Origin of the sequence: Gordonia sp. SCSIO 19800 (assembly GCF_018132775.1) — a bacterium.
GTDB lineage: Bacteria > Actinomycetota > Actinomycetes > Mycobacteriales > Mycobacteriaceae > Gordonia > Gordonia hongkongensis.
The window spans coordinates 1-114,141 of sequence record NZ_JAGRQM010000017.1; the positions used below are offsets into that span (position 1 = coordinate 1).

The 114,141-nt window shown below is 67.9% G+C and carries 114 protein-coding genes and 1 riboswitch (1 of these 115 only partly in view); of the genes, 68 read left to right on the forward strand and 46 right to left on the reverse strand.

What is annotated here, in order from left to right; all coding sequences use genetic code 11:
- Positions 1–113: 113 nt before the first annotated feature.
- The 3 genes from KB201_RS17615 to KB201_RS17625 are packed head-to-tail and all read right to left on the reverse strand — an operon-like array spanning position 114 to position 3,123.
- On the reverse strand, positions 114–953 hold the full coding sequence (locus KB201_RS17615; protein WP_065629583.1) for an ABC transporter ATP-binding protein: 840 nt from the start codon (positions 951–953) through the stop codon (positions 114–116).
- Positions 950–2,083 carry an iron chelate uptake ABC transporter family permease subunit gene (locus tag KB201_RS17620; RefSeq protein WP_211539995.1) on the reverse strand — a complete coding sequence of 378 codons (1,134 nt, stop codon included), beginning with the start codon at positions 2,081–2,083 and terminating at the stop codon, positions 950–952. The genes KB201_RS17615 and KB201_RS17620 overlap by 4 nt, the downstream gene beginning before the upstream one ends.
- Positions 2,080–3,123 carry an iron ABC transporter permease gene (locus tag KB201_RS17625; RefSeq protein WP_211539997.1) on the reverse strand — a complete coding sequence of 348 codons (1,044 nt, stop codon included), beginning with the start codon at positions 3,121–3,123 and terminating at the stop codon, positions 2,080–2,082. The genes KB201_RS17620 and KB201_RS17625 overlap by 4 nt, the downstream gene beginning before the upstream one ends.
- A 270-nt stretch (positions 3,124–3,393) precedes the next feature.
- On the opposite strand from KB201_RS17625, the gene KB201_RS17630 reads away from it, so the two are divergent.
- Positions 3,394–3,900 carry a hypothetical protein gene (locus tag KB201_RS17630; protein WP_078112747.1) on the forward strand — a complete coding sequence of 169 codons (507 nt, stop codon included), beginning with the start codon at positions 3,394–3,396 and terminating at the stop codon, positions 3,898–3,900.
- A gap of 224 nt (positions 3,901–4,124) precedes the next feature.
- Here the strand turns inward: KB201_RS17630 and KB201_RS17635 are convergent, their stop codons facing one another.
- Positions 4,125–5,522 (reverse strand): FAD-dependent oxidoreductase, encoded by a 1,398-nt coding sequence (locus KB201_RS17635; protein ID WP_205333822.1) that lies wholly within the window; start codon positions 5,520–5,522, stop codon positions 4,125–4,127.
- Positions 5,523–5,701: 179 nt separating this feature from the next.
- Positions 5,702–6,727 carry an ABC transporter substrate-binding protein gene (locus KB201_RS17640; protein WP_211539999.1) on the reverse strand — a complete coding sequence of 342 codons (1,026 nt, stop codon included), beginning with the start codon at positions 6,725–6,727 and terminating at the stop codon, positions 5,702–5,704.
- Positions 6,728–6,897: 170 nt separating this feature from the next.
- Here KB201_RS17640 and KB201_RS17645 point away from each other — a divergent pair, with 170 nt between their 5' ends.
- The 3 genes from KB201_RS17645 to KB201_RS17655 are packed head-to-tail and all read left to right on the forward strand — an operon-like array spanning position 6,898 to position 8,992.
- Positions 6,898–7,368 (forward strand): hypothetical protein, encoded by a 471-nt coding sequence (locus KB201_RS17645; protein WP_211540001.1) that lies wholly within the window; start codon positions 6,898–6,900, stop codon positions 7,366–7,368.
- On the forward strand, positions 7,365–7,778 hold the full coding sequence (locus tag KB201_RS17650; protein WP_058249965.1) for a rhodanese-like domain-containing protein: 414 nt from the start codon (positions 7,365–7,367) through the stop codon (positions 7,776–7,778). The genes KB201_RS17645 and KB201_RS17650 overlap by 4 nt, the downstream gene beginning before the upstream one ends.
- Positions 7,775–8,992 (forward strand): O-succinylhomoserine sulfhydrylase, encoded by a 1,218-nt coding sequence (locus KB201_RS17655; protein WP_137809956.1) that lies wholly within the window; start codon positions 7,775–7,777, stop codon positions 8,990–8,992. The genes KB201_RS17650 and KB201_RS17655 overlap by 4 nt, the downstream gene beginning before the upstream one ends.
- An 18-nt stretch (positions 8,993–9,010) precedes the next feature.
- Here KB201_RS17655 and KB201_RS17660 read toward each other — a convergent pair whose 3' ends face one another.
- A complete protein-coding gene (locus KB201_RS17660; protein ID WP_211540046.1) occupies positions 9,011–10,087 on the reverse strand; it encodes an isochorismate synthase MenF in 1,077 nt (358 codons plus the stop codon).
- Positions 10,088–10,194: 107 nt separating this feature from the next.
- Positions 10,195–10,308: riboswitch (SAM riboswitch) on the forward strand.
- A 19-nt stretch (positions 10,309–10,327) separates the two neighbouring features.
- Here KB201_RS17660 and KB201_RS17665 point away from each other — a divergent pair.
- A complete protein-coding gene (locus tag KB201_RS17665; protein WP_307848082.1) occupies positions 10,328–11,254 on the forward strand; it encodes an aminotransferase class V-fold PLP-dependent enzyme in 927 nt (308 codons plus the stop codon).
- A complete protein-coding gene (locus KB201_RS17670) occupies positions 11,251–11,751 on the forward strand; it encodes a hypothetical protein (protein WP_211540005.1) in 501 nt (166 codons plus the stop codon). Before KB201_RS17665 ends, KB201_RS17670 begins: the two co-directional genes overlap by 4 nt.
- 162 nt (positions 11,752–11,913) lie before the next feature.
- On the opposite strand, the gene KB201_RS17675 is transcribed toward KB201_RS17670, so the two are convergent.
- Positions 11,914–12,426 carry an inorganic diphosphatase gene (locus KB201_RS17675; RefSeq protein ID WP_211540006.1) on the reverse strand — a complete coding sequence of 171 codons (513 nt, stop codon included), beginning with the start codon at positions 12,424–12,426 and terminating at the stop codon, positions 11,914–11,916.
- Between the two features lie 164 nt (positions 12,427–12,590).
- Here KB201_RS17675 and dacB point away from each other — a divergent pair, with 164 nt between their 5' ends.
- Genes dacB through tilS form a run of 3 tightly spaced genes read left to right on the forward strand, consistent with a single transcriptional unit; the run spans position 12,591 to position 16,056 of the window.
- Complete coding sequence (gene dacB, locus KB201_RS17680; protein ID WP_078112648.1) at positions 12,591–13,994, forward strand: D-alanyl-D-alanine carboxypeptidase/D-alanyl-D-alanine-endopeptidase; 1,404 nt, start codon at positions 12,591–12,593, stop codon at positions 13,992–13,994.
- Positions 13,991–15,121, forward strand: a complete 1,131-nt coding sequence (locus tag KB201_RS17685; protein ID WP_211540007.1) for a zinc-dependent metalloprotease — start codon at positions 13,991–13,993, stop codon at positions 15,119–15,121. Before dacB ends, KB201_RS17685 begins: the two co-directional genes overlap by 4 nt.
- Entirely contained in the window at positions 15,118–16,056 is a 939-nt protein-coding gene (gene tilS / locus KB201_RS17690; RefSeq protein WP_374193953.1) for a tRNA lysidine(34) synthetase TilS, read from the forward strand. Before KB201_RS17685 ends, tilS begins: the two co-directional genes overlap by 4 nt.
- A 28-nt stretch (positions 16,057–16,084) precedes the next feature.
- On the opposite strand, the gene KB201_RS17695 is transcribed toward tilS, so the two are convergent.
- Positions 16,085–16,789: a glycine zipper family protein gene (locus tag KB201_RS17695; RefSeq protein WP_211540009.1), complete on the reverse strand. Its 705-nt coding sequence runs from the start codon at positions 16,787–16,789 to the stop codon at positions 16,085–16,087.
- A gap of 334 nt (positions 16,790–17,123) precedes the next feature.
- On the opposite strand from KB201_RS17695, the gene hpt reads away from it, so the two are divergent.
- The 9 genes from hpt to KB201_RS17740 all read left to right on the forward strand — a co-directional run bounded on the left by hpt (position 17,124) and on the right by KB201_RS17740 (position 25,580).
- Complete coding sequence (hpt, locus tag KB201_RS17700) at positions 17,124–17,687, forward strand: hypoxanthine phosphoribosyltransferase (protein WP_068971960.1); 564 nt, start codon at positions 17,124–17,126, stop codon at positions 17,685–17,687.
- A 171-nt stretch (positions 17,688–17,858) separates the two neighbouring features.
- Positions 17,859–20,246 carry an ATP-dependent zinc metalloprotease FtsH gene (ftsH, locus tag KB201_RS17705; protein ID WP_211540010.1) on the forward strand — a complete coding sequence of 796 codons (2,388 nt, stop codon included), beginning with the start codon at positions 17,859–17,861 and terminating at the stop codon, positions 20,244–20,246.
- A gap of 9 nt (positions 20,247–20,255) precedes the next feature.
- A complete protein-coding gene (folE, locus tag KB201_RS17710) occupies positions 20,256–20,867 on the forward strand; it encodes a GTP cyclohydrolase I FolE (RefSeq protein ID WP_211540011.1) in 612 nt (203 codons plus the stop codon).
- Positions 20,868–20,917: 50 nt separating this feature from the next.
- Entirely contained in the window at positions 20,918–21,772 is an 855-nt protein-coding gene (gene folP, locus KB201_RS17715) for a dihydropteroate synthase (RefSeq protein WP_058249969.1), read from the forward strand.
- Positions 21,765–22,136, forward strand: coding sequence for a dihydroneopterin aldolase (folB, locus tag KB201_RS17720; RefSeq protein WP_211540013.1), 372 nt, complete (start codon positions 21,765–21,767; stop codon positions 22,134–22,136). Before folP ends, folB begins: the two co-directional genes overlap by 8 nt.
- Complete coding sequence (folK, locus tag KB201_RS17725) at positions 22,133–22,651, forward strand: 2-amino-4-hydroxy-6-hydroxymethyldihydropteridine diphosphokinase (protein WP_211540015.1); 519 nt, start codon at positions 22,133–22,135, stop codon at positions 22,649–22,651. Before folB ends, folK begins: the two co-directional genes overlap by 4 nt.
- Positions 22,648–23,163: a DUF3180 domain-containing protein gene (locus tag KB201_RS17730; RefSeq protein WP_058249894.1), complete on the forward strand. Its 516-nt coding sequence runs from the start codon at positions 22,648–22,650 to the stop codon at positions 23,161–23,163. The genes folK and KB201_RS17730 overlap by 4 nt, the downstream gene beginning before the upstream one ends.
- 115 nt (positions 23,164–23,278) lie before the next feature.
- Complete coding sequence (locus tag KB201_RS17735) at positions 23,279–24,634, forward strand: DUF6779 domain-containing protein (protein ID WP_058249895.1); 1,356 nt, start codon at positions 23,279–23,281, stop codon at positions 24,632–24,634.
- A gap of 160 nt (positions 24,635–24,794) precedes the next feature.
- On the forward strand, positions 24,795–25,580 hold the full coding sequence (locus KB201_RS17740; RefSeq protein WP_058249896.1) for a hypothetical protein: 786 nt from the start codon (positions 24,795–24,797) through the stop codon (positions 25,578–25,580).
- 26 nt (positions 25,581–25,606) lie between these two features.
- Here the strand turns inward: KB201_RS17740 and KB201_RS17745 are convergent, their stop codons facing one another.
- The gene (locus KB201_RS17745; protein ID WP_058249897.1) at positions 25,607–27,019 is read right to left on the reverse strand and encodes a serine/threonine-protein kinase; all 1,413 of its coding nucleotides are present in this window, start codon (positions 27,017–27,019) and stop codon (positions 25,607–25,609) included.
- A 312-nt stretch (positions 27,020–27,331) separates the two neighbouring features.
- On the opposite strand from KB201_RS17745, the gene KB201_RS17750 reads away from it, so the two are divergent.
- From KB201_RS17750 to KB201_RS17765, 4 genes are read left to right on the forward strand one after another with little or no spacing between them, the layout of a single operon-like run.
- On the forward strand, positions 27,332–28,366 hold the full coding sequence (locus tag KB201_RS17750) for a Rossmann-like and DUF2520 domain-containing protein (protein WP_058249898.1): 1,035 nt from the start codon (positions 27,332–27,334) through the stop codon (positions 28,364–28,366).
- Positions 28,367–28,386: 20 nt separating this feature from the next.
- A complete protein-coding gene (gene panC / locus KB201_RS17755) occupies positions 28,387–29,334 on the forward strand; it encodes a pantoate--beta-alanine ligase (protein ID WP_058249899.1) in 948 nt (315 codons plus the stop codon).
- Positions 29,335–29,336: 2 nt separating this feature from the next.
- On the forward strand, positions 29,337–29,777 hold the full coding sequence (gene panD, locus KB201_RS17760) for an aspartate 1-decarboxylase (RefSeq protein WP_065629606.1): 441 nt from the start codon (positions 29,337–29,339) through the stop codon (positions 29,775–29,777).
- A 17-nt stretch (positions 29,778–29,794) separates the two neighbouring features.
- Positions 29,795–30,598, forward strand: a complete 804-nt coding sequence (locus KB201_RS17765; RefSeq protein WP_058249901.1) for a type III pantothenate kinase — start codon at positions 29,795–29,797, stop codon at positions 30,596–30,598.
- Positions 30,599–30,799: 201 nt separating this feature from the next.
- Here the strand turns inward: KB201_RS17765 and KB201_RS17770 are convergent, their stop codons facing one another.
- On the reverse strand, positions 30,800–31,387 hold the full coding sequence (locus tag KB201_RS17770) for a TetR/AcrR family transcriptional regulator (protein WP_211540017.1): 588 nt from the start codon (positions 31,385–31,387) through the stop codon (positions 30,800–30,802).
- A gap of 60 nt (positions 31,388–31,447) precedes the next feature.
- On the opposite strand from KB201_RS17770, the gene KB201_RS17775 reads away from it, so the two are divergent.
- Positions 31,448–32,413 (forward strand): alpha/beta hydrolase, encoded by a 966-nt coding sequence (locus KB201_RS17775; protein ID WP_078112639.1) that lies wholly within the window; start codon positions 31,448–31,450, stop codon positions 32,411–32,413.
- 10 nt (positions 32,414–32,423) lie between these two features.
- Here KB201_RS17775 and KB201_RS17780 read toward each other — a convergent pair whose 3' ends face one another.
- The gene (locus KB201_RS17780; protein ID WP_307848083.1) at positions 32,424–32,927 is read right to left on the reverse strand and encodes a TetR/AcrR family transcriptional regulator; all 504 of its coding nucleotides are present in this window, start codon (positions 32,925–32,927) and stop codon (positions 32,424–32,426) included.
- Positions 32,928–32,975: 48 nt separating this feature from the next.
- Here KB201_RS17780 and KB201_RS17785 point away from each other — a divergent pair, with 48 nt between their 5' ends.
- The 3 genes from KB201_RS17785 to lysS all read left to right on the forward strand — a co-directional run bounded on the left by KB201_RS17785 (position 32,976) and on the right by lysS (position 36,419).
- Positions 32,976–34,118 carry an FAD-dependent oxidoreductase gene (locus KB201_RS17785; protein WP_211540048.1) on the forward strand — a complete coding sequence of 381 codons (1,143 nt, stop codon included), beginning with the start codon at positions 32,976–32,978 and terminating at the stop codon, positions 34,116–34,118.
- Between the two features lie 172 nt (positions 34,119–34,290).
- Entirely contained in the window at positions 34,291–34,791 is a 501-nt protein-coding gene (locus KB201_RS17790; protein WP_249145953.1) for a rhodanese-like domain-containing protein, read from the forward strand.
- Between the two features lie 59 nt (positions 34,792–34,850).
- Positions 34,851–36,419, forward strand: a complete 1,569-nt coding sequence (gene lysS, locus KB201_RS17795) for a lysine--tRNA ligase (protein WP_211540021.1) — start codon at positions 34,851–34,853, stop codon at positions 36,417–36,419.
- A 43-nt stretch (positions 36,420–36,462) separates the two neighbouring features.
- Here the strand turns inward: lysS and KB201_RS17800 are convergent, their stop codons facing one another.
- Together KB201_RS17800 and KB201_RS17805 are read right to left on the reverse strand one after the other, a co-directional pair.
- Positions 36,463–37,158 carry an endonuclease domain-containing protein gene (locus KB201_RS17800; RefSeq protein ID WP_249145956.1) on the reverse strand — a complete coding sequence of 232 codons (696 nt, stop codon included), beginning with the start codon at positions 37,156–37,158 and terminating at the stop codon, positions 36,463–36,465.
- 21 nt (positions 37,159–37,179) lie between these two features.
- Entirely contained in the window at positions 37,180–38,766 is a 1,587-nt protein-coding gene (locus KB201_RS17805; protein ID WP_159371418.1) for a FadD3 family acyl-CoA ligase, read from the reverse strand.
- A gap of 42 nt (positions 38,767–38,808) precedes the next feature.
- On the opposite strand from KB201_RS17805, the gene KB201_RS17810 reads away from it, so the two are divergent.
- The 7 genes from KB201_RS17810 to KB201_RS17840 all read left to right on the forward strand — a co-directional run bounded on the left by KB201_RS17810 (position 38,809) and on the right by KB201_RS17840 (position 48,260).
- A complete protein-coding gene (locus tag KB201_RS17810; protein WP_078112635.1) occupies positions 38,809–40,068 on the forward strand; it encodes an acyl-CoA dehydrogenase family protein in 1,260 nt (419 codons plus the stop codon).
- A 1-nt stretch (position 40,069) separates the two neighbouring features.
- On the forward strand, positions 40,070–40,909 hold the full coding sequence (locus tag KB201_RS17815) for an SDR family oxidoreductase (protein ID WP_058249907.1): 840 nt from the start codon (positions 40,070–40,072) through the stop codon (positions 40,907–40,909).
- A 37-nt stretch (positions 40,910–40,946) separates the two neighbouring features.
- Positions 40,947–42,104 carry an acetyl-CoA C-acetyltransferase gene (locus tag KB201_RS17820; protein ID WP_078112634.1) on the forward strand — a complete coding sequence of 386 codons (1,158 nt, stop codon included), beginning with the start codon at positions 40,947–40,949 and terminating at the stop codon, positions 42,102–42,104.
- Positions 42,105–42,296: 192 nt separating this feature from the next.
- Positions 42,297–43,826: an aldehyde dehydrogenase family protein gene (locus KB201_RS17825; RefSeq protein WP_068971976.1), complete on the forward strand. Its 1,530-nt coding sequence runs from the start codon at positions 42,297–42,299 to the stop codon at positions 43,824–43,826.
- Positions 43,827–43,913: 87 nt separating this feature from the next.
- A complete protein-coding gene (locus KB201_RS17830) occupies positions 43,914–44,561 on the forward strand; it encodes a TetR/AcrR family transcriptional regulator (RefSeq protein ID WP_058249973.1) in 648 nt (215 codons plus the stop codon).
- A gap of 61 nt (positions 44,562–44,622) precedes the next feature.
- A complete protein-coding gene (locus tag KB201_RS17835) occupies positions 44,623–46,527 on the forward strand; it encodes an ABC transporter ATP-binding protein (protein ID WP_211540023.1) in 1,905 nt (634 codons plus the stop codon).
- Positions 46,524–48,260 carry an ABC transporter ATP-binding protein gene (locus KB201_RS17840; RefSeq protein ID WP_078112631.1) on the forward strand — a complete coding sequence of 579 codons (1,737 nt, stop codon included), beginning with the start codon at positions 46,524–46,526 and terminating at the stop codon, positions 48,258–48,260. The genes KB201_RS17835 and KB201_RS17840 overlap by 4 nt, the downstream gene beginning before the upstream one ends.
- Positions 48,261–48,492: 232 nt before the next feature.
- Here the strand turns inward: KB201_RS17840 and KB201_RS17845 are convergent, their stop codons facing one another.
- The 5 genes from KB201_RS17845 to echA20 all read right to left on the reverse strand — a co-directional run bounded on the left by KB201_RS17845 (position 48,493) and on the right by echA20 (position 53,075).
- Entirely contained in the window at positions 48,493–49,284 is a 792-nt protein-coding gene (locus KB201_RS17845) for an ABC transporter ATP-binding protein (protein ID WP_211540025.1), read from the reverse strand.
- A gap of 213 nt (positions 49,285–49,497) precedes the next feature.
- Complete coding sequence (locus tag KB201_RS17850) at positions 49,498–50,610, reverse strand: nitronate monooxygenase family protein (protein ID WP_058253933.1); 1,113 nt, start codon at positions 50,608–50,610, stop codon at positions 49,498–49,500.
- Complete coding sequence (locus KB201_RS17855; protein WP_211540027.1) at positions 50,607–51,398, reverse strand: CoA-transferase subunit beta; 792 nt, start codon at positions 51,396–51,398, stop codon at positions 50,607–50,609. Before KB201_RS17855 ends, KB201_RS17850 begins: the two co-directional genes overlap by 4 nt.
- Positions 51,395–52,288, reverse strand: coding sequence for a CoA transferase subunit A (locus tag KB201_RS17860; RefSeq protein ID WP_058253935.1), 894 nt, complete (start codon positions 52,286–52,288; stop codon positions 51,395–51,397). The genes KB201_RS17855 and KB201_RS17860 overlap by 4 nt, the downstream gene beginning before the upstream one ends.
- A 1-nt stretch (position 52,289) precedes the next feature.
- The gene (gene echA20 / locus KB201_RS17865; RefSeq protein WP_058253931.1) at positions 52,290–53,075 is read right to left on the reverse strand and encodes a (7aS)-7a-methyl-1,5-dioxo-2,3,5,6,7,7a-hexahydro-1H-indene-carboxyl-CoA hydrolase; all 786 of its coding nucleotides are present in this window, start codon (positions 53,073–53,075) and stop codon (positions 52,290–52,292) included.
- Positions 53,076–53,166: 91 nt separating this feature from the next.
- On the opposite strand from echA20, the gene KB201_RS17870 reads away from it, so the two are divergent.
- From KB201_RS17870 to KB201_RS17880, 3 genes are read left to right on the forward strand one after another with little or no spacing between them, the layout of a single operon-like run.
- Positions 53,167–53,955 (forward strand): SDR family oxidoreductase, encoded by a 789-nt coding sequence (locus KB201_RS17870; RefSeq protein ID WP_058253930.1) that lies wholly within the window; start codon positions 53,167–53,169, stop codon positions 53,953–53,955.
- 51 nt (positions 53,956–54,006) lie between these two features.
- Complete coding sequence (locus KB201_RS17875; RefSeq protein WP_159371414.1) at positions 54,007–54,903, forward strand: SDR family oxidoreductase; 897 nt, start codon at positions 54,007–54,009, stop codon at positions 54,901–54,903.
- Positions 54,900–55,280 (forward strand): nuclear transport factor 2 family protein, encoded by a 381-nt coding sequence (locus tag KB201_RS17880; protein WP_058253928.1) that lies wholly within the window; start codon positions 54,900–54,902, stop codon positions 55,278–55,280. Before KB201_RS17875 ends, KB201_RS17880 begins: the two co-directional genes overlap by 4 nt.
- Positions 55,281–55,354: 74 nt before the next feature.
- On the opposite strand, the gene KB201_RS17885 is transcribed toward KB201_RS17880, so the two are convergent.
- On the reverse strand, positions 55,355–56,011 hold the full coding sequence (locus tag KB201_RS17885) for a GNAT family N-acetyltransferase (protein WP_058253927.1): 657 nt from the start codon (positions 56,009–56,011) through the stop codon (positions 55,355–55,357).
- A 156-nt stretch (positions 56,012–56,167) separates the two neighbouring features.
- On the opposite strand from KB201_RS17885, the gene fadD8 reads away from it, so the two are divergent.
- Positions 56,168–57,814: a fatty-acid--CoA ligase FadD8 gene (gene fadD8, locus KB201_RS17890; RefSeq protein WP_058253926.1), complete on the forward strand. Its 1,647-nt coding sequence runs from the start codon at positions 56,168–56,170 to the stop codon at positions 57,812–57,814.
- 483 nt (positions 57,815–58,297) lie between these two features.
- On the opposite strand, the gene KB201_RS17895 is transcribed toward fadD8, so the two are convergent.
- Both KB201_RS17895 and KB201_RS17900 read right to left on the reverse strand, forming a co-directional pair.
- Positions 58,298–59,416, reverse strand: a complete 1,119-nt coding sequence (locus KB201_RS17895; RefSeq protein WP_211540029.1) for a DUF5685 family protein — start codon at positions 59,414–59,416, stop codon at positions 58,298–58,300.
- A 76-nt stretch (positions 59,417–59,492) separates the two neighbouring features.
- Complete coding sequence (locus KB201_RS17900; protein ID WP_211540050.1) at positions 59,493–60,452, reverse strand: YafY family protein; 960 nt, start codon at positions 60,450–60,452, stop codon at positions 59,493–59,495.
- 94 nt (positions 60,453–60,546) lie between these two features.
- Between KB201_RS17900 and KB201_RS17905 the strand changes: the two genes are divergently transcribed.
- Positions 60,547–61,170, forward strand: coding sequence for a TIGR03086 family metal-binding protein (locus KB201_RS17905; protein ID WP_211540031.1), 624 nt, complete (start codon positions 60,547–60,549; stop codon positions 61,168–61,170).
- A gap of 298 nt (positions 61,171–61,468) precedes the next feature.
- Here the strand turns inward: KB201_RS17905 and KB201_RS17910 are convergent, their stop codons facing one another.
- Together KB201_RS17910 and KB201_RS17915 are read right to left on the reverse strand one after the other, a co-directional pair.
- Positions 61,469–61,960 carry a nitroreductase family deazaflavin-dependent oxidoreductase gene (locus KB201_RS17910; RefSeq protein WP_058253570.1) on the reverse strand — a complete coding sequence of 164 codons (492 nt, stop codon included), beginning with the start codon at positions 61,958–61,960 and terminating at the stop codon, positions 61,469–61,471.
- Complete coding sequence (locus KB201_RS17915; RefSeq protein ID WP_058253569.1) at positions 61,960–63,123, reverse strand: steroid 3-ketoacyl-CoA thiolase; 1,164 nt, start codon at positions 63,121–63,123, stop codon at positions 61,960–61,962. The genes KB201_RS17910 and KB201_RS17915 overlap by 1 nt, the downstream gene beginning before the upstream one ends.
- Before the next feature lie 336 nt (positions 63,124–63,459).
- Between KB201_RS17915 and KB201_RS17920 the strand changes: the two genes are divergently transcribed.
- The 5 genes from KB201_RS17920 to KB201_RS17940 all read left to right on the forward strand — a co-directional run bounded on the left by KB201_RS17920 (position 63,460) and on the right by KB201_RS17940 (position 67,065).
- Positions 63,460–64,779 carry a cytochrome P450 gene (locus KB201_RS17920; RefSeq protein ID WP_058253568.1) on the forward strand — a complete coding sequence of 440 codons (1,320 nt, stop codon included), beginning with the start codon at positions 63,460–63,462 and terminating at the stop codon, positions 64,777–64,779.
- A complete protein-coding gene (locus tag KB201_RS17925; RefSeq protein ID WP_058253567.1) occupies positions 64,776–65,228 on the forward strand; it encodes a nuclear transport factor 2 family protein in 453 nt (150 codons plus the stop codon). The genes KB201_RS17920 and KB201_RS17925 overlap by 4 nt, the downstream gene beginning before the upstream one ends.
- Positions 65,229–65,429: 201 nt before the next feature.
- Positions 65,430–65,909, forward strand: coding sequence for an RNA polymerase sigma factor (locus KB201_RS17930; RefSeq protein WP_058253566.1), 480 nt, complete (start codon positions 65,430–65,432; stop codon positions 65,907–65,909).
- Positions 65,906–66,520: a hypothetical protein gene (locus KB201_RS17935; RefSeq protein WP_058253565.1), complete on the forward strand. Its 615-nt coding sequence runs from the start codon at positions 65,906–65,908 to the stop codon at positions 66,518–66,520. Before KB201_RS17930 ends, KB201_RS17935 begins: the two co-directional genes overlap by 4 nt.
- Positions 66,517–67,065, forward strand: coding sequence for a carboxymuconolactone decarboxylase family protein (locus KB201_RS17940; protein WP_058253564.1), 549 nt, complete (start codon positions 66,517–66,519; stop codon positions 67,063–67,065). Before KB201_RS17935 ends, KB201_RS17940 begins: the two co-directional genes overlap by 4 nt.
- 43 nt (positions 67,066–67,108) lie before the next feature.
- Here KB201_RS17940 and KB201_RS17945 read toward each other — a convergent pair whose 3' ends face one another.
- From KB201_RS17945 to KB201_RS17955, 3 genes are read right to left on the reverse strand one after another with little or no spacing between them, the layout of a single operon-like run.
- Complete coding sequence (locus KB201_RS17945) at positions 67,109–68,287, reverse strand: thiolase domain-containing protein (RefSeq protein WP_058253563.1); 1,179 nt, start codon at positions 68,285–68,287, stop codon at positions 67,109–67,111.
- 6 nt (positions 68,288–68,293) lie between these two features.
- Complete coding sequence (locus KB201_RS17950) at positions 68,294–69,337, reverse strand: thiolase domain-containing protein (protein ID WP_205333802.1); 1,044 nt, start codon at positions 69,335–69,337, stop codon at positions 68,294–68,296.
- Positions 69,337–70,368: an OB-fold nucleic acid binding domain-containing protein gene (locus KB201_RS17955; protein WP_058253577.1), complete on the reverse strand. Its 1,032-nt coding sequence runs from the start codon at positions 70,366–70,368 to the stop codon at positions 69,337–69,339. Before KB201_RS17955 ends, KB201_RS17950 begins: the two co-directional genes overlap by 1 nt.
- Before the next feature lie 91 nt (positions 70,369–70,459).
- On the opposite strand from KB201_RS17955, the gene KB201_RS17960 reads away from it, so the two are divergent.
- From KB201_RS17960 to KB201_RS24975, 3 genes are all read left to right on the forward strand, one after another.
- Positions 70,460–71,497, forward strand: coding sequence for an LLM class F420-dependent oxidoreductase (locus KB201_RS17960; RefSeq protein WP_058253561.1), 1,038 nt, complete (start codon positions 70,460–70,462; stop codon positions 71,495–71,497).
- A 235-nt stretch (positions 71,498–71,732) separates the two neighbouring features.
- Positions 71,733–72,125 carry a PAS domain-containing protein gene (locus tag KB201_RS24970; protein ID WP_240199161.1) on the forward strand — a complete coding sequence of 131 codons (393 nt, stop codon included), beginning with the start codon at positions 71,733–71,735 and terminating at the stop codon, positions 72,123–72,125.
- The gene (locus KB201_RS24975) at positions 72,122–72,361 is read left to right on the forward strand and encodes an ANTAR domain-containing protein (RefSeq protein ID WP_231742642.1); all 240 of its coding nucleotides are present in this window, start codon (positions 72,122–72,124) and stop codon (positions 72,359–72,361) included. Before KB201_RS24970 ends, KB201_RS24975 begins: the two co-directional genes overlap by 4 nt.
- 47 nt (positions 72,362–72,408) lie before the next feature.
- Here KB201_RS24975 and KB201_RS17970 read toward each other — a convergent pair whose 3' ends face one another.
- Positions 72,409–73,230 carry a crotonase/enoyl-CoA hydratase family protein gene (locus KB201_RS17970; RefSeq protein WP_058253560.1) on the reverse strand — a complete coding sequence of 274 codons (822 nt, stop codon included), beginning with the start codon at positions 73,228–73,230 and terminating at the stop codon, positions 72,409–72,411.
- A 101-nt stretch (positions 73,231–73,331) separates the two neighbouring features.
- Here KB201_RS17970 and KB201_RS17975 point away from each other — a divergent pair, with 101 nt between their 5' ends.
- Complete coding sequence (locus tag KB201_RS17975; RefSeq protein WP_058253559.1) at positions 73,332–74,957, forward strand: acyl-CoA synthetase; 1,626 nt, start codon at positions 73,332–73,334, stop codon at positions 74,955–74,957.
- A 22-nt stretch (positions 74,958–74,979) separates the two neighbouring features.
- A complete protein-coding gene (locus tag KB201_RS17980) occupies positions 74,980–76,119 on the forward strand; it encodes a nitronate monooxygenase family protein (protein WP_058253558.1) in 1,140 nt (379 codons plus the stop codon).
- 50 nt (positions 76,120–76,169) lie between these two features.
- On the opposite strand, the gene KB201_RS17985 is transcribed toward KB201_RS17980, so the two are convergent.
- The 11 genes from KB201_RS17985 to KB201_RS18035 all read right to left on the reverse strand — a co-directional run bounded on the left by KB201_RS17985 (position 76,170) and on the right by KB201_RS18035 (position 85,140).
- A complete protein-coding gene (locus KB201_RS17985; protein WP_065629755.1) occupies positions 76,170–76,922 on the reverse strand; it encodes a DUF1275 family protein in 753 nt (250 codons plus the stop codon).
- A 436-nt stretch (positions 76,923–77,358) separates the two neighbouring features.
- Positions 77,359–77,955, reverse strand: coding sequence for a hypothetical protein (locus KB201_RS17990; protein ID WP_211540033.1), 597 nt, complete (start codon positions 77,953–77,955; stop codon positions 77,359–77,361).
- Positions 77,956–78,096: 141 nt separating this feature from the next.
- Positions 78,097–78,303, reverse strand: coding sequence for a hypothetical protein (locus tag KB201_RS17995; RefSeq protein ID WP_058253556.1), 207 nt, complete (start codon positions 78,301–78,303; stop codon positions 78,097–78,099).
- A gap of 50 nt (positions 78,304–78,353) precedes the next feature.
- Positions 78,354–78,644 (reverse strand): hypothetical protein, encoded by a 291-nt coding sequence (locus KB201_RS18000; protein ID WP_058253555.1) that lies wholly within the window; start codon positions 78,642–78,644, stop codon positions 78,354–78,356.
- Positions 78,631–78,972, reverse strand: a complete 342-nt coding sequence (locus tag KB201_RS18005) for a hypothetical protein (protein ID WP_068972596.1) — start codon at positions 78,970–78,972, stop codon at positions 78,631–78,633. The genes KB201_RS18000 and KB201_RS18005 overlap by 14 nt, the downstream gene beginning before the upstream one ends.
- A complete protein-coding gene (locus tag KB201_RS18010; protein WP_139114248.1) occupies positions 78,969–79,241 on the reverse strand; it encodes a hypothetical protein in 273 nt (90 codons plus the stop codon). The genes KB201_RS18005 and KB201_RS18010 overlap by 4 nt, the downstream gene beginning before the upstream one ends.
- Before the next feature lie 51 nt (positions 79,242–79,292).
- Positions 79,293–80,669: a hypothetical protein gene (locus tag KB201_RS18015; RefSeq protein WP_211540035.1), complete on the reverse strand. Its 1,377-nt coding sequence runs from the start codon at positions 80,667–80,669 to the stop codon at positions 79,293–79,295.
- A 1-nt stretch (position 80,670) separates the two neighbouring features.
- Complete coding sequence (locus tag KB201_RS18020) at positions 80,671–81,081, reverse strand: hypothetical protein (RefSeq protein ID WP_078113620.1); 411 nt, start codon at positions 81,079–81,081, stop codon at positions 80,671–80,673.
- A 178-nt stretch (positions 81,082–81,259) separates the two neighbouring features.
- A complete protein-coding gene (locus KB201_RS18025) occupies positions 81,260–82,792 on the reverse strand; it encodes a long-chain-fatty-acid--CoA ligase (RefSeq protein WP_078113621.1) in 1,533 nt (510 codons plus the stop codon).
- A complete protein-coding gene (locus KB201_RS18030; protein ID WP_078113622.1) occupies positions 82,789–83,913 on the reverse strand; it encodes an acyl-CoA dehydrogenase family protein in 1,125 nt (374 codons plus the stop codon). The genes KB201_RS18025 and KB201_RS18030 overlap by 4 nt, the downstream gene beginning before the upstream one ends.
- A gap of 24 nt (positions 83,914–83,937) precedes the next feature.
- Entirely contained in the window at positions 83,938–85,140 is a 1,203-nt protein-coding gene (locus KB201_RS18035; RefSeq protein ID WP_058253575.1) for an acyl-CoA dehydrogenase family protein, read from the reverse strand.
- A gap of 147 nt (positions 85,141–85,287) precedes the next feature.
- Between KB201_RS18035 and KB201_RS18040 the strand changes: the two genes are divergently transcribed.
- The 14 genes from KB201_RS18040 to KB201_RS18105 all read left to right on the forward strand — a co-directional run bounded on the left by KB201_RS18040 (position 85,288) and on the right by KB201_RS18105 (position 100,744).
- A complete protein-coding gene (locus tag KB201_RS18040) occupies positions 85,288–85,482 on the forward strand; it encodes a ferredoxin (RefSeq protein WP_065629750.1) in 195 nt (64 codons plus the stop codon).
- A gap of 82 nt (positions 85,483–85,564) precedes the next feature.
- Positions 85,565–86,455: a 3-oxoacyl-ACP reductase gene (locus KB201_RS18045; protein ID WP_078113623.1), complete on the forward strand. Its 891-nt coding sequence runs from the start codon at positions 85,565–85,567 to the stop codon at positions 86,453–86,455.
- Positions 86,456–86,518: 63 nt separating this feature from the next.
- Positions 86,519–87,283 (forward strand): ABC transporter permease, encoded by a 765-nt coding sequence (locus KB201_RS18050; protein WP_065629749.1) that lies wholly within the window; start codon positions 86,519–86,521, stop codon positions 87,281–87,283.
- A gap of 3 nt (positions 87,284–87,286) precedes the next feature.
- Positions 87,287–88,138 (forward strand): ABC transporter permease, encoded by an 852-nt coding sequence (locus KB201_RS18055; RefSeq protein WP_004022039.1) that lies wholly within the window; start codon positions 87,287–87,289, stop codon positions 88,136–88,138.
- A 57-nt stretch (positions 88,139–88,195) separates the two neighbouring features.
- On the forward strand, positions 88,196–89,317 hold the full coding sequence (locus tag KB201_RS18060; RefSeq protein WP_211540052.1) for an MCE family protein: 1,122 nt from the start codon (positions 88,196–88,198) through the stop codon (positions 89,315–89,317).
- Entirely contained in the window at positions 89,310–90,368 is a 1,059-nt protein-coding gene (locus KB201_RS18065) for an MCE family protein (protein ID WP_058253549.1), read from the forward strand. The genes KB201_RS18060 and KB201_RS18065 overlap by 8 nt, the downstream gene beginning before the upstream one ends.
- Positions 90,365–91,585 carry an MCE family protein gene (locus KB201_RS18070; protein WP_058253548.1) on the forward strand — a complete coding sequence of 407 codons (1,221 nt, stop codon included), beginning with the start codon at positions 90,365–90,367 and terminating at the stop codon, positions 91,583–91,585. The genes KB201_RS18065 and KB201_RS18070 overlap by 4 nt, the downstream gene beginning before the upstream one ends.
- Position 91,586: 1 nt before the next feature.
- Positions 91,587–92,861, forward strand: coding sequence for an MCE family protein (locus KB201_RS18075; RefSeq protein ID WP_058253547.1), 1,275 nt, complete (start codon positions 91,587–91,589; stop codon positions 92,859–92,861).
- Positions 92,858–94,141, forward strand: coding sequence for an MCE family protein (locus KB201_RS18080; protein WP_058253546.1), 1,284 nt, complete (start codon positions 92,858–92,860; stop codon positions 94,139–94,141). The genes KB201_RS18075 and KB201_RS18080 overlap by 4 nt, the downstream gene beginning before the upstream one ends.
- Positions 94,141–95,574 carry an MCE family protein gene (locus KB201_RS18085; RefSeq protein WP_058253545.1) on the forward strand — a complete coding sequence of 478 codons (1,434 nt, stop codon included), beginning with the start codon at positions 94,141–94,143 and terminating at the stop codon, positions 95,572–95,574. Before KB201_RS18080 ends, KB201_RS18085 begins: the two co-directional genes overlap by 1 nt.
- Positions 95,571–96,443, forward strand: coding sequence for a hypothetical protein (locus tag KB201_RS18090; protein WP_374193954.1), 873 nt, complete (start codon positions 95,571–95,573; stop codon positions 96,441–96,443). The genes KB201_RS18085 and KB201_RS18090 overlap by 4 nt, the downstream gene beginning before the upstream one ends.
- A complete protein-coding gene (locus KB201_RS18095; RefSeq protein ID WP_231742641.1) occupies positions 96,443–97,138 on the forward strand; it encodes a hypothetical protein in 696 nt (231 codons plus the stop codon). Before KB201_RS18090 ends, KB201_RS18095 begins: the two co-directional genes overlap by 1 nt.
- 347 nt (positions 97,139–97,485) lie before the next feature.
- On the forward strand, positions 97,486–99,609 hold the full coding sequence (locus tag KB201_RS18100; protein WP_078113628.1) for a heavy metal translocating P-type ATPase: 2,124 nt from the start codon (positions 97,486–97,488) through the stop codon (positions 99,607–99,609).
- A 118-nt stretch (positions 99,610–99,727) separates the two neighbouring features.
- The gene (locus KB201_RS18105) at positions 99,728–100,744 is read left to right on the forward strand and encodes a hypothetical protein (RefSeq protein ID WP_231742640.1); all 1,017 of its coding nucleotides are present in this window, start codon (positions 99,728–99,730) and stop codon (positions 100,742–100,744) included.
- A 6-nt stretch (positions 100,745–100,750) separates the two neighbouring features.
- Here the strand turns inward: KB201_RS18105 and KB201_RS18110 are convergent, their stop codons facing one another.
- The 4 genes from KB201_RS18110 to KB201_RS18125 all read right to left on the reverse strand — a co-directional run bounded on the left by KB201_RS18110 (position 100,751) and on the right by KB201_RS18125 (position 104,159).
- Positions 100,751–101,452, reverse strand: a complete 702-nt coding sequence (locus tag KB201_RS18110) for an FABP family protein (RefSeq protein ID WP_058253542.1) — start codon at positions 101,450–101,452, stop codon at positions 100,751–100,753.
- Positions 101,453–101,761: 309 nt separating this feature from the next.
- Positions 101,762–102,067 carry a DUF1416 domain-containing protein gene (locus KB201_RS18115; protein WP_010840619.1) on the reverse strand — a complete coding sequence of 102 codons (306 nt, stop codon included), beginning with the start codon at positions 102,065–102,067 and terminating at the stop codon, positions 101,762–101,764.
- Positions 102,068–102,073: 6 nt separating this feature from the next.
- Positions 102,074–102,913, reverse strand: a complete 840-nt coding sequence (locus KB201_RS18120; RefSeq protein WP_058253541.1) for a sulfurtransferase — start codon at positions 102,911–102,913, stop codon at positions 102,074–102,076.
- Positions 102,914–103,301: 388 nt separating this feature from the next.
- Positions 103,302–104,159, reverse strand: coding sequence for a DUF2993 domain-containing protein (locus KB201_RS18125; protein ID WP_211540036.1), 858 nt, complete (start codon positions 104,157–104,159; stop codon positions 103,302–103,304).
- 211 nt (positions 104,160–104,370) lie between these two features.
- On the opposite strand from KB201_RS18125, the gene KB201_RS18130 reads away from it, so the two are divergent.
- Together KB201_RS18130 and mshD are read left to right on the forward strand one after the other, a co-directional pair.
- Positions 104,371–105,177 carry a response regulator transcription factor gene (locus KB201_RS18130; RefSeq protein ID WP_058253539.1) on the forward strand — a complete coding sequence of 269 codons (807 nt, stop codon included), beginning with the start codon at positions 104,371–104,373 and terminating at the stop codon, positions 105,175–105,177.
- On the forward strand, positions 105,158–106,081 hold the full coding sequence (gene mshD, locus KB201_RS18135; RefSeq protein WP_307848084.1) for a mycothiol synthase: 924 nt from the start codon (positions 105,158–105,160) through the stop codon (positions 106,079–106,081). The genes KB201_RS18130 and mshD overlap by 20 nt, the downstream gene beginning before the upstream one ends.
- Here mshD and KB201_RS18140 read toward each other — a convergent pair.
- A complete protein-coding gene (locus tag KB201_RS18140) occupies positions 106,072–106,653 on the reverse strand; it encodes a hypothetical protein (RefSeq protein ID WP_242697050.1) in 582 nt (193 codons plus the stop codon). The genes mshD and KB201_RS18140 overlap by 10 nt on opposite strands.
- 195 nt (positions 106,654–106,848) lie before the next feature.
- On the opposite strand from KB201_RS18140, the gene pstS reads away from it, so the two are divergent.
- From pstS to pstB, 4 genes are all read left to right on the forward strand, one after another.
- On the forward strand, positions 106,849–107,928 hold the full coding sequence (gene pstS, locus KB201_RS18145; protein WP_211540040.1) for a phosphate ABC transporter substrate-binding protein PstS: 1,080 nt from the start codon (positions 106,849–106,851) through the stop codon (positions 107,926–107,928).
- A gap of 142 nt (positions 107,929–108,070) precedes the next feature.
- Positions 108,071–109,099: a phosphate ABC transporter permease subunit PstC gene (gene pstC, locus KB201_RS18150; protein WP_165629675.1), complete on the forward strand. Its 1,029-nt coding sequence runs from the start codon at positions 108,071–108,073 to the stop codon at positions 109,097–109,099.
- Positions 109,100–109,101: 2 nt separating this feature from the next.
- Complete coding sequence (gene pstA, locus KB201_RS18155; protein ID WP_058253533.1) at positions 109,102–110,001, forward strand: phosphate ABC transporter permease PstA; 900 nt, start codon at positions 109,102–109,104, stop codon at positions 109,999–110,001.
- A 45-nt stretch (positions 110,002–110,046) separates the two neighbouring features.
- Positions 110,047–110,823, forward strand: a complete 777-nt coding sequence (pstB, locus tag KB201_RS18160) for a phosphate ABC transporter ATP-binding protein PstB (RefSeq protein WP_004022008.1) — start codon at positions 110,047–110,049, stop codon at positions 110,821–110,823.
- A gap of 77 nt (positions 110,824–110,900) precedes the next feature.
- Here the strand turns inward: pstB and KB201_RS18165 are convergent, their stop codons facing one another.
- From KB201_RS18165 to KB201_RS18175, 3 genes are all read right to left on the reverse strand, one after another.
- Positions 110,901–111,050 carry a hypothetical protein gene (locus KB201_RS18165; protein ID WP_165629676.1) on the reverse strand — a complete coding sequence of 50 codons (150 nt, stop codon included), beginning with the start codon at positions 111,048–111,050 and terminating at the stop codon, positions 110,901–110,903.
- Positions 111,051–111,215: 165 nt separating this feature from the next.
- Positions 111,216–111,878: a phosphate signaling complex protein PhoU gene (gene phoU / locus KB201_RS18170; protein ID WP_058253532.1), complete on the reverse strand. Its 663-nt coding sequence runs from the start codon at positions 111,876–111,878 to the stop codon at positions 111,216–111,218.
- A 107-nt stretch (positions 111,879–111,985) separates the two neighbouring features.
- Positions 111,986–114,141 carry the 3' portion of an LCP family protein gene (locus tag KB201_RS18175; protein ID WP_058253531.1) on the reverse strand. Its footprint extends 97 nt past the window's final position, so 2,156 of the gene's 2,253 nt are visible here — the last part of the coding sequence; the start codon falls outside the window, past its right edge; the stop codon is at positions 111,986–111,988.

Sequence of the window (114,141 nt, forward strand, 5' to 3'; positions counted from 1 at the left end):
AGCGACGAGCCACGAAGGGCCTGGTGAGACACGTTGCGAAGCCCTTCGTGGCTCGCTTCGCTCGCACCTCAGGGAGCAGGGAGGGAGCAGGGAGCAGGGGCCGCGCTTTCGGATCAGGGAGCGGTGGGGGTGGCGCGGGTCCGGGAGTCCAGCGGCACGATGAGCGGGCCACCGGTGATCGGATCGGTCATGACGTGCGCCCGGAGGCCGAACGCCGCGTCGAGGGTCTCGGCGTCGATGACCTCGGTGGGCGAGCCGGTGGTGACGATGGCTCCGTTGCGCATGACGAACAGCGAATCGCTGTAGCGCGCGGCCAGATTGAGGTCGTGCAGCACCATGACGACGGTCTTGCCGTGCTCGTCGCGGAGCCGGCGGACCAGGTCGAGGACGTCGATGGAGTGTGCGAGGTCGAGGTAGGTGGTGGGCTCGTCGAGCAGGATGAGATCGGTGTCCTGTGCGAGCGTCAGCGCGATCCAGACCCGTTGCCGCTGACCGCCGGACAGGGCGTCGAGGGTGCGGTCGGCGAGGTCGAGGGTGTCGGTCATCTCCATCGCCAGCGCCACTGCCGCCTCGTCGGCCGCGCTGGCCTGCGCGAACCAGCGCTGGTGCGGATGGCGTCCCCGCCCGACCAGATCGGCGACGGTGAGCCCTTCGGGCGCGATGGGATTCTGCGGCAGGATCGCCAGGGTGCGGGCGACCTGTTTGGGCCGGACCGAGGAGATGTCGTCGCCGTCGAGGTAGACCGCACCGGCCCGGGGTGGCAACAGCCGTGCGAGACAACGTAACAGCGTCGACTTGCCACATCCGTTGGAACCGATGATCGTCGTGACCTGACCGTCGGGGATGTCGATGTCGAGGCCGTCGATGACGATCCGCTCGTCGTAGCCGACGGTCAGTCCGACGCCCCGCAATCGGGCGGTGGTGGCAGGGGATTCGAGGGATGACGCGGTCATACGCTCGCCTTCCGGGACATGACGATCATCAGGTAGATCAGGAACGGGCCGCCGATCGCCGCGGTGACGATGCCGACCGGCAGGCCGCCCGGCAGAACCGTGCGCACCATCAGGTCGCCGCCCAGTACCAACGACGCACCGATGACACCGGACACGAGCGGCGTGGGCACGGCGGTACCGGCCAGCCGCAGCGCGATCTGTGGGGCCAGCAGCGCGACGAAGGCGATGGGCCCTGCCGCGGACACGCTCAGCGCGCTCACCAGGACCGCGGTCAGGAGCAGCGTCGTCGACACCGCGCCGGTCCGGACTCCGAGTCCGCGGGCGAGATCGGGTCCGAGGCTGAGCATCCCGATCTGGCGGGCCAGGACGACCACAACGATGATGCTCGCGACGACACCGGCGGCGACCGGCCACACGTTGGACCAGCCGACGTTGGACACCGACCCGACGATCCACACCTGCGCACGAGCCACATCCCGGATGTCGGCGCGCGAGAGGAGGAACTGGGTCAGCGCCTGCAGCAACCACGTCATCCCGACGCCGATCAGCACGAGCCGGAACGGGTTGATGCCGCTGTTGGCCTTGCGACCCGGCCAGGCGAGGACGTACATCGCGACCGCGGTGAGCAACCCGCCGATCATCGCCGCCGCCGGGACGCCGAGATCGCCCAGCCAGGCACCCCAGCTGGTGGTCGAGAACGCGATGGCGGTCACCGCCGCCACGCTCGCGCCGGCGGTGATGCCGAGCATGTCCGGTGTGGCCAGAGGATTCTGGGCGATCAGCTGGGTCATCGAACCCGCAAGGCCCAGACCGAATCCCACGAGCAGGGCGACCAGCGCTCGGGGCAGAGCGACGTCGAAGACCACCACGTTCTCGACGCGGGTGCCGCCGCCGAGCAGGATGCGGGCGACGTCGACGGGGGTCAGCGGGAAGTCGCTGACACCGACGCTCGTGAGGAACAGGACGACCGTGACGGCCGTGGACACGACCGCGACGGTGAGCATCCGTGGTCGCACCACCATCGACAGCGGTTCGACGGCGATCCGATAACCGCCGGGGTGCGGTGCGATCCGGCCCTTCGTCGTGGTTCCGGACGTGATGTCGGTCTTGATGGAGGTCGGCGGATTCACACGGTCCCCAATCTCTGTCGGCGGACCATGACGATGAGGAAGGGTGCGCCCACCAGTGCCAGCATGACGCCGACCTGCACTTCGCCCGGACGGGCGACGATCCGGCCGAGGATGTCGCATCCGACGAGCAGGATGGCGCCCAGCAGAGCGGAATACGGGATGATCCACCGATAGTCGGCGCCTACGAAGGCGCGGGCGATATGCGGTACGACCAGGCCCAGGAACACGATCGGCCCGCACGCCGCGGTCGCCGCGCCGATGAGCAGCGTGATGGTCAGGACGCCGAGGGCGCGGATGAGCACGACACGGGAACCGAGGGCCTTGGTCATGTCGTCGCCCAGGCTCAGGACGTTCAGGAAGAAGCCGCTCGCCAGCGCGAGGACGAGGCCCCCCGTGATGAACGGCAGGCTCGCCCAGAACACGTCGATGCCCCGACCCGCGGTGGAGCCGACGCTCCAGAAGCGCCACTGGTCCAGCGAATTGGTGTCGACGAGCACGATCGCGGACGTGATGGCGGTCAGCATCCCGGTCAGGCCGGTGCCGGCGAGGACCAGGGTCAGTGGGCTCGAGCCGCTCAGCGACGACAGTCCGAACACCACGGTGGCGGCGATGATCGCTCCGACGAGACCGAAGAACATGAACGCGATCGGACTGGTGATGCCCAGCAGGTAGATGCCGCCGACGACCGCGCAGGCGGCACCCGCGTTGACGCCGAGCATGCCGGGATCGGCGATCGGGTTGCGGGTGTGGCCCTGGGTGATGGCACCGGCCGCGCCGATCGCGAGTCCGGCGGCGAGCCCGAGCAGAGTGCGCGGCACGCGCAGATCCCACACGATCCCGTCGACGTCGGAATCCTTGGGCACCTGCGGCATCCGCAGATTGATCAGCGCGTTCCAGATCTCTTCGACACCGGCGGTGAAGCTGGGCCAGATCTCGTCGAGCGGGACCGGCCGGGTGCCGAAGAGAACCGAGGCGACGACCAGCGCTGCGAGGACCGCCAGGAGCAGCGGGATTCCGAGAAGTCGGAGGGATCGGCGCACGAAGGTAAACCTTACCAACCTTCGTCGACGCTTCGTCATGCGCGGCGTCGAGCTCGGTCGTCGGTGTCGTTCGTATAACGAATTGCCGACGAAACCTGAGGGATCGCTGTGCGCGCGGTAACACTTCGCTCAGGCTGGGTCGATAGTCCCGGTGTCGGTGGGTATCTCGGGCCGACCGCAGCAAGACCGGTCGTCGGGTGGGATGGCGTGAACCGCTCCCACGACGGCGACGTCGGGAAACACAGTGTCGCCTACGAACGAGGAGGATCGATGAAATCGCTGAAACGGGCTCTCACAGGGGTTCTGGTCGCTGCAGGAATCGCCGGTGGATCGTTGGTGGGTGCCGCGCCGGCACAGGCCGCCGTTCCCAACCTCCAGATGACGGGCGGGGTCTACTGTCAGTTCGCAGCCCCTGGCACGCCGTGGAATCAGGCGTGGAGCATGACCCGGTTCATGCGCGTCACCGCGCGTGACGGCGATTTCCGTAACGTCACGCTGCAGGAGATCAACGGCGCGACGAAGTTCAAGTCGCTGCTGAAGAAGAACGAGTCGCTCACCATCAAGACCACCTGGTTCGGCTGCTTCCCGTCCTCCATCGCGGGGTACGCGATCTCCGATTACGCCGAGAACCTGACCGACAACGCCGGTTTCTGGTGGAACGTCCGGCGCATCGACAACCCGTTGGACCGATTCGGTACGGGCTCCTCCGCTTCAGCGGCCGCCCTGACCGGCGGTGGCACCGACGTCGCCGGCGTGCCGGCGATTCCGGGCCGTTGATCTCATCCGACGACAGTTGAGAATGCACCACAACTGAGCCATTCGCGCCGGGCGGCGTGCGGGGAGGACGCCCCCGCACCCGCCGGGCGCATGCGAAAGAGCGGCGACCGAGAGAACTCGGCCGCCGCTCTTATGGCTTCGACAGGCTCAGCCGGCGGAGGGTGGCTCAGCCGGCGGGGGTGGACTCAGCCGGCGGAGGGTGGCTCAGCCGGCGGGAAGCGGGGTCATGCGGACGGGCGGGACACCTTGTCCGGCTCCGATGCGGCGAGCATGTCCTCGCGTTCGACGACCTTGACGCGTTCGCGGCCTTCGGCGGCGCCGAGGGCGCGTTCGTGTTCGTCGAGGCGGTACCAGCCGTCCCAGGTGGTGAACGGGATGTTCTTGGACTCGAGGAGTTCGACGATGGCGTCTTCGCCGGGGTGGGCCGGGTCGAGGAGTGTGCCGGCTTCCATGTCCTTGAGGATGCAGTCGACGGTTTCGTTGGCGTCGCCCTTGGTGTGGCCGATGAGGCCGACGGGACCGCGTTTGACCCAGCCGGTGGTGTAGATACCGGTCAGCTGCTGCCCTTCGTCGAAGACGCGGCCGGCTTCGTTCGGGATGACCCCGGCCTGGGAGTCGAACGGGATCTGCGGCAGGTTGTCCGAGAGGTAGCCGACCGCACGGTAGACCGCGCCGACCTCCCAGTCGGTGGTCTTGCCGGTGGGTTTGACGTTGCCGGTGCCGTCGAGTTGGGTGCGTTCGGTGCGCAGACCGACGACCTTGCCGTCGGCGCCGAGGATCTCGGTGGGGCTTTCGAAGAAGTGCAGGAACAGTTTGTGGATCGCGCCCTGTTTGGGTTCGCGGATCGCGTAGTTCTCGATGATGGTGGCGACCTGGTCGGTGATCTTCGACCCGCGGCGCGCGACGGCCGAGCCCTCGTCGTAGTCGATGTCCTCGGGGTTGACGATGACCTCGATGTTGGGGGAGTGGTCGAGTTCTTTGAGTTCGAGCGGGGTGAACTTCGCTTGGGCGGGTCCGCGGCGGCCGAAGACGTGGACCTCGACGGCCTTGTTGGCTTTGAGTCCGTCGTAGACGTTGGCGGGGATCTCGGTGGGCAGCAGTTCGTCGCCGGTCTTGGCGAGCACGCGGGCGACGTCGAGGGCGACGTTGCCGACGCCGATGACCGCGACCTTCTCGGCCTCGAGGGGCCAGGTGCGGGGGAAGTCGGGGTGGCCGTCGTACCAGGCGACGAACTGGGCGGCGCCGTAGCTGCCGTCGAGGTCGATGCCGGGGATGTCCAGGGCGCGGTCATCGGTGGCGCCGGTGGAGAAGATCACCGCGTCGTAGTGGGCGCGTAGTTCGTCGATGGTGATGTCGGTGCCGTAGTCGACGTTGCCGAGCAGGCGGACCTGGGGCTTGTCGAGGACCTTGTGCAGGGCGGTGATGATGCCCTTGATGCGCGGGTGGTCGGGTGCGACGCCGTAGCGGATCAGACCGAACGGAGCGGGCATGCGCTCATACAGATCGATGCTGACCCCGCGGTCCTTGGCGGTGTCGGACTTCATCAACGCGTCGGCGGCGTAGATCCCGGCGGGACCGGCACCGACGATCGCAACCCGCAGCGGGCGGCTGTTGTCGCTCATGGAGTAGGTGTCTTCCGTTGCTCAGCACGCGAGGACAAGCAAATCTCGGTGACCCCCAGGTCCGCGCGTATGGATAAGGCCTATCCCTTCTACGGTAGGCGCTTGCTGTCCCCGACCAAAATCCGTCTGTGAGGTAACCCTCACTCGGCGGGTGCGCGGTGTCCGGCGGTTCGGGCCCGCTACGCCTTGCCGGCGGCCGCGGCGATCGGTCCGACGGCCTGCTCGGCGACCCACGGGATCGTCAGGACCGTCGGCACCGACATCGCGCTGCCGACCTCCTGGGGCAGATAGACCACGCGGCCCGACTGCGCGACCGCCAGCCGGTTGAACGCCGCGTTGGACTTGAGCTGGTCGTTGGAACCCTGCCAGTCGACGGCGACGACGACGTCGGCCGAGTCCAGCAGGTTCAGGCTCTCGGCCGGCAGGTCACCGTAGAAACCGCTGGTCACCGAAGGTTGCAGCGCGGGCGGGAAGGTGAGTCCGTAACCGGTGAGGGTCTGTCCGCGCCCGTCGCCGGGGCCGTAGATCGACACGCCGCCGGTGGGGCTGGCGGTGACCACGACCGCCGTCTTCCCGGCCAGCTGCGGGTTCTGCTCCCGCACGTTCGCGAGGAACTGCTCGGTCTCGGTCACCTTGCGATCGGCGAGTTCGGGCAGTCCGACGGCGGTACCGATCTGGCGGGTCTGCGCGTCCCACGGCACCTGCCACGGCTGGAACTGGGCGGGCCTCAGGATCGTCGGGGCGGTCTTGCTCAGCAGATCGAACTGGTCGCGGGTGGGATCGGCGCCGACGGCGGTGATGAGGTCGGGCTCGGTGGCCAGCGCCTTGGGGATCTCATCGCCGAACGCTCCGGACGCGTTCGGCAGCACCACCGGGTCGGAGTCCGCAAGGAGTTCGGCGTTCCACGGCGCCGACGCCTGGTCGGGGTCGGCGAACGGGGCGATCGTGGTGGGGGTGACACCGAGTGCGAGGAGGGTGTCGCCGTCACCCACGCCCATCGCGGCGACGCGCTTGGGTGCCTGGTCGACGGTCGCGGGGGCGTAGGCCTGCTGCACGGTGACCGGGATCGCGCCGGCCTCGGGCGCGGGGACCTGGGCCGTGCCGGAGTCGACCGTCTCGTCCGGCGGCGAACACGAGGTCACCACCAGGGCTGCCGCGAGCAGCCCGACGAGAAGGGTGAGTGAACGGTGGGTGGAAGCGCGCATCCGGGTCCTCGCTGGTCGTTGCGGTCGGCGACGTCGTTCGCCGCGGAACTTAGGGCCACCTTACGCAGGACGTGTTCGATGTCGACGTCGTTCGGCGCTCCGCCCGGTGCGTCCGGGCTCCGACGACGCCGGTCTCAACCGCCGCCGGGACGCTCGATAGACTGCCCGCCATGGCCGAAGCTGCAGGTGAGGGCGACCAGAAGCCCCCGTCGTGGAAGAACGCCTGGCCGTTCTTCGTCGCGGCCGGCGTCGTGGGACTCGTGGTGCTCGGCGTCGTGCTGTCGAATGTGACCCGTCCGGCCGAGGACCGGGCCGGCGACTCGGCTCAGGTCCAGTACGCGATCAACGACATCTACACCGCGCGCAACGGTCCGAACTTCGGCGAATACCGGGCGAACACCTGCGCGGCCGACGTCGAGGCGGCCGACTTCGTCTCCGAGGAACAGTTCCTCGCCGACAACCGGGAGTCGCTGCTCGCCAACGGTCACATCCAGATCCCGGAGATCACCGAGCTGGTGGTCGACGGTGACCGGGCGACCGCGAAGGTTCATTGGCACTATGACAAGACCCCCGATGACGTGAACGTCGTGGACACGATCGTGGTGCGCGAGAACGGCGAGTGGAAGGTGTGTTCCTCATGAGCTATGCCGGTGACCTGACCCCGCGCGAGGCGTGGGAGAAGCTCGAGAACAACCCGGATGCGGTGCTGGTCGACTGTCGCACGCAGGCGGAGTGGTCGTTCGTCGGCGTGCCCGACCTCGAGGTCCTGGGGAAGCGCGCGATCTTCGCCGAGTGGACCACCTTCCCCGAGGGGCGCCGCAACGACGACTTCGTGGCGCAGCTGCGTGATTCCGGTGTCTCCGACGACCAGGAGGTCATCTTCATCTGCCGTTCGGGGCACCGGTCGATCGGCGCTGCGGAGGCCGCGACCGCCGACGGTATCGCGAAGGCATACAACGTGATCGACGGGTTCGAAGGCGCCCTCGACGAGAACGACCACCGCGGGACGTCGGGCTGGCGTGCCGAGAACCTGCCGTGGAGGCAATCGTGAGTTCTGATCTGCCCGTCAGTCGTGAACTGCCTGAAGGGCTCTCGGCTGACACGATCGCGGTTCGCGGCGGGCTGGCGCGTTCGGGTTTCCACGAGACGGCCGAGGCGCTCTATCTCACGAGCGGTTACGTCTACGACTCCGCCGAGGCCGCCGAGCGAGCCTTCACCGGCGAGGACGAACGATTCGTCTACTCGCGCTACGGAAATCCGACCGTCGAGATGTTCCAGGAGCGGTTGCGCCGGCTCGAGGGCGCGGAGGCGTGTTTCGCCACCGCGAGCGGCATGGCCGCGGTGTTCGTCGCGCTCGGTGCACTGTTGAAGGCCGGCGACCGTCTCGTCGCCGCCCGCAGCCTGTTCGGTTCCTGCTTCGTGGTCTGCAACGAGATCCTCCCGCGCTGGGGGATCGAGACCGAGTTCGTCGACGGTGAAGACCTCGAGCAGTGGGAGCGGGCCCTGTCCAAGCCCACCGACGCGGTGTTCTTCGAGACACCGTCGAACCCGATGCAGAGCCTCGTCGACGTCGTGAAGGTCTCGGAACTGGCGCACGCCGCGGGCGCACAGGTGGTGCTGGACAACGTCTTCGCCACCCCGCTGCTGCAGCGGGGTCTCGAACTCGGCGCCGACGTCATCGTGTACTCGGGCACCAAGCACATCGACGGCCAGGGGCGCGTCATGGGTGGCGCGGTACTCGGAACCAAGGAGTACGTCGACGGTCCGGTGCAGCAACTCATGCGACACACCGGTCCGGCACTCAGTCCGTTCAACGCCTGGACCCTCGTGAAGGGGCTGGAGACGATGCGTCTGCGCGTCGACGCCTCGGTGTCGTCGGCGCTGCGGATCGCCGAGTTCCTCGAGAGCGATCCGCGCGTGCGTTGGGTCAAATACCCCTTCCTGCAGTCACATCCGCAGTACGACTTGGCGAAGTCGCAGATGTCCGGCGGCGGCACGGTGGTGACCTTCGAGCTCAACGACCACGACGGCATCGACGGCAAGAAGCGCGCCTTCGAGGTCCTCAACGGCCTGCGGATCGTCGACATCTCCAACAATCTCGGAGATTCGAAGTCGCTGATCACGCATCCGGCGACCACCACTCATCGTGCGATGGGTCCCGAGGGACGCGCGGCGATCGGTCTGAGTGACTCGGTGGTGCGGCTGTCGGTCGGCCTCGAAGGGGTCGACGACCTGTTGGGCGACCTGGACCACGCGCTGGGCTGAGAAGCGGGAGAGGGTGACTCAGTCGAGTGCGGCGATGCCCAACGCGTTCAGGACCGTCCGCAGCTTGAACGCCGTCTCCTCGAGTTCGCCCTGCGGGTCGGAGTGTTCGACGATACCGCCGCCGGCCCACGTCCGGAGGCTGCGACGATCGGCCTCGAGTTCGAGGCACCGGATGGTGACCATCCACTCCCCGTCGCCGGCGGCGTCGCACCAGCCGACCGCCCCCGCATAGAAGCCGCGCTCACCCTCGACCTCGCGGATGATCTGCGCGGCAACATCACTCGGCGTGCCGCAGACCGCCGGGGTGGGGCCGAGCAGGAGTGCGAGATCGAGCGCAGTGGTCGCCGGGTCCCGAAGCCGCGCGCGGATCGGAGTGGCCAGATGCCAGACCTCCCCGGTCGACTGTAATTGCGGGGTCGACGGCGCGTCGACGTCGTCGCAGAGGTGTCCCAACCGGTCTCGCAGGTGGTCGACGACGAAGGCGTGCTCGGCGAGATCCTTTGCCGAGGAGAACAATCCGTCGGCAGCGGCGCGGTCGACGACCGGGTCGGGTGACCGCGGCGCCGATCCCGCGTACGGGTGGCAGGTGACGACGGAACCCGACTTGCGCAGCAACACTTCGGGACTCGCGCCCAACAGCCACGAACCCGAGCCGGTGGCCGCGCCGAGATCGACACCGAATGCGTTGTGTCCGGCATTGCCGCCCGCCAGTGCGTCGAGGAGTCGCAGAGGCTCGACCTCGGCGTCGAGCACGATGTCGACGCTGCGGGCGAGTACGACCTTGCCGACGTCGCCGGCGACGATCCGCTTCACCGCGTGTGCGACACGTTCGCGGTGCTCGTCGGCCGTGGGGTGCAGGGTCGTCGACACCGGGGTGCGCGTCAGCGGTGGTGTGCCTGCCAGCGGCGCCGCGTCGACGTGCAGGACTTCGGGCACCACCAGCGCGGCGGGCTCGGCGAGGTCGAAGGGGATCGCGCCGGTCAGACCGTCGACGGTCCCGGCGCGCAGGGCGGCCGAGGCGGCGTCGACGTCGGTGAACGCACGGACCGCGCCCATGCCCCGCACGGTGCCGTGCGGGCGGGACAACACGAACACATCAGTCGCTGACACCCCTGACACGCTACAGGTAAGTGTGCCCTAACTTCCGATCACGTTGAGTGAAAATTGACACGTCCGCGCGAGATCGACGACCCTTGGTCGTAGGTCATGAGTGCCAGTGACAAGCCCCGGCTCGCTGGTCGGCAACCCTCCTTCGCGGTGGGGTGCTCCGGGTGACGACCCGGCCGCGTACCGACCGGACGCGGCAAGCGCGAATTGTCTGAGGAGTTTCCTGCCGTGACCGCTGTCCTGTCCGCACCCGCCGGTCGCCTGTCGCCCGCAGTCGACGTCCGCTTCGACGCCGCCCGGGAATCGGTGCGGCAGTTCGTCCGTGCGCGGGTCGACGACACCGTCGTCTTCACCCGCGATGCCGCCGTTGCCCTCGACCTCGCGGCGCGCATCACTCCTGGCGACGTCGTCGTCCTCGACATCGGGCAGGGCGCCGACCTGCTGCGGTGGTGCGCACCACGGCAGGGGCGCGACCGGGCGCGGTTCGTCCCGGCCTGCGAGACCATCGAGGACACCTTGGTCGCGCTGGAGACCGAGCTCGCCTCGGCGCCGGCATCGTTCCTGGTCGTGACCGCGGTATCGGACATCACCGGCGAGGTGCTGCCGATCGGCCGGCTCGCCTCGCTCGCGCACCGGTCCGGGGCCCGCATCCTGGTCGACGCCGCGCAACTCGTCGGGCACCGGCCCGTCTCCGTCGTCAGCCACGGCATCGACTACCTGGCGTTCGGTGAACCAGGTCGTAGGACGGATGGCGCCGGCGTTCTCATCGGTCGTCGTGACTGGTTCGACGCCGCCGATGTCGATGCCTCGCCGGACGCCGACGGCGTTCCCGGGGCGATCGCGGTCGCCGAGGCGTGTCGGGTGCTCGCCGATCTCGGACCCGAGACGATCGGCCTGCATGAACGCCGCCTCGCCGAACGTCTCGACGCCGGCCTGGCCGCGATCGGCGGCTTCACGCCGCTGCGGATCTTCACCGATTCCACCGACCGCGCGGGAGTCGCGGGCTACACCGTCGACGGCCTCGCACCGCCGGCCGACACGGTGCGCGCGAGTTTCGGAGCGGGCACCACCGTCGACGACATCGACCGGATTCTCGATGCATTCCGGGCGCGAACCGAACAGACCGACCGAACTCGACCAGGGGTGAATAGATGACCATCGAACTCGACGCACGTGCTGACCGCGGCACCGTGATCGCCGCACCGACTGCCACCCCGACGGCCCCGATCAGCATCGGACGTCCGGGATTCCAGATCGCGCTCGCGGGAGACGATCTCGCACAGACGTTTCCGATCGTCGTGCGGCGGGAGACCCTCCGCGAGGCGCAGCGCGCCCGCTCCCTGCTCCGGGCCGGCAGCCACGATCAGGCCAAGTTCGTGGTCGCACTCGAGGTGGAGGTGGCCGTCGCGCCGGACGCCGCGTCGGCGCGCACGGCCGCTGCTGCGGCGGTGGACGCGTCGTCGGAGACGAGTTCGGGGACCATCCGCTACATCGGGACGACACACGGACTGATCACGCTGGTCCGCGACATCTACGCAGCCGAGGTCGCCGACGCCGTGATCCTCATCCCGATCGACGGCGCGGCCACCGAACGCCGCATCCGCGAACAGATCCTGCCGGTGCTCGCCGAGCAGCGGTACCGCGTGGCCTGACCCACTGCTGGTTGAGCCGGCACCGAGCGTAGCCGCCGGGCCGAGCAAGCGACGAAGGAGCGCGTGGAGGTCGAGGCGCCGAGTCGAAGCCACCTGGTGACCAGACAAGACCGCCGACACCATCTCGGATGATGGTGCCGGCGGTCTCGTGTGTGGGAGAGATCAGCCGCGCGAGGGCTCGTTGGCCGCGTCGGGGTGCGCAGCGAGGCGATCGATGGCCTCCTGTGCGATCTTCTCGGCCTGGTCGCGGCCGACCCATCCGCCCGGGTCGACCTCCTTGCCCGGCTCGAGGTCCTTGTAGTGCTCGAAGAAGTGGGCGATGGGTCCCAGCTCGTATTCGGACACGTCGGAGATGTCCTTGATGTGGTCCCAGCGCACGTCCTGGGCGGGGACGCAGAGCAGCTTGTCGTCGCCACCGGCCTCGTCGGTCATGGTGTACATGCCGACGACCCGTGCGCGCACGATGATGCCGGGGAACACCGACTCGGGGAGCAGGACCATCGCGTCGAGCGGGTCGCCGTCCTCACCGAGGGTGCCGTCGATGTAGCCGTAGTCGGCCGGGTAGCCCATCGAGGTGTACAGGTAGCGGTCGAGGTAGACCTTGCCCGTCTCGTGGTCGACCTCGTACTTGTTGCGGCCACCTTTGGGGATCTCGATGGTCACATCGAATTCCACAGTTCCTCCTGGCAGTCTTGATCGGGGATGCCGCGTCGGGCCGAAACGCCCGCACGCTGCCCCAACGATACTGTTGGTCCGGCGACCTCGATGTTCGTACCCCTTGTTGTGCGTATGTCCGGGCCGTTCCATCGACCGTCAACCGCGAGAGACCCGGAGGCTTTGTGGGCGCATCCACCCGAAACGGCGGTCGTTCCGGTCGGAGACTTCTGTGGTGGACGATCACCGCGGTGGTGATCCTGGCCCTCGTCGCGACGGCCTCGGTGGTCATCGCGCTCCGGCTCGACCGGGAACCCGAACTGCCGCCGGGGGTTCCCCCGCAGCCCGCCGCGATCGCCGTCGACCCCCGGATCGACCCGGTGGTCGCCTCCGCGCCGGAGCCCACGCCGAGCGGTGTGTCGCGGGCCATCGCGCCGGCACTGCGGGATCCGGCGCTCGGCGAACTCACCGGCATGATCAGCGACTCGCTGACCGGCACCGTCCTGTGGACCAGCAACCCCGAGCGTCCGCGGATCCCCGCGTCGAACGCCAAGGTCCTCTCGGCCGCGGCCGTCCTCGAAGCCGTGCCGCACGATCAGCGACTGACCACGACGGTGGTGGCCGGCAGCAACGGGCAGATTATCCTCCGAGGTGCGGGTGACCCGACCCTGTCCGCACAGCCCGCCGGCACCGACACCTTCTACACCGACCCCGGTCGCATCGCCGACCTCGCGCGGCAGATCGAGGACACCGAGATCCCGGTGACGTCGGTGGCCGTCGACCTGAGCGCGTTCTCGGGTCCGACGATGGACACCACCTGGGACCGCCGGGACATCCAGGGTGGCGACATAGCGCCGATCGAATCGCTGATGGTCGACGGCGCCCGGCTCGAACCGCTCGACGAGTACTCGCCGCGCACCGCGGAACCGGGCATCATGGCCGGCGAGGCGCTGGCCGCGGCTCTCGGCGTGGAGGGTCCCGTCACGGAGGTGACCGGTTCCGGCGCAGCCGCATCGGGGAACGACCGCGTCATCGCGAAGGTCCAGTCGGCGCCGCTGGTCACCCGGGTCAACGACATGCTGCGCTACAGCGACAACGTGCTCGCCGAGACCCTGGCCATCGAACTGTCGGTGCACCGGGGCGGGCCGCCCACGCACGCCGGCGGCGTGGAGGCGATCGAACAGGTCCTGTCGTCGATGTTCCCGGACCAGTGGGCGGGCACCACCCTGCACGATGCGTCGGGGATCTCCTACGCCAACCGCACCACGCCGGAACTGCTCGACGCCGTGATGACGGCCGCCAGCGGGCCCAGCCGGCCGGCGCTGCGCCCGATGCTCGACGGGCTGCCGATCGCCGGTGGCACCGGTACGCTCGCGGACCGGTTCGACGCCCCGGGCAACCCGGGCGCGGGCTGGGCACGCGCCAAGACCGGAACACTCACCGGGGTCAGTTCGTTGACCGGCATAGTGCAGACAGTCGACGGCCGCGTGCTGTCGTTCGCCCTGATGTCCGGCGGCACCTCGCCGGCGGACGCGCGACCCGCCCTCGACGCCGTGGTGGGTCAACTGAGAGAGTGCGGGTGCCGATGACCACTTCAGGAATCGCCGGATCGGACGTCACCGACGCCGGGATCACCGGAACCGGGACCACCGAGGTCGCCGAGACCGCCGACCGTCAACCGGGCATCGGGTCGCAGATCGACTGGTTGCTCGCGGCGTCGACCGCGAAACGTCTCACCCGTCCCGGTCCCAAGACCACGGCCTACACCTACGAGGCGGCCCGTACGGAACTGGCCGACGCCGCGACCCGGGCCGAAGCCCCGGTCCGTGAGGTCACCGGGCTCGCCGACGGCCTTCGCGTACCGACCACCCGGGTCCTCGACCGGGCCGGGTGGATCGACGCCGCATCCCGGTCGATGCGCTCGATGCTCGGCTCCGACGAGTCGATCGATGCGGGATCGCCCGGACTCGGGGCCCGATTCGGTGGCCTCCAGGCGGGTGGACTCCTCGCGTTCCTGTCGACCGCGATCCTCGGTCAGTACGACCCGTTCACGCCGGATCCGGACACCGGCGAGCCCGGGGTGTTGATGGTGGTGACGCCGAACATCATCAACGTCGAACGCCAGCTCAAGGTGGTTCCGTCGGACTTCCGGTTGTGGGTGTGCCTGCACGAGGTGACCCACCGCGTGCAGTTCTCCGCCAATCCGTGGCTGCGCGACTACATGCAGGACAACGTGGCCGCGCTGACCTCCGACGCCGGCGAGTCGACCACCGAGATCGTCACGCGGATGACCAAGGCGCTCAAGGGTTCCGACGGTCCGCGCGACAAGGGTGTGATCGGGGCGATGCAACTGCTGCAGAGCCCGGAGCAGCACGCCGCCTTCCAACGCATGATGGTCCTGGGCACGCTGCTCGAGGGTCACGCCGACCATGTCATGGACGCCGTGGGACCGGCGCATGTGCCGTCGGTGGCGAGCATCCGAGCCGCCTTCGACAAACGTCGCACCGCACCCCAGAACCCGGTCCAGCGGCTCATCCGGGCGCTCATCGGGATGGACGCCAAGCTCGCGCAGTACATCCGCGGCAAGGCCTTCGTCGACGCGGTGGTCGAGGCCGTCGGGATGGAGCGGTTCAACGTCGTGTGGACCTCGCCGGACACGATGCCGCTGCCGAGCGAGATCGACGACCCGCAGGCATGGATTCAGCGGGTCTTGTGAGACGGGCGGTCGCGGAGTTCGCGGCCGCTCATCTCTCGGGGCCGCAGGTCTGTGTGGGCCTCTCCGGCGGACCGGACTCGCTCGCGCTGACCGCAGCCGCCGTCGGCGCCGGTCTGGACGTCACCGCGCTGATCGTCGACCACGGCCTCCAACCGGGTTCGACGCAGGTGGCCGCGGCGGCGGCGCGCACGGCGGAGTCCCTCGGTGCCCGCGTGCGAATTCTCCCGGTGCGGGTCGGGTGGCGGGGCGGTCTCGAGGCCGCCGCACGTGACGCGCGATATGCGGCGCTCGAGCAGGCCCGCGACGGCCGGCCGGTCCTGCTCGGCCACACCGCGGACGACCAGGCAGAGACCGTGCTGTTGGGACTGGCACGCGGATCCGGGTCCCGGTCGATCGCGGGTATGCGCCCGTGGAATCGACCCTGGGGCAGACCGTTCCTCGGGGTCCGGCGACATCAGACCCTGGCGGCCTGTACGGAGATGGGCCTCGAGCCCCACCACGACCCGCACAACCGCGATCCGCGTTTCACCCGGGTTCGTCTGCGGGCCGAGGTGCTACCGCTGCTCGACGACGTGCTCCAGGGGGGTGTCGTCGACGCGCTGGGTCGCACCGCCGACGGTTTGCGAGCAGACAACGACGCGCTCGACGAGTGGGCGGCCCGGGTCCTGGCCGAGGCCGGCCGCGGTGACGTACTGGAGATCGCCCCGCTGCGCGACGCGCCGCCCGCGGTCCGGACCCGTGCCCTGCGCGCCTGGCTGCTCGACGTCGGTGCGACCGAGCCGACCCATCGGGTCATCTCCGCGGTGGCGGCTCTGCTGGACCGGACCGGCGCCGCGGGCGACCGGACCCAGGTCGCCGTCGGCGGCGACCCCGCGGTCCGCCGCGTCGTCGTCCGCCGCGGCGAGACACTGACGGTCCGCCTCACCGAGAGGTGAGACGGACCGTCGAGGACAGACTCCGCGATCAGCGTCGCGGCGGAACGAACGGCGAGTTGATCGTCTGGAAGTAGTGGATCCCGGCCCCGATCAGGGTGCCCCCGCCGCCGAGGGCGAGGCCGACGATGCCGCCGATCGCAGCGGCCGGCGCGACGCCCACCAGGCAGCCCACCACCGCAGCGGCGAGTCCGATGACGCACCCGATGATTCCGCCGACGATTCCACCGACGATGGTCCCGACCAATGTCCCGATCGACGTTCCCGCGGCGAGCTGCGAACGGAAACGTTCGAGCGCCTGGTCGTCACGTTCCTGGCGCGTTTGCGGCGCCGCGACATTGTGTCGGGCCGCCCCGCGTAGATGATCGACCGCGGTCGGATTGAGTGCCGTCGAACGCGCGACCTCACGGGACGGAATGAGGGTCACCTTGTTTCCCGTGGTCCGCGTGTCTATCGGGAACTGCCGATACTCGCTGCGATACATGAGCGGCATGCGAAAGAGCTCCGCGCCGGCGGTGTCCCGGATCGTCAGATTTCCGTTCTCCGTGCTGACCGATGCGTTGTGCACCGTGAGAGTGAGCGCCGAGGCATTCCACGACGCATCGTAGGTCGCGGCGGAGGCCCGCTGAGGTGCGGCTTCGGCGGTCGCGGCGAATACGGTGACGACCGCGGTGACCAGGCACAGAATGGCGCTGAAACGTTTTCTGCGCAGGGGAGAACGCGAAGTGGGGGACACGAGCGCTCCTTCTTGTCCACACGGGGACAGGGCGTGAGAAGGGAGGGGAATTTCGAGGCCTGGTTGCTCAGATCTCTGTTCTCGAGAATGTCAGACGCTTGATCCACTCCGAAACGCAACCACTCGGAATGGTGCCGGTGTGGTGACTTGTTATGCGACCGTTATCTGCACGGCAATTCGGCGAAATGTCGATATGAAACGTCGACAATGATTTGAGCAGGCATTTCTCGGAAAACCCCCAGGTGGACGGTCGGTCATTTCTTCGGCCTATGGCGACGACCCCGGTGCGGCCCCCGTTCATCGCGGTGCGGCCGAAACATGCGAAGCTGGGACCGTGCAGTTTGCCGATCCGTATGCCGCCGACATCGACGCTGTCCTGATCACCGAGGACGAGATCAAACAGCGCACCGCCGAACTCGCCCAGTCCGTGGCGTCGCGCTACGCCGACATCGAAGAGGATCTGGTTCTCATCGGTGTCCTCAAGGGCGCGATCATGTTCATGACCGACTTCGCCCGGTCGCTTCCGATCCCGTCGCAGATGGAGTTCATGGCGGTCTCCAGTTACGGGTCGTCGACCTCGTCCTCGGGTGTGGTCCGCATCCTCAAGGACCTCGACCGCGACATCGAGGGACGCGACGTCCTGATCGTCGAGGACATCATCGACTCCGGTCTGACGCTGTCCTGGCTCATGAAGAATCTCGCCACACGGTCGCCACGCAGCCTGGAGGTGTGCGCTCTGTTGCGCAAGCCGGACGCCGTGCGTTCCACCATCCGGGTCGCCGACGTCGGGTTCGACATCCCCAACGAGTTCGTCGTCGGATACGGCCTCGACTACGCGGAGCGATACCGCGACCTTCCCTACATCGGACGACTGAAGCCGTCGGTGTACACGCACTGATCCATCGCCGGCGCATGACGCGGCGCCCGCGTGTCCGACCTGCGAGGGAACGGTTTCACCAGCGCGATCGTTGACCGGTAGCCTCAATGTGTACGTCGACGGGAAGGACATGGGAACGGCGTCGGCACCGGGACTCGATCCCGTGAGCCCGCACGACCCCCACCAACTGGCATGAACCGTAAGACAGTCTTCCGCAACCTCGCCATCCTGGCGCTCATCCTGCTCGCCCTGTGGGGCTGGAGCGTGATGAGCGACTCCGGTCGGGAGTACCGCGGCGTCGACACCTCTGTCGCACTGCAGCAACTCAACGACAAGAACACCAAGTTCATCAGCATCGACGACCGCGAGCAGCAGCTGCGCATCGAGCTGAACACCCCGATCAAGGTCAACGACGCCGACGCCGACAAGATCAGCGCCAAGTACCCGGCGCAGGCGGGGGACCAGGTCTTCGAGGCCGTCCAGGGCACCGGCGCCCCGTACACGACCAACGTCAACGAGCAGTCCGTCCTGTGGCAGATCCTCATCTTCGTGCTGCCGATGATCCTGCTGTTCGGTCTGTTCTTCTTCGTGATGAGCCGTATGCAGGGCGGTGGCCGCGGCGGCGTGATGGGCTTCGGCAAGTCGAAGGCCAAGCAGCTCACCAAGGACATGCCGAAGACGACCTTCGCCGACGTCGCGGGCGCCGACGAAGCCGTCGAAGAGCTCTACGAGATCAAGGACTTCCTACAGAACCCGACGCGGTACCAGGCGCTGGGCGCCAAGATCCCGCGCGGTGTGCTGCTCTTCGGCCCTCCCGGAACCGGCAAGACGCTGCTGGCCCGCGCGGTGGCCGGCGAGGCGGGCGTCCCGTTCTTCACGATCTCCGGTTCGGACTTCGTCGAGATGTTCGTCGGCGTCGGCGCGTCGCGCGTGCGTGACCTGTTCGAGCAGGCCAAGAACAACAGTCCGTGCATCATCTTCGTCGACGAGATCGACGCCGTCGGCCGGCAGCGCGGCGCGGGTCTCGGCGGTGGCCACGACGAGCGTGAGCAGACGCTCAACCAGCTCCTCGTCGAGATGGACGGTTTCGGCGACCGCTCGGGCATCATCCTGATCGCGGCCACCAACCGCCCCGACATCCTCGACCCGGCTCTGCTGCGCCCCGGCCGATTCGACCGGCAGATCCCGGTCGGCAACCCCGACATGGCCGGTCGCCGGGCCATCCTCAAGGTCCACGCCAAGGGCAAGCCGATCGACTCCGACGCCGATCTCGACGGTCTGGCCAAGCGCACGCCCGGCATGTCCGGAGCGGATCTGGCCAACGTCGTCAACGAGGCGGCGCTGCTCACCGCACGGGAGAACAAGCAGACGATCACCGCCGAGGCCCTCGAAGAGGCGGTCGACCGGGTCATCGGCGGTCCGCGCCGCAAGTCCCGGATCATCAGCGAACACGAGCGCAAGGTCGTCGCCTATCACGAGGGCGGCCATACTCTTGCTGCCTGGGCGATGCCCGATCTCGACCCGATCTACAAGGTCACGATCCTGGCGCGCGGGCGCACCGGCGGCCACGCGCTCGCCGTCCCCGAGCAGGACAAGGACCTGATGACCCGCTCGGAGATGATCGCGCGGCTGGTGATGGCGATGGGCGGCCGTGCCGCCGAGGAACTGGTCTTCCACGAGCCGACGACCGGCGCGTCGTCGGACATCGACCAGGCGACGAAGATCGCGCGTGCGATGGTCACCGAGTACGGCATGAGTTCGAAGTTGGGTGCAGTGCGCTACGGCCAGGACCAGGGCGATCCGTTCCTCGGCCGGTCCATGGGCTCGCACACCGACTACTCCGCGGAAATCGCGAGCGAGATCGACGACGAGGTGCGCCGGCTCATCGAGGCCGCGCACACCGAGGCGTGGGCCATCCTGACCGAGTACCGGGACACCCTGGACGTGCTCGCGACGCAGCTCCTCGAGAAGGAGACGCTGACCCGCAAGGACCTCGAGAAGATCTTCGCCGACGTCGACAAGCGTCCGCGGATCACCGCGTTCAACGACTTCGGCGAACGCACTCCGAGTGACAAACCGCCGGTGAAGACGCCGGGAGAGCTGGCGATCGAACGCGGTGAGCCGTGGCCGCCGCCGGAGCAGGCCAAGATCCCCGAGCCGGTGGGTGCCGGTTACCCCGGTGGGCCGCAGGTCCCCGGCCAGGTGCCGAACTACCCGCCGATGTATCCCGAGCCGGGTGGTCCGACACCCCCGACGCAGGGCAATCCGGAACCGCGGTACCCCGACCACGGATATCCGCCGGCCGATCCCGGCCCCCACTATCCGAATCCCCGGTATCCGAACCCCCAGTATCCGAACCCGAACTACCCCAACCCGCAGTATCCGGACCCGGGCAACGGCCGGACGGCACCCGGGTCGGGTGGGCCGTACGGGGGCGGCACGCGTCCGGATTACGGCGCGCCGCGCGATTGGTCCGCACCCGGTTGGCCACCCGAGCCCGACCCGCGGTCGGGTCGCAACGGCGACACGAACGGCTGGGGTCATCGCGCCGGTGACGACGACTCGCGTCCGAGTTCGTAAAGTGGCCGGATGAGTATCAGCGAGCGGCGGGACGCCGTACTCGAGGGACCCCGGTCCGACTTCGACCAGGCACGCGCCGAAGCCGCGGTCCGCGAGTTGCTGCTCGCCGTCGGCGAGGACCCGGATCGGGAAGGTCTGATCCGGACGCCCGCGCGGGTGGCGAACGCCTACCGGGAGATGTTCGCCGGCTTGTACACCGAGCCCGATGAGGTCCTCGCCACGACGTTCGACGAGGACCACGACGAGCTGGTGCTGGTGAAGGACATCCCGATGTACTCCACCTGCGAGCATCACCTGGTGTCGTTCCACGGTGTCGCCCACGTCGGCTACATCCCCGGCACCTCGGGCCGGGTGACCGGGCTGTCCAAGTTGGCGCGCCTGGTCGACCTGTACGCGAAGCGTCCGCAGGTCCAGGAGCGGCTCACCAGCCAGATCGCCGACGCGATGATGCGCAGACTCGAGCCCCGCGGGGTGATCGTGGTGATCGAGGCCGAGCACCTGTGCATGGCCATGCGCGGTATCCGCAAACCCGGCGCGACGACCACCACGTCGGCGGTGCGCGGCATCTTCAAGACCAGTGCGGTGTCCCGCGGCGAAGCCCTCGACCTGATCACCCGGTGACGCAGGCGCACGCGGTCCCCGCCGGCGGCGGTGTGCACCGGACTCTCGTGATGGGCGTCCTCAACGTCACCGCCGACTCCTTCTCCGACGGCGGCCGCTACCTCGACGCCGATGCGGCCATCGCGCATGGGCTCGAACTCATCGAGCAGGGTGCCGACCTCATCGACGTGGGTGGCGAATCGACCCGGCCCGGCGCGGTCCGGGTCGACCCCGGTCTCGAGGCGGAGCGCGTGGTCCCGGTGATCGGCGAACTCGCCGCGCGCGGGGTGACCGTGTCGGTCGACACGATGCGCGCCCCGGTCGCGGCCGCCGCGATCCGGGCCGGCGCCGCGATCGTCAATGACGTGTCCGGCGGGCGTGCCGACGCCGACATGGCGCGGGTCGTCGCGGACGCGGGATTGCCGTGGATCCTGATGCACTGGCGCCCGGCCGGGGACAGCACGGACCGGCGGTTCACGCACCGCAGTGGAGACGTCGACGGGTACCGGGACGTGGTCGCCGAGGTGAGTGGGGAACTGCTGGCCCAGGTCGACGCGGCGGTGTCGGCCGGCGTCGACGCCGACCGCCTCATCCTGGATCCGGGGCTGGGCTTCGCCAAGACCGCCGAGCACAACTGGGCCCTGCTCAACGCATTGCCCACCATCACCGGGCTCGGCTTCCCGGTGCTGGTCGGAGCCTCCCGCAAACGCTTCCTCGGGTCGCTGCTGCGTCGCGACGGTGCGGATCGGCCGCCCGCCGGACGTGATGTCGCCACCGCGTCGGTCTCGGCGCTGTCCGCCGCCGCGGGCGCGTGGGGGGTGCGCGTCCACGACGTCGCGAGCAGTCGCGACGCGGTCGCGGTCGCGGCGGCCTGGCGCACCGGCGGTTCCCGAACCTCGTCCTCGGTAGGAGACTCGAATGGCTGACCGGATCGAACTGCGCGGCCTCAAGGTGCGCGGCAATCACGGTGTGTTCGACCATGAACGGGCCAACGGCCAGGACTTCTACATCGACGTCGTTCTCTGGCTGGACCTACGGGCCGCCGGCGAGTCCGACGACCTCGCCGACACCGTCGACTACGGCACGCTCGCGCAGCAGGTCGCCGGCATCGTCGGGGGCGAACCGCGCAACCTCATCGAGAAGGTGGGGGCCGAGGTCGCGGAGTCGATCATGACCGACGAGCGCATCGATGCCTGCGAGGTGACCGTGCACAAGCCGTCGGCGCCGATCCCACTGACCTTCGACGACGTCGCGGTGGTGACCAGACGTTCCCGCAAGGGGACGCGATGAGCCGCGCGGTGCTCTCGGCCGGTTCCAACATCGGTGACCCGACCGCGCACCTGCGTTCGGTCGTCGAGGCTTTCGCCGACGACCTGGTCGCGGTGTCCGCGGTCTATTCGACGCCGCCGTGGGGCGGGGTCGAGCAGGAGGACTTCCGCAACATCACGCTCGTCGTCGACGGCCCGCATGATGCGCGCGGGTGGCTCGAGCGCGGATTCGAACTCGAGCGGGCCGCCGAACGGACGCGCGAGATCCGCTGGGGGCCGCGAACTCTCGACGTCGACGTCGTCACCGTGTCCGAGTCCGGCCAGGACGTCGTGTCCGGGGACCCGGACCTGACACTGCCCCATCCCCGTGCCGCGCAACGGGCTTTCGTCCTCGTCCCGTGGCTCGAGATCGAACCCGATGCCATCCTCTGGACCCCGGACGGTACGCGCGCGGTGTCCGATCTCGTGGCCGGGCTCGACGACGCAGAGCGGGACGCGGTGCTTCCGGTCGGCCGCCTGACCGGGGTCGAGTCGTGACCGCGCCGGATCCGCGCCGGCCGGATCAGGACGACGAGGAGACCGGTCTCGGTCCCACCCGGGTCCGCGATCTCGCCGTCATCGCGGCGGTCACGGCGATCGTCGCGTGGATCCTGGTGCGGTACAACTACTCCGATTTCCCGCCGCTGCCGTTGCTCGCCGGTGTGGTGCTGTATGTGCTTGCCGCACTCGAGATCGTCATCGCCTTCGTCGTCCGTTCCCGGGTCGATTCGCGGGATGTCGGTCGCGCGCGGGGGCAGCTCCATCCACTCACGGCCGCGCGGGTGCTGGCCCTGGCCAAGGCTTCTGCGATCCTCGGCGCGATCGCCTTCGGGGTGTGGCTGGGTCTGCTGGCCTTCCTGCTCGGCCAACACGATCTGGCCGCTGCCGACCACGACCGGCCAGGCGCGATCGTCGGACTGATCGGCGGGGTGGTCCTCGTCGGTGCCGCGCTGTGGCTCGAGTACTGCTGCCGAGCACCCGACGATCCGTCCGCCGTCGGCGGTCCGTGAGGGTCGGGGCAAGTCTCGGACGCCCCGCGCACTCGTCGCCTAACATGTCGACTATCGGAGAAACTCCGCACCCGCCTGCGGTCCGAATGCACTCACAGCGGGTAAATTCACGATCATGACGACCTCGAACGGCCGTGCCGCCGACTCGCGCCGCTCGAGTCGGTCGACGGCTCAGTGGTTGCTCGGCCTCTTGATCGTGCTCGCATTGATCGCCAGCATCCTGATGGTCTTCACCGACAGGCTGTCGATCACCGGCTCGCTGGCAGTCATCGCGGCGTTGTGGGCGGCCGTCATCGGCGCGATCCTGGTGACGAAGTTCCGTCGACAGGCCGAGAGCGCCGAGGCGAAGAGCCGTGACCTCCGGTTGGTCTACGAACTGCAGCTGGAACGCGAGATCGCCGCGCGTCGGCAGTACGAACTCGATGTCGAGACGACCATCCGCAAAGAGGTCACCGCCGAGTCGAACGAAGAACTCTCCGAGCTCAAGGCCCAGGTGCTGGCGTTGCGTTCCAGCCTGGAGATGCTCCTCGGTGAACCGCTGCCGGATCAGCGGGTCGCCCTGTCGAGTGAGAAGATGCGCGAACTGGCCTCGGGCCTGAACGACGAATCACGCGCGGGTCGTCGATCCGGTGCACCCTACGGCGGTGGCTTCTCCGGTGATCTCGGTGGCGTGTCGTCCTACGGCGCCACCTACGCCGACGACGGGGTGCTCGCCGCGCGCGACTTCGCGGCGACGGCTCCGACCGCGGACGACGGCAGGCATACGGGACCGGTCGATCCCAACGAGATGACCGAGGTGATCCCGGTCGTCACCGACGATCCGATCTCGGGCCGGATCGCCACCGAGGTATCGCCCGATGAGCCCGCGGCGACGAGCGCGCCGGCCGAACCCGCTGCCGCGACGGGGACGTCCGGGAGGACGTCCGACTCAGACGTCTCCGACGCCGAGATCGTCGACACCGATCACCCCGGCGGCACGGAAGCCACCGCCGGCGGCGAGACCTCGGGTGCGGACAGTGGTGCGTCAACCGGCGCCGGAGAGTCCGCGTCCGTGCCGTTCTCCGGGGGCTTCTACCTCGGAAGCGATGCCGACGCGTCGGATACCCGAGGCCCGGGATCGCAGTCGCCGGTCGCGGACGCGAATCAACCGCTCTACACCGACGACACCCCGACCGACGAATGGTCGACCCGGGCGGCGTCGGGCGAAGCACCCGAGAGCGATGAGACCCCGGGCGTCGCGGATGCTTCCGACGACGTGGAGCCCCCGCCCTTCCTCGGGTCCGCTGGACGACACGAGAATCAGCCGGGCGGTCGGCCCGCGGAGTCCTTCGGCGGTGGTCGTCGACGCCGTGCGGTCGCCGACGACGCGGAATCGGCACACTCGGCGGGGTTGCCCGTCTCCGAACTCCTGAGCCAGCTGCGGTCACAGACCGAGTCCACCGGCGGCGGACGGCGCCGACGGAACGGCTGATCCGCCCGGGCGGGCCCGGCCGCTTGCGACCCCGGGCGGGCCCGGCTGCTTGCGACACTGCCGGGTCGCGGTCCGATGCCCCTGTCATCCGTCCGGGTGCATCTGCGGCGTTGCCGCGGATTCGCCGATACGAGTTGGACGATCGCCCTAGTATTCCCGTATGAGCGAGACGCTCGCGGGTGGGGAGTTCGGTCTCGGGCCGGGGTCCGATCCGTCGATGGCCGCGATCCGCCACACCGAGCGCGGGAACGCGGTCAAGCAGTCGCTGGTGAGCACCGCGGTGTTCCTGCCGGTCATCGTGTGGTGGCCGACGGTGTTGTGGCTCTTCACCTTCGACCCGCTCGACGGCACCCCGTTCCCCGAGTACCACGCGAACCTCCAGGCCAACGGTCCCGAGGCGAGCCTGTTGCTCATCTGGTCGCTGACGGCTCTGATGCCGCTGTACATGGTTCTCGTGCTGGGGATCTGGGCTCGTAATCCGATGCGGTCGGGGATCGCGGTGGTGATCGGCGCGGTCGGGGCACTCGGATTCTGGGGTGGTCAGGTCCCGGTCCTGGTGCGATCGGGAGACTACCCCGTGCTCACGTTCTGTTCGGAGCACATGCCCGCCTTCGTCGTGATGCTGATCGTGGCGTGGTCGGTCGCGCGTCGACGTGGATTCTGGTGGGTGCTGGCGATTCCGGTGATCATGCTGCTGGCGATCAACGCCTATGAGGGCTGGGCGTCGAACCCGGTCGACGCGATCGTCGACGGCACCGGGAGACTCCTCGACGTCCCGGCCTCGCAGGTACTGGACCCGTTCTCGCCGAGATTCCGTTCGCCGTTCGACGACGTGGTCGACATCGTGGCGGGGATCCTGACCCTGTGGGTGGTCGACGCCGTGTTCGGCGCGTTGTCCAGGCAGGCGCGTGAGCCGCAGAAGTCCCGGCCGGGGAGCTGGCGCTGACGAAATCCGTTGCCACGACGTCGAAGTCAGAACTGCATCGCCACGGCGCGTCCGACGGTGAACGCGATGAACCCCAGGCTCAGCACGACGCCCAGGACGCACAGCACACGGGCGAACCGCCCGGCCGAACCCGGCTGACCACGGCCGGCGAGATACCAGCCGGCCACGCCTACCGGCAGGCCCAGTCCACCGACGACGCTCAACGGGATCGCCGCCACACCGCATGCGAGCGACGCGGTGGTCCGCCGGGTCGCACCCGGGCCGGGCCGAGGTGGGTCCAGCACCGGTAGATCGCGCGAGGCGCGGACCGTCGACGACCCGGGATCATGCTGGGGGACAGCGTGTCCGGGGAGTCCGGAGTACGCCGTCGCGCCCCGTGCGATGGTGGGCCGAGACTCGTCGTCCCCCGGCCGGGTGGCACCGGTGACCGGGATCGCAACAGTGGGTGCGAAGGCGGTCGGGGGCAGCGCCGGCGGTGCGGGTCGGGACATCGGTGGACCGGACATCGGTGCCGCCGCGGCGTGGCCGCGCACGGTGCGCTCCGGCCGCGGTGGCGCCGGGGCGAACACCGTCGAGTCGATCGCCGAACGGAGTTCGGCGGCAAAGGCCCCCGCCGACGACGGACGGTCCGTCCGGTTCTTTGCGAGACCGGAGCGCACCACGTCGGACACCGCCGGCGGCACGTCGGGCCGGAGGTCGGACAGCTCCGGGGGCGGGGTGCTGAGGTGGTGGTGGATCATCATGGCGGGCGTCCGTGCGGCGAACGGCACTGTGCCCGCGATCAATTCGAAGACGCTGCAGGCCAGTGAGTAGACGTCGCTGCGGGCATCGAGGGTCTCGGCCGAGAGCTGTTCGGGTGACGAATAGGGGAATGAGCCGATGACGAGATCCGTCGAGGTGAGCGAGGTGGCACCACCGTCGGTCGGACGCGCTATCCCGAAGTCCGCCAGCCGGATACGCCGGCGCGTGACGTGCTGGGGGAGTCGCGGATCGGACTCCTCGGGGCTGATCAGGATGTTCGCCGGTTTGACGTCGCGGTGGAGCAGTCCGGAGCGGTGCGCGTGATCGAGCGCCGCGCCGATCGCGTCGCCCACGGCCGCGACGTCGGCGAGCGGGAGCCCGCCGGGGCTGGTGGCGAGCAATGCCGCGGCGTCCGTGCCGGGCACGTACTGCATCGAGATCCAGAGTCGTCCGTCCACTTCGCCCCGGTCGTAGACACTGACGATGCACGGGTGGTCCAGCTGGGCGGCGAGGTCGGCCTCGCGGGTGAACCGGGCTCGGAAGATCGGATCGTTCGACACCTGCTCGGCGAGGACCTTGATCACGTCATGGCGCGGGAGCCGGGGATGGCGGACGAGGTACACCTCACCCATCCCGCCCGCACCGATCCTGCGCACGACCCGGTAACCGGCGAACTCTGTGCCCGGTTCCAAGCTCATGGGCGGGACCTTCGTGTGCGCGGGTGTGTCGATGTCGTCCGGGCCGGCAAACCTTGGCGGACTGCGGCTGTCTCAGACTACGCCGCGTCGGCGCAGGTCACCGGTGGTTCGGTGGATCGGTCGGCACGACCGGCGGATCGACCGGACAACCTCGAGGTGACACCTGTCACAGACGTTGGCACCGGCCGCGGTGTCGGACCTACTCTTGCTCTGCAACGTCTGGTACCCGTGCCGACGCCGCCGCGATGAGTCCGCTCATCCGACGGACGTCTCGGCAGATGCGGGACTGGAACGACACTCTGGAGGACAGCGGTGACCTCACCGAGCGGTGATGCCGGTATGCCATCGGCACGGCGAACCGGTGGCGATGACGCCTTCGTCGATGGCTCGCACCTCCGTTCCGGTCTCACCGACCAGTTTCCCGGCATGACGAATCTGCCGACGCCCGCTCGCCTCACCGTCGGCCTCGTGTCCGCCGGCCGCGTCGGGACCGCTCTGGGCGAGGCGCTCGAGAAGGCCGGGCATGTGGTCGGAGCCGTGGTGGCGCGGTCGCCCGAGTCCCGGGCCCGCGCGGTGAGTCGACTCCCCGATTCCGAGGTCCTCGACCTCGACGCGGTCGTCGCGCGATCCGAGTTGCTGCTGGTCAGCGTGCCCGACTCCGAGCTCGCCGCCGTGGTCGACGAGATCGCGGCGTCCGACTCGCTCCGTCCGGGGACGATCGTCGCGCACACCGCGGGCGCGCACGGGGTGGCCGTGCTGCAACCGCTGACCGACCGCGGTGCACTGGGGATCGCACTGCATCCGGCGATGACGTTCGTGGGTTCGGAGGACGACACCGCGCGCCTCACCAACGCCTGTTTCGCCATCACCGCCGCCGATGCGGTCGGCGAGGCCATCGCGTCGTCGCTGGTGCTGGAAATGGGCGGTGACCCGGTGCGGATCGCCGAAGCCGAGCGCACGCTCTACCACGCCGCACTGGCCCACGGCGCCAACCACCTGATCGCCTTGATCTCCGACGCGGTCCTCGCACTCAACGCCGCCATCGACCACTCCGGCCGTGACACCGCGACCGTCGACGGACACGGTAACCGCCTCGCCGAACGCATCCTCGGGCCGTTGGCCGCGGCGTCGCTGCGAAACGTGCTGGAACTCGGCCCATCGGCGCTGACCGGGCCCGTCGCCCGCGGTGACGCGCCCGCGGTCGCCCGACACCTGGCGGCGCTGCGCACCGTCCCCGCCGGCCCGGGACCGCACGGCATCGCCGAGGCATATCGCACACTCGCCCGGCGCGCCGCGGACCACAGCCACGCACCGCAGGCGTTGATCGACGCATTGGAGGACCGATGACATCAAGCGGAGGAGACGGCGTGAGCGGCCCGTCCGACGCACAGCCCACCTACTCGGCCGGCACGATGACCGTGCATCGAGAGCCGGCGTCCCTGAGCCGCGTCACCCGCGCGCTGCGGGCCGCGGGCAAACGTGTCGTGCTCGTCCCGACCATGGGTGCCCTGCACGCCGGCCATCTGCAGCTCGTCCGGGCCGCCAAGGCCAAGGGCAACACCGTGGTGGTGGTGTCCATCTTCGTCAACCCGTTGCAGTTCGGCGCCGGCGAGGACCTCGACGCCTACCCGCGCACCCTCGACGCCGACCTCGCGCTCCTCGAGCCGCTGGGCGTCGAGCTGGTGTTCGCGCCGTCCGCGTCGTCGATGTACCCGAACGGTCCGCAGACGACGGTGCACCCGGGCGAGGTGGGCCGAATCCTCGACGGGATCTCGCGGCCGACACACTTCGCCGGGATGCTGACGGTGGTCCTCAAGCTGCTCAACATCGTCGGACCCAATGCGGCGTTCTTCGGTGAGAAGGACTATCAGCAGCTGGTGCTCATCAAGCAGATGGTGACCGACCTGAACCTCGACGTCGACATCGTCGGCGTCCCGACCGTCCGCGAGTCCGACGGGCTGGCGATGTCGTCACGCAACCGCTACCTCACCCCGGAGCAGCGGGAGCTGGCGACGACGCTCTCGGCGTCGCTCGTCGCGGGGGCCCACGCGGCCGAAGGCGGACGCGAAGCCATCCTCGCCGCCGCACGGTCGGTGCTCGCCACGGTCCCGGAGATCGAGGTCGACTACCTGGACCTGCGCGGGCGTCAGCTCGAGGAACCACCGGAGAAGGGCGCGGGACGGCTGCTCGTCGCCGCCCGGCTCGGCGGCGCACGCCTGATCGACAACGTCGGCGTGACGGTCGGCGGGATCGCCGCGCTCGAAGAAGAAATCGCCTGGACCAATGCCACCACAACCACGACAGAGGGACGATGACCATGTTGCGCACCATGATGACCTCGAAGATCCACCGCGCCACCGTGACCCAGGCCGACCTGCACTACGTCGGCTCGGTGACCATCGACTCCGATCTGCTCGACGCCGCGGGCCTGCTCGAGGGTGAGCAGGTCACGATCGTCGACATCGACAACGGCGCCCGGCTGGTGACCTACGCGATCGCCGGCGAGCGCGGCAGTGGTGTCATCGGGATCAACGGTGCGGCTGCGCATCTCGTCCACCCGGGCGATCTCGTCATCATCATCGCCTACAGCATGCTCGATGCGGCCGAGCTGCGTGAGTACTCGCCGAACGTGGTGTTCGTCGACGCGCAGAACCGCATCGTGACCACGGGCGACGATCCGGCCGACGTACCCGCGGGGTCGGGCCTGCTCGACCCGCGTCACCTCGACGGTCCGATCTTCGCCGACGCCTCGCTCTGACGCGGCGACGACCTTCGATGCTGCTCACCGTCGACGTCGGCAACACCAACATCCATCTCGGCGTGTACGCCGGGGTCGGGGATCACGCGCGCCTGGTGCGTGATTGGCGAATCCACACCGACCCGCATTACACCGCCGACGAACTGGCGTGGGCGTTCCGCGGCATGCTCGGCGACGACATAGAGCAGGTGACCGGGGTGAGTGCGCTGTCGACGGTTCCGTCGCTCCTGCGCGAACTGCGCGTGATGGTGCCGCGCTACTTCGGCAACGGGCCACACGTGCTGCTCGAACCGGGTGTGCGGACCGGGGTTCCCCTCCTGGTCGACAACCCGAAAGAGGTCGGCACCGACCGGGTCGCCAATTGCCTTGCCGCGCACACGGAATTCGGCGGGCCCTGCATCGTGGTCGCGTTCGGTACCGCAACGGTCGTCGACGCGGTCTCGGCGACGGGCGAGTTCCTCGGCGGGGCCATCGCACCGGGCGTCAACCTCGCGGTCGAGGCGCTGTCGGAGCACACCGTGACCATGCGCAAGGTCGAGTTGATGCCGCCCCGCAGCGTGCTCGGCAAGAACACCGTCGAAGCGTTGCAGTCCGGCATCCTGTACGGCTTCGCCGGCCAGGTGGACGGGTTGGTCGACCGCGTCTGCGACACCGTCCCGGGATTCGACGGCGACGACGTGACAGTGGTCGCCACCGGATTTCTCGCCCCGCTGATGTTCGACGAATGTCGTTCCCTCACCGATCATCACCCGCACCTGACCCTGGATGGTCTACGTCTGGTCCACGAACGGGCCAAGGCGAATCCGCGTCGCGGGAAGTAGATCTAGTGTCCCGGGTCGGAAATTCGTTGATGATTGCGACGCCCAGGCGGCGCCTCGCTTCGTTGGCGTCGTCGCAGGTACATCCAGTAGCTGCGTCCTCCGCCGCCTCGCGATGCGTCCACCTGGACCGCCGAACTCATGAAACGAATTTCCGACCCGGGACACTAGGCGAACCGAACAGCGGCACGGGGATTCGTCGTGTCAACGGTGCGCGCGGAGTGCTGCCTCGGTGTAGGCCGTGATGCGGTCGGTCAGTTCGCCGGCGGTCAGGTCGGTGCCGGCCAGCTGGTGGATCTGTGCGTCGACCGCGGCGAAGGCGAGCCGGAGGTCAGCTGCCGCGGACTGCGCCGTCCAGCCGTCGGCGACGAGATGAGCGCTCAACCGGTCGATCAGCGAATCGATCAGGGTGGTGTACTCCGTGGCCAGGCGTGTCGGGTCGGCCAGTTCGCGCAGCCGCCCATGGGCGCGGCCGTGCGTCGAGTTCTCGCGGACCGCGACCGCGATCACCGCATGCAGCACCTCCGGCCACGGGCACGAACCGGGCGGGTGGTCGTCGAGGACGGCCGTCATCGCCCCCGCGGCGGCGTCGAGATGGCGGAGCGCCAGTTCGTCGAAGATCGCCTGCTTGTCGCCGAAGTACTGATAGATCGAGCCCACCGACACCCCGGCCTTCTCGGCGATGCGGTTGGTCGTCATCTCCGCGCCCTCGGTGTCGAGAAGCTGAGTGGCCGCCTCGAGAATCGTGTCGACGGTGAACGAAGAGCGTTGCTGCCGTGGCCTTTTGCGCACCTGATTGATCCTCGGGAAATGCGAGTTGTGGAGTCCCGCCGCCGGTTCGACGATGGATACATGATCCGCCGATCCGGAACCCCCGAATCCTACCTTCGGTTCCTGCCCGAGCCGTGGCGGTCCGTCGCCGCCGGGGTCGCGGCCGAATCCACCTGGTGGACCTGGCCGTCGAGCTCCGGCCGGGCGTGCGGGGAGGTCGACGTCCACATCCTGCGGGCGCGCCGGAGCGCGGCACCGCTGCGCGTGTTGCTGCTGCACGGCGGTGGCGGACACAGTGCCCTGGTCTGGCCGCTGGGCGCGATCCTCGCGAACGAGGGGTTCGAGGTCCTCGCCCCCGATCTGCCGCAGTACGGACGCACGCGGGTGGCCGATCCGGGGAGGGTCCGCTACCAGGACTGGGTCGATCTGATCTGCGATCTCGTGACGACCGAGACCGAGGACGATCCGCGTCCGCTCATCGTGCTGGGGGCGAGTCTCGGCGGGATGCTCGCCTACGACGTCGCGAGCCGGACCGGACGGGTGGCCGCGGTCGTCGCGACCTGCCTGCTCGATCTGGCCGGGGATCCCGATGCGCGTCGAGCGGTCGCGCGCACGCCGGCGCTCGGTCGCCTCACCCCGCTGATGCCGGTGCTCGCCCGCGTCGGGGTGCTCGCCCGGATGCGGTTCCCGATCCGCTGGGTGGCGCCGATGTCGGCGATGAGTCTCGACCCGGACCTGTCCCGGGCCTGTGTCGGCGACCGTCTCGGGGCCGGGTCGTCGGTATCGCTGGGATTCCTGGCGGACCTGATGACGCACGAGGTGCCGCCCCCTGAGGAGTACCGGGGTCCACGGGTGCTGCTGGTCCATCCGGCGGCCGACTCCTGGACGCCGCCGGAGGTCAGCGTGCGCTTCGCGGGACGGATCGCGGCGCGCGCCGACATCCATCTGCTGACCGGCTGCGGGCACTTCCCGGTCGAACAGCCCGGTGTCGACGAGCTCGCGGCACACCTCCGTGCGCTGGCCGCCGATCTCATCGGGACGACGTGACCCCGGATCGTCAGCGGAACGCGCGCAGCAGGGGAGTGGGATCGTGGTCGGCATCGGTGCCGTCGGAGTTCCGCAGGAGCGCGTCGAGGACGAGGCCGTCGAGCGCGGCGACCAGTTGCCGGGCCTCGGTGCGGGGCAGCCCGGCGTCGACGAGTCCGTCGACGTAGCGCTCCCGATGCCCGACCATCGCCCGTCGCAGGTCCTCGTCGCGTGTCGCCAGGAGCATGAGCTCATACCGCGCCCTGGTACGGACGCGGTCACTGCCCAGCCAGCGGGCGATCACCTCCTGGGTCGACTCGCCCTCGGCGGCCCGATCCCCGGTGAACACATGCTCGACGAGAGCCGCGAGGAAACCGCTCTGACCGCCGAAATGATGCCGAACGCTCCCGTGGGGCATCCCGGACGCGTCTTCGACCGCACGTGCCGACGCCTGCCGGTTCCCGACGGTGCCGATGAGGCTGATGCCGGTGTCGAGTAGAAGGTCACGCGTCGACCCGTTGGCTGATTTCTCCACGCGGAGAAGTTTATCTGCTAGCGTCTTCTCCATGTGGAGAACAGTCTCATGAAGGTCGTCGTGGTGGGGGCCGGGATCGCCGGCCTGTGTACCGCGGTCGGACTGGCGTCGACGGGTGCCCGGGTGACGGTCGTCGAGCGCGCGCCCGAGGTACGCGGCGGGGGTGCTGGCCTGAGCATCTTCGGCAACGGGGTCCGCGCACTCGAGGCGCTGGGTATGCGGTCGGTCCTCGGCGGCGCCGCGGCGCCGACCCCGCCGACCAGCGGAACCCGGACACCGGGCGGGCGATGGCTCAGTCGGTTCGATCCGGCGTCGCTGACCGACATGCGCGTCGTGCGCCGCACCGATCTCCACGCGGCCCTCCTTGCCGCCGCGGCCGACGTCGTGGACATCAGGACGGGTTCCGGCGTCGATGACGCCGTGCCCGACCGCGGTCTCGTGCGACTGGCCGACGGCACCGAGATCGGTGACTGCGATCTGATCGTCGGTGCCGACGGTCTGCGCAGCCGGGTGCGTGCCGCGGTCGTCGAGGACCCGGGCGTCCGGCGATGTGGCTACTCCGCGTGGCGGGCCATCACGACGACCCCGGTGTCGGTCGACGCGGCCGGGGAGACGACCGGACGTGGGGCGCGTTTCGGGATCGCGCCCCTGCCCGACGGGCATGTCTACTGGTTCGCCTCGGTGTCGGACGACGGGGGCGACTCGGCGGGCGGGCTCGATGCAGTGCGGCAACGGTTTTCGGGGTGGCATCGACCGATCGGGGAGTTGCTCGACGCCACCGATCCGGCGACCGTCGGATACCTGCCGATCGAGGAGCTCGCCAAGCCGCTGCCCACGTTCGTCAGAGCGGGCCGGGGGTGCGCGAGTGTTCTCATCGGCGACGCCGCGCACGCGATGACCCCGAACCTGGGTCAAGGTGCCAACCAGGCGATGGAGGACGCGGCCACCCTGACGGCGCTGGTACGCCGGCGCGGCCGCGGTGACCTCGACGAGGCGTTGCGCACCTACGACCGGCTCCGACGCCCGCGGACCCAGCGGATCGTGCGGCAGGCGTCGATGATCGGCAGGGTCGGGCAACTGCGTGCCGGCCCCGCGGTCTGGGCGCGCGACCTCGCACTGCGCATGACGCCCGACGCCGTCCTGAACGCGCAGATGCGACGCGTGCAGCGGTGGCAGCCGCCGGAAGTGTGACGTCGGTGTGACGACCTCGGTCGGGTCGGGGTCTGGCCGGTGCGGGTGTGCTGTGGCATACTCGTCGCCGTGATCACGAGCTGTCGGGAGTGTTGTCAGGGCTAGTACCGCGTCTGCGGCTGCCCTCCTTCGCGCTCCCCGCTCGATCTCGATCACCTGAGGACCCCCTCTCATGACCGCTTCGGTTGCTTCTTCCGTTCGTCCTTCTTCCACCGGTTCGGTGTTTGCCCCTGCGTCGGTGTTTGCCCCTGCTTCGGTGTTTGCCGCTGTACCGCCGACCGTCGCCCCGGCCCCGTCTGCGCCGCTGTCGTTGCGGGTCGAGGACTACGCGTTCGCCGTCGCCGCCGGTGCCACCCCCGTCGACGTCCGCTCCCACCGGCGCCGTCAGCTCGACGGCGCACTGTTCGGGGCCCTGGCCATCGACGCCGTCGAGGTTCTCGACCGGCTCACGCCGGACACCCCGGACTCACTGCGCGTCGCCCGGCCGGAATCACGATGGATCCTCGTCAGCGAGGACGGGCACGAGGCCGAATGGCTCGCCTGGCACCTGCAGGCGCGCGGGGTGCACGGCGCGGTGTTCGTCGTCGGCGGGCACCGTCGGATGCGGTCGGCAAGGGTCAACGGCCGGATTCGGCCCGACGACCTCGCCGTCATCTCCGCCCACGAGAGCTGAACCCGCCCAGCGCGACCCGGTTGTGTCCGCGGTCACCGCGAGGCGGTGAGTTGGAGTCGATGACCGGCCCCGATAGGGTGCGTGGGGTGAGTGACAGCCCGACCAGCACCGCCACCCCCGAAGCGACCGACGAGCAGACTCCTGAGCAGTTGCGCATCCGCCGCGAGAAGCGTGAGCGGATCCTGGCCGAGGGTCGTGAGGCCTACCCGGTCGCGATCCCGCGCACCCACAGCCTCGGTGAGATCCGCGCGGCCTACCCCGACCTCGAGGCCGGTACCGAGACCGGACAGCACGTCGGCGTGAGCGGACGCGTGATCTTCCTGCGCAACAAGGGCAAGCTCTGCTTCGCCACGCTGCAGGAGGGCGACGGCACGCAGCTGCAGGCGATGGTCAGCTTCAACGGCGTCGGCGAGGAAGCGCTGGCGCGGTGGAAGTCCGAGGTAGATCTCGGGGACATCGTGTTCATCTCGGGCGAGGTCATCAGCTCGCGCACCGGCGAACTCTCGGTGATGGCCGACGGCTGGCAGATGGCGTCGAAGTCGTTGCGGCCGTTGCCCGTCGCGCACAAGGACATGAACGAGGAGACTCGAGTCCGGCAGCGCTACGTCGACCTCATCATGCGCCCGGAGGCCCGCAGCATCGCCCGCACCCGGATCTCGGTGATCGCCGAACTCCGTGCGGCGCTGGGCCGTCGGGGTTTCCTCGAGGTCGAGACCCCGATGCTGCAGACCCTGCACGGTGGGGCGGCCGCGCGACCGTTCGTCACGCACTCCAATGCCTTCGACATCGATCTGTTCCTGCGCATCGCACCGGAGCTGTTCCTCAAGCGCTGTGTGGTCGGCGGCATCGAGCGCGTCTTCGAGATCAACCGCAACTTCCGCAACGAGGGTGCCGACTCCACGCACTCGCCGGAGTTCGCGATGCTCGAGACCTATCAGGCCTACGGCACCTACGACGACTCCGCTGTCATGATCCGCGAACTGGTGCAAGAGGTTTCGCAGGCGGCGCTCGGCACCCAGACCCCGACCATGCCGGACGGTTCCACCTACGACCTCTCGGGCGAGTGGACCGCACTCGAGATGTACCCGTCGCTGTCGGAGGCGCTGGGCGAGCAGATCGTCCCGGCCGGCGCCGACGGGGAGACCACCGTCGAGCAGCTGCTGGCCATCGCGGCGCGCGTCGGCCTCGAGATCCCGAAGGACAAGGGATACGGGCACGGCAAGCTCGTCGAGGAACTCTGGGAGCACATGGTCGGCGAGAAGCTGGACCGCCCGGTCTTCGTACGCGACTTCCCGGTCGAGACCTCGCCGCTCGTCCGCGCACATCGGTCGCGGATTGGCGTCGTGGAGAAGTGGGACCTCTACGTACGCGGCTTCGAGCTGGCGACCGGATACTCCGAACTCGTCGACCCCGTCATCCAGCGTGAGCGCTTCGCCGACCAGGCCCGCCTCGCCGCCGCCGGCGACGACGAGGCGATGGGCCTCGACGAGGAGTTCCTCGCCGCGATGGAGTACGGCATGCCCCCGACCACCGGCACCGGCATGGGCATCGACCGCCTGCTGATGGCCCTCACCGGCCTCGGCATCCGCGACACCATCCTGTTCCCGCTGGTGAAGCCCCGCTCCTGACCGGGATTTCGTAGCGCGGATACGCGCTAAATCCGCATCTACGCTACGGATTTCCGTCGTAGGGCTGTACGGATCTGACGAGGTCGTTCTGTCGGGTGCGGTCTCGCTGGAATGCGACGGCGTCACTATGGAAAGCCATCCCATCGATCTCGATGGCGATCTTCGACGCCTCGAACGCGAAGTCGAGGACGTAGCCACACGCCGGCGTGTTGGCCGACCACCCCGTGAACCCGCTGCCCTCGAGTAGCTTCGCGGTGATCCGCTCCGCCTCCGACCTCGCGCCCGACGACATCGCCTCCAGCATCGCCCGCGCGCGTGGCGAACCCCGACGACCCGCGTTGCGGCGCTGGACCGTGTCGAGGGCCGCGACGGTCACCTTCTTGTTCAGCAGCGCGGAGTCCATCACCTGCACCCCCAGCGCCACCGAGGCGTCGAGCACCGTCAACTCGAGGCCGGTCACCGTCAGCCCGTCGACCTCGGTCAGATCGCGAGGCGCGACGGTACGGTGCCACACGGTCACATCCTCGACGCGGGTCCCGTGCCGGCCGTGCGGTGCCACCACGACCGGGACATCCGGAACCCGGCTGACGAGGCCGTGCCACCACGCGGCTGCGGCGCCGGCCAGGGCTGCGCCCGGTCCGGTCTGGAGTACGGCGAGCCGCATCCGCATCCGATCGTCGACCGTCCGGTCGGTTCCCAGCCCCGAATTTCGTAGCGTCAGTAGGTGAATAGCGCGCATTGGCGCTACGAAATCCTGGGGTCAGGTGAGGTTGCGCTTGAGGATCTTGCCCGACGCGTTGCGGGGGAACTCGTCGACGAAGACCACCGACCGGGGGATCTTGAAGTTGGCGAGTTGCTCCTTGGCGAACGCGATGACCTGCGCCTCGTCGAGGTCGGCGTCCGCCCGGACCGTCAGGTAGGCGCGGCCGACCTCGCCGAGCCGGTCGTCGGGCACGCCGACGACCGCGGACTCGGTGACACCGTCGAGCCGCGCGAGGGTCTGCTCGATCTCCGCGGGGTAGACGTTGAACCCGCCGCAGATGTACATGTCTTTGAGCCGGTCGGTGATCTTGAGGTTGCCGCGCTCGTCGAGGGTCCCGATGTCGCCGGTGTGCAGCCACCCGTCGGCGTCGATCGTCGCGGCGGTGGCCTCCGGGTCGTCGAGGTAGCCGACCATCACCATGTCTCCGCGCGCCAGCACCTCACCGTCGTCGGAGAGCGTGATCTCCATACCCGGGAACGCACGTCCGCAGGTGTTGGCAACCGTCGCATCGTCGTCGTCGGGGGTGCACGTCGAGACGAAGCCGCTCGCCTCGGTCAGGCCGTAGGCGGTGATGACGGTGTCGACGCCCAGGTCGTGTTGCAGGCGTTCGACGAGGACGACGGGCACGATCGCGGCACCGGTGATGACGATCCGCAGGCTGGAGAGGTCGTGGTCGGCCCGCTTCGGGTCGTCGAGGATGGTCTGGAAGATGGTGGGCGCGCCCGGGAAGACCGTCGCGCGTTCGTCGGACACGAGTTTCATCGCCTGGTCCGGTGAATAGACGGCGAGCGGCAGCATGGTCACGCCGAACAGCACGCTCGGCAGGATGCCCGCCTTGTAGCCGAAGGTGTGGAAGTAGGGATTGACCATCAGGTAGCGGTCGTCCGGGCCCAGGCCGGCGTTCGCGCCCCAGCCGTACGAGCCGGTCAGGGTCTGCCGGTGGGTGGCCAGCACACCCTTCGACTTTCCGGTCGTGCCGGAGGTGAAGAGGATGTCGGAGAGATCGTCGGGTGAGACGGCATCGGCGCGTCGGTCGGCTTCGGCGAGTGCGTCGGGGGTTGCCGCCCGACTGAGGAACTCATCCCAGTCGACGGCACCGTCGAGCGGGGCGGCGTCGTCCGTGAGCGACACCCGGATCACGACGTCGGGCATCGTGGCGCGGTGATCGCGCAACAACTCGGCCGCATGATCGGCACCGAGGAACTCGCCGGACACGACGACGGCCCGGGCCCCGGACCGTTCGATGATCTCGATCGCCTCGCCCGCGGTGTAGCGCGTGTTCAAGGGGACGAGCGTCGCACCGGCGTAGTGGATCCCGAGCGCCGCAATCGGCCAGTGGAAGCTGTTCGGCGACCAGATGGCGACCCGGTCGCCGGCCTCGATACCCGAGGCCACCAACGCTGCCGCGAAATCCCGGACGGACTCGTGGAGACGGGTCCAGGTCGACTCGATCCGCGGATGCGTCGAAGACTGCCACTGACCGTCGACGAGAGCGATACGGTCGGGCCAGGTCTGCGCCGCCCGGCGCAGTGCGGCCGGGGTCGTGGGCGTGGGGAGGACCTCGTGCAGTGGGGTCTGCGCCATGCGCCCAACCTAGCACTTGCTTGGTGCGTTATGCTAGCGCCCATGACCACGACGAATCTCGCCGATCGTGCCGTCGACCTGGGTGAATGGGCGAAATCGACACCGAACGCCACCACCGAGTTCGCGGCCGCGGTGCGTGCGTGGCTCGACGAGAACCTCGCCGGCGACTTCGCCGATCTGAAGGGTCGTGGGGGGCCGGGCAGCGAACACGAGTTCTTCGCCGAGCGCCTCGAATGGGATCGTCACCTCGCGCGCGCCGGGTGGACCTGCATCGGCTGGCCGGTCGAGTACGGCGGTCGTGGTGCGACGCTCGAACAGCGCATCATCTTCCATCGCGAGTACGCACGTGCAAACGCACCTGCGCGCGTGAATCATCTGGGCGAGGAACTGTTGGGCCCCACGCTCATCGCCTACGGGACCGACGAGCAGAAGCGGCGTTTCCTGCCCGGCATCGTCGATGTCACCGAGTTGTGGTCGCAGGGTTATTCCGAGCCGGGCGCCGGATCGGACCTCGCGGGCGTGTCCACGTCGGCGCGGCTCGAAGACGGCAAGTGGATCATCAACGGCCAGAAGATCTGGACCTCGCTCGCCCACGTGGCGCAGTGGGTGTTCGTGATCGCGCGTACCGAGAAGGGATCGTCGCGCCATGCCGGACTGAGTTTCCTGCTGGTGCCGCTCGACCAACCGGGCGTCACCGTCCGCCCGATCCAACAGCTCACCGGCACTTCAGAATTCAACGAGGTGTTCTTCGACGACGCGGAAACCGATGCCGATCTCATCGTCGGTGACCCGGGCGACGGCTGGAAGGTGGCGATGGGGCTGCTGCAGTTCGAGCGCGGGGTGTCGACGCTGGGTCAGCAGGTCGGATTCGCGCGCGAGCTGGGCAATCTCACCGATCTCGCGCGAGCCAACGGGGCGCTGGACGACCCGGAGATCGCGTCGCGGCTGGCTCGGGCGGATATCGGGTTGATGGTCATGCGCGCCCACGCCCAGCGGACGCTGGACGGGGACGTGACCTCGCAAGCGGGTGCGGCCTCGGTCTCGAAGTTGTTGTGGGCCAACTGGCATCGCGACCTCGGTGAGCTCGCGATGGACGTCGTGGGCGCACCGTCGCTGATCGGGCCGGCCGCGACCGCCGAAGGCAAGGCCAACGACATCGCCGACCCGGAGAACGTCGAACTCGACGAATGGCAACGGCTCTACCTGTTCACCCGCGCCGACACCATCTACGGCGGCTCGAACGAGGTGCAGCGCAACATCATCGCCGAGCGCGTGCTCGGCCTACCCCGAGAGGCACGCTGAGATGACCGGAGTCGACGTCAACGGGGCCCGGGCGGCCGGCCGAGCGGTCTCGCCGCTGGCCACACCGCCTGCCGAGATCGCCGGGCACGGCCTGCTGCTGGGCAAGAAGGTCGTGGTGACCGCCGCCGCCGGAACGGGAATCGGCTTCGCGTCGGCCCGGCGTGCGTTGCTCGAAGGCGCGGATGTGCTCATCAGCGACTGGCATGAACGACGCCTCGGTGAGGCCGCCGAGAAGCTGTCGGCGGAATTCCCGGAGCGCACGGTCACCCAGCGCACCTGCAATGTGCAGGTCACCGCGGAGGTCGACGCGCTGATCGCCGATGCCGCAACCGAACTCGGACGTATCGACGTACTGGTCAACAATGCCGGGCTCGGCGGCGAGACCCCGGTCGCCGAGATGACCGACGAGGAATGGGATCGTGTCCTCGACATCACGCTCACCGGTACATTCCGCGCCACCCGCGCAGCCCTGCGGTATTTCGGCTCGGTCGAGCACAACGGCGTGATCGTCAACAACGCCTCTGTCCTCGGCTGGCGGGCCCAGCGCGGACAGGCGCACTACGCCGCGGCGAAGGCCGGGGTGATGGCCCTGACCCGCTGTTCGGCACTTGAAGCCGCCGACGTCGGGGTGCGCATCAACGCGATCGCACCGTCGATCGCGAAACACCCGTTCCTGGCCAAGGTCACGAGCGACGACCTCCTCGACGAACTCGCCTCCCGAGAGGCCTACGGGCGCGCGGCCGAGGTCTGGGAGGTCGCCGCGACCGTTGCGATGCTGGCCAGCGACTACACCACCTACCTCACCGGCGAGGTCGTCTCGATCTCCAGCCAGCGTGCTTGACCGCCAACGACTTCTACCGATTCAAGGAGCACCGACCATGACCACACCCCAGGCCTACATCGTCGACGCCGTCCGCACCCCGGTCGGCAAGCGCAACGGCTCGCTCGCCAAGACCCACCCCGCCGATCTCGGCGCCCACATCATCTCCGCACTCGTCGAGCGCACCGGCATCGACCCCGCGGCCGTCGACGACGTGGTGTTCGGCTGCCTCGACGCCATCGGTGGCCAGGCGGGCAACGTCGCCCGGACCGCCTGGCTCGCAGCCGGTCTCCCGCTCGAGGTGCCCGGCACCACCGTCGACCGGCAGTGCGGGTCCAGCCAGCAGGCCATCCACTTCGCAGCGCAGGGCATCATGAGCGGAACCCAGGACATCGTCGTCGCCGGCGGCCTGCAGAACATGAGCGCCATCCCGATCTCGCAGGCGATGATCTCGGGCAAGGAGTTCGGATTCACCACGCCCACCGCTGAATCCGCCGGCTGGCAGGAACGTTTCGGCGACGCGCAGATCTCGCAGTTCCTCGGCGCCGACATGATGGCGAAGAAGTGGGACATCAGTCGCGAGGACATGGAGCGCTGGGCGCTGCAGTCGCACGAGCGGGCCCGGGCCGCGATCGCCGACGGCAAGTTCGACAACGAGAACGTCGCCCTCGGTGACTGCGTCGTCGACGAATGCCCGCGCGAGACCTCGATGGAGAAGATGGCCGGCCTGCAGGTCCTCGCCGATGGTTCCCGGCTCACCGCGGCCGTCGCCTCGCAGATCGCCGACGGGTCGTCGGCGACCCTCGTCGTCTCCGAACGCGCGCTGAAGGAACACAATCTGACACCGCGAGCCCGCATCCACCACCTGTCCGTGCGCGGCGACGACCCCGTGATGATGCTCTCCGCGCCGATCCCGGCCACCAAGTACGCCCTCGACAAGACCGGCATGTCCATCGACGACATCGACGTCGTCGAGATCAACGAGGCGTTCGCGCCGGTCGTGCTCGCGTGGCTCAAGGAGACCGGCGCGGACCCGGCGAAGGTCAACCCCAACGGTGGCGCCATCGCACTCGGTCACCCCCTCGGCGCCACCGGCGCCAAGCTGTTCGCGACCCTCCTCAACGAACTCGAGCGCACCGGCGGCCGCTACGGACTCCAGACGATGTGCGAGGGCGGCGGGACCGCCAACGTCACGATCATCGAGCGGCTCGGCTGAGAGTCACCACCTCTGCTGCCTGAGGGCCACAGTTCGCCCCTCGACGTTCCCCTCTCGAGGCCGTACCATTCTGACAACAGGCGTGCCCACATACGGGTGTGATCTGGCGCATACTATTGTGTGGCACACGCGGACCATTTCGTTCCAACCGCCGCACGTCAGGTGCAGCACGACCTAGCTGAGGGGATCTCGATGACCAAGCCTGCTGAGCACACCAGCACCGGCGCCACCGGCGCGACGCGTGGCGTCTCGTCGGAAGCGCATAGTTTGACCGAACTGGTCGAGATCCAGCGCGCGGCGTTCCTGCGCGACGGGATCCCCGACGCCGACACGCGCATCGACCGCATCACGCGGCTTGCAGCCCTGCTCCTCGACAACGCCGACGAGATCGCCGCCGCGCTGGCCGAGGACTTCGGTGCCCGCCCGCGCGAGCTCTCGCTCGCCGCCGATGTGGCCGGCTGCATGATCGACCTCGCCCACCAGCGTCGCGGGGTCAAGGAGTGGATGGCCGAGTCGAAGGTCGCGAAGGTGCAGGGCCTGCTCGGGTACAAGCAGAGCATCCGCCACGACCCGCTGGGCGTCGTCGGCATCATGGGGCCGTGGAACTTCCCGCTGCAGCTGACGGTCGTGCCCGCGGGTTCGGCGTTCGCCGCCGGTAACCGGGTCATCATGCGACCGTCGTCGGTGACCGCGAAGACCACCGACGTGATCGCCAAGCACGCACCGAACTACTTCTCGATCGAGGAGTTGGCGATCGCCACCTCCAAGCACGGCTCCGGATCGGACTTCGCCAAGCTCAAGGTCGACCACATGTTCTTCACCGGCTCGCCCGGCGTGGGCGCCTCGGTGGCCCAGGAGGCCGCGAAGAACCTGATCCCGGTCACCCTCGAACTCGGTGGCAAGAACCCGGCCGTCGTCGACGTCGACGCCGACATCGACAAGGCCGCGACGATGCTCGCCGACGCCCGCATGGTCAACGGCGGCCAGGTGTGCCTGTGCCCGGACTACGTCTTCGTTCCCGAGGCCAAGCTCGGTGAGTTCACCGACAAGGTCGTCGCGCGGTGGACCGAGAACTTCCCGACGATCATCGACAACGAGCAGTTCACGTCGACGATCAACCAGAAGAACTACGAGCGGATCCTCGGGCTCATCGACGACGCCGAGCAGCTCGGCGCCACGAAGCGTCAGGTGATCCCCGGCGGCGAACCGCTGCCGGACGCCGAACGCCGCAAGATCCCGCCGACGCTGCTCACCGGTGTCAAGGCGGGTATGAAGATCGAGGAGGACGAGGTCTTCGGTCCGGTGCTGACCGTGTACCCCTACCGCGACCTGTCCGAGGTCATCAGCCAGATCGGCTCGCACCCGCATCCGCTGACCATGTACTGGTGCGGCGATCAGAACGAGCGGTTCCAGAAGCTGGCCGACAACACCCGCAGTGGTTCGATCAACGGCAACGACTTCGCCATCCACCTGTTCAGTGGCGAACTGCCGTTCGCCGGCGTCGGTAACAGCGGAATGGGCGGGTATCACGGCCGCACCGGTTTCGAGACCTTCAGCCATGCTCGGGCCGTCGCGTTCTCGACGCTGCCGGTCAGCGTTGCCGAGATGATGTCGCCACCGTTCCTGCCCAAGGACACCAGGCTGACCAACAACCAGCTGAAGCTGTGGAAGTTCTTCAACAACCGCGCCATGAAGAAGGTGCGCAAGCGCCTCGGCGCATAACATCGGTGCTCTTGGCCGGGATCGTCGTCCGACGGTCCCGGCCAAGCGCTTGCTAGGGTGAGCGCAGACTCTTCCAGGAGGATGCGCTTGTCACCACGAGGTCAGACCAGGATCGACGCGAACGGACGGACCGCTGCGAGCACCGCCGACGCGCCGACTCGTTCGTCGCGCCGGGACGAGTTGTTGGCGACCGCCGGGCGCATGTTCGCCGAGCAGGGACTGCGCTCGACGACTGTCCGGGACATCGCCGACGCGGCCGGAATCCTCTCTGGGAGTCTGTATCACCATTTCGACTCGAAGGAGTCGATGGTCGACGAGATCCTGCGGGGTTTTCTCGACGACCTGTTCGCTCGCTACCGGCAGATCGCGGCGTCGAGCAAGTCGGCGACCGAGACCCTGCGGGGCCTCGTCATCGCGTCGTTCGAGTCCATCGATGCCGAACGCAACGCGGTGGCGATCTACCAGGACGAGGCAAAGCGTCTTTCCGGCCAGGAACGTTTCGCCTACATCTCCGAACTGAACGTCGAATTCCGGCAGCTGTGGCAGTCGGTGCTGCAGCGCGGCGTAGAAAACGGGGAATTCCGGGCCGATCTCGACGTCGAACTCGTCTACCGCTTCATGCGCGACACCGTGTGGGTCGCCGTGCGGTGGTATCGGCCCGGGGGCTCGATGACGGTCGACTCGATCGCCGATCAGTACCTGTCGGTGGTCCTCGACGGCATCCTGCCGCGCTGACCACGCGCGTCGAAGTTAGGGTAGCTTTCCTTTCCCAGCGTCTGGCCGTTATTGTGCGCGTATGACAATTGGCGGAACCGATGTGGCCGCGCCGGCACCAGTCTCCGACGTCGACGTCGAACCCGACGATCCGAAAGCCGCGCGCGCTCAGGCCAGATCCGAGTCCAGGGCGAAAGCCGCTGCCCTCGCCGACGTCCTGGCCCCGGTGAAGAAGCGCACGATGCTCGCCCAGTTCGTCCAGATCTTCGCCTCCGCCGCCACGGTGGTGCCGTTCATCGGGATCGTCGAACTCGGGCGCATCCTGCTCGAACCGGGGCCGGTCGATTCCGGGCGCGTCTGGCTGGTCGTGTGGCTGGTGGTCGGTGGGCTCGGCGCTCGCGCCGCCTTCAGCTTCCTCGCGCTCGCGATCACCCACTTCGCCGATCTCGATCTCCAGGCGCAACTCCGAATCCGCATCGCGGACAAGCTGGGTCGGCTGCCGCTGGGGTGGTTCAGCCGGACCAGCTCGGGTGCGGTCCGCAAGTCGGTGCAGAACGATGTCGCCGACCTGCACTATCTCGTCGCGCACGCGACCGTCGAGGCCACGGCCGCGATGCTGTCGCCGATCTTCGCGCTGATCTACTGCTTCTACCTGGACTGGCGCCTGGGGCTGCTCGCGATCGCGACGGTGCCGCTGTACGCGCTGACGTACTCCTACATGGCTCGTGACCTGACGACCGAGATGGAGAAGATGGACAAGGGCGTCGCGCGGATCAGTGCCACCATCGTCGAGTTCATCTCGGGCGTCGCCGTCGTGAAGACCTTCGGACAGACCGGCAAGGCGCACCGGCGGTTCGTCGATGCCGCCGACGAGTTCAACGACGACTTCGCCGGCTACATGGGGCCGATGCTCCGCGTACAGGCGGTCACCACCGTCCTGATCAGCGCGCCGCTGATCCTGCTGGTCAACCTCGGAGTCGGGTACTGGCTCGTGGACCGGGGTTGGGTCCAGCCGGTCGAGCTCGTCGGGTCGACGCTGATCGCGATGGTGTTGCCGACCGCGCTGCTCACGGTCTCAACCGCGGTCCACACCCGTCAGCAGGCCTCGGCCGCCGCCCTGCGTATCGCCTCGCTGCTCGCCGAACCAGAGCTGACGGTTCCGGAGAACCCCCAGGTGCCCGCCGGGCACGATGTGCGGATCGAGAACGTGCACTTCACCTATCCGCCGCGCCTCGGGGTCCCGTCCGGGGTGAAGGCGCTCGACGGGGTCAGTGTCGAACTGGCCGAGGGAACCGTGACCGCTCTCGTCGGGCCGTCGGGAAGCGGCAAGTCGACGCTTGCGACGCTGCTGCCTCGCTTCGGCGATCCCGACTCCGGTGCGGTGCGCATCGGTGGGGTCGACGTCCGCGACATCGCGCCCACCGAGCTCTATCGCCACGTCGGGTTCGTGCTCCAGGACGTGCAATTGCTGACGATGTCGGCGCGCGACAACATCCGGCTCGGCCGTCCGGACGCGAGTGACGAGCAGGTCTACGACGCCGCCCGCGCCGCCCAGATCCACGACCGCATCCTGGAGCTGCCGGACGGTTACGACACCGTGGTCGGCGACGGGGCGCACTTCTCCGGCGGTGAGGCGCAACGTGTCTCGATCGCGCGGGCCCTGCTCGCCGACACCCCGATCCTCGTCCTCGACGAGGCCACCGCCTTCGCCGACCCGGAGTCGGAGGCGCAGATCCAGCAGGCCATCGGCGCGTTGATGGTCGGGCGCACGGTGCTCGTCATCGCGCACCGTCTGGGCTCGATCACGCACGCGGACAACATCGTCGTCCTGGATCGGGGTCGGGTCGTCGAACAGGGTCGGCAGGACGAACTGGTCGCCCGCGGCGGGTTGTACGCGTCGATGTGGGCCTCCTACGAGGCCGGGACCACCAGGCAGGACGAGGAGATCGCGCGGGGCGCGGTCACGAGCAACGAGGTGGCACGATGATCCGCGGTTTCTACACGATCCTGGGTTCCGAACGTGCCCGGATGGTCGTCTTCCTGACCTGGGTGGTCGTCTACGGCGTCGCGCAGGGGCTGGCAATGCTCACCCTGGTCCCGATCGTCGAACACCTGCTGACCGGTGACCTCTCCGCCGCCGCGATGTGGTTGTGGCCGTTGGCCGTTCTGGTCGTCATCTGTGCGGTCAGTGCCTACGTGCAGTCGCTCAAGGGCATGACGATGGCGCTCTACGCGATGCGCATGCTGCACCACCGTCTCGGCGATCACATGGTCACGCTGCCGCTCGGCTGGTTCACCCGCGACCGCGTCGGTGACGTCTCCCAGATCGCGGTCAAGGGAACGATGTTCGTGGGCAGCACCGGGGCGCACTACATCACGCCGGTCGTCGTCAACATGGTGAGCTCCGTCGTGGTCGTCATCGGTATCTGCTTCTTCGACTGGCGCATCGGCCTTCTGATGGTCGCCGGGACGCTGCTGCTGATGTACGTCGGCAAGCTGTCGAGTTCGTTCCTCGCGAAGTCCGAGGGCCGTAAGCGTGCCGAGGCCGTCAAGGTCAACAACCGGGTCCTGGAGTTCGCCCGCTGCCAGGCGGTGCTGCGGGCCTTCGGCGACTCGGACTCCGCGCACAAGCCGCTCGCCGACGCACTCGGACAGCAAGCACGCGTGGGCAAGTCGATGCTCTGGCGCTCGATCCTCGGCATCCTGCTGAACGGATTGTCGGTGCAGGTCGTCTTCAGCGCCGTGCTCGCGCTCGGCGCGGGGCTGGCCGTGGCGGGCCACATCGAGCCGGCCCTGCTTATCGCCGTCTTCGGCCTCGCCGCACGCTTCTTCGGCCCGATCGGCGAACTCGCCGAATTGGGTTCGACGCTGCGCATGTCCACCGACGAGATCAACCGCATCACCGGGGTGCTCGACACCGACCGGATGCCCACCCCCGATCAGCCGACGCCGATCACCGAACCGGGTGCTGTCGAACTCGACGGTGTCGCTTTCGGGTACGAGACCGGAGCGCAGGTCCTGCGAGATGTGTCCCTGCGAGCCCGCCCCGGCACGATGACGGCACTCGTCGGCCCGTCGGGGTCGGGTAAGTCGACGATCTTCCGGTTGATCGCCCGGTTCTACGACGTCGACGGCGGCGTCGTGAAGGTCGGCGGCGTCGACGTGCGGGAGCAGGAGACCGGTGCACTCATGGGCCAGTTGTCCCAGGTGTTCCAGGACGTCTACCTCTTCGACGACACCCTGTGGGAGAACATCAAACTCGGACGGCCAGATGCGACCGACGACGAGATCCGAGCAGCCGCCGAGACCGCGGGGGTCACCTCGATCGTCGACCGGCTGCCCGATGGCTGGCAGACCGTCGTCGGTGAGGGCGGTTCGGCCCTGTCCGGCGGTGAGCGGCAACGAGTCTCGATCGCACGCGCCCTGCTGAAGGACGCGCCGATCGTGCTGTTCGACGAGGCGACCAGCGCTCTCGATCCCGAGAACGAGTCCCACGTCGCGGAATCCATCCGCCGGCTCGCCGACCGCAGCACGGTGCTGGTCATCGCGCACAAGCTGTCCACCGTGATCGCCGCCGACCAGATCGTCGTGCTCGACGATCAGGGCGGCGTCGACGACATCGGCACCCACGACGAACTGCTCACCCGCGGTGGGCGATACACCGAGTTCTGGAACCAGCGGACCGCAGCCGCCGGCTGGACGCTGACGCCGTCGGCGTAGCTGCCGTCGCTCCTTCTGATCCGAAGGGCGACGTAACCACTGCTCTCTGAGCCGGAAGAACAACATAACCCCTGCTCCCTGAGGTGCGAGGAGCGATAGCCGCCGGGCCGAGCAAGCGACGAAGGAGCGCGTCGAGGTCGACGAGCCTCGAAGGGTCCTGGCGATACGAGGTTACGAACCCTTCGTGACGCGCGCAAGCTCGCTTCTCAGGGAGCAGCGAATAGGGCCGTCGTCACGCTGTGACCCCCCGCGCCGACCACCGCCCTTCCTGGTGGGCGATCTCGATCGGGTGGTCGAAGCACTCGGTCACCAGGGCTGTGGTGAGAATGTCGTGAACCGGCCCGGCGGCGAGGATACGGCCGCCGGTCACCAGCACGGCATGCGTGGTCGTCTCGGGTAGTTCCTCGAGGTGATGGGTGACGAGCACCGTCGCGAGATCGGGATGTGTACGGTGTAGCCGGTCGACGGTCTGCAGAAGACGCTCGCGGGCAGCCACATCGAGGCCGGTCGACGGTTCGTCGAGCAGCAGGAGTCGAGGATCGGAGAGCAGCGCGCGGGCGATCAGGGTCCGGCCACGTTCGCCCTGCGACAGGTTCGTCCACGGCGCCGACGCGAGCGCGCCCAGGCCGAGCATCTCGATCAGTTCGTCGGCGCGGGCCAGTGTCTCCGGTGCGGGTTCCCGGTGGTCCATCAGCTCGGTCGTGCCCGTCGCACCGGTCAGCACCACCTCGCGGATCGACAGCGGCGACCGCAGCGGATGCCGCGGATTGACGTGGCCGATGGACTCGCGCAGCTTCCGGGTCTCGACGCGCCCCAGTTGGTGTCCGAGGACATGGACGGTCCCGCGCGTCGGATGCTGTTCCGCGCCGCACAGGCTCAGGATCGTCGACTTGCCGGCGCCGTTCGGGCCGATGAGCGCCCACCGCTCGCCGGCACGGATGGTGAGGTCGATGTCCGAGAGGATCGCGCGGGACTGCCGCACGAAGTCGACCGAATTCAGGCGCAGGACTTCCGGGGTCGTCACGGTCCGAACGTACCGGACCCTTCGTGACGGCCCTCCCTGCGCTGCCTGAGGTGCGAGGAGCGTTAGCGACGAGCCTCGAAGGCTCCGGGCCTCCTCAGGGGGCGGGGGGTGACGGCCCCTCGCAAGCTCTGGGCCTCCTCAGGGAGCACCTTCTGCTGCCTGAGGTGCGAGGAGCGTTAGCGACGAGCCTCGAAGGCCCGGCGGCCGCGGCCCCTAGCCCAACGACCCGAGAGCCTTCAGCCGTTCGTGTGCCTGCGTCATGATTGACTGGATCAACTCGTCACAGCTGGGCAGGTCGTCTATCATGCCGACGACCTGGCCGGAGGCGAGCACGCCGGCGCGGGTGTCACCTTCGACGAGGCCGGCCTTGAGCAGCATGGGGGTGTTGCCCGCCATGATGACCTGCTGCCACGTGCGTTCGCCCGACTTCTTCATCGTGCGCCCGTCTTTGAGCATCGTCGTCCAGCGCATGCCGGTCATCTGCTTGAACTCGTTGGCATTGCGGGCCGCGGCGACGAGGGCCCGGGCCGGGCTCCCGCTCTCGAGCGCCTCCACCAGCGGGGTACGCAACACGCGGTGCGGCATGCCGTCGACCTTGACCGAGACAACGGTGTCGCCGAGACCGCGGGCGAGGTACTCCTGCTTGACGGAGTCGGGCACGGCACTGTCCGACGTCAGCAGGAACCGGGTGCCCATGGCCACGCCCTGAGCCCCGTAGGCGAGTGCGGCGGCGAGCCCACGGCCGTCGAAGAACCCGCCCGCGGCGACCACCGGCATGTCGATACCTTTGGCGGACAGCGCATCCAGCACCGACGGCAGCAGCAGGGTGGTGGCGACCGGTCCGGTGTGACCACCGCCCTCGCCGCCCTGGACGATCACTGCGTCGGCACCCCACGAGGCGACCTTGACGGCATGTTTGGCCGCACCGATCGACGGGATCACGACGATGCCGTTGTCCTTGAGCTTCGCGATCAGTTCGGGTTTCGGGGCCAGCGCGAAGGAGGCGACCTTGACGCCCTCTCGGATCAACAGGTCGATGCGTTCGGGGGCATCGGTCGCGTCGGCACGCATGTTCACACCGAATGGCTTGTCCGTCAACGATTTCGTCTTCGCGATGGCCGCCTCGAGTTCCGCGAACGTCATCGTGGCCGACGCCAGGATGCCCAGCCCGCCGGCGTTCGAGGTTGCCGAGGTCAGCGACGGTCCGGACACCCATCCCATGCCGGTCTGGACGATCGGGTACTCAATGCCGACGAGCTCGGTGAACGACGTCGACAGTCCGGCGGCGCGCGCGGGACTCGGTTGTGCGCTGGTGGGACTGCTCATCGGACTTCCTTGTTGCGGATGCCCTTCGGGTCGAGGACGTCCCGGATCAGACCGAGCTCCTCTGCCGTCGGCCGGCGCGTTTCGGGTGCGTCGGCAAGGCCTTCGACCTCGAAGCCGGTGTTCTCGGCGACCTCGTCGGCGCCGACCCCGGGATGCAGGGACAGGGCCCGCATGGTGTGGCCTGGTCCGCCGAAGTCGAAGACGCCGAGGTTGGTGACCACGCGATGGATGTTCAGGTCGTCGAAGGCCGGGTTCTCCGGATCAACCTTGTCGAAACCGACGCCCGACACGATGTCGACGGACTCGCCGAAGACGCGCGCGGTGTGGCGGGCCACCCAGTAGCTGGTGGGGTGGTTGATGGTGTTGCCGGGCGCGCCACGCACACCGAACATCTGACGAGTGGGGTGCTGCAACGGACCGAACGCCGACAGGTTCTGATTGCCGTGCCGGTCGATCTGGTTGGCGCCCATGACGACATGGCGCCGACCCGATGCCACGACGTCGAACACCTTGCGGAACGGCATCCACCCCTCGATCGGCCCGGTCTTCCCGATCGGCGGGGTGTCGGCGAGGATCAGCGCCTCGCCGTCGGTGATCAGCAGGTCGGGTTCGGTGGTGAGACGCGCGAGCCGGGCGCCGAGCAGGGGAGTGGGCGCCATCGGCGAGGCCATGATCTCGCCGGCGCCGGCGAAGATGTCGGCGCAGGAGATCACGCAGTACTCGGCGCGGGTGGGTTCATCCGTACCGGACGATTCACCGGGCGTGGTCGCGGTTTCGGCGGTGCTCACTGTCCGGTCTCCTTCTGCTCGTCCTGCCAGGCGGTCACTTCTCGCTGGTAGGTTTGTTCGTCGACCTGGAGGAATCGGCGCGAGAACGCGTCCCAGGTCTCGGGCTCCTTCGCCGACGCCACATAGAACTGCTGGAACTTCTCGTCCCGGCCGTACTCCCCGGCAAACGTGAAGTGAGCGCCGTTGGGCGCGTGGACGACGCGGTCGACGGCCATTCGGTTCAGCAGAAGACGTTGGTGTGGGACGGTTTTGACGAGTACCTCGGTGGAGACGATCTGATCGGCCTCGAGATAGCGACGTTCGGCGGCCGCGCAGTAGAGGTCGTCGAAGTACGGGTCGACCCCGGTGTATGCGGCATTGCCGTGGGCATCGGCCAGATCCAGGTGCACGAAGGCGGCGTCGAGCTTCAGCGCCGGCATGGCCACCAGCGTCTGCGTCCGGCCGTCGGCGTCGGGATAGGGCGAGGTGACGGTCTTCAGCTCACCCTCCCAGAAGTTGAGGACGTCGGAGCCGAGGCCGGCACGAATGGGCAGGAACGGCACGCGTGCGGCGGCTGCTTCGAGGCCGCATTTCACCATGCCCTCGTCCATCTCGCGTACCTCGATCTCGCCGTTGGTGCGCGCCTTGGCGAACCACGGATCGTAGAACGGAGCCGAGTCGAGCGAGACGAAGCCGTAGTACGCGCGGCGCACCTTCCCTGCCGCGCAGAGCAATCCGAGGTCGGGGCCACCGTAGGTCACCACGGTGAGGTCCTTGACTTCGGAGCGGGCGAGCGCACGGACCAACGCCATCGGCTTGCGGCGCGAACCCCATCCGCCGATGCCGATGGTCATGCCGTCGCGTAGCTCGGCGATGACGTCGTCGAAAGTGCTTGTCTTGTCGGTGGGCATGTCAGGCACGTCCTCCATCCGAGGCGGAATTCGCGGCAAGTGGTTTGCCGGTCGACACGAACGCGTCGCGGTGCTCATCGGCGACGCCGGCCAGGTTCAACTCGAAGGTGTACCCCTGCTCGAGGCGGTAACTCGCCTTGACGTCGACGGGGTCGATGTTGTTGATCGCCTCCTTGGCTGCGCGGATCACGCGAGTGTCCTTGGCGGCGATGGCCTCTGCGACCTCGAGTGCCGCGTCGAGCAGTTCCTCGCGGGGCACGACCCGGTAGACCGAACCGAAGTGCTCGAGTTGCTGGGCGGTGACGTTCTTGGCGGTGAAGTAGAGGGTGCGCATCATGTGTTGTGGCACGAGCCGCGCGAGATGGGTTGCGGCGCCGAGTGCTCCGCGGTCCACCTCGGGTAGTCCGAAGACGGCGTCGTCGGAGGCCACGATGACGTCGGCATTGCCGACGAGGCCGATGCCGCCGCCCACGCAGAACCCGTTGACGGCGACGACGACGGGGACGGCGCAGTCGTAGACGGCACTGAAGGCGGCGGCGCATCCGCGGTTGGCGCCGATCAGGGCGTCGAAGCCGTCGGTCGCCTGCATCTCCTTGATGTCGACGCCCGCGTTGAAGCCCCGACCTTCTGCGCGGAGCACCACCACGTGGGTGGAGGGGTCCCGGCCGGCGGCGGTGATGGCGTCGCCGAGTTCGAACCATGCGGCCGATGGCAGCGCGTTGACCGGCGGATAGTCGACGGTGACGGTCACGATCCCGGTATCGGAACGTGTCGTGGTGATCGGCACGCGGGCTCCTCTCATGGGGCGGTCCGGACAGTCCGAGGGGACTGCGGAAGCGCACCAAGCAAGTGCTTGGTTGTTTGGTAGGGTAGCACCCATGCAGACGCAGTCACAGGTCGAGCTGGGCCTGGTCGGGAAGGTCATCCTGGTCACGGGCGGGGCGCGCGGGGTGGGTGCCGGGATCACCCGCGTCCTGGGTTCGCTCGGCGCCCGTCCGGTGATCTGTGGTCGCAACGCCGACAATCTCGCCGACGACCTCCGCGATCTCGATTTCGTGTCCTGCGATGTCCGCGACGCGGATGCGGTCGTGGCGATGATGGACGACATCATCGGGCGGGCCGGACGCATCGACGGTGTCGTGAACAATGCCGGCGGCTCCCCGTTCGCGCTGGCCGCCGACGCGTCGGTCCGGTTCGCGAGCAAGATCGTCGACCTCAATCTGCTCGCCCCGCTCGCCGTGGCCCGCGCGGCCAACGCGGTGATGCAGACGCAGCCGGATGGCGGTGGCATCGTGAACATCTCGAGCGTGAGCGGCCACCGGCCGTCACCCGGCACCTCGGCCTACGGTGCGGCGAAGGCCGGACTCGACAACCTGATGAGCTCGCTCGCCGTCGAGTGGGCGCCGCGGGTGCGGGTGAACTCGGTCGTGGCCGGCCCGGTCGTCACCGAACAGTCCCACCTGCACTACGGCGACGACGCCGGTGTGGCAGCCGTCGGCGAGACCATCCCGATGGGGCGGATGGCCACGCCCGCCGATGTCGGCAACGCGGTCGCCTTTCTCTTGTCACCGCTTGCCGGCTACATCACCGGGTCGACGCTGACCGTCCACGGCGGTGGCGAGAAGCCGGCATTCCTCGACGCCGCCACGGCCGGTAACGCAGTCTGAGACCCGGTGTGCGGTTCGGGGCCGCAGACACTTCGGAAAGGAAGAACATCAGTGACCAGCAAGTTGAATGAGGGTCGTGTCGTCATCGTGACCGGTGCCGGCCAGGGCATCGGACGCGCCCACGCCCTCGCGTTCGCCGCCGACGGCGCGAAGGTCGTCGTCAACGACTACGCCGAGGACCCCGCGAGTGAGGTCGTCGACGAAATCGTCGCCGCCGGCGGGCAGGCAGTCGCGTCGGTGGGCGACGTCGCGGACTGGGATTCGGGTGCGGCCATGGTCGAGACCGCACTCTCCGCGTTCGGACGCCTCGACGTACTGGTCAACAACGCGGGTTTCGTGCGTGACCGGATGCTGGTCTCGCTGTCGGAGGACGAGTGGGATGCGGTCGTCCGCGTACATCTCAAAGGGCACTTCGTCGGTCTGCGGCACGCAGCCGCGTACTGGCGTGCCCAGGCGAAGGCCGGCGACGTTCCGCAGGCGCGCATCATCAACACGAGTTCCGGTGCGGGACTGTACGGTTCGGTGGGGCAGGGCAACTACGTAGCGGCGAAGGCCGGCATCGCGGCTCTGACGATCCAGGCGGCCGCGGAACTGGGGTCGTATGGTGTGACCGTGAACGCGATCGCTCCGGCCGCCCGTACCCAGATGACCATGGGTGCCGGTGAGGCGATGGCCGCTCAGATGGCGGCGCCCGCCGACGGTTCCTTCGACACGATGAATCCGGCGAACGTCTCGCCCCTCGTGGTCTGGCTGGGTTCGCCCGCGGCGGGCTCGGTGACCGGCCGGGTGTTCGAAGTCGAGGGCGGCAAGATCTCGATCACCGATGGATGGCAGCGAAGCATCGAGCGGGACAAGGGCTCTCGGTGGGAGGCCGGCGAGCTCGGCCCGGTGATCGAGGAGATCCTGGCCAAGGCGCCGGTACCGATGCCGGTGTACGGCGCGCGATGACCTCGCCCCGAGATCCCTCGGCCGAGCGGATCGCCGCGGCGCGCGCTTATGTGGACGCCTTGGTGAGTCACGATCCGTCCGCGGTCGTCCTGCACCCGGACTGCACCCGCGTGGAGTTCGGTGTGCGGACCGGGCGCGACGGCGACCACATCGCCCGCAGCCTCGCGCGTGGCCCGCAATTCCGCCTCATCCACCGGATCTCGGACTTCACCGCCACGGTGGACGGGCACAGCGTCACCACGCGCTACATCGTCCACGTCCGACCCAAGACCCTTCGCCTGGGTGCCACCGTGTCCGAGACCTTCGTGGTCGACGAGGACAACCGGATCCGCGCGATCGTCGCCCACTTCGGCCTCCCGCGGCCCCAACGGGCCTGACCGTCCGGCACGCCACCAACAGACGAACCCACCACCCCGAACGGGCGGTGGGTTCGTCGACTGTAGGTGGACCGTCAGGCGCTGGGCGCGCGGACGACCATCGGCACGCCGGGGAAGTACGCCGCCATCTCCGAACGGGACTTGCGTAGCGCTGCGGTGCCGTACCCCGACTTGCGGAACTGCGGGTGGATCCAGATGCGCAGGTCGATCTCGCCGTCCTTCAGTTCGCCGAACACGAAGCCGACCTTCGACTCGCCTTCGACGGCGACCAGCCAGACGGCTTCCTCGGCGTCGACCCGGGCGGTGGCGGCATCGATCTCGGCCGCGACATCGCCGGCGGGAGCGCCCGAACCGTCGCCGGCGGTGCCGATCTCGTTGGTGCGCGCCGAGAACAGTTCGGCGTCGGCGGACGGGTCGAACGGACGGAGATCAAGGGTGTCCCCACTGCTGGCCGGACGTTCGGCGAGCGTGAAGGTGAGGGCGCTGTTGAGGTCGTCGAGTTCGGCCTGGTTCTTGCGGCGGTCGTCCTTGGTGAGCTGGTCGAGCTTCATGTCGAGGATGGCCTCGGCGCCGAGCTTGGATTTGCCGAGCAGGTCGACGATCGCGGTGACGGCCTCGTCGTGATTCTCGGCGTCGACGATGGCATCGAGGACCTCGTGGCGGCGCTCGAGGGCGGTCAGCAGGGCGTCGGCGATGTCACGCCGGGTGGTGGCGAGGTCGAGATCAGTCATGGTTCGATCCTAGGTCACCACCCCTCGCCGGTGGCGGACTTCAGATTCGCGGAAGGCGCATCCGCAAGGGAATGTTAGAACACGTTCTCGTGACTCATAGTGCGGTTTTGGTGGAGATTCTTCCCTAGAGCTGTAACACGTCCTAGTCTGGTGGTCATGACGAACGAGGGTACGACGACAGCACCGGCCGACTTCGATCACCTGCGCGGGGGCACGCACATGGGCGACCTGATGGTCGCGGCGCTGCGGCGGCACGCCGACCGCACCGTACTGTCGCTCGGCGACACGGAGATGACCGGCGGTGAGATGGCCGCGTCGATCAGTCGGTACATCCAGGCGTTCGAGGGGTTGGGGGCTGGTACGGGAACCGCGGTCGGCCTGCTCGCGCTGAATCGGCCCGAGGTGCTGTTCGTGATCGGCGCCGGCCAGACGCAGGGATGGCGCCGCACCGCACTGCATCCCCTGGGGTCACTCGACGACCACGCGTACGTGCTCTCCGACGCCGGCGTGTCGACTCTCATCATCGACCCGGTGCCCATGTTCGTCGAGCGGGCCGCGGCGCTGCTCGAACGGGTTCCCGGTCTCAAGCAGGTGCTGACGCTCGGGCCGGTGCCGGAGCAACTCGCCGCCCACGCGCGGGACGTGATCGCCGAAGCCGACAACTTCGAGCCGAAGCCCCTTGTCGCCGCGCATCTCTCACCCGACCACGTCGTCTCCATCACCTACACCGGCGGGACCACCGGCAAGCCGAAGGGCGTCATCGGGACGGCCCGCGCGATGTCGACGATGACGCAGATCCAGCTCGCCGAATGGGAATGGCCCGAACACCCGCGGTTCCTGCTCTGCACGCCCCTCTCGCACGCCGGCGCCGCCTTCTTCGTCCCCACCCTCATGAAGGGCGGGTCGATGGTGGTCCTGTCCAAATTCGACCCGGCCGAGGTGCTCCGCACGATCGAGGAGCAGAAGATCACGGCGACGATGCTGGTGCCCTCGATGCTGTACGCACTGATGGATCATCCGGACTCCAAGACGCGCGATCTGTCCTCGCTGGAGACCGTGTATTACGGTGCGTCGCCGATCAATCCGGTCCGGCTGGCCGAGGCCATCGAACGCTTCGGTCCGATCTTCGCGCAGTACTACGGCCAGTCCGAGGCGCCGATGGTCATCAGTTACCTGGCGAAGGGTGACCATCCGGGTCCCGGTGAGGACCAGCGTCGGCTGAGCAGCTGCGGACGGCCGTCGGCCTTCCTGCGTACCGCCCTGCTCGGGCCCGACGACAAGCCCGTCCCGCAGGGCGAACCCGGCGAGATCTGCGTCGCGGGACCACTTCTCGCCGGCGGGTACCTGGGCCTCCCCGAACAGACCGCGGACACCTTCCGCGACGGCTGGCTGCGCACCGGCGACGTGGCCCGCGAGGACGAGGACGGATTCTGGTTCATCGTCGACCGCACCAAGGACATGATCGTCACCGGTGGCTTCAATGTGTTCCCGCGCGAGGTCGAGGACGTCGTCGCCGAACACCCGGCAGTGGGTCAGGTCGGCGTGATCGGTGTCCCGGACGACAAGTGGGGCGAGGCGGTCACCGCGATCGTGGTGCTGCGCAACGATGCCGACGCCGACGACGCGGCGAAGGACCGGATCACCGCCGAGATCCAGCAGTCCGTGAAAGACCGCAAGGGTGCGGTGCAGTCACCCAAGCGGGTGATCTTCGCCGATGCCCTGCCACTGACCGCGCTCGGCAAGCCGGACAAGAAGGCGCTGCGGTCCCAGTACTGGGCCGACTCCGACCGCGGCGTCGGCTAGATCCCCTCTGCTCCCTGATCCGGAAGAACAACATAGCCATTGCTCCCTAGTCCGAAAGAAACGACCTGCCCCCTGCTCCCTGAGGAGCGCCCGGAGCTTGCGGAGGGCGCGTCACGAAGGGTCTTCGCAACCGGCTCACCAGGACCCTTCGTGACGGCCTCCGCAAGCTCCGGCCTCCTCAGGGAGCGGAGGTTCTTTTCGTTGTCCACGACGGCCGCCTGGCCGCAGATACTGAGGTGTGAGGAGCGTTAGCCGCCGGGCCGAGCAAGCGACGAAGGAGCGCATCGAGGTCGACGAGCCACGAAGGGCCTGGTGAGACAGGTTGCGGAGCCCTTCGTGGCTCGCTTCGCTCGCACCTCAGGGAGCACAGGGGGAGCGCATTGCTCGCACCTCAGGGAGCGCACAGGGGGAGCGCATTGCTCGCGCCTCAGGGGGCACAGGGGGAGCGCATTGCTCGCTCCTCAACTGACCCGCCCGGGCGGGTCACAGGTCGCAGCAGTCGCAACAATCGCAGCAGTCGCAGTCGTCGCAGACCGCGTCCCTGTACTTGTCGGTGAAGTGATTCCAGTGGTCGACGCAGCAGGCCTTGCCGAAGCACGAGACACCGATGAACGGCAGAATCCGTTCGTGGAACGATCGATTCGGTTTGAAGGGTGGCGGGTACGGCCACTCGGTCGGATAGCCGAACGGCCGGTGCGGCGGCCACTGGGTGCGCGAGTCGGCGACCACCGAAGGGGCCTCCGCGTGCGGGTGCATGCGCTTGTGGATCGCGTGGCGCAGTCCGTCGAGCAACACCACCCGTAAGAGTCGGTCGTCGACGAGTTCGAGGTCGGCGTAGCGGGCCCGGATCGCGGAGGCGAGTCGCCGGCACTGCTCGAGCGCGGTCTCCGGCGACGTTCCGGTGGACCGGAGTGGGTTGTACCGTCCCTGCTCGGCGTCGGAATCATAGTCGTCGACCGCGTCCAAGAGGTGCGCTATCCGGCCGAAATCGGCACCGATGTCGGAGAGCGCGGCCTCATTGCGGGGTGCGTCGGCGAGTATCGCCGACGCGGAGAAGACCTGTGCCGCAGCCACTGCCGACGCCTGGGTGAGGTCGTCGAGGACGACGCTCGTCGACTCGATCTCGGCTTGACGCGAGAGCGTCGTCATCATGCCGTCCACATCGAGACGTCGGGCGACCTCGGTGTCGGCCGCGGCATTCCGGCGCAGGTGGCTCCCGGCATAGTCGGCGAGCTTCGCGCGTACCGGCCGACGGGGCGCCAGCGCGTGTCGCTGCTCGTTGCCGACGTCGGCCGCCTTCGCTGCGGCGAGGGTGAGGGAGGCGGTCGCGGCGAGGCGGACACCCGGTTCGTCGGCGGACACGACTGTCGCCGTGCGCATTCCGCGTAGGGGACACCGACCGGCCTCGGTGGAGGCGCACTCCGCCGCCGACTGGGCCGCGGTGAGGATTGAGACCATCACCGCATCGGTGTTGACCGTCAACCTGCTCGACTGGCCGTGGTTGTTGCGTAGCGACAGACAGACCCCGCACAGGTGGGAGCGCCACTGGTCCATCAGGTCGTCGTCGAGTGCATGCCGACATGGAGTGAGAACCCCGAACATTCGAGAATCACACCACAGGCGGGGGGACCTCGCCAGGGGATTCATTCGTTCGGTGCAGGCGGCCCGATGTGCTCGCCTAGTCGCCGCCGACAACGCGGGCGCGGGCTACGAGCGTGGTTCGGAGCCATTCCGGCTCGCAGACCACGAAGTCGTGGACGAACATCGACGCCCACAACGCGCGCGTGGCGTGGCGACGGTCGGCGAACCGGAGTCCGAGCCGGCATCGTCCTTCTGGTGGCCGGTCGAGATATGTTGCGGCGGCGATCGACTCGATCTGCTCGGCATCGTCGACCGAGCAGTCGATCACCACGTCGACGGGTTCGAAGGAGCGTCGGAACGCGTCACGATGCCGCTCCCAGATCTCGCCGAGGTCGACGTCCTCGGACCGGTGCGCCGGTTCGTCGAGGACGTCCACGTCGCTCATCCGGGAGACGCGGTACATGCGTTCCGCCGAGCCGGCGCCGTCGTGCGACGTGCTGCCGCGCGACGAGGTGGCGACGAGGTACCAGGTCTCGCCCGCCACGATGAGTCCGATCGGGTCGAGGACGTGCTCGCGCGGGGTGTGCGCACCCCGGCTGCGGTAGCTCACACGGATCCGTCGGCCCTCGAACACGGCGAGTTGTATGGCCTGGAGGCCGTCGAGGATCTCCGGGGTTCTGACGAAACCCTCCGGACGGACCAGAATCCGCTGCGCGGCGCGCACGGCATGACTCCGATGCGCCTCGGGCAGGGCGGCGGTCACCTTGCGCATGGCGCTGGTGAACGCGGGGGAGTCGACCCGTCCGGTACCGGCGAGCAACGACGTGGCCTCGTCGACGGTCAGTCCGGTGAGATCGGTGCGATACCCCGGTAACAACGCGAAGCCGCCGTGTCGGCCGCGCTCGGCGTAGACCGGCACGCCGGACAGCGACAGCGCGTCGATGTCGCGGAGCACGGTTCGTTCGGAGACCCCGAGCTCGGCGGCCAATACGGCGGCGGTCACCCGCTCGTGCTTCTTCAGCACCATCAGCAGGGCGATGAGACGTTCGGCGCGCACGATCATGATTCTCTCCCGAATACATGACAGGAGATGTCATGTATCGCGGATTCACTGGTGGCAGACCGACCAACCACCAGGAGAGGACATCATCATGACCGCAACCACACCAGAGGCCGTTCCCGCCCCAGCCGCACCCGTCGACCCCCGTCCCGCATTCCGAGTGGCAACTGGTTGGGTCACCGCACTGCTGACCGGGATCGCCGACGATCAGCTGGATGCGCCCACTCCCTGCGAGGACTTCGACGTCCGGACACTCTCGGCGCACGTCGTGGCGACCGCCGAGCGTGCCCGGGCACTCGCCGACGGACTCGACGTCCGAACGATGCGGACGATCGCCGAGCAGCACGACGCTGCCACCTACTCCGCACTGGTCGAGGCCGCCCTGGAGGGATGGTCCGATGATGCGTCGCTGACCCGCATGGTCCAGGTGCCGTGGGGTGAGGTACCCGGCGCGGGCGCGCTCTGGGGTTATGTCAGCGAGACGCTCGTGCACGGCTGGGACCTCGCCGTTGCCACCGGGCAACCCGCGGAAGCAGATCCCGCGACGGCCGAGGCGACGCTCGCGGTCGCGCAGCAGTTCATCCCGGCCGAGATCCGCACCGACTCCAACGTGCCGTTCGGCGTCGTCGTCGAACCCCGCCCCGGCGCCGGACCCACTGAGCGACTGGCCAACTGGACCGGCCGGGACCCCGCGGGCTGGTCCCCGGCTTCGTGATCCGAAAGAAGCGAACCCCGTGGCTCCCTGAGCTTGCGGAGGTCGCGTCACGAAGGGTCTGGCGACCGAGGTTGCGAGCGTGACGGCCCCCTGCTCCCTGAGGTGCGAGCGAAGCGAGCCACGAAGGGTCTGGTGAGATGCCCTGCCGCCCTTCGTGGCTCGTCGCTATCGCTCCTCACACCTCAGGGAGCGGAGGATCTTGCGCTCCTCACACCTCAGGGAGCGGAGGATCTTGCGCTCCTCGCACCTCAGGGAGCGGAGGATGTTGCACCTCGGGAGAGCAGAAGGTGTTGAGCGATCAGCGGGCCGGCTCGCAGATGACCACCGGGATCGTTCGTTCCGTCCAGGCGGCGTAGGTGTCGTAGTCGGCGTAGGTGTCGACGAGATCGGGCCAGAGCTCGGCGCGCTCGGCATCGGTGGCGGTGCGCGCCACGAGGTCGTGCTTCTCCTTGCCGATCTGGATGGTGACCTGCGGGTTGTCCCGGAGATTGAGGTACCAGGCGGGGTTCTTCGCCGAGCCGCCCTGGGAGGCGACCACGACGAAGGAGTCCCCGCGCCGCAGGTAGATAAGCGGCGCGGTGCGCGGCTGTCCCGACTTGCGCCCGATGGTGGTCAGCAAGCACACCGGCGCGGGCTTGCGCAGACCCGCACCGACCCGCCAGGTGCCCCCGACACGACCACCGGTGGCCTTGTACAGCGCGGTGTTCGCCTTCGACCCCAGTTTGATGATCTTGCTGACGATCGGCGAATCCAGTTGCGCGGGCTTGTTGTTCGGGTCGAGTGCGGGCATCAGATGCGCTCGATGATGGTGCCGGTGGCCATGGCGCCGCCGGCGCACATCGTGACCAGCGCGGTCTGACCGTCCCGACGCTCCAGTTCGTGCAGCGCGGTGGTGATCAGGCGAGAGCCGGTGCTGCCCACGGGGTGTCCCAGGGCGATGGCACCGCCGTTCACGTTGACCTTGTCCAGGTCGGCGCCGTGGACCTGGGCCCAGCTGAGTACCACGGACGCGAACGCCTCGTTGATCTCGACGATGTCGATGTCGGACAACGACATTCCCGACTTGGCCAGGACGCGCTCGGTCGCCTGGACCGGACCGTCGAGGTGGAAGGACGGCTCCGCGCCGACGAGCGCCTGCGCCTTGATGCGTGCGCGCGGTGTCAGGCCCAGCTCGCGTGCCCGGGACTCGTCCATGATGAGCACGGCGGCCGCGCCGTCGGAGATCTGTGACGACGTTCCAGCGGTGTGGATACCGCCCTCGAGAACGGGTTTGAGCGCGGACAGGGATTCGAGCGTGGTGTCGCGCAGACCCTGGTCACGGCTGACGTCGAGGATGTACCCGGTCAGTTCGCCTTCTTTGGTGCGCTCGGGCGCCTTGAGGCTCAGGACCTCGCGGTCGAATCGACCCTCGTCCCATGCCTTACGGGCGTTGCGTTGACTGCGCTCGCCGAGCGCGTCGACGTCGGCGCGCGTGATACCGCGGCGTTTGGCGATCCGTTCGGCGGCCTCGAACTGGTTCGGCATGTCGACGTCCCACGAATCCGCGTGATACGGACCGGCATTGGTGCCGACGTTCGCGCCGAGCGGGACGACCGACATCGTCTCCACTCCGCAGGCGACGCCGATGTCGATCGCGTCGGAGGCGATGAGCCCGGCGATCAGATGGTTGGCCTGCTGCGCCGAACCGCACTGCGCGTCGATGGTGGTGGCTCCGGTCGCCTCCGGCAGACCCGCGGACAGCCAGGCCTTGCGCGTGATGTTGCCGGCCTGGGCGCCTGCCTGGGTCACGCAGCCGCCGATCGCCTGCTCGACGAGGGCGGGGTCGAGGCCCGCTTTCTCGAGGAGGCCGCGTTGGGTGATGCCGAGCAACTCCTCGGCGTGCAGGCCCGAGAGCCAACCGTTGCGCTTGCCGATCGGCGTGCGCGCCGCTTCTACGATGACGGGAACGCCCATCGCCACTCCTTCGTTCGTACCGGTGAACCCGGATGTCCACGGATGAGGCCCGACGGTCCGTCGAGGCCGCTGTGATCACGCTAGAACACGTTCTATGTTTGCGTCTACGCTGGGGTGGATGACGCGGGCAGGGCGGCCCACTCGACGGGTGTTCGACGCCATGCGTCGACGCTGCACGGCGACGAACGCGAATGAATCTGTGAGGGAAGATCGCAGGTCGGATACCGGGTCGGGAACAAAACTAGAACAAGTTCTCGTCAGAGAGTGCCGTATGCGTCACAGTGTGCTTCAATGTGATTGAAACAGGTTCTAAATCTCACAGCGAGGTGGTGTGACGTGACCCAGGCCCAGAGCGCCCCGATCGGCAGCGAGCCGACCCCGGCGGATTCTGCGCGCACGAGCCCTTCCGACGTAGTCGCGAAGTGCCCGTTCATGGAGCAGGAGGGGTGGGACTTCACCAACCCCGATCTGCTCGAGCAGGGAATCCCCGTGAAGGAGTTCGCGCAACTGCGCAAGACCGCGCCGGTCTGGTGGAATGCCCAGGCGCCCGGCAAGGGCGGTGGTTTCCACGACGGCGGGTACTGGGTGATCTCCAAGCACGCCCATGTCCGCGAGATCTCCAAGAACAACGAGGACTGGGAAACCAACGCCAACGGCGTCATCATGCGTTTCGAAGACGACATGACCGCCGATCAGATCGAGATCACCAAGGCGTTGCTGATCAACCACGATCCGCCGGAGCACACCCGCCTGCGCAAGCTGGTCTCCAAGTTGTTCACGCCGCGCGCCGTGCATTCACTCGAGGAGAAGCTCGACGACGCCGCCCGCGACATCGTCGCCAAGGCCGCGGAGAAGGGCAGCGGTGACTTCGTCAAAGACGTGGCCGTCGACCTGCCGCTGCTGGCCATCGCCGACCTCCTCGGCGTGCCGGAGGTGGATCGGGAGAAGCTGTTCGACTGGTCGAACTCGATGATGAACGCCGACGACCCGGATTACACGACGGATCCGCAGCAGGCCAACGCCGAGATCCTCGGCTACGGCTACACGATGGCCGAGGAGAAGCGTAAGAATCCCGGCGAGGACATCGTCACCACGCTGGTGAACGCCGACATCGACGGGCAGTCGCTCGACGAGACCGAGTTCGGGTTCTTCTTCATCCTGCTGACCGTCGCCGGCAACGAGACCACCCGCAACGCCATCAGCCACGGGATGAATGCCTTCCTGGACAACCCCGATCAGTGGGAATTGTTCAAGAAGGAGCGCCCGGCGACCGCGGTCGACGAGATCGTGCGGTGGGCGACCCCGGTCAACTGCTTCCAGCGGACGGCCAAGCGCGACACGCAGATCGGCGGCGTCGACATCGCCAAGGGTGAGCGCGTCGGCATGTTCTACGGTTCGGCGAACTACGACGAGGACGTTTTCGACGATCCGTTCTCGTTCAACATCATGCGCGATCCCAACCCGCACGTCGGGTTCGGCGGCAACGGTGCGCACTTCTGCGTCGGTGCGAACCTCGCGCGGATGGAGATCAACCTGATGTTCAACGCGCTCGCCGACATGGTGCCCGACATCACCAAACTCGACGCACCGCGCCGTCTGCGCCACGGCTGGATCAACGGCGTCAAGGAACTCCGCGTCGACTACGGCACCAAGTGACCGCAGCAGAGCAGACACCGGCCTACCTCGGCATCGACCGGGAGAACCATCCCGCAGTCGTGGCGGGGCGTCGTTCGCGTGAGTTCGTGGGGTCCAGGGACAAACAGGCCTGGATCGACAACTTCGCGGCAGACGCCACGGTCGAGGACCCGGTCGGCCCGTCGATGTTCGACCCGGACGGCGTCGGATTCCGCGGGCACGAGCAGATCTCGGAGTTCTGGGACAAATCGATCGGGACGACCGAGAGCATCGAGTTCCGCTTCGACGAGGAGATCATCTGCGGGAACGAGGTCGCCTACATCGGCAGCATCGTCACCCACATCGCCGGCCATGTCTCCGAGGCGCGCGGGGTGTTCACCTATCGCGCCGACGCCGACGGCAAGCTGTCGGCACTGCGCGCCTTCTGGGAAGTCGAGAAGACGATCAACTCGGTGCGCAAGGCCGGATAGTCGCAACACGAGCCGCCACGGGCGGGACAGGGTGCTCACCCTGTCCCGCCCGCGGTCGTTTGTGGGCCGGGTTCTCCCATCCGTCGTTACAGCGCGTCGGCCGGGCCCGAAGATGGGGTGACAGGTTCACCGACGCCCCCACGGCGTCGTCGACGGAGGGGGAGCGACTCGGAGTCCGGCGCGGTCGATCAGTTCGACGCGGTGTACCGCGAACACGTTGCGGGGGTCTGGCGCTACGTGCGGACCCGTGTGCCCGGGGCCGCCGACGCCGACGACGTGACCGCGGAGGTCTTCGTGAAGGCGATGCGCTCGTGGGACCGGTTCGACGACCGGCGCGACAGCGTCGGCGCCTGGCTGATCGGGATCGCGCGGCATGTCGTCGCGGACTGGTGGGCCCGGCGATCCCGCGAGGTGCCGGTCGCCGAGGTCGACCTCGGCGACGCCGGGGTGTCCGTTTACGACGGCGATCCCGAGACCGCGATGCTGCGGGCCGCCGCGGCCGACGATGTGCGCAGCCGGTTGTGGGTTCTGACGGCGCGCGAGCGGGAAGCCGTGACCCTGCGATTCGCCACCGAACTCACCTCCGACGAGATCGGCGCGGCGATGGGGATCTCGGCGACGGCCGCACGGATGCTCGTCTATCGCGGGGTGGCGAAGTTGAGGGAGGTGATGCCGAGGTGACGCCTCACGATCCGAGTGAACAGTTCGACCCCGTGGACATCGCTGCGGCCGAACGACTCGATGACGCGATATCGGCAGTTCTCGACGGGCGCGACGTCCCGAATGCTCCGGACCCGGAACTCGAGTTGCTCGCCGGTGGCTTGCGGCCCGACCCGCCCGCGTCGACCTACGTTTCGGTCGACCGGATACTGCATCCTGCGCCTGCCGGTCGTCGGAGAAGACGGTGGTCGGCGGCGCAGGTGGCCGCGGCCGCGCTCGGCGCGATCCTGATCATCCATGGCGTCGGGAACATGATTGCCGGCGAGTGGATCTCGGCGTCGCTCGGCGAGCCGTTCAACCAGCACGCGATGGTCGACGGCGGATTGGCGTTCATCGCCGTCGGCGCGGCGATCGCGGTCGCCTCGACGCGTCGCCAGTGGCTACCCGTCGCCGTCATCGCGGGCGTGCCGCTCGGACTGGTGATGGGCGGACGCGGTCTCCACGAGATCGGCGTCTTCGCCTGGGGTGCGGTCGCCCACGGTGCGGTCGGTGTGGCTGCCCTGGTGCTGCTGGTCACATATGCGCTGGGGCGGCGTTACAGTTTTCGGCCGGATCGGGAAGGACGGGTATGAGAGCACTGCATCGAATCCGGAATTATGTACGCGCGATGCGGCGGGCCCGGCGTCATCGCACCGAACTCGTCGGCCACCTCGTTCGTCGGCCGCTGGTGGCGGGCGGGATCGCCGGGATGGAGAGCGCGATGCTGCTGTCCAACCGGATGGATCCGAAACTCAAAGAACTGGCCGAGCTCAAGGCCGCCGGCATGGTCAGTTGCGAGTTCTGCCTCGACATCGGCTCCGCGCTGGCGTCGGGCGCCGGAATCACCGAGCAGCAACTCCGCGATCTGCCGCGCTATGAGGAGTCGACGGCCTACACCGATCTGGAGAAACTCGTCATCGGCTACGCCGAGGCGATGACCCGTACGCCGGCTGTCGGCGACGATCTCGCGGACCTGCGCCGCCGGTTGGCCGAACACCTGTCGGAGACCCAGATCGTCGAACTCGCGATGACCGTGGCCTGGGAGAATCAGCGCGCGCGTCTCAACCAGTCGCTGGGTGTGCGACCCACGGGAATGGCCGACGGCCTCGCCTGCGCTGTCCCCGAACGCACTTCGTAGCATTCATGCGCACATATGGCGCATGAATGCCACGAGGTTCCGCTCAGTGCAGGGGCTTGTCGGCGCCGACGAGCCACATCGAGAAGTACTGCGAGCCACCGCCATAGGCGTGGCCCAGTGCCTTCCGGGCGTCCGGGACCTGGTGGTCTCCGGCTTTGCCCATGACCTGGATGGCGGCCTCGGCGAACCGGATCATGCCCGACGCCCCGATCGGGTTCGACGACAACACACCGCCGGACGCGTTGAGCGGGATGCGCCCGCCGATCTCGGTGTCGCCGGATTCGGTGAGCTTCCACCCCTCGCCCTCGGCCACGAATCCCAGGTTCTCCAGCCACATCGGCTCGAACCAGGAGAAGGGCACGTAGATCTCGGCGGCGTCGATCTCCTCCAGCGGGTTGCTGATGCCGCCGGCCTTCCACAACGCGGCCGCGGCATCGCGACCGGCCTGCGGGCTGACGACGTTGCGGTGCGCGTAGGACAGCGGCTCGGTGCGCATCGCGGTGGCATGGATCCACGCCACCGGATCGCCTGCGGCGATCGCGGCATCGGCGACATCCTCGCTGCCGATGACGACCGCGCAGGCCCCGTCCGACGACGGGCAGGTCTCGTCGTAACGGATCGGGTCCCAGAGCATCTGCGAGCTCATGACCTTCTCGACCGTCTGATCCGGTTGGTGCAGGTGCGCAAGCGGATTCAGCGCGCCGTTACGGCGATCCTTGGCGGCGACCATCGCCCCGATGTGCTCGGGCGCGCCGGACTGCCGGATGTAGGCGCGCACGTGCGGGGCGAAGAAGCCACCCGCGCCGGCGCCCACCGGCTTGGTGAACGGCACCGGGATCGACAGCGCCCACATCGCGTTGGACTCGGACTGCTTCTCCCAGGCGACGGCCAGGACCCGCTTGTGCACGCCCGCGAAGACCAGCGACGCGGCCACATTGGCCGTCGAACCGCCGACCGAACCCGCGGTGTGTACGCGGATGAGGCGTTTGCCGACAGCGCCGATGGCCTCGGCCATCGCGAGCTCCGGCATCATCGACCCCTCGAAGAGGTCCGGGGCCTTGCCGATGACGATCGCGTCGATGTCGTCGAGCGAGACCTTGGAGTCGATCAGCGCGGCGTCGATGGCCTCGCGGACCATGCCCGCCATCGTGACGTCGGACCGCTTCGCGACGTACCGTGTCTGCCCGGTGCCCAGCACCGCGGCACGATTGTTGTGTCCCATCAGTTCTCAGGCCCCCTCGTTGTTCTGGGCACTCAGGGTGACCACCATGTTCTGTTGCAGCAGCGGGCCGCTCGAGGCGTGGGCGACCGCGGTGCCGGCGTTGCCGCCGAGGATCTCGTTGGCCGCGTACCCGATCCGCTGGAGACCTGCGGAGAACAGCGAGTTGCCGGCCAGCGAACCGCCGGACGGATTGATGCGCACCGAGTCGGGGAGTCCGAGCGCGTTGCGGACGATGATCTCCTGGTGCGTGTACGACGCGTTGATCTCGGCGACGTCGACCGCGCGGCTGCGGTCGCCGAAGGCGGTGTCGCCGGCCAGCTTCGTCGACGGTGAGACGGTGAGATCGCGTGCCCCGAAGTTGGGTGTGTCGATGCGGTGATCCCACCCGGTGACGAAGGCAGGGTTGGCCACCAGCTCGCGGGCCTTGCGCTCGCTGGCGATGACGACCGCTGCGGCGGCATCGGTGTACGGCGCGATGTCGTGCTGTCGCAGCGGGTTCGCGACGTACTCACGACCGAGCAGCTCGTCGGCGGAACCGCCGAAGGTCCGCGCACCGACCGCGGCCATGTCGGCCTCGGTCCACACGCCCGCGTCGAGGCCGGCGCGAGCCTGCAGGGCGCCGAGCGACCGGGCATCCGGATGCAGCGGGGCGACGGTGTACGGATCGGTCTGCAGGGTGAGCGTCTGGTCGGCGTTGCCCGCGGTGGCCTTGCCGAATCCGTAGGCGAGGGCGAGATCGACCTCGCCCGTCGCGATCTTCACCCACGCCTCGTACAGCGCCCAGGCGCCGTCCATCTCGACGTGGGACTCGTTGATCGGCGGCATCGCACCGATCGAGTCGATTGCGGAGATGAACGAGAATGCCCGTCCGGCAAGGTAATCGGAGGAACCGCTGCACCAGAACTCGATGTCGGTGCGGGCGATGCCGAGTTCGGCATAGAGCTTGTCGAAGCAGGGGATCAGCATCTCGACGCCGTTGGTGGTGCCGTGGGAGCCGGCGATGTTCGGGCTGTGCGCGAAGCCGATGATCGCGATCGGTGGCAGTGTCATCAGAGGTGGTCCTTATAGGTCTCGTACTCGGCGTCGGGCTCTCCGGTGGGCGCGAAGTGGCTGATGTTGCCGATCGAGTACTCCCATTCGTCCTCGGGGAGCCAGACGGCCTTGACGCGCATGCCCATCCGGACCTCAGAGGCCTCGCAGTCCAGGATCAGGTGCAGGAACGGGATGTTCGCCCCGTCGAGGAGCACGTAGGCCGCCACGTAGGGCGGCTTGATCCGCTGTCCCTGGAAGGGCACGTTGACGATGCAGAACGTGGTGACGATGCCGGTGTGGGCCAACTCGACGCGCTCGGATGCGGGTGAACCGTCGGCGGGGCTGACGCCGCGGGGCGGGAAGTACACGCGCCCGGCATCGACTCCCGAACCGATGCGGGTGCCGATCAGCTTGCCCGCCTTCAGTCCTTCGAGGTACACGGACTCTTCCTCGTTGGCCGAGTGCGTGATCGCGGTGCTGACCGGGGTGGGGATGACGAGCAGCCCCGCCTCCGCGCCCTGGGGGGCGTCGGCGGTGTTGGCCGGAGCGGTGGCGGGTTTCTCGCCGGGGGCGAAGTACGCGATGTCGTCGATCCGGCCGATGCGCGCGGCGCCGAAGACGGCGTGGACCCGCAGGCCGGTCGACAGGTCGTCGGGCGAGTCGGTCGAAACCGCGTGCAGCAGTGTGGTGTCCGCGCCGTCGAGACGGATCAGCGCCCACGCGAACGGCGTGTCCAACGGTTGGCCCGGCACTGGCTCGGGGTTCCACGTCCACGTGGTCACCGTGCCGACGGTCGACACCTCGACGAACTCGGCGGACTGGGTGCCGGTGACGGGGTCGAACTCGACCGGGGGAACCGACACCTTGCCGTCGCTGCCCTTGGACCCGATGATCCGGCCATCGCGCAACGCGAGCGCGAACTGGCTCAGGACCGGGCCCAGCGACCGTGTGTAGTCGAAGGAGTTGGTCAGGGGAGCGGTCAGGATGGGGGACTTCGGCTCGGGCACCTCGGCGACGGGATTCGGGGCGGCCGGAGACGTTACGCTCATGCTCACATCTCGAGTAGAACACGTTCTAGTATTGGGCACAAGATGCATGTCAGGCCGTGGGAAGCGCGGCCCGGCGAGAAGGGGAGTGGTTGTGAAGCTCGGTCTGCAACTGGGGTACTGGGGTGCCGATCCGATTCGCGAAGCGCCGGAGTTGATCGCCACCGCGGAGGAATGCGGGTTCGACGCGGTCTTCACCGCCGAGTCGTGGGGCTCCGACGCGTACACGCCGCTCGCCTGGTGGGGCGCGGCGACCTCGCGCATCCGTCTGGGCACGGCGGTGGCCCAGCTGTCGGCGCGGCCGCCGACCTCCCTCGCCATGCACGCGCTGACCCTCGACCATCTCTCCGGCGGCCGGCACATCGTCGGACTCGGGGTGTCGGGTCCGCAGGTGGTGGAGGGCTGGTACGGCGAACCGTTCGCAAAACCGTTGGCACGCACCCGCGAATACGTGCGCGTCGTGCGGGACGTGCTGGCCCGAGAGGACAAGGTGACCAGCGCGGGTCCGCACTATCCGCTGCCGTACCCGGGCGACGCACCCGGGGCGACCGGACTCGGAAAACCACTCAAGCCGATCACTCATCCGCTTCGCGCCGACGTCCCGATCTGGCTGGGTGCCGAGGGCCCGAAGAACGTCGCGCAGACCGCAGAGATCGCCGACGGCTGGCTCGCCATCTTCTTCAGCCTGGGCCTCGCCGACCAGTACAACTCGTGGCTCGACGAGGGGTTCGCCCGGCCGGGGGCACGGCGTTCCCGGGACGACTTCGAGGTGGCCGCGACGGTTCAGGTCGTCATCACCGACGATGTGTCCGCGGCCATCGATCGCTACCGGCCGTCGACGGCGCTCTACGTCGGCGGAATGGGCGCCAAGGAGAAGAACTTCCATGCCGAGCTGTACAAGCGGATGGGTTACGCCGACGCCGTCGACGAGATCGTGAGCCTGTTCCTCAGCGGCAAGAAGGCCGAGGCGATCGCCGCAGTGCCCGACGAGATGGTCCGCGAGACGATGCTCGTCGGCACGGCCGACGAGGTGCGCTCTCAGATCAAGGAGTGGGAGGCGGCCGGCGTCACCATGCTCATGGTCACCGCCCGCGACACCGAGACGATCCGGGAACTCGCGACGTTGGTGTGACGACGCACCCGGTGTCGGCGTGTGCCCGACGGGACACGGTATCGGTGATCCGCCGCGTGCGACCGTCGTCGACGACTTCCCAACTGCAGAACCTGCGGCCGTGCATGCCGATCGAACATAGAATTTCTCGCGTGCAGCCAAGTGATCACGGCCCCGTTGCGGAGACGCCGACCACGGACGGGATGGCCTCCCGGCGGGTCGGCAGACCGGCCGGTCCGGCCGGATGCCGTCGGGCATGCAACGTATCGGCGGCTTCCGCTTCTTCTACGAGGGCGAGAAGTGGGAATGGTCCGATGAGGTCGCCGCCCTGCACGGTTATGCGCCGGGGGAGGTCGAACCGACCACCGAACTCATGCGCCGCCACAAGCACCCCGACGATCGAGCCCACTTCGACGCCGTGCTGGCCGAGATGCTCACCAATCACACGCCGTTCTCGAGTCGGCACCGCATCGTCGACACGTCCGGGCGGGTCCGACCGGTCGCGGTCATCGCGCATTCCATCACCGACGCCACGGGGCGGGCCATCGGCACCGAGGGCTTCTACCTCGACCTGACCGACGCCGAGATGGCCGTGGTGCAACGGCGGGCGACGACCAGGTACGAGCCTTCCGCGACAGCAGCGGCGTGATCGAGCAGGCCAAGGGCATGCTCATGCTGGTCTACGGAGTCAACGCCGACCGGGCGTTCGACATGCTCAGGTGGCGCTCACAGCAGGAGAACGTGAAGATCCGCGACGTCGCCGCAGCCCTCGTCGACGAGATCCAGGCGGGCATGACCATCGAAGAGCATCATCGTCGGCGTCTCGACGAGATCGTGCTGCGCCCACGTAGGTCGTCGGAGGATACGTCGGACGCCGTCTGCTGACCGGGGGCGTCGCGGAAGTCGCTGCGCGGCGCGACCGCCCGGTGCCGCTACTCCCCGGTGAACTCCGGCGTGCGCTTCTCCGCGAACGCGCGGGGTCCGACCTTCGCATCCTTCGACTTGAAGACCGAGATGCCGATCTTCGCATCGATCTCGAAGGCGTCGAGTTCGTGTAGGCCCTCGGTGTCGCGGATGGTCTTGAGGATGCCCTGCACCGCGAGCGGACCGTTGGCCGCGATTTTCCCGGCGAGTTCGAGTGCCTTGTCGAGAGCGGTCCCGTCGTCGACGACATGGCCGATCAGTCCGTATTCGAGCGCCTCGCGCGCGGTGATGTGGCGGCCGGTCAGCAGGATGTCGCACGCCACGGTGTACGGGATCTGCCGGACGAGGCGAACCGCGCTGCCACCCATCGGGTACAGGCCCCAACGGGCCTCGGAGACACCGAACTTCGCGCTCTCGCCGGCGACCCGGATGTCGGTGCCCTGCAGGATCTCGGTACCGCCGGCGATGGCGGGTCCCTCCACTGCGGCGATGAGCGGCTTGGTGAGACGGCGTCCCTTCAGCAGGGCCGGCAACGAGGCCGGATTCCACGCACCGGAGTCGACGGTGTCGCCGGGAGCGTTCTTGTTCATGCTCTTCAGGTCGGCGCCCGCGCAGAAGTACCCGCCGGCGCCGGTGAGGATGGCCACCCGGATGTCGGGATCGGCATCGACCTGGTCCCACGCCTCGGTCATGATCCGCATCATCTCCGTCGACAGCGCATTGCGCGCCTCCGGTCGGTTCATCGTCACGATCAGGATGTGCCCGCGCTTCTCGACGAGGCACTCGGGTGCCTTTTCGGTGACGGACTCGGCGGGGGTTGCTGTGGTCATCGCTGCACTCCGGTGTCGCTGTGCTCGGGTGGTGATCAGGTGATGGCGGCGGGCGCGTATTGCCGCTTGCCCAGAACGATAACACGTTCTAATTTTGAACCATGGCCTACACAATCGCCGACCTCATCGAGCATGCCGTCGACCTTGTTCCCGAGCGCGTCGCGCTCGAGTCGGGCGACCGCTTGCGCTCCTACGCCGACCTGGAGGCGCGTGCCAACGCCCTCGCCCACAAACTCCGGGAACTGGGCGTACAACCGGGCGACCGAGTGGGTCTGTACAGCAGGAACACCATCGAGTCGGTCGAGGCGATGGTCGCCATCTTCAAGGCTCGCGCGGTGATGGTCAACGTCAACTACCGCTACGTCGAAGCCGAGTTGGAACACATCTTCACCGACTCCGGGATGAAGGTGCTGATCCACGAGCGGAGCTTCGCCGGTCGCGTGTGCAACACGTTGCCGAAAGCGCCCGATCTCGAGTACCGCGTCGTCATCGAGGACGGGTCGGACGAGGACCTGTGCTGCGCGGGCCACAGCGATGCGATCTGTTTCGAGGAGGCGATCGCGGTGTCGTCGACCGAACGCGACTTCGAGGAACGCAGCGACGACGACCTGTACATGCTCTACACCGGCGGCACCACCGGGAAGCCGAAGGGCGTGGTGTGGCGGCAGGAAGACGTGTGGCGCGTCCTCGGTGGTGGAATCGACTGGTACACCAGCGAACCCGTACCCGACGAGTGGCATCTTGCCAAGACCGGTGCCGAGGGCGGACAGCTCGTCCGGTACCCGATTCCGCCGTTCATTCACGGCGGCTCGCAGTGGGCGATCTTCCAGTCCCTCTTCGCCGGCGGAAAAGCGGTGGTGTACCCCGAGTTCAGCGGATCGTCGGCGTGGGACATCGTCGAACGACACAAGGTCAACGTCGTGTTCATCACCGGAGATGCGATGGGGCGCCCCATGATCGAGGCGCTGGAGAGCGGTGGGGACCGTGACCTGTCGAGCGTGCTGTCGATCGCGTCGTCGGCCTGCCTGTTCTCACCGAGCGTCAAGGAACAGTTCCTCGACCGGTTCCCGAATTCGGTCATCATCGACGCGATCGGATCGTCGGAGACCGGCTTCGGCGGGATGGGCGTCGTTGCGAAGGACACGCCGCACACCGGCGGTCCGCGGGTGAAGGCCGACAAGGAGACCCACGTCTTGCGGGAGGACGGTACGCCGGTCGAGCCGGGCAGCGGCGAGGTCGGTGTGCTGGCGCGATCCGGCCACGTACCGCTGCGCTACCACAACGACCCGGAGAAGTCGGCGAAGACGTTCAAGGTCTTCGACGGCGTGCGCTACTCGCTGCCCGGCGACAACGCCGTCCTCGAGGCCGACGGCACGATCACCATGCTCGGCCGTGGGTCGGTGTCGATCAACACCGGCGGCGAGAAGGTCTTCCCCGAGGAGGTGGAGGGGGCGCTCAAGGCCCACCCGGACGTGTTCGACACCGTCGTGGTGGGTGTGGCCGATGACCGGTGGGGTCAGCGCGTCGCGGCAGTCATCGCGACTCGGGACGGTGCGCGCCCGTCGCTCACGAGTCTCAACGACGTTGTCCGAAAAGAGTTGGCGGGCTACAAGTGTCCGCGCAGCGTGTGGTTCGTGGACGAGATCAAGCGTTCTCCCGCAGGCAAACCCGACTATCGATGGGGAGCGTCGGTCACCACCGAACGTCCCGCCGACGAGGCGCAGTAGAGCGCCGAAAGGGAGCTGAAACATGCGTACTGAACTGGTCGAGAAGTTCGGCATCGAGTATCCGATCTTCGGATTCACCCCCAGCCAGGACGTGGCGGCGGCGATCAGCCGGGCCGGTGGCCTCGGTGTCCTGGGTTGTGTCCGCTTCAACGAGGCCGAGGAGCTCGACGAAGTCCTGGAGTGGATGCACGAGAACACCGACGGCAAACCGTTCGGCGTCGATGTGGTGATGCCCGCCAAGATCCCGACCGAGGGCTCGAAGATGGACCTCGACTCGATGATCCCGCCGGAGCACCGCGCGTTCGTCGAACGCACGCTCGACGATCTGGGTGTGCCCCCGCTCCCGGGTGGAGACCGGGTCGACGCCGGGGTGCTCGGCTGGTTGCACTCGGTCGCGCGCTCGCATGTCGACGTCGCGATGGAGCATCGTCGTAAGTACGGACAGATCAAGCTGATCGCCAACGCACTCGGCTCGCCGCCGGCCGACGTCATCCAGACCGCGCACGACAACGGCGTCCTGGTCGCCGCGCTCGCGGGCGCGAAAGAGCATGCGCTGCATCACGTCGAGGCGGGCGTCGACATCGTCATCGCCCAGGGCTACGAGGGCGGCGGGCACACCGGTGAGGTCACCTCGATGATCCTGTGGCCGGATCTCGTCGACGCGGTCGGTGACACCGCGCCGGTCCTCGCGGCCGGTGGCGTGGGCAGTGGCCGCCAGATCGCCGCGGCGATCGCGCTCGGTGCGCAGGGCGTGTGGATGGGCACGTACTGGCTGACGGCGGCGGAGTACAAGCTCGGCGTGCCGGAGGGTTCCGACAAGCCGTCGACTGTCCAGCAGGCACTGCTGAAGGCGACGTCGCGGGACACCGTGCGCCGCCGCATCTACTCGGGAAAGCCTGCGCGACTGCTGAAGACGGCCTGGACCGATGCCTGGGACGCCGAGTCCGCGCCCGAACCGTTGCCGATGCCGCTGCAGAACCTGCTCGTCGCCGAGGCGCACGCACGGATCTCACAGGCCGACAATCCCGATGTCGTCGCGATGCCGGCCGGTCAGATCGTCGGACGCTGCAACGCGATCACGCCCGTCGCCGACCTCATCGCCGACCTCGTCAGCGAGTACGAGGAGGCCGTCGGCCGGATGAACAAGACGCTGGGCGGCTGACCGGCCTGCCCAGCAGTCGACGCGACCGGCCGACGACGCGGCCACTCATGTCAGCGGACGTCGGCACGCAAGAACTTGGGATGATCCAGACGCCAGGTGATCGCCGCGGCGACCACCGCGACCACGGCCAGGGTCAGTAGCGAGTTCCGTTCGTCGAAGGCGTTGAACAGCAGGCCGCCGAATCCTGCACCGGCGAGGAATCCCGCGTAGGTGCTCAGGTGAGCGACCCATCCCCATCGCTTGGCGCCGGACACGTGCAACCCGGCGCCCTGGCCAATTTTCACCAGGGTGCCGGTCACGTAGGACAGAGGCATGACGACCTCGCCCTTGCGGCTGATCGAGGTGTTGAGTGCGCCGAGACCGAAGGCCAGGCAGAGCACCGGGCCGGCGCCGAATTCTCGGTTGCCGTTTTCGAGGTTGATGTCGATGAGCCACGCGGCGATCGTCGAGCCCGCGGTCAGCATCGTCGCCCCGTGCCGGGCTTTGCGCCAGACGTACATCCTGGCCAGGGTGGCCACGAACACGCCGAGAACGAACACCACCACGGTCAGCAGAGCGGTGAAGCCGAGCTGGTGGGCCCCCTTGACGTGTTCGAGCACCAGTCGCTCGCTGTTGCCCGTCATGAAGGTCACGTACCACCCGGAGGAGTACAGCCACGCCGCCGCGCCGGTGGCCCCGGCCAACGCGGCGAGGACGGCGGCGAGAATCATTTCTCGCCCGTCGTGGAAGGGGCCCAGCAGCTCCGTTCGGGTTGACTGTCTGCGGGAGTCGGATTCGGGTGCGGTGCGTTCGGCTACGGTCATCGGTCGGCTCCAGTCCTGTCGATAGGGCTGTGGTCGTGATCGGCTTTCGAACGGGGGAGTGCGTCCCGGCGGCATCGGCGGTCTGTCCCGTCGGGGAAGCCCGAATTGAGCGGTTCCCTATCTCCCAGAGCACCGGAAGTCGGCCGTCGGCGCCACGTGAGTCCGACCACATGCGGGACCAGCCGGGCAATCGGTCACCAATCGTCCTGTCTTCGGAACCAACGCGTCGGCACGACCGTTGCGTCGAGGCCGCCAGTCGTCTTGATCCCGCGGCAGCGGCCACCCCGCGCTGGTTGAGCCGGCTGGCTGGTGCCCGCGCGGTCGGCCACCCCCCCGCTGGTTGAGCCGGCACCGAGCGGAGCGAGGAGCCGAGTCGAAGCCACTGGGTGACCGGGCGAGTGTCCCCGACGGCAACGGCCTCGCCGCTTGGCTCAGGCTAGGGCGAGGTGTACTCGGCCCACAGGTCGTCGACGATGTCGGCGACGTCTGGCGGGAGGCAGCTGGCGTCGGAGCACGGCCCCTGCGGCATGGGGGTCGGTGCGATCAGGGTGCCGACTTCGGCGGGAAGTGTCAGCCGCGTGGTTCGTGCGGTCGACGGCTTTCCGGTCGGGCCAAGCGTGCCCCACTGTTCGATGCCGTCGAACCCCGGTACCGTCGTGCATCCCCAGTACAGGTCGTAGGCGCCGTCGGGCAGGACGGTGGACCCACTCGGGCCCTCGTCGGTGAACACCTCGAGCGCCACGGTGCGCGTGCCGCCCGGCGCGATCAGTGCGCGCGGGTCGACCGGGTTGACGTATCCGAAGGGTGGTCGCGAGTCGCTGTCGGCCACAGACCCGGCCGGGAGTCCGAACATCTTGCACCCGATCACCGCCGTGGACCGGTTCGTGACGGTCACGGTGACCGAGTTGCCCGACACCGAGGGTGTGATCGTCACGTCGTTCGGTGCGGCGTTCGCGATCGCGGGGGAGAGGATTGCCGCGGTTGCACATCCGAGTGCGATGCCCAGGGTGCGGAGCAGGTACCTACCGGTCATGGTGTCCAGCCTCTCGTCGGGCGTACCGGTGCCAGTCTCACCCATTCGGAGCGCATCCACCACCAATGGACAGAATCCTCATCGTCCCGGCGGGCGCAGGTGTCGAACCGAGGGGGTTTGTGAGGCGGCGGTGTCGCTTCCTCAGGCGCTGGCGTACACGAGCAAACCCGCGAGAACCAGTACGTAAGTCAGGCTGCCGGCCACTAGGCCGGTGCCGATCTGGCGGGATGTGCCGGTGACGAGCATTGCCGCGCCGAGGACAAAGAGAAACAGAAACAGGAAGACGTTGGCGACCCACACGAACAGAAACGTGCACGGTGCCGCTACCAGCGTAAAGATCACTGTCATCGGAGTCGCGGGTCCGAAGAATCGGTTGTCGGGTGGCTCATCGCACGGGTTCACAGCCAACCCCCGTAGGGAATGACGGCCACACTCATGGTCACGGTGGCCGTCGTGATCGTGATAACCCAGCTGCGCGCAGCGGGACGTTTGACGATGGCGACGACACACGCGGTGGCTAGCGAGATCGTTACGAGGACGGGGAGAACGCGTGACGTGTCGGAGTTGAGCGCAGCGAGAAAGATCGCGACTGGCAGAAGCAACGACACGAGTGTCTGTGCCGCGTAGCTCAATTGGGTTGGCTTGAAAGATTCTCCGCCCACAGAGGCGACTTCGTCAGTCACTTCCATGTGACGTTTCTGGGTTGGGCGGAGCCGACAAAGACGATGTCGTGGACGGGCCGTCGCCAGTCTTGACGTAGTCGAAGAGTATCAGGATGCCAAGTGCGGCAACGAAGGTGAGGTACGCGACAGTAATCCCGGTACCGACTTGACGAGCCACCCCCCGATTCGCCATGAGCGCAATGCCGACGAATACGAACACGATATTGAGCAATATTCCGATCACCCACAGGTAATTCACCGCAATCAAAGCGAGGGTGATCGCGGCAACGCAGATGTAGGGCGTGATCGGTCCGAAGAATCGGTTGGCCGATTGGCGGTCGTCGCGATTTGTCACATCACACCAGTTATGAGGTAGACGGGCACCGCGGCCGCAACGACCACGCCTCCCCACGAGCGGGTGCGACGAGGTAGGGCAAGGGCGCATCCGATCAGCAACGTCGTCGTGGCCAGCACCAAGGCTATTACTACTCGGTTATCGGCGAATAGGAACGGAATGCCGAAACTCGAACATAGGATGGCAACGACGGTTGCCGTTTGGGCAGCGAAGACGCGTTGACCAGCCTGGTCGCCGGGTGGTGCGTTGCTGCTTGATTCGTTGGTCATGGACGCCGTCCTCATTTTTTTGCGGTATCTGTCAATAACTCGTTTGAATGGTCATTTGGCCTGATTGACCCTAGGAGGGTCGTCCGCACCGCCGAACTCGGTCATCTCGTCGATGGGGTGGGGCGGTGGGCCGTAGACGACAGACCCGGCGTCCTTGGGGAATCGAGATAGATCTGAGGTGTATTGCCCATAATGATGCTGAGAGGGGAGGTCGCGCAGTGGCCCGTATTCCGTATGATCGCCAGCGTCGTCCTGGAACATTATTCGAGTACGACCGTCAGGCATGTACTGGTACGTCTCCATCGAGGGAAAGTCCGTTCTTTCACCCGATACGCTGGCACCGTCGGCGCCCGGCGTGACAATGGTCTGGCCCCGTACACTCCAACCGATGTCCTCTGTATGAGGTGGCGCCAGGGGATCGGACGCGTCATATTTGATTGCCACGGTACCGTCGTGCAGTTGGCTCGCATGGACGGAAGGTGTTCCGGTCTTGACGTTGCCATTCTCATCGACCGAAGGGTTTTGCCGTGCCACGATCACGCCGTTCTCGTAATCGATGAAGTATGAGACGCGAGCGTCTTCTGGAGCGAAGTTCGGATCGAACCCGCGGGCGTCGCCGAGATTCCTCTTGAGTTCGAACTCGGAGAAGTTTAGCCCTGACACTACGCGCTCGGAGGGAATGAACAGCCCCGTGGCAACGACGCCCTGCCCGGGTACAGGATTGATCTTGATCACGCTGACAACCGGTGGGGCCCCTTTGTTCTTCGGATTGTAACTATGCGGGTCCAACGCGGCGGCCATCCGCCAGTCATTCTCACCAACCGGGACTCGACCGTAGACTTCGCGGAACGCGTCCACTTGGTTCGTCACCCGTGTCATCGAACCGCTTGATGTGGCGATTGACGCCGGTGTTATTCCGCTCAGCGCAGCCAAAGCGGAGTTGACTGCTGCGCTCGTGTCGCTCACCGCCTGGTCCGCAGCTATACCGAGATTGCGCAAGGCGATCTGGTGCTGAAAGGCGACATTTTCGTCGTACTCGGTGTCGGGTGGAGCTTTCGCTGCCTCGAAGGCCACCTCGTACTCGCGGCTTCCGCGGTTGAGCACATAACCCTGGGACTCTGATGACGTTGTCCCGTTCTCGAGGGCGGTGACTGCTCCTTCGATGGAAAACGCGCCGCGGTTCATCGCATCGGCCAGATCGCCGTATTCGTCCGCGACGCCGCGGAGCCAGCGTGTGATGGCCTCCGCTCGGTCATCGGCTGGTCCTCTGGCCGTACCCGTCCACTCCGCACCCGTCAGGTTGAGGACTGGGTTTCCAGCCTTGGGTGCCTCGGCGTCGAGACGAGCCTTCATAGCGAAGAGTCCATTGGCGATGAACCGGAGTTGATCAGGCGTCCATGCCGTGACCTCGTTGTAGCTCGGCGGCATGCTACCGCGGTCCCCTCTCCGTGACGCCCAGGAGAATTTCAAGCGGAACTGGGTGGTCCGTCAGTGGGCCGGTCCTCGAAGGGAAGGCGATCGTGCTCGAAATGCGGTTTGCTCCGGATTGATCAGTGTCGACGGTGGTGTCGCGGGCGTTGATCACCAACTCAGCAAAAGCAGAGATTGCCTTCGAAGCATTCGACATCGACGTCTTGATCTGCGAATCACCGGAGCTCGCGATATCGCTCATGTCGTCGGTCGCGCCTCGGAAGGAGCCGGCGAGGCCGCCGAACGTCTGGGTCGCGTAGGTGGTCCCCAGTCCTGCACTGAGGTGCAACCCCCCGATGTTCGAAGCGCACTGTTGGATCTCCATAGCGGCTGTGACCAGCGCTGCCGGATCTACGGTCAGATCTGCCATCGTCTCCCCCCGAGAGTGTGCGTAGAAGCTAGCACGATCAGCGCATACCAGAACTGTGCGCTGTCAACGTAGTGCGTGACGATCGCGAACGCGGAACGCCGTCCACAGGGGGCAGCAGATCCGTATGACGTTGTGCCCGGAAACCGGGCACAACGTCATACGGATCGTGGGAGGGAGCCTACGTCGCGGCGCGGTAGACCCGACCGTCCCGAACCCACGTCGGTGGGGTGGCATCGGAAGCCAGGAGGCGTTTGACGGTCTTGAAGGTCGCGGTCTCGGGGAGTTCGTCGACGAGCCGCACCCGGTGCGGCCACTGTTTCGGGCCGAGATCTTCTTGCGCGGAGAGGAACTGGCTCAAGTCGTCGGCCGTGAGCACGTCGGCGACGAGGACCGCCTCGATCTCGTCACCGATCTCGACCGGCACGCCGTGCACCGCGACCTGCCGTATCGCCGGGTGACGCAGCAGGATTCGCTCGATGGGGCCGGTGCCGATGTTCTCGCCGTCGACGCGCAACCAGTCGCCGAGACGTCCGGCGAAGTGCAGGTAACCGGCGTCGTCGACCCAGGCGAGGTCGCCGGTGTGGTAGATCCCGCCGCGCATGCGGTCCGCGGTGGCGTCGGGATCGTTGTGGTAGCCGGCGAAAAGGCCGGGCCCTGAGAGGTTCACGATCTCACCGACCACGCCGGCCGGAACGGGCTCGGCGGTGTCGACGTCGACGACCGCGGTCGGTTCGCGCAGTGGGCCCAGGGCATCATCGGGTGTGTCAGGGGTGCGCGTGATGGCCACGCCGCCCTCGGTGGATCCGAATCCGTCGACGACGCGGCAGCCGAAGCGTTCGGAGAACCGGAGCCGATCGCGGGCAGATGCCTCGTTGCCGTACATGATCCGCAGTGGACTCGCCGCGTCGTCGGGGCGCGGATCGGTCGCGAGGATGTAGTGCATCGGTTTGCCGACGTAGTTGGCATACGTCACGCCGTACCGGTGGACGTCGTCGACGAACCCACGCGCGGAGAAGCTGCGCCGCAACGCGATCGACGCCCCGCCCGCCACCGCGACGCACCACCCGGCGATCATCGCGTTCGAATGGAACATCGGCATCGAGAGATACGCGACATCGTTCGGCCCGATATCGAAGCGATCGGCCAGCATCGGACCGCTGGTCGCGAAGGTCCGGTGCGTACACCGCACGGCCTTCGGGTCGCCGGTCGTCCCCGACGTGAAGATCAGCATCAACAGGTCGTCCGGCGACGCATCGGCAAGGGGTGCCGGCTCACCCGCGATCACCGCGGCCGCCCATTCGGGCGAATCGACATCGACGACGCGGGTTCCGCTCAGGTCGAGGCCGTCCAGCAGATGCCGGGTGTCGTCGCCGCACAGCACGATCTGGCATTCGGCACGGGCGATGTCGGCGGCGAGTGCGTCGCCGCGGCGGGTGGTGTTCAGGCCGACCAGCACGAATCCGTGACGTGCCGCCGCGGCGAAGAGCGCGCTGAACACCGGCGTATTCGGCAGCAGCACGCCCACGTGACGCGGGCGGTCATCCGACAACCGGCCGCGCAACACCCCGGCCAGCAACGCCGCATCGGCGAGATGATCGGTCCAGGAGCGAAATCCGTCTTCGAACCAGACCCCGCGGTCGTCGATCTCGATCAGCGGAGCGAGCAGATCGGCGACCGTCGAGGCTTGCGTCGCCGCGACCGGTCGGTTCACGCCGGCGTGGCGGCCAGTTCGGCTCCGATGGCCCGCACCGAGGCGGTCGCGGAGCCGAATGCGAACTCGTTGTGCTTGGCGCGCAGGAAGTAACGATGGACCGGGTGACTGGTGTCGAGGCCGACACCACCGTGCACATGTACGGCAGTGTGCGCCACCCGGTGCCCGGCCTCGGCGGCCCAGAACTTGGCGGTGGCGACCGCGTTCTGCAGTTCCGGGGTGTGGCCGGTCGAATGGTCGAGCAACCAGGCCGCCTGCGTCGTCGTGAGTGCCAGCCCCTGGGCATCGATGTACCCGTCGGCGAGACGTTGGGCGACCGCCTGGAACGACCCGATGGCGCGGCCGAATTGCTCGCGATCGCGGGCGTACTCGGCGGTGAGCTCGAGGCCGCGTTCGACGACGCCGGTCTGTTCGGCGCAGCAGGCCAGGGTCGCACGCGCGATGAGTGTCGCGGCCGTGTCGGCGCCGCCGTCGAGAACGGCGTCGTCGGACACCGGCGTGCCGTCGAATTCGACCTGCGCCGACGGGATCAGCCCGGTGGCGGGGGTCGGGGTGACGACGACGCCCGGGGCATCGGCGGCCACGAGCACCGCGACGACACCGTCGGGTCCGGACGCGGTGACCACGAACATGTCCGCGGCCTCGGCGTAGGGGACACCGACCTTCACGCCGGTCAGGTCACCGTCGGACGAGAAGGTGGTTGCGGGCGAGGTGAAGTCGGTGGCCAGGTCCTCCTCGACCGCGACCGTGAGCACCGAGTCGCCGGTGGCCCCGGACCCGAGGATCCGCTCCCGGAGTGCCGACGAGCCGTGCGTGGCGATCACCGGAAGGGCGGCGATCGCGTGCGGACCGAACGGTACGCGGGCCAGCACGCGGCCGAGTTCGGTTGCCACGAGCGCATTCTCGACGATCCCGAGGTCGCCGCCGGCATCCCCGGCCGTCTCGGAGGACAACTCGAGGCCCAGGAGTCCGGCGCCGCCGAGTTCGCGCCACAGGTCCGCGTCGAGCGCGGCACGAGCCGTCTCCAGTTCGGCGACCCGGTCGGGGGTGCTGATCGACGTCGCGATGTCGCGGGCCAGCCCGCGGACGTCGGCGCCGGATTCGGGAAGTGAGAAATCCATTATGGGAACCCTTTTCGGTGGGGATCAGCGACGCTGGTGCGGCAGGCCGAGGGCGAGCATCGCGATGATGTCGCGCTGGATCTCGTTGGTGCCGCCGCCGAACGTGAGGATCAGCGACGTGCGCTGGAACCGCTCCAGGCGACCGTTCAGGTGCGCGCCGGTGCTCCCGGTTCGCAGCGTCGCGGCCGGTCCGACGACCTCCATGAGAAGTCGGTAGGCCTCGGTGGCGAACTCCGTGCCGTAGACCTTCGTCGCGGAGGCGTCGGCCGGGCTCGGCGATCCGCCGGAACTCGCGACCGAGGCGATCTTCCAATTGATCAGCTTGAGGAACTCGACCTTGGCGTGGACGCGGGCCAGGTTCTGCTGCACCCATGGGGCGTCGATCACCCGATGCCCGTCGCCGGTCTTGGTCTGCTGAGCCCACGCGATCGTCTCGCGCAGGGCGGTCTGGATCGGCGCCGCGCTGCAGAGCGCGACCCGCTCATGGTTGAGCTGGTTGGTGACCAGCGGCCACCCGCCGCCCTCCTCGCCGACGATCGACGACGTGGGGACCCGGACGTCCTGGTAGTACGTCGCGCTGGTGTCCACCCCCGACATGGTGTGCACCGGCGTGTAACTGAAGCCCTCGGCGGTGGTGGGCACGATGAGCATCGAGATGCCCTTGTGCTTCTTGCCGCCCGGTTCCAGCGTCGACGGATCGGTGCGACAGGCCAACCAGATGTAGTCGGCGTAGGCGACCAGACTGGTCCACATCTTCTGGCCGTTGATGACGTAGTCGTCGCCGTCGCGGACCGCGGTGGTCCGCAGTGCGGCGAGGTCGGTGCCGGCGCCCGGCTCGGAGTACCCGATGGAGAAGTGCAGTTTGCCCGCCGCGATCCGGGGCAGGAAGTACGCCTTCTGCTCGTCCGACCCGTAGTTCATGATCGTCGGCGCCACCGAGTTGATGGTGAGGAACGGGACGGGAGCACCCGCGATCGCCGCCTCGTCCGTGAAGATCAGCTGGTCCATCATCGACCTGTTCTGGCCACCGAACTCGGTGGGCCAGCCCAGGGCGAGCCAGCCGTCGGCGCCCATCTGCGCGACGACGTCACGGTACGCGTCGCCCTCGCCGAGTTCACCGTCGCCGCCGGACAGAGCGGCACGACGTTCCTCGGTCATGAGGCCGGAGAAGTAGTCGCGGAGTTCCCTTCGGAGCTCGGCTTGTTGGTCGGTATAGGCGATGCGCATCGACACTCCAAGGGGTGGATCGGCTAGCGTCCGGTCCCCACTTATGGTCAAGTTGACAGACGAAGTGCTCGTGCACTTCTGAAACACGTTCTAACCTGTTCTCACAGCCCAGTCAACAGGTGACCCATCGACGAGGAGACGGTTCCGATGCGTATCAAGGCAGATTTCGACCTCTGCGAGTCCAACGCCATCTGCGTGGGGATGGCTCCGGACTTCTTCGATCTGGATGACAACGACTACCTGGTGATTCTCCAAGAAGACATCCCCGCGGACCGTGTCGAGGAACTGCGTCAGGTCGCCGCCAACTGTCCGAAGTCGGCGCTGACCGTCGTCGAGGACTGACCCGAGCGAAAACGCCGATCTGTTCCATCCATCCGTGAATCATGCTAGAACAGGTTCTAATTTTAGCTCAGGAGGAAATCGGGTGGGTTACACGTTGGACGGTCGCGTCGCGGTCGTCACCGGTGCAGGTGCTGGTCTCGGTCGCGCGGAAGCCATCGGATTGGCCGCCGAGGGGGCCACGGTCGTCGTGAACGACCTCCCCGCGGCGCTCGATCAGAGCGACGTGATCGACACGATCACCGCCGCCGGCGGCCGCGCGGTCGCGGTGCCCGGCGACATCGGCGACTCGGCCACTGCCGCCGCCATCATGACGACGGCGACCGACCAGCTCGGCTCGCTCGACATCGTCCTGAACAACGCCGGCGTGGTGCGCGACAAGATGCTGTTCAACATGACCGACGACGAGTGGGACCTGGTGATCCGCGTACACCTGCGCGGACACTTCCTGCTCACCCGCAATGCGGCGGCCCACTGGCGCGCGGCCTCCAAGGAGGCGGGCGGCCCGGTGTACGGCCGGATCATCAACACCGCCTCGGAGGCCGGGCTGCTGGGTCCCGAAGGGCAGGCCAACTACGGCGCCGCGAAGGCGGGTATCACCGCACTCACGCTGTCGGCCTCGCGTGCCCTCAAGCGATACGGCGTGCGCGCCAACGCGATCTGCCCGCGGGCGCGGACCGCGATGACCGCCGCCGTCTTCGGCGACGCACCCACCGACGGAGTGGACCCTCTCGATCCCGAGCATGTCGTGCGGCTGGTCACCTACCTCGCCGGCCCCGACTCCGACGCCGTCACCGGCCAGGTGTTCGTCGTCTACGGTCCCAAGGTCACCCTGATGGCCGCGCCGACCGTCGACGAGGTCTTCGTCGCCGAGGGTGATGCGTGGTCCGCCGAGGACCTCGCGAAGACCCTGACGGGACACTTCGCCGACCGCGATCCGGGACGCACATTCTCGGCAAGCGCTCTGGTCAACTGACCAATTCTGCTCGATTGTGCGTGATAGGTTTCGCGATGGTGCGAGGGTGAAGGGGGTTGGGCGATGCTGAGCAAACTGGCCACACCCCTCAGTGGAATCGGTGATTTCGTGGCGCTCGGCGTCGAGTCGGCGCGCGAGCTGTTCCACCGTCCGTTCCAGTGGCGGGAGACCGTCGAACAGTCCTGGGCGATCGCCCGCGTGTCGATGGTGCCCACCCTCCTGGTCGCCATCCCGTTCACGGTTCTCGTCAGCTTCACCCTGAACATCCTGTTGCGCGAGATCGGCGCGCAGGACCTGTCCGGCGCTGGCGCCGCTCTCGGCACCGTCACCCAGATCGGCCCGATCGTCACCGTGCTGATCGTCGCCGGTGCCGGCGCCACCGCGATCTGCGCCGACCTCGGCGCCCGGACCATCCGCGAAGAGATCGACGCGATGAAGGTGCTCGGCATCAACCCGATCCATCGTCTGGTGGTGCCGCGGATCGTGGCCTCCACCGGGGTGGCGCTGCTGCTGAACAGCCTCGTCTGCACGATCGGCATCGGCGGCGGGTTCATCTTCTCCGTCTATCTCCAGGACGTGAATCCCGGTGCGTTCGTGGCCAACCTGACCCTCCTCACCGGATTCGGCGAGTTGATGATCTCGATGGTCAAGGCAGCACTGTTCGGCCTCTTCGCCGGAATGGTGGGCTGTTATCAGGGCCTCAACGTCAAGGGTGGCGCGAAGGGCGTCGGCGATGCCGTCAACGAGACCGTCGTGTACTCGTTCATGGCGCTGTTCGTCGTCAACGTCGTGGTCACCGCGGTCGGTCTCAAGGCAACGGCGGGCTGAGTGATGGTACTTCCGTTCACCACCCGGTTCCGGACCGCGCGGGTCGCGGTCAAGCGCGCCGGCGAGGATTGGGATCAGATCGGCGATCAGGCGCTGTTCTACTGGGACAGCGTCGTGTCGATCCCGCGCGCGATCAAGCACTACAAGAAGGAGACCCTGCGGCTCATCGCCGAGATCTCCATGGGCACCGGCGCATTGGCGATGATCGGTGGCACCGTCGTGGTCGTCGGGTTCCTGACCCTGTTCACCGGCGGGACGATCGCGGTCCAGGGGTACAGCTCGCTGGCCAACATCGGCGTCGAGGCGCTCACCGGCTTCTTCTCGGCGTTCATCAACGTGCGCATAGCCGTGCCGGTGATCTCCGGGATCGCGCTCGCCGCGACCATCGGTGCGGGCGCGACCGCGCAGCTCGGCGCCATGCGGGTGTCGGAGGAGATCGACGCCCTCGAGACGATGGCCATCTCCTCGATCCCGTACCTGGTCAGCACCCGCATCATCGCCGGCCTGATCGCGATCATCCCGCTGTACGCGCTGGCCTCGCTCGCCTCGTTCCTCGCGAGCCGCTCGGCGACGGTGTTCCTCTACGGACAGTCACCGGGTGTGTACGACCATTACTTCGACACCTTCCTGATCCCGTCGGACATCCTCTGGTCCTTCGTGCAGGCCATCTGCATGGCCGTCGCGGTGATGCTCATCCACACCTATTACGGGTACAACGCCTCCGGCGGCCCGGTCGGCGTGGGCGTCGCGGTCGGCAACGCGGTCCGCGCGTCGCTCGTCGTGGTCGTCGTGATCACCCTGCTCACCTCCCTCGCCATCTATGGCGCGGACGGCAAGTTCAACCTGGCGGGCTAAACCATGAGCAGAAAACAAGAACGGACACGGAGAACCCGTCGCCTGGCCGCCGTCGCGATGGTCGCGGCGCTGCTCGCGCTGATCATCGGCGCCAGCGCGTCGTTCCTCGGCGCGTTCAAGGGCACCCAGCAGATCACCCTGGTCGCGCCGCGTGCCGGCCTGGTGATGAATCCCGACGCCAAGGTCAAGCTGCGCGGGGTCGAGGTGGGGCGCGTCGCGGAGATCACCGAGCGCGGGGGCGATGCGATCCTCACCCTCGACATCGCCGACGGTGACATGGCGAAGATCCCCGCCAACGTGGCCGCCGACATCAAGTCGAACACCATCTTCGGCGCCAAGGCCGTCAACTTCGTGGTGCCCGGCGAGCCGGAGGGCACGCTGACCGCGGGTGCCGAGATCCCCGCCGACCGCGTCGTCGTCGAACTGAACACCGTGTACCAGCAGCTCGTCTCGGTGCTCGCACAGCTGCAGCCGGAGAAACTCAACGCGACCCTCGGTGCGATCAACACGGCGCTGCAGGGTCAGGGCGAGGAGATCGGCGATGCCCTCGAGCAACTGACCACGCTGCTGGGCAAGACCAATCCGCATCTGCCCGCCCTGAACCGACTCTTCCGGGAGGGCGCGACCGTCACCAACGTCTACGCGGATTCGATGCCCGATCTCCTGCGCACCGTCGACAACTTCACCGTTGTCGGGAACACGTTGGTGGACAACACTTCCAACCTCGACGCACTGCTCATCAACGCCACCGGGATGGCCAACACCATCGATGGGGTCATCGCCCCCTCGAAGAAGACGCTCATCGGAGCGCTGTCGGATCTCGATCCCATCGCGGCGCTCCTGGGATACAACGCCCCGGGGATCAAGTGCTTCCTCACCGCGGGCGCGATCGCCTCCGAGGTCGCGGCGCCGTTCCTCGGTGAACGCAACGGCATGCTGATGCTCGACGCGAGCATCCTCCCCGGCAAGGATCCGTATCAATATCCGTACGACCTGCCGCGGGTCGGCGTCGAGGGACCGCCGACGTGCCAGGGCGGACTCAGTGATCCCGCAACCAAGGTGCCGGCACCGTTCTACGTCGGCGACAACGCACCCCAGCCCTACCAGCCCAGGACCAAGCCGAAGGCGAACTCGCAGAAGCTGTTCCAGATCCTGTTCGGAGAACCGCCCCGTGGATAACCGCGCTCGCGCGTTCCGCGCGACCCTGATCAAACTGGGTGCCTTCACCGTGGTGATGGTCCTGGTCTTCGTCGCGCTGGTCGTCGTCTTCAGCCGCTATCGGTCCGGCGCGTCGAACGAGTACAGTGCCGTCTTCACCAGTGCATCGGCGATGAAATCGGGCAGCAAGGTCAAGATCGCCGGAGTCGAGGTCGGGTCGGTCGGTGATGTCGAGCTGAACCGCGACAACGATGCCGTCATCACCTTCAGCGTCGACCAGCAGTATCCGCTGCCGGAGTCGGCACGCGCGTTGATCCGATACGAGAACCTCACCGGCGACCGGTATCTCGAGTTGCAGCAGGGGACCGGCAACACGTCGACCTTCCTTGCCGACGGCGCGCAGATCCCGATCGGCCAGACCGAGCCCGCACTCGATCTCGACAAGCTCGTCGGTGGTTTCAAACCACTGTTCCGGACCCTGGACGCCGACGAGGCCAACGCGCTGACCAGTTCGCTGATCGCGGTCTTCCAGGGGCAGGGCGGCGCGTTGAACACGTTGCTGGGCAACACCGCGTCGTTCACCGACTCGCTGGCCGACCGCGACCAGTTGATCGGCGACGTGATCGACAACCTCAACACCACCCTCGCCACCCTCGACGGCGACCGGGAGGGCCTCGACACCAGCGTCGACCTCCTGCAGCAACTCGTCACCGGGCTCGCCGAACAGAAGAGCACCGTCGGCAACGCATTGACGCAGACCTCGCGCGTCACCAACGGTCTCGCCGACCTGTTGGGCACCACCCGGCCGACCCTGCAGTCGATGGTGACCAACACCGGACGGGTCTCGGAGGAGTTGCTGGCCGCGGAACCGTTTGTCCGGAACCTGATCTCGCGACTTCCCGAGGACTACAAGACGCTGTCGAACCTCGGCTCCTACGGCGCCTGGCTGCAGATCTACTTCTGCCGCATCCGGCTGATGCTGCCGGCGCCCGGCGGTCAGACCATCCTGTACACGTCGAACAACGTGATGGGGAACTCGACGACGGCAGGCGGAAGGTGTGACGGCTCATGAGTCTTCCGTTCGGCGGCATGTTCTCGAGCCGTAGATCCGAATCCGACGAGGCCGACGTCGCCCGCGAGCAGAAACGCGGACAGCGGAGTCGCGCACAGGTCGGCGTCATCGGCATCGTCGTGATCGGCCTGGTGGTCATCACCGCGATGCAGATGGACAAGCTGCCCTACATCTCGCCGATCAGCACCTACACCGCCTACTTCGACGACGCCGGCGGACTCACCAAGGGCGACATCGTCTCCGTCTCCGGGGTCCAGGTGGGCACGGTCGAGTCGATCGAACTGGCCGGTACCGACGCCGGGACCAAGGTCAAGGTCGGGTTCCGCATGGACGACACCGTCGAGATGGGGTCGGACTCCCAGGCCGCGATCCGGACCGAGACCGTCCTGGGCCGACGCAATCTCACGGTCATCCCGCACGGAGGCGACCGGATCAAGCCCGGTGGCTCGATCCCGGTCGGCAACACGATCTCGCCGTATTCGCTGCAGGACGCACTCGAAGGAGCGACCGACACCGTCGCCGACACCGACACCGACCAGCTCAACGAGGCGCTCAACACGCTGACGATCACGTTCTCCGAGACACCGGATCAGGTCCAGGGGGCGGTCAACGGTGTTGCGCGGCTGTCGAAAGCGGTCGCCGACCGCGACAAGGAACTGCGGGCGCTGCTCGCCAAGGCCAACCAGGTGAGCAAGATCGTCGGCGACCGCAACGAACAGATCAACCGGTTGCTCATCGACGCCAACGCGCTCGTCGGGGAGATCGAGATGCGGCGCTACGCGCTCAACCAGCTGATCAAGGGGATCGGTGACGTCACCGCTCAGCTGCGGGGCTTCATCGCCGAGAACAACGCGCAGCTGACGCCCGTGCTGCAGAAGTTCGACCGCGTCGCGACGATCCTCACCGACAACGAGAAAGAGCTGAAGGAGACGATCGACCGTCTCGGACCGTTCGCGAACACCCTCGGCGAAGCAGTGGCGTCGGGCCCGAACTTCGATTCCCTCGTCGGCGTGAACACCTTCGGCGACTACACCGCGGTGTTCCTCAACGCCCTGCGCGGTCGGTACCCGCAGCTGTGGCAGTCGCTGATGTACACGGGCAACCCGCTGCTTCCACAGGGCTGGAGCCTGGGACCTCCAGCGGGTAGCGATACGCCGCGCGGACCACTGCCCAGCCCGACCTATCCCACGCCCGCGCCGACCACGAGGGGGAGGTGACATGACCGTCGGAAGTATGTCCATCGGACGCAAGGTGCTCTTCGGGGTACTCGCCGTGATTCTCGCGGTCGCCCTGGTCCTCGTGGGCTGGAAGGTGTTCACCAAGTCGACGACGAATACGTTCACCGCCTACTTCGCCGGGGTCGCCAGTCTGTACAAGGGGGACCCGGTCCGGGTGCTCGGTGTGAACGTGGGTAGCGTCTCCGCGATCACCCCGCGCGAGAACGACGTGAAAGTCGAACTGCGCGTGGACAAGAGCGTCGACATCCCGCAGGACGCGAAGGCCGTCATCGTCGCGCAGAGCCTGGTCTCCGGTCGGTTCGTACAGCTGACGCCGGTCTACTCCGGTGGGCCGGAGATGTCCGACGGCGCCGACATCCCGATGGACCGCACCGCGGTGCCGATGGAGTGGGACGACATCAAGGCCCAGCTCACCCGACTCACCGAGGCCATCGGTCCGCAAGGGGCCGATCCGGGCTCGGCGGCCAAGGCGGTGAACGTCTTCGACGAGAATCTCGAGGGCAACGGCGAGGCGATCAACGCGTCGATCCGGGAGGTGTCCGACGTGATCGGCACCCTCGCAGCCGGCAGCGGCGACCTGTTCGCCACCATCCAGAGTCTTCAGAAACTCACCGATGCATTGTCGGGAAGCCACGAGCAACTCGTGCAGTTCAACGGCCGGATCGCCTCGGTCAGTTCCGTGCTCGCGGACAACACGACCGAGCTCGATGAGGCGCTCAAAGGTCTCGACGCGGCGATGACCGATGTGCAGACCTTCATCGACACCAATCAGACGGCGCTGTCGTCATCGGTGGAGCGTCTGGCCGCGAGTACGAAGATCGTGGCGGACAAGGACGAACAGGTGCGTGGCGTGTTGCATTCGGCGCCCAACCAGCTCGCGAACTTCTACAACATCTACAACCCGCTTTCGGGATCCCTGTCGGGTGTCTTCGGTTTGGGGATGGGAACAAATCTCATCACTCTGTTGTGCGGAACCATGGAATCCACCAAGCGGCCGGGATCGACGATGGCGGATGTCGACAAGTGTGTGGAGATCCTGGCTCCGGTCCTGTCGTCGATCTCGATGAACTACCCACCGTTCCTGACCAATCCGGTGCAGGGTCGCAACGCCACGCCGAGCCAGCTCGAGTACCAGAACGCGAGCGTCCGGGCTCGTGCGAATGCCGGGGTCACCCGGCTCGACAACGAGACCCGTCGTGACAACCGGGGCAGCCCGCTCGAGGATCTGCTGGTGCCGTTCGGGGGTGAGCGATGAGGTCGGTACGACCCCGTGGTTCGCTCATCGTGGGCGCGGCGAGCCTCGCGCTCGTCCTCGCCGGATGTTCCTTCGACGGCCCCAACTCGCTCCCGGTCCCTGGAGCCGAAGGTACCGGCGGTGAATCCTACGAGATCACCGCGGTCATCCCGTCGGCGGCCGGACTGGTCAACAACGCGCCGGTGCTCATCGACGACGCGACGGTCGGCAGCATCGGCGACATCGAGGTCCAGGACTGGAACGCGCTCGTCACGATGCGGCTCAACGACGGGGTGATCGTCCCGCGCGGTTCGCATGTCATGGTCGGGCTGACCAGTGTGCTGGGTTCGACGCACCTCGAGATCGTGCAACCGGCCGAGCCCGAGGGCGGCCGGCTCGAACCCGGCGACCAGATCCCCCTGACCAAGTGTCCCGAGCAGTCCAACATCGTGACCGACCCGTCGGTGCCCGCGGTGCCCGACATTAATGCGGCACAACAGGTGTCGGCGTGTACCTACCCCAGTACCGAGCAGGTGCTGAGTTCGCTGTCGGTGGTCCTCAACGGCGGTGGGTTGTCGCAGATCGGCGACATCGTGCACGAGATGAGCGACGTCTTCGGCGGACGCGAGGAGCAGATCAAGGAGCTCATCCCGCGGTTGAACACCCTCGTCGCCGATCTGGATGCGCAGAAGGGCAACATCATCCGCGCGACCGAGGGACTCGACCGGTTGTCGCGCACCATGAACGAGCAGAAGGGCACCATCGAGCGGGCGCTCGCCGACGCCCCGCAGATCCTGCAGTTGCTCGTCGACCAGCGTCAGCAGTTCCTCGACACTCTCGGTTCGGTCGCGACGCTGTCGAAGACCGCCAACGACATCCTCGACGCCAACTCCGAGGACATCGTGACGATCGTGGAGGGGATCGAACCGGCCCTCGATCAGCTCCAGGCCGCGGGTCCCGCGATGACTCAATCGCTGAACATCCTGCTGACCTTCCCGTTCTACGAGCCGACGATCCGACAGATCGTCAAGGGTGACTACGTGAACTCCGATCTGGTGCTCGACCTCACCGTCGAACGACTGAGCAAGAGCATGTTCGCCAGCCTCGGCGTCACCGGCCCCGAGGGCGTCTTCGGACGGCCCGCAGGCGCCGCCGCGCGCGGACTGAACCCGTTCATCGCGCCCCTGCAACCGGGCGGCGAACGCGTGCCCGACTCGGCCGAACCGATTCCGGCGAACATGGTCCCGCGGGTCTCGCCGACCACGCCGGCGGCAGTCCCGGCCGCGGGAGGTGGCCGCTGATGAAGATCACGAGATTCGTCCGGATGCAGCTGATGATCTTCGCCATCGTGACCGTGGTCGCGATGGTGGTGATGGCGCTGTTCTACATCCGCATCCCGTCGATGTTCGGGGTCGGCAGTTACCAGGTGCAGCTGCTGCTGCCCACCAGCGGTGGGCTGTACCAGAACGCGAACGTCAGCTACCGCGGCGTGTACGTCGGCAAGGTCGACTCCGTGCAGCTGACCGACACCGGCGTCGAAGCGGTGCTGACGATCGAGAACAGCGCGGAGATCCCGGCTTCGTCGACCGCGTCGGTGCGCAGCGTCTCCGCGATCGGTGAGCAGTTCGTCGAGTTCACGCCGGATCCCGAGGCGGGCGAGTCCGGCGAATACCTGCAGGACGGCGCGACGGTGTCGACCGACGAGGTCCCGGTGGAGATCTCGGCGATGCTCGACCAGGCCGACCGCCTGCTGGCCGAGATCGGTGACACCCGTTTGCGGTCGCTGATGGACGAGGCGTTCATCGCGTTCAACGGCACCGGGGAGGCGTTGCAGCGCCTGCTGGACTCGATGGTGCTGTTCGTCGACGAGGCGAACAAGAACACCGACACGACAATCCAACTCGTCGAACAGGGCGCACCACTGCTGGCAACCCAGTCACGTACGGCCGACGACATCCGTTCCTGGACAAGAAACGTCACCGCGTTCACCGATCAGTTGCGGGCGAACCGGCCCGAGATCGGCGACATCCTGCGCAAGGGGCCGTCGACCGCGTCGAAGAGTCAGGAACTCTTCGAATCCCTCGGTGCGTCGTACCCGTTGCTCGTGTCGAACCTCGGTACGATCGCCAAGACCCAGGTGGTGTACCTGCCGAACTGGAAGCAGGTGCTCGTTCTCTATCCGCGACTGGTCAGTTCGTTGATCACGGCCGTGAACACCGGCACCAACCGGTTCGGTCCGAACGTGAACTTCTCGCTCGGTTTCCAGGACCGGCCGCCGTGCAACATCGGTTTCCTCCCCAAGGAGGACTGGCGTTGGCCGTCGGTGCAGACCGCCCGGGAGCTCCCGCCGGGAATGCTGTGCCGGGTGCCGCAGAACTCCAACATCGCCGTCCGCGGTGCGCGTAACTATCCGTGCGCGGAGTTTCCGGGCCGTCGCGCACCCACCCCCGCAGAGTGTGCCACAGGCTACGTACCGAAACCGGGCTCGGTCGACCCGTTCCAGAGTGGGCTGCCGTTCGGCCTGAAATGGCAGCCGGCGTCCTCCGGTACCGTGACACCCGGCACACCGAAGGACTTCGACGCGGAGCCCGCGGTGTATGCGACGACCTACGACCCGGACTCGGGTGACTTCATCGGGCCCGACGGGAAGACCTACAACGCCGGGGCCGGCAGTGATGAGCAGGAACAGAGCAGTACATGGCAGACGATGATCAGCGGGACGGTCACCCCGTGACGCCGGACGGTCCTCGCACGACGTCCCCGGAACGGTCCGGCTCGGAGCGTGCAGGTGATCGCCGCAACGTGAAGCGGCCGGTGCGGTCGGCGCCGATCCGGCGTGGGCGTCCGACGGGGAAGAAGCCGTCGACGCCGGCCGCCCCGGTCCCCGCGCCCGTGGAACCCGAGTCCTCGGATGTGGCCGCCGCGCAGCCGATGACCACCGCCGAGCACGAGGAGAAAGTCACTGCGGAGCAGTCGATCTCGCCCGACCCGTCCGAGGTCGAGAAGACCGTCGGTTACCGGGAGCGTCGACGCGCCCGGACGGCCGCGGCGTCGTCGGCGGCGGTGACGCGGAAAGGCAAGCGTCGCGTCCGTTATCGCGGGTCCGATCGTCGTCGGTCGGCGAAGGCGATCGTGGGCGTCGTGGTGGCGCTCGTGGTCATCGTCGTGTGCGCCATCGCATCGGTGGTGTTCGCGCTCGGCATCGCGCGTCAGGACCGGACCGACGACCTGCGGGCCGAGTATTCCGCGTTCGCTTCGCAGGTTCTCGTGAACCTGACCAGCATGAATCCCGACACCGTCGACCAGACGCTGACGTCGGTCCAGGAGGACACGAGCGGCAAGGTCAAGCAAGAGGTCGAGAACAACATCCAGCAGGTGGCGGCCCTTGTCCGGGACGGCAAGCTCGAGACCCGCTCGCTCATCCTCTCGTCCGCGGTGACCAAGGCCGAACCCGACGAAGGCTCGGTCATCATGGTGTTCGGCTGGCATCAGCGATCGCTCGACGGCGAGGTGCCGTCACAGGAGAAGGTGTTCCGCTGGCGGGTGGACATGACGCGGATCAACGGCGACCTCAAGATGACCGACTTCGAGTGGGTGGCGTGATGTCGGCCCGCTCCGAGTCCGCGCCCCGATCCGAGCCCGCGCCGAAGTCGACCGGATCTCGATTCGCCCTGCGCAAGGGGCGCCTGGGTCTGATCGCACTCGGCGTGGTGCTGGTCGCCGCGATCGCCGTGACCGCATTTCTCGGTTTTCGCTTCACCCAGGGCCGCGGGGTCGAGGACGCCCGCGCATCGTCGCTGGCGGCGGCCCGGGACTATGCGACGACGATGTTCGGGTACAACGCCGAGAACGTCACCGAGCACATCGACCAGTCGATGAGTGTGCTCACCGGGCCGGCGAAGCCGGAGTACACGAAGCTGATCACCGACAACAATCTCGCCGCCGAGGTGCGCAAGCAGTCGGTGGTGTCCGAGGTGACGATCCAGGACGCGGGTGTGGTGACCAACACCGCGGACACCTCGCAGGTCCTGATCTTCATGAATCAGTCGGTGACCCGCGGCAACAAGGAACTCGTGAGCATCAACCCGTCGCGGCTGACCTTCGACATGAAACGCGAGGGCGACCGCTGGATGATCAACTCGATCGAGGTGATCACCGACGACACGTTCCGATCGAAGATCGAGGTCGTCGAGTCATTGCCGCCCGACGCGAAGCCGCTGCCCGGCCCGAGTTCGGCACCCTCCGGTGCGCCGTCCCCGGCTCCCGGCCCGTCCGTGGCGCCGGTGCCGACTCCCTGACCGCCTTAATCCGTTGCGGCCCGCCCGAATCGGGCGTACGTTCGCGGGTACACAAGGAAGGAGGTGGTCTGATAGTGATTTCTCATCGGACATGTGAGGTGACCATCCGTTAGCAGTTGACCGTGTGGCATTCGTGTCGCACCGAGGCGGGATTCCCGCCGGTCGGCGCAAGCGAATACCAGGTGGTCACCCGGCCCCCGCATCCCGACCCGGTCCGGTCGGCGCAGGCCCTTCGTGGGCGGTGCGGGGGCCGTTCCATGTCTGCTGACGGTTTTGTTCGGTGAATACCCCTACAGGGTAGAAGTACCCCTGGCGTATATACCCTAGGGGGGTATACCCTCGACCTCATGAACACGCACCACGACCATCCACCGACAACGCCGGCACCGGCCGACCACGCGCACCGCCCCCAGTTCGATCCCGGGCCCGACGGCCACGAGGGGCACGCCGATCACACCGGCCACGGCGGACATGCCGGCCATGCGGGCCACGGCGACCACGTGGCGCAATTCCGGCGACTGTTCTGGATCATGCTCGTGCTGGCGGTCCCGACCGTGGCCTTCAACGACATGTTCGCCGACATACTCGGCTACGGTCTGCCCGACGCGGAGTGGGTCCGGTGGGTGTCACCGCTGCTCGGCACAGTTCTCTTCGTGTGGGGCGGGCGCCCGTTCCTCGTCGGCGCGGCCGCCGAGCTCCGAGCTCGTCGCCCGGGGATGATGCTTCTGATCTCGCTCGCGCTCACCGTCGCCTTCGTCGCCTCCTGGGGTTCGACGCTGCACCTGTTCGACCACCACCTGAATTTCTGGTGGGAGCTGGCACTGCTCGTCGTGATCATGCTGCTCGGCCACTGGATCGAGATGCGCTCGCTGGCCCGGACGACATCGGCTCTCGACTCACTCGCCGCGCTCCTTCCGGACGAGGCCGAGAAGGTCGTGGGCAGCGACATCATCTCGGTATCTCCCGAGGAACTGGTCGTCGGCGACGTGGTCGTCGTCCGGCCCGGCGGGTCCGTGCCCGCCGACGGCGCCATCGTCGACGGTTCGGCGAGCATGGACGAGTCGATGGTCACCGGGGAGTCGGCACCCGTTCGGCGGGAGGTCGGTGACGTCGTGGTCGCCGGCACCGTCGCGACCGATTCCGGACTGCGGGTCCGCGTGACCGCGACCGGCGACGACACCGCGCTGGCCGGGATCGGACGCCTCGTCGCCGATGCGCAGGCATCGTCGTCACGGGCCCAACGACTCGCCGATACCGCGGCCGGGTGGCTGTTCTGGTTCGCACTCGGCGCCGCGGTCCTCACCGCGATCGCCTGGACCGCGGTCGGATCGCCCGACGAGGCGGTCGTTCGCGTGATCACGGTGCTGGTCATCGCATGCCCCCACGCGTTGGGACTCGCGATCCCGCTCGTCGTCTCCATCGCCACAGAGCGGGCCGCGCGCGCCGGGGTCCTGATCAAGGACAGGCTCGCCCTCGAGTCGATGCGCAACGTCGACGCCGTGCTCTTCGACAAGACCGGCACCCTGACGAAGGGAGAACCGACCGTCCTCGAGCTCGAACCGGCTCCCGGGCAGGACCGGCGTCGAGTGCTGACCCTCGCGGCCGCCGCGGAGGCGGGCAGTGAGCATCCGCTGGCCTCGGCGATCGTGCGGGCCGCTCGAGATGAGGGAATCGATCTGCCCGTCGCACAGGACTTCTCCTCGTCGCCTGCGGTGGGGGTGTCTGCATCCGTCGACGGCCACGGGGTCCGGGTGGGTGGACCCAACCTGCTCGCCGAGCGCGGCCTCGACGAACTGCCCGTCGCGTCGTCGTGGCGGGAGCAGGGGGCGATCATCCTGCACGTGCTCGTCGACGATCGTGTCGTGGGGGCGTTCCGGCTCGCCGACGAGGTGCGTCCGGAGTCGCGTGTGGCCGTGGACGAACTCCACGCTCTCGACGTGCAGGTCGTGATGATCACCGGCGACGCGCAGGCGGTGGCCGACGATGTCGCCGGCCGGTTGGGCATCGACCGGGTGTACGCCGGGGTCCGACCCGAGGACAAGGCCGCCATCGTCGCGGACCTGCAGCACGAAGGTCGTCGCGTCGCGATGGTCGGCGACGGCGTCAACGACGCCCCCGCACTCGCGCAGGCCGACGTCGGGATCGCGATCGGTGCCGGCACCGACGTGGCCATCGGCTCGGCCGGCGTCATCCTCGCCTCCTCTGATCCGCGATCGGTCCTGTCGGTCATCGAGCTGTCGCGTGCCGGCTATCGGAAGATGGCGCAGAACCTCTGGTGGGCAGCAGGTTACAACCTCATCTCGGTGCCGTTGGCGGCCGGGATCCTGGCGCCGATCGGGTTCGTCCTGCCCATGAGTGTCGGCGCGATCCTGATGTCCGCCTCGACGGTGGTCGTGGCGTTGAACGCACAGCTGCTGCGTCGACTCGATCTGCGTCCCGGTTCCATCCGAAACCGATCCGGGCGCAGGTAGGGCAGCGCTACAAGATTCGCGTAGCGCAGTACTCGCGAAACCGCGGCGTGAAACCGCTGGACTGGGAGCACAGCACAGTCCACGGCGCCCGCCGGGGCGCCGAGAGGGAGAAGAAGAGATGGTGACCATGCATGTCGCCGCGGCGGTCGGGACGCAGGATCGCGATCGCATCGAACCCGTGGTGGGCGAGAACTACTGGACCCCGGGCGACCCGGACTTCGGGACGGCGTCGGCACCCCGATTCGCGTTCGCCGACCCGCACGCCGCCGGCCTGTTCCACGCCGAGGACCTGTCGCGGGAGGCCGGTGACCGCATCGCCGTCCACAACCGTGGTGTGCACGACGTGGCTGCCGTGGTCCTGCTCGAGGATGGCCGGTCGTATGTCGAACTCTTGCCTCCCGGTTCGGAAATCGCTCTGCCGGAGGCGGATTCGCTCACCTACCTCCAGGCCCCCCGCACCGCTGACGGCCGGCCGGTTCTGTACGGCGCGGTGTGGGTGCGCGACGGGCGGGTGATGCCGGTGACGGTTCCGATCCCCACCCGCCGCGAGTTCCTCGACCAGCGATATCTCACCCCGTGGAGCGCGGAGTGGAACGGCGGTGTCTCCGGTCGGCACATGCTCGATGCCGCGGCGGCCGGTGTCTCGTACCAGTACCGGACGGGCGGTTCGACGTTCGTCGTACGCAACGCGGGCAGCGACTGGATCGGGGTGGTCCATCGGTCCGGCACGGAGTTCACCTTCGTCGAATGCCCACCGGGTGGGCGTGCCGTCTTCGAACTCTCCCCGCAGTCCGCCCGCGCTGAGGTGTTCTCGGTCGTCGGTCGCCGGGGCGGCGGCACGGCCGGGCACGCCCCGTACATGTCGAGGTCGGGAACCGTGCATCCCGGTTGGGCGGGTCGGCCGGGGGAAGTCACCGCCTACGGTTCGGTCGTCGTCATGCTCGGCGCGCCGGTGTACAGCGCGCTGCCGAAACGCAATCTGTACCTTGCGTTCTCGGATCGGCGGCCCTTCGAGGCTCGCTTCGCTCGCACCTCAGGGAGCAGGGGGCCGAGCCGCCGGGAGCGAAGCGAGCGGGGCGAATGTGCGAGCCGCCGGGAGCAGGGCGCGCGTCCCTGCCGCGGGTTCCGTCGATGAGGTGGATCAGCCGACGTGGCGGCGCAGCTTGGCGGAGAGCCGCGGGGTGAGGTCCCCGTCGGCGTCGACGCGCTCCTCGACGTAGGCGAGGTCGCCGTCGGCGACGAGTCCGTACAGCCGTTTGGCGCCGCCGGTGCGTTGACCTGATTCTGCCTTGATGACGACGTCGGTGGCGAGTTCCCAGGTGGTCTGATTCAGGGGAGTGCCGTAGAAGAGTTCGATCGAGCCCTCGGCGTGGGCGAGGAGCAATTCGATGGTGTCGTCCTCACCGATCCGCCAGAACCCGGACTCGCGGAGGTCGGGCCGCTGGTAGGCAGCATCGTCGTCGATCACCCACGAGCGGGACTCCCAGGTGAGGAAGTTCTGGCCGTCGTGGGACACGACGATCTGCTGAGCGAAGTGATAGTCGGTGTCCGTCTGGGGATCGTGGCCTTCGCCCTCGCCACGCCACACGCCGACGAGCGGCAGGAGTGCGAGGAGGCCGGGATGCAGGTCCGCGCCGAGGCGGAGGTTCGCGGTGTCGGCCGGGAGCGGCAGATCATCCCATGTGGGGACGTTGCGTTCACGGCTGCCGGACTCCACCGCCCGGGCCTCGGCCTGACTGATCGCCTCGTCGCCCGACCGGCGGGCTTCGGCGGCGAACCCGTCACCGGATGACTCCGCGCCGGCGGGGCCGTCCGCGGCCGGATCTCCGGGTGAGGACGTCACGACTCGTCGGTCACCAGACGGTACAGGGTGTAGACACCGAACCAGGTGATCAGCACGGCGGCCAGGATCAGCAGGATTTCGAAGAAGAGGACCACGAGGGAAATTCTAACCCCGGCGTGGTCAGGGCGCCGTCGAGGGGTGGGCCCTTCGTGACGGTCGCAGGCTCCCTCCTCAGGGGGCGGCGGTGGCGGTCGCAGGCTCCCTCCTCAGGGGGCGGTGACGGTCGCGGGCTCCCTCGTCAGGGCGGTGAGAACGAGACAGCCCGGTCACCGCGGGTGCGGTGACCGGGCTGCCGGGTCGAGCGTGGCGTCACTTCGAGACGGTGATGTCCTTCTCGTGGATGCCGGGGCCCTCGGGACTGATCGTCACGTCGCCGTTGCCCACCGCGGACAGGGCGCGCAGCGTCCAGGTGCCGGGGGCGGCGAAGAAACGGAAGTCGCCGGTGGGCGATGCCACGACCTCGGCGGTGAACTCACCGGTCGAGTCGAGCAGACGCACGAAGGCGCCGGCGACGGGCGAACCCGAGCCGTCGGTGACCTGTCCGGTCAGGACGGTCTCCTTCTCCACGTCGACGCCAGCGGGCAGCTTCTGTCCCTGCTTGGGTGCAGCACACATATTCTCTTACTTTCCTTCTCCGAGTTCGATCGGGACGCCGATCAGCGAGCCGTACTCGGTCCAGCTGCCGTCGTAGTTCTTGACGTTCTGCTGGCCGAGCAGTTCCTTCAGCACGAACCAGGTGTGGCTCGACCGCTCGCCGATGCGGCAGTACGCGATGGTGTCCTTCGAGCCGTCGAGTCCCGCCTCGCCGTAGAGCTCCTTGAGCTCCTCGTCGGACTTGAAGGTGCCGTCCTCGTTGGCGGCCTTGCTCCACGGCACGTTGATCGCGCTCGGGATGTGACCGGGACGCTGGCTCTGCTCCTGCGGGAGGTGGGCCGGCGCGAGGATCTTGCCGGAGAACTCGTCCGGGCTGCGCACGTCGACGAGGTTCTTGGTGCCGATGGCGTCGACGACCTCATCGCGGAACGCGCGGATGCTGACATCCGGCTCGCCGGCCTTGTAGGTCGTGGCGGGACGGCTGACGGCGTCGCTGGACAGCGGGCGACCGTCGAGTTCCCACTTCTTGCGGCCGCCGTCGAGGAGCTTGACGTCGTTGTGGCCGTACAGCTTGAAGTACCAGTAGGCGTATGCAGCGAACCAGTTGTTGTTGCCGCCGTAGAGGATCACGGTGTCGTCGTTCGCGATCCCGCGCTCGGAGAGCAGCTTGCCGAACTGTTCGGCATCGACGAAGTCGCGGCGGACCGGATCCTGCAGGTCGGTCTTCCAGTCGAGCTTGACGGCGCCGGCGATGTGCCCGCCGTCGTAGGCCGAGGTGTCCTCGTCGACCTCGACGAAGACGGTCTTGTCGGCATTGAGGTTCTGCTCAGCCCATTCGGTGCTGACCAGGACGTCGGAACGTGCCATGGCGGTGTCCTTTCGGAGTGGATCGGTGATGGTCGTCGAACAGATGGAGATGGTGGAGACGGAGAGGCGCGAGAAGGATGCCCGCGTCTCGGGGAGATGAGCACGGGTGACGGCGCATGGGAACGAGGTCGCAGACCTCGGTGGAGACGCCCCCGTTCTCATCGACGGTGTGGGCGGACCGGCTGCTCACGCAGCACGGGTTGGTCACACCGTCAACGGCGAGTGCGACAACAGCAGTCGGCGACACGACAGAAGTCGATCGCCCGGCGTCGTGTGAGCAAGTACTCACGGCGCTGCTGCATGCCCACGAGGGTACAACAGAGCGGATCGAGCCCCCAACGGCCGGGGTGCTTTGCCGCCGAGGCCGGGAGAACACGGTCTGAACTGCTCAGAAGCGGTCGAGGCGCACCGATGCCGGACCGGAGTCGCCGACCAGTTGGACGTCCCCGCCGAAACTCTCCGCGCGATCGGGTTCGACATCCCAGGCCATCGGCAGGCGCGGGAGCGTCAGGCTGAACCGATCGAGCACCGCGGCGCGGACTTCCGCCGGGACCTCGGCGTCGACGTGGCGTTCGGGGCCGGTGTAGAAGCCGGTCGCCCGGATGTCCAGTGCGCCGTCGACGACGGAGAGGTCGACGGACACACTCACCCGCACCTTGGGGCCGTCGTAGGACGACGCCGACGGCGGGTCGGCGGGATCGAGCCCGTCGCCCGGCGGCAGTGCGACCGTGCCGGTGAGCACCACGCCGCTCTCGCGACTGACGATGCCGTCCTGGGGCCCGCCCGCGCCCGCCGTGTCGTCCGGTCCCGGGGTGCTGACGGTCAGGTCGACGATGCGCAGATACCGGGCCAGGGTGACGGCATCGAGGCGGGTGTACGCCGAGATCGAGCCGGTGTGGAGAACATCACTCGCCGAGAATCCGCTGCCGTCGGCCACGTCGAACGGGCCGAGAGAAGCACCCAGCTCACCGCGGCAGACTCCGCGGGCGGGCGGACACCCGGGTAGTTCGACGCCGCGGGCGGCGATCGTGGCCCCGTCGAAGTGACCGGCGGACGACTGCGGGGTGAACGGGAAACCCGCGATGGTGACCTCGGGATCGAAAGTCACGCGGGGGGATTGGGCGAGGGCGCGGGAGAACTGATGCTCCCCGCGAACGGCGGCCCCGACGTCGACGCCGAGCGCGACCCCCGCGGCGGCCAGGGCGGCGACCACACCGATGACGAGCACTTTCCGGATGCGCGGCATGCTCGGCCGATCACCCTCCCCGTCGTGGTCATCCGGCGGTCGTGGTCGCCTTGTTAACAGGTGAGCGCGCCGGTGGCGCTATTCTGTCACCTATCTCGCACACGTTGGTAAGGCGGCGTAAACAATCGCCGAGCCACGCGCGGGTGGCGTTCACGTCGTGGTGAGCGATCTGGATGGTCCGGGACGGGGACGAACGAGATCGGAGTGCTGGGTGGATCTCTTGTTGTTGACGGCCGACCCGAATCCGGAGTCGGTCTTGCCGTCGTTGTCGCTGCTCGCGCACACGGTGCGGACCGCTCCGACCGAGGTGTCGTCACTCATGGAGGCGGGGAACGCCGATGTGGCGCTGGTCGATGCCCGCGCCGACCTGGCGGCGGCCCGCGGGCTGTGCCGCCTGTTGGGCAGCACCGGCTCCTCGGTGCCGGTCGCGGCGGTGCTGACCGAGGGCGGGCTGGTCGCGGTCAACGCGGACTGGGGCATCGACGAATTCCTGCTGCCGGGTACCGGTCCGGCCGAACTCGATGCCCGGTTGCGCCTGCTCGTGGTTCGAACCCGGGGGGTTGCTGCGGAGGAGTCCTCGGGCAAGGTCACGCTGGGGGAACTCGTCATCGACGAGGGGACCTACACCGCACGCCTGCGCGGACGTCCGCTCGACCTGACCTATAAGGAGTTCGAGCTCCTGAAGTACTTGGCGCAGAATGCGGGTCGCGTGTTCACGCGCGCCCAGCTGCTCCAGGAGGTGTGGGGGTACGACTTCTTCGGCGGCACCCGCACCGTCGACGTCCATGTCCGTCGACTCCGCGCCAAACTCGGCAGCGAGCACGAGTCGCTGATCGGGACCGTCCGCAACGTCGGATACAAGGCCGTTCGTCCGACGCGTGGCCGGGCGCCCGCGGCCGACGCCGACCTGTCCGAGGACGCCTCCGGTCCCGATGCGGTCGGCACCGATGACTTCGACGACGCGCTCGACGGTCCCGATCCGTTCGACGAGGAGTTCAGTGCCAGTGCCGGGAACTGAGTACCCGCAGGTGCGTCGAGGCGCACTGCCCGACGACGTCGCTGAATTCGCTCACCGTTTGGTGCGCGAGGCGAACGACGCCGATGGTGTCGCCCCGCTCTCGGAGGGGGCGGTCGCCGCGATCGACGCCCCCGAGGGCTCGCCGATCGTGCACGTCAGGTCGAAGGCGGGGTACGCCGTCATCGTCCCCGGTCGCGACGGCGAGCCGGCGATGATCGAGGCGGTTGTCGACCCGGCGCACCGACGGGAGGGACATGGCCGGGCGCTGCTCGACGCGGCGTTCGGGGCCGCGCCCGAATCGGGGTCGGGGGTCCGGGTGTGGGCTCATGGGGATCTGCCTGGTGCGGTGGCGCTCGCCGCGGCGATGGGGCTGACGAAACGTCGCGAACTGCTGCAGCTGCGCCGCCCGGTCGGACCCGGCCACGAACTCCCCGAACTCGTCGTCGACCCGACGGTCGACCTGCGGACCTATGCCGGACCGGCCGATGACGCCGAGATCCTGCGGGTGAACAACGCGGCCTTCGACTGGCATCCCGAGCAGGGTGGCTGGTCGCCGGAGCAGATCCGTGAACGGGTTGCCGCCGACTGGTTCGATCCGGCGGGTTTGTTCCTCGCCTTCGACCGTGCCGGCGACGGATCGGGCGGGGGAGATGGCAAGCTCCTCGGGTTCCACTGGACGAAGCGGCACGACGCGGACCTCGGCGAGGTGTACATCGTCGGCGTCGATCCTGCGGCGCAGGGTCGCGGACTGGGTCGGTTGTTGACGCTCGCCGGCCTGCATCACCTTGCGCGCGAGGGCGTCTCGGAGATCAACCTCTACGTGGAGGGTGACAACGTCGCCGCGCTGCACACCTACGAGCGCCTCGGGTTCACCCGATACGCCGTCGACGTCGCCTACGGCTGAGGCTGCCCGAGTGCGGCGCCGATGGCGTCGACGACGTCGCCGATGTGGGGCTCGCGAACCACGGACAGGTGATTGCACTCGAGACGGAGGACGTCGACGTCCCCGGTCACGATGTGCCGCCGCCACACCGAAGGGTCGTCACGATTCTCGCTGCCCTGCACCACGAGCGCGCGACCGGTGTACGGGCGGGGGCGGTGCAGCCGCGCCACCCGGACACCGAGTTCCTCGAGTGCCTGCGCGTCGGCGGTCGGCGAGGTTCTCACCACGCCGGCGAGTGGAACCCGAATTCGTCGGCGCCACAGTTCTTTTCGGGGTAGCGGTTCATATGTGGTGGTCGTCGTGAGAGACGGGTCGGCGCGCTTGGCGCGATGCAGCACCCGCGGTGGGACGAACGTGTCCACCACGACGACCAGATCGACACGGTGCCCGTCGGCCTCGAGGCGTCGCGCGGCCGCCGGTCGTCGGGCAGGCCACCGGGCGGTCTCGCCGGTGGGGCGAGGGCAGGAGCCCGCCCCGGGTGTGCGGGCCGATTCGCGCGAGCCCGACGATCCGTCCTGTAGCCAGGTGCCCAAGTCTCGAATGTCGGGTTACGCAGATCACGTACGATCACGCCTGGGCAGGTCGCACCCCGTCTGCCTTGGCCAGTTCACCTGTCGTTCATCTTTTGGAGGGGATCAGTCCACCACGCCCCCATAGCTTTCCATTCGGACACTCCGGAACCGACGCCAGTCGGTGCGGGGAACGCGAACGGAAAGGCAACACCAGCGGTGAAAATCAATCGGAACGGCGCCCTGGCGTCGGTGTCGGCGATCGCGGCACTGACACTCGTCACGGCGTGCGGCGGTGGGGGAAGCGAACAGACTGTCAGCGGCGAGGGCTCGACCGCGCAGCAGAAGGCCATGGAGCACTTCAGCCAGGTCCTCACCGACAACAGCGACATCGTGCTCGACTACACCGGCAGCGGCTCGGGCGACGGCATCAAGAAGTTCATCGCGGGCGACGTCGACTTCGCCGGCTCGGACTCGGCCCTCAAGGACGACGAGGTCACCGACGCCACCGCACGTTGCAACGGCAACGCCCCCTGGCACCTCCCGCTGGTCGTCGGCCCCGTCGCGGTCGCCTACAACCTCGACGGTGTCGAGGACCTCAAGCTCAACCCCAGCGTCATCGCGCAGATCTTCAACGGCAAGATCACCACCTGGAACGATCCCAAGATCGCCGCGCTGAACCCCGGTGTGTCGCTGCCCACCACCGACATCGTCCCCGTCTACCGCTCGGACAGCTCGGGTACCACCGACAACTTCCAACGCTTCCTGGAGAACGCGGCTCCGGCTGACTGGCCGTACGAGCACAGCAAGGAATTCGCGCCCAAGGGTGTCGGTTCCGGTGCCTCGAAGTCGACCGGCGTCGGCGACACCGTCAGCAAGACCCCCGGTTCGATCACCTATGTCGAGTGGGGCTTCGCCACCGAGAACGACCTCGGTGTCGCCCAGGTCGACTTCGGTGCCGGTCCGGTCACGCTGAACGCGGAGAGCGCGGGCAACGCCCTCGAGTCGCTCGCCTTCGCCGATCCGGCCAGCAAGGACCTCGTCGTCGACACCGACGCCCTGTTCGCCTCGAAGGCTCCGGGCGCCTACCCGCTGCTGCTCACCCCGTACTCGATCGTCTGCTCGGCGGGCTACGAGGACGAGGCCACCAGCCAGACGCTGAAGGACGCGTTCACCGCGGTCCTGAACGACGGCCAGGCCGGCCTCGAGGAGATCGGCTACGTGCCGGTGCCCGACGCCTTCAAGACCAAGCTGCAGGGGACCATCGACTCGCTGTCCGGTGGGTCCGGAAACGCCTGATCAATCCCCTCTGATCACGTGCGCGGGGCCGCCTCGGTTGCGGCCCCGCGCGTGTGGTTGACACACTGACACGACATTTCGCGTGTCCACGAGACGGCGGGAAGTGGCCCCAATGACCAGAGCCGAATCACAAGAAGGACGCATGACCTCGCTGAGCAAAGAGGGTGGCGCGATCCCGCCGGACACCGGCGAAGTCCAGGCCCCCGGGTCATCGCCCGACCAACCCGGATCCTCGCTCCACGCGGCCGCGCATCACCGCGTCGCCGATCGGGTGTTCCGCACCCTGGCCGTCGGCTCGGGATTCGTGGTCTCGATCGTCATCGCGCTGATCGCACTCTTCCTTCTCGCACAGGCGATTCCGTCGCTGGCGCAGAACGAGGAGAACTTCTTCACCTACACCGGGCAGTGGATCACCAGCGGAGATCAGCTCGCCTTCGGTATCCCCCAGCTGTTCTACGCAACGGTCGTGGTGTCGGTCATCGCGTTGCTGATCGCCATGCCGGTGGCCCTGGGTATCTCGATCTTCCTCACCGAGTACGCGCCGAAGCGGTTCGTCGGCCCGATCACCTACACCGTCGACCTCCTCGCCGCGGTGCCGTCCATCGTCTACGGCCTCTGGGGCATCCTCGTGCTCGGCCCGGCGCTGGTGCCGGTGAACGAGTGGCTGGTCGGCAATCTCGGCTTCCTGCCGTTCTTCCAGGAGCCCACCCAGATCGCGAACATGAGCACCGGCGGCACGCTGCTGACCGCAGGCATCGTTCTTGCGGTCATGATCCTGCCGATCATCACCGCGGTCACGCGCGAGGTCTTCATGCAGACCCCCAAGGGTCATCGTGAGGCCGCGCTCGCCCTGGGCGCCACCAAGTTCGAGGTCGTCAAGGTCGCCGTGCTGCCCTTCGGGTTCTCCGGCTACATCTCCGGTTCGATGCTCGGCCTGGGTCGCGCGCTCGGCGAGACGATGGCGCTGCTGCTCATCATCTCGACCGTCGGACCGATGAACTTCAACCTCATGGAGAGCGGCGAGACCTTCGCGACCAAGATCGCCAACAACGCGGCGGAATTCGATTCGCCCGCCAAGACCGGCGCCTACATCTCGGCCGGCCTGACCCTGTTCGTCCTGACCTTCATCGTCAACGCCGCCGCCCGCGCGGTCGTCGCCGGAAAGAAGTGACCATGTCTGTGACCACGACTACTTCCGCGGCCGATCCGGTCAAGAAGCCCTCCGGCTTCACCCCGATGTCCGGGCGTCGGCGTTTCACCGACGGGACCGTCCGCGTCGCCGTCATGGCCGCCCTGCTGCTGGCGCTGGTTCCCCTGCTCTGGTTGGTCTTCACGCTGGTGTCGCGGGGTATCGAGACGATCATCGACATCGACTGGTGGACCCAGGCCGAGCGACGCGGCGGCGCCGCCAACGCGATCGTCGGCACGCTGATGCAGACCGCCCTCGCGGCAGTCATCTCCATCCCGCTCGGCATCTTCGTCGCCATCTATCTGGTGGAGTACGCGACGAAGAAATCGCTCCTCGCGCGTGTCACCACGTTCATGGTCGACATCCTCTCGGGTGTGCCCTCGATCGTCGCCGCGCTGTTCGTCTACGCGGTGTGGCGCACCACCCTCGGATTGCCCCGCTCGGGATTCGTGGTCGCGATCGCGCTGGTCTTGCTGATGGTCCCGCTCGTGGTGCGCGCCACCGAGGAGATGCTGAAGATCGTCCCGCAGGACCTTCGCGAGGCGTCGTACGCCCTGGGTATCCCGAAGTGGAAGACGATCGTGAAGATCGTCCTGCCGACGGCCCTGTCGGGCATCGTCACCGGCGTGATGCTGGCCATCGCCCGGGTCATGGGCGAATCGGCGCCGGTCCTCATCCTCGTCGGTGCCACACGCGCGATGAACTGGAATCCCTTCGACGGCAATCAGCAGTCGCTGCCGTTGATGATGGTGCAGCAGTACAACAACGGACCGGGCGCCTTCGATCAGGTGTGGGGCGCGGCGCTGACATTGGTGATCCTCGTTGCCATCGTCTACTTCGGCGCCAAGGCGGTGTCGAAGATCTTCGCCCCCAAGACTTCCTGACCTCCCACCCTTCTCGGGTCATCTTTTCCAGAACGGACCAATGACATGGCAAAGCGCCTCGACATCAAAGACCTGAACATCTATTACGGCGACTTTCACGCGGTCAAGGACGTCACCCTCGAGGTGCCGCCGCGCTGCATCACCGCGTTCATCGGCCCGTCGGGCTGCGGTAAGTCGACCGTGCTCCGGACCCTCAACCGGATGCACGAGGTCACCCCGGGTGCCTACGCCAAGGGCAGCGTGCTGCTCGACGGCGAGGACATCTACGGCAAGACCGTGGACCCGGTGAGCGTGCGCGCGACCATCGGCATGGTGTTCCAGCGGCCGAACCCGTTCCCGACGATGTCGATCCGCGACAACGTCGTCGCCGGCCTGCGTCTGCAGGGTGTGCGGAACCGATCACAGCTCGACGACGTCGCCGAGAAGAGCCTGCGCGGCGCCAACCTCTGGGAAGAGGTCAAGGATCGCCTCGACAAGCCGGGCGGCGGACTGTCGGGTGGTCAGCAGCAGCGTCTGTGCATCGCCCGCGCCATCGCGGTCTCTCCCGACGTCCTGCTCATGGACGAGCCGTGTTCGGCGCTCGACCCGATCTCGACGCTGGCCATCGAGGACCTGATGGGTGAACTCAAGAAGGAGTACACCATCGTCATCGTGACCCACAACATGCAGCAGGCCGCTCGCGTCAGCGACCAGACCGCGTTCTTCAACCTCGAGGCGGTCGGCCAGCCGGGACAGCTCGTCGAGATCAACGACACCGAGACGATGTTCTCGAACCCGACGAAGAAGGAGACCGAGGACTACATCTCGGGTCGCTTCGGCTGAGCCTCCGCGCGCGAACAGGCCCGCTCACCCGTCCGGGGGAGCGGGCCTCGTCGTGCCTGGGTTGTAGTGTCGGGGTGTCACATGTTGAGCAGCAGGATCACCAGCAGGGCGACCAGCGACGCGGTCACACCCAGGTACGCCAGGATCTTGCGGCGGTGGGCGGCAGCCTCTGCGTCCTCGTCGGTCACCGCATTGAAATCGGGCTCGGTCGGATAGTGCTGGGCCATGTCGCCACCCTAACGACGACCTCGGCGCGTGTGAAATCTTCCCGACCTCGTTGGGGCTCAGATATTCACGGACATGAAAAAAGGCCGAGATTCAGTGTCGGAAACTGAATTCTCGGCCTCTTTCGGTGTGGCCCTCGCTCGATGTTCAGCACCGAGCGAGAGAAATCACCCCACGCTCTGGAACTGCTCCGGGGTCTTGCCCGTCGCGGTGAACACCACGCGGCGCCCGATGAGTACGGCGTGGTCGGCGAACCGCTCGTAGTAGCGGCCGAGCAGGGTCACGTCCACCGCGGCGGCGACGCCGTGCTTCCATTCGCGGTCCATCAGGACGGTGAACAGGTGGCGGTGGAGGTCGTCCATCGCGTCGTCGTCTTCCTGGAGACGAAGGGCGGCCTGCGGGTCGCTGGTCACGAGGACCTCATGTGCGTTCTTGGCCAGGGTGACGGCCAGGCGGCCCATCTCGGCGAAGTAGCCGTTGACCTCCTCCGGCAGTGCCTTGGCGGGATGTCGGCGCCGGGCGACCTTGGCGACGTGCAGCGCCAGAGCACCCATCCGATCGGCGTCGGCGACGATCTGGAATCCACTCACGACTCCACGCAGGTCACCGGCGACCGGGGCCTGCAGGGCGAGGAGCGCGAAGGACTGTTCCTCCGCGCGAGCCGTCAGCCGGCTCATCCGGTCGGTGTCCCCGATGACCTCTTCGGCGATGGCGAGATCGGCCTGCAGCAGTGCCTGCGTGGCGCGCGCCATCGCGGTGCCGGCGAGTTCGCACATCTCACCCAATACCGAGGTCAGCGCCTCGAGTTGCTCTTGATAGGCGGTACGCATGGTCCCAGGATACGTGCGTGATCACTCCAGGCCGACTCCGACCGATGAACGTCCAGTGAACGTCGGGTGCAGATCCGTCCACCTGCGAGTGCACCGACACCCTGAGATCACGTGCAGGTGGTGTCGCCCGCGTTCGTGATGGCCAGGTCGTTGGGCAGATTGCCGGTGTTCTCCGCAGGTGCGAGCTGGTTCGCCGTCAGGGTCGCCCCGGAGGCCGGTACCGACTCCAGGGAGCCGGTGAAATCCGCACCGACGATGAGCTCGACACCCGACTTGACCGTGCGGTCGAGCTGGATGCTCGCGTTCGGGAACATCTCGGCCAGCGTCGCGGCGGCGTCGCGCTGTCCCGGCCCGTAGCGCACGACGGTGTCGTCGCGGTTCTCCGAGGCATCGGCGACACCCCGAACGTCGAAACCGTACGGCGTGAGCTGCTCGGACACCTCGGTGGCGAGGCCCGTCTGGCCCGTGCCGTTGAGAACCCGGACGCCGACATTGCCGGGGTTCTGGGCGGTCGCGGTCACGGGTCCGGGAGCACTGGCGTTCGAGTCGGTACTCGGTGCGCCGGGAGTCGTCGGCGCCTTCGACGACGACGGCGGCTTCTTACGCGCCTGCTCGCCGGGGAGTGGCAGGTCGTCGATGATGGCGTCGAAGATCGCGTCGATGTCGCTGGTGCGCGGGATCTCGTTGTTGGCGCCGTCGGTGGAGGTACCCGACGTCGGGATCGTCAGGAACGAGACGCGGCCGGCCTCGATGCCCTGCATCGACTCGGCCAGGTTGATGAGCGACTGGGTGTCGACGCCGTCGACGTAGCTGTATTCGATGAACGTGTTGACGATCCCGTTGAGTTTGTTGGGGTTCGACAGCACATTGCCCGACAGGCTCGACCGCAACAGCGACGACATGAAGAGCTGCTGGCGTTTGATCCGGCCGTAGTCGCCGTTGCCCTCCGTGCTGATGTTGCGGGCGCGCACGTAATTCAGCGCACGGCGGCCGGTCAGCTTCTGCTTGCCCGGCTTGCGCAGGATCTGGCCGATCTCGTAGTCGTAGAGCGGCACCGTCGAGCAGACCTCGACGCCGCCGATCGCGCGGACCACCTTCTCGAAGCCGACGAAGTCCATCCCGATGAAGTGGTTGATGTTCAAACCGCTCATCGCGGTGATCACGCGCACGAGACACTGCGGGCCGCCCGCGGCGTAGACGCCATTGAGTTTCACGTCGTAAGCCGGTTGCATCTCGGCGCCATAGGCGCCGGTCGTGTTGTCCCAGGCGCGGCAGGCCGGCTGGTCGACCTGCAGGTCTCGCGGGAACGACACCGCGACGACGCGACTGCGGTTGGCCGGGATGTTCACCAGGATGACGGTGTCCGAACGGGCGCCCTCGGCGTCGGCGGTGGTGCCGGCGCCGACCCTGGAGTTCTGGCCACCGCGGGTGTCGGTACCGACGATGAGGTACGTCTCGTCGCCGTACTGGGCGTCCTTGTTCCGAATGTTCTGGTCATCGGGGTCGACGGCGGTGACGTTCCGCCAGTTGCCGTTCCACGACTGCAGGTAACCCCAGACGAAGCCGGTGCCCACCAGTGCGAGCACGCACGCGATGGCGACCAGGATGCGTCCGGTCGCGGCGGTCTTGCGCAGCATCGCGCGCTGCCGGTCCTCGTCGCGTCCGGGATGGCGCCGAGGCGCCGAGCGCAGGGCGAGGGGTTCGGTGAGGTCGGGTGTGCGTTCCAGCGGGGGCTGGGCCGGCGGTCCGGCCGGGCCGCCGGCGACCGGCTCCTGCGCGCGGGATTCCTCGATCACCCGCTGCTCGGTGGCGCGATCGGACAGGTCGGGCGCGGCGTCGCCGACGGTGGGGATCTTCTGGGTGACCTCGTTGTCGAAACGATGGACGGTCGTCGGGCGGTCGTCGGGCGCCGGCTGCGGAGCTGCGGGGACCCGCCCGCCCGGGGCCGACGGTGGCGTGGCATTTCCGCCGAACGGCGGTCCGGTGCGGCGAGACCGCCCGCGGGTCGACGACGGGGGCTCGGACGTCCGCGACTCCGGGCGCGGCGGAGTAGCGCGGCGGGTGCCGGACCGGCCGGAGCCGGCGGGGGGCTCCGACGGTGACGACTCCTCCGCGTTCATCTGCTCCATGAGCTGGCGAACCGTCAGGCGAGTGCGTCCCCGGACGAAGCGATCTGCCGAGCGTGGCTCGCGGAGGCTGGGGTGCGCCGGGGGAGGGGAGCCCGGGTCGGTGGAACCGGGCGCATCCGGACCGGGGACGGGCT

Coding starts and splice junctions, on each gene's coding strand:
- lysS (WP_211540021.1), top strand. CDS start 34,851: ATGACCGGCCCCGATAGGGTGCGTGGGGTGAGTGACAGCCCGACCAGC.
- KB201_RS17895 (WP_211540029.1), bottom strand. CDS start 59,416: ATGTTCGGGGTTCTCACTCCATGTCGGCATGCACTCGACGACGACCTG.
- KB201_RS18050 (WP_065629749.1), top strand. CDS start 86,519: ATGCTGAGCAAACTGGCCACACCCCTCAGTGGAATCGGTGATTTCGTG.
- KB201_RS18095 (WP_231742641.1), top strand. CDS start 96,443: ATGTCGGCCCGCTCCGAGTCCGCGCCCCGATCCGAGCCCGCGCCGAAG.
- KB201_RS17970 (WP_058253560.1), bottom strand. CDS start 73,230: ATGACCACAGCAACCCCCGCCGAGTCCGTCACCGAAAAGGCACCCGAG.
- KB201_RS17905 (WP_211540031.1), top strand. CDS start 60,547: ATGACCGCAACCACACCAGAGGCCGTTCCCGCCCCAGCCGCACCCGTC.
- KB201_RS17735 (WP_058249895.1), top strand. CDS start 23,279: ATGACGACCTCGAACGGCCGTGCCGCCGACTCGCGCCGCTCGAGTCGG.
- KB201_RS18115 (WP_010840619.1), bottom strand. CDS start 102,067: ATGTGTGCTGCACCCAAGCAGGGACAGAAGCTGCCCGCTGGCGTCGAC.
- KB201_RS18105 (WP_231742640.1), top strand. CDS start 99,728: ATGGTGACCATGCATGTCGCCGCGGCGGTCGGGACGCAGGATCGCGAT.
- KB201_RS17815 (WP_058249907.1), top strand. CDS start 40,070: ATGACCGGAGTCGACGTCAACGGGGCCCGGGCGGCCGGCCGAGCGGTC.
- KB201_RS17685 (WP_211540007.1), top strand. CDS start 13,991: ATGACCACTTCAGGAATCGCCGGATCGGACGTCACCGACGCCGGGATC.
- KB201_RS17640 (WP_211539999.1), bottom strand. CDS start 6,727: ATGCGCGCTTCCACCCACCGTTCACTCACCCTTCTCGTCGGGCTGCTC.
- pstA (WP_058253533.1), top strand. CDS start 109,102: ATGTCTGTGACCACGACTACTTCCGCGGCCGATCCGGTCAAGAAGCCC.
- KB201_RS17975 (WP_058253559.1), top strand. CDS start 73,332: ATGGCCTACACAATCGCCGACCTCATCGAGCATGCCGTCGACCTTGTT.
- KB201_RS18100 (WP_078113628.1), top strand. CDS start 97,486: ATGAACACGCACCACGACCATCCACCGACAACGCCGGCACCGGCCGAC.
- KB201_RS17820 (WP_078112634.1), top strand. CDS start 40,947: ATGACCACACCCCAGGCCTACATCGTCGACGCCGTCCGCACCCCGGTC.
- KB201_RS17950 (WP_205333802.1), bottom strand. CDS start 69,337: ATGACACTGCCACCGATCGCGATCATCGGCTTCGCGCACAGCCCGAAC.
- KB201_RS17910 (WP_058253570.1), bottom strand. CDS start 61,960: ATGCCCGCACTCGACCCGAACAACAAGCCCGCGCAACTGGATTCGCCG.
- KB201_RS17980 (WP_058253558.1), top strand. CDS start 74,980: ATGCGTACTGAACTGGTCGAGAAGTTCGGCATCGAGTATCCGATCTTC.
- KB201_RS18040 (WP_065629750.1), top strand. CDS start 85,288: ATGCGTATCAAGGCAGATTTCGACCTCTGCGAGTCCAACGCCATCTGC.
- KB201_RS18165 (WP_165629676.1), bottom strand. CDS start 111,050: ATGGCCCAGCACTATCCGACCGAGCCCGATTTCAATGCGGTGACCGAC.
- KB201_RS18015 (WP_211540035.1), bottom strand. CDS start 80,669: ATGCCGCCGAGCTACAACGAGGTCACGGCATGGACGCCTGATCAACTC.
- KB201_RS17840 (WP_078112631.1), top strand. CDS start 46,524: ATGATCCGCGGTTTCTACACGATCCTGGGTTCCGAACGTGCCCGGATG.
- KB201_RS17785 (WP_211540048.1), top strand. CDS start 32,976: ATGAAGGTCGTCGTGGTGGGGGCCGGGATCGCCGGCCTGTGTACCGCG.
- KB201_RS18120 (WP_058253541.1), bottom strand. CDS start 102,913: ATGGCACGTTCCGACGTCCTGGTCAGCACCGAATGGGCTGAGCAGAAC.
- KB201_RS17995 (WP_058253556.1), bottom strand. CDS start 78,303: ATGACAGTGATCTTTACGCTGGTAGCGGCACCGTGCACGTTTCTGTTC.
- KB201_RS17800 (WP_249145956.1), bottom strand. CDS start 37,158: ATGCGCGCTATTCACCTACTGACGCTACGAAATTCGGGGCTGGGAACC.
- pstC (WP_165629675.1), top strand. CDS start 108,071: ATGACCTCGCTGAGCAAAGAGGGTGGCGCGATCCCGCCGGACACCGGC.
- KB201_RS17635 (WP_205333822.1), bottom strand. CDS start 5,522: ATGAGCGACAACAGCCGCCCGCTGCGGGTTGCGATCGTCGGTGCCGGT.
- KB201_RS17805 (WP_159371418.1), bottom strand. CDS start 38,766: ATGGCGCAGACCCCACTGCACGAGGTCCTCCCCACGCCCACGACCCCG.
- KB201_RS18055 (WP_004022039.1), top strand. CDS start 87,287: ATGGTACTTCCGTTCACCACCCGGTTCCGGACCGCGCGGGTCGCGGTC.
- KB201_RS17615 (WP_065629583.1), bottom strand. CDS start 953: ATGACCGCGTCATCCCTCGAATCCCCTGCCACCACCGCCCGATTGCGG.
- KB201_RS17915 (WP_058253569.1), bottom strand. CDS start 63,123: ATGGGCGTTCCCGTCATCGTAGAAGCGGCGCGCACGCCGATCGGCAAG.
- KB201_RS24970 (WP_240199161.1), top strand. CDS start 71,733: ATGCAACGTATCGGCGGCTTCCGCTTCTTCTACGAGGGCGAGAAGTGG.
- KB201_RS17790 (WP_249145953.1), top strand. CDS start 34,291: ATGACCGCTTCGGTTGCTTCTTCCGTTCGTCCTTCTTCCACCGGTTCG.
- ftsH (WP_211540010.1), top strand. CDS start 17,859: ATGAACCGTAAGACAGTCTTCCGCAACCTCGCCATCCTGGCGCTCATC.
- folP (WP_058249969.1), top strand. CDS start 20,918: ATGGGCGTCCTCAACGTCACCGCCGACTCCTTCTCCGACGGCGGCCGC.
- KB201_RS17955 (WP_058253577.1), bottom strand. CDS start 70,368: ATGAGCGTAACGTCTCCGGCCGCCCCGAATCCCGTCGCCGAGGTGCCC.
- fadD8 (WP_058253926.1), top strand. CDS start 56,168: ATGACGAACGAGGGTACGACGACAGCACCGGCCGACTTCGATCACCTG.
- KB201_RS17990 (WP_211540033.1), bottom strand. CDS start 77,955: ATGACCGGTAGGTACCTGCTCCGCACCCTGGGCATCGCACTCGGATGT.
- KB201_RS18000 (WP_058253555.1), bottom strand. CDS start 78,644: ATGGAAGTGACTGACGAAGTCGCCTCTGTGGGCGGAGAATCTTTCAAG.
- KB201_RS17870 (WP_058253930.1), top strand. CDS start 53,167: ATGCAGACGCAGTCACAGGTCGAGCTGGGCCTGGTCGGGAAGGTCATC.
- KB201_RS18060 (WP_211540052.1), top strand. CDS start 88,196: ATGGTCGCGGCGCTGCTCGCGCTGATCATCGGCGCCAGCGCGTCGTTC.
- KB201_RS17645 (WP_211540001.1), top strand. CDS start 6,898: ATGGCCGAAGCTGCAGGTGAGGGCGACCAGAAGCCCCCGTCGTGGAAG.
- KB201_RS17745 (WP_058249897.1), bottom strand. CDS start 27,019: ATGAGCTTGGAACCGGGCACAGAGTTCGCCGGTTACCGGGTCGTGCGC.
- KB201_RS18070 (WP_058253548.1), top strand. CDS start 90,365: ATGAGTCTTCCGTTCGGCGGCATGTTCTCGAGCCGTAGATCCGAATCC.
- KB201_RS17825 (WP_068971976.1), top strand. CDS start 42,297: ATGACCAAGCCTGCTGAGCACACCAGCACCGGCGCCACCGGCGCGACG.
- folB (WP_211540013.1), top strand. CDS start 21,765: ATGGCTGACCGGATCGAACTGCGCGGCCTCAAGGTGCGCGGCAATCAC.
- KB201_RS17775 (WP_078112639.1), top strand. CDS start 31,448: ATGATCCGCCGATCCGGAACCCCCGAATCCTACCTTCGGTTCCTGCCC.
- pstB (WP_004022008.1), top strand. CDS start 110,047: ATGGCAAAGCGCCTCGACATCAAAGACCTGAACATCTATTACGGCGAC.
- KB201_RS18030 (WP_078113622.1), bottom strand. CDS start 83,913: ATGGATTTCTCACTTCCCGAATCCGGCGCCGACGTCCGCGGGCTGGCC.
- KB201_RS18020 (WP_078113620.1), bottom strand. CDS start 81,081: ATGGCAGATCTGACCGTAGATCCGGCAGCGCTGGTCACAGCCGCTATG.
- KB201_RS17740 (WP_058249896.1), top strand. CDS start 24,795: ATGAGCGAGACGCTCGCGGGTGGGGAGTTCGGTCTCGGGCCGGGGTCC.
- KB201_RS17985 (WP_065629755.1), bottom strand. CDS start 76,922: ATGACCGTAGCCGAACGCACCGCACCCGAATCCGACTCCCGCAGACAG.
- KB201_RS18035 (WP_058253575.1), bottom strand. CDS start 85,140: ATGCGCATCGCCTATACCGACCAACAAGCCGAGCTCCGAAGGGAACTC.
- KB201_RS17810 (WP_078112635.1), top strand. CDS start 38,809: ATGACCACGACGAATCTCGCCGATCGTGCCGTCGACCTGGGTGAATGG.
- KB201_RS17835 (WP_211540023.1), top strand. CDS start 44,623: ATGACAATTGGCGGAACCGATGTGGCCGCGCCGGCACCAGTCTCCGAC.
- KB201_RS17945 (WP_058253563.1), bottom strand. CDS start 68,287: ATGGGACACAACAATCGTGCCGCGGTGCTGGGCACCGGGCAGACACGG.
- KB201_RS17850 (WP_058253933.1), bottom strand. CDS start 50,610: ATGAGCAGTCCCACCAGCGCACAACCGAGTCCCGCGCGCGCCGCCGGA.
- KB201_RS18125 (WP_211540036.1), bottom strand. CDS start 104,159: ATGCCGCGCATCCGGAAAGTGCTCGTCATCGGTGTGGTCGCCGCCCTG.
- KB201_RS18010 (WP_139114248.1), bottom strand. CDS start 79,241: ATGACCAACGAATCAAGCAGCAACGCACCACCCGGCGACCAGGCTGGT.
- KB201_RS18085 (WP_058253545.1), top strand. CDS start 94,141: ATGAAGATCACGAGATTCGTCCGGATGCAGCTGATGATCTTCGCCATC.
- phoU (WP_058253532.1), bottom strand. CDS start 111,878: ATGCGTACCGCCTATCAAGAGCAACTCGAGGCGCTGACCTCGGTATTG.
- folE (WP_211540011.1), top strand. CDS start 20,256: ATGAGTATCAGCGAGCGGCGGGACGCCGTACTCGAGGGACCCCGGTCC.
- KB201_RS17860 (WP_058253935.1), bottom strand. CDS start 52,288: ATGCCCACCGACAAGACAAGCACTTTCGACGACGTCATCGCCGAGCTA.
- KB201_RS17630 (WP_078112747.1), top strand. CDS start 3,394: ATGAAATCGCTGAAACGGGCTCTCACAGGGGTTCTGGTCGCTGCAGGA.
- KB201_RS17885 (WP_058253927.1), bottom strand. CDS start 56,011: ATGACTGATCTCGACCTCGCCACCACCCGGCGTGACATCGCCGACGCC.
- KB201_RS18075 (WP_058253547.1), top strand. CDS start 91,587: ATGACCGTCGGAAGTATGTCCATCGGACGCAAGGTGCTCTTCGGGGTA.
- KB201_RS17940 (WP_058253564.1), top strand. CDS start 66,517: ATGAGAGCACTGCATCGAATCCGGAATTATGTACGCGCGATGCGGCGG.
- KB201_RS17880 (WP_058253928.1), top strand. CDS start 54,900: ATGACCTCGCCCCGAGATCCCTCGGCCGAGCGGATCGCCGCGGCGCGC.
- folK (WP_211540015.1), top strand. CDS start 22,133: ATGAGCCGCGCGGTGCTCTCGGCCGGTTCCAACATCGGTGACCCGACC.
- KB201_RS17650 (WP_058249965.1), top strand. CDS start 7,365: ATGAGCTATGCCGGTGACCTGACCCCGCGCGAGGCGTGGGAGAAGCTC.
- panD (WP_065629606.1), top strand. CDS start 29,337: ATGTTGCGCACCATGATGACCTCGAAGATCCACCGCGCCACCGTGACC.
- KB201_RS18080 (WP_058253546.1), top strand. CDS start 92,858: ATGAGGTCGGTACGACCCCGTGGTTCGCTCATCGTGGGCGCGGCGAGC.
- KB201_RS17765 (WP_058249901.1), top strand. CDS start 29,795: ATGCTGCTCACCGTCGACGTCGGCAACACCAACATCCATCTCGGCGTG.
- KB201_RS17670 (WP_211540005.1), top strand. CDS start 11,251: ATGACCATCGAACTCGACGCACGTGCTGACCGCGGCACCGTGATCGCC.